This is a genomic window from Zunongwangia sp. HRR-M8 (genome assembly GCF_027594405.1).
In the GTDB taxonomy this organism is placed as follows: Bacteria; Bacteroidota; Bacteroidia; order Flavobacteriales; family Flavobacteriaceae; genus Zunongwangia.
Genome location: NZ_CP115161.1, coordinates 115,343 through 230,685, shown reverse-complemented (window position 1 = coordinate 230,685; position 115,343 = coordinate 115,343). Strand labels below are relative to the sequence as shown.

Genomic DNA, 115,343 nt, shown 5'->3' with positions numbered 1-115,343 from the left:
AGACTCTAAAACTTTAGCTTTTGCTTCGGTTTCGCGAGATCACAAAAAAGTTACGCTACGTGTTGCTAATGCTGAAACTGGCGAAGTAAGAGATATTTTTACTGAAGAAACAGCTACGCAATTCGAGTCTGGGCAGGGCACTATAAACTGGCATTATTTACCAGAATCTAAAGAAATCATTTGGTATTCTGAACGTGACGATTGGGGACATTTATACCTTTACGATCTTGAAAGCGGAAAATTAAAAAATCAAATTACAAAAGGAGATTTTGTAGTAACCAGCCTGCTTGAAGTAGACGAAGATAAAGAAATGTTGTACTTCTACGCCCAAGGAAAAGAAGACGGGCGTGATCCTTATTTTAGCCATTTTTATAGCATAAAATTTAACGGAAAAGGCCTAAAGCTTCTAACTCCAGAAAATGGAACACATATCGTTTCATTATCTCCAGATCATAAGTATTTTGTAGACAACTATTCGCAGCCAGACGTACCAAACGTTGCAGTGCTAAGAGATATTAAAGGTCGCAAAATCATGGATCTCGAAAAAGCCGATATTTCCCGTTTAGAAGCTATCGGCTGGCAGGCTCCTAAACCGATAAAAGTAAAATCTGCAGATAAAAAATGGGATTTGTACGGTTTAATGTTTACGCCTACACATCTAGATGAATCTAAAAAATACCCGGTAGTAAATTACATTTATCCAGGCCCGCAGGGTGGTGGTGTTGGCAGCCGTTCATTCTATCCAGCTCGTAGCGATCACCAGTCTTTAGCAGAGCTTGGTTTTATCGTGGTGGTAATCGATGGTAGTTGTAACCCGGGAAGATCTAAATCTTTCCATGATGCCTGCTACGGAAATATGGGAGATAATACTTTAGAAGATCAGATAAGCGGACTAAAACAATTAGCTGAAAAATATCCGTATATGGATCTAAATAAAGTAGGAATTTGGGGACACTCCGGCGGTGGTTTTGCTACTGCAGACGCGATGTTCTCTTATCCTGAATTCTACAAAGTTGGAATTTCTGAATCTGGAAACCACGATAACAGAAACTACGAAGATGATTGGGGAGAAAGATATATCGGTTTAATTGAAGAAACCGAAAACGGAAAGACCAACTACGAATTACAGGCCAATCAATATAATGCTGAAAATCTACAGGGAGATTTGTTAATTGCGCATGGAAATCTGGATGATAATGTACCTCCTTATAATTCGTATTTGGTGATCGATGCCTTAATTAAAGCCAATAAAGATTTCGACTTGATCATTTTCCCAAATGCACGCCACGGCTACGGAATGGATAGTTATTATATGACCAGAAGAAGATGGGATTACTTTGTTGAAAACCTTATGGGTGCCGAACATCCAAAAGAATTTAAAATTGAAATGCCAAGAAGAAGATAATTTCTCCTGAATATAAAAAATAGAAAAGCCGATAGATCTAAGATTTACCGGCTTTTTGTATTTTAGTCTTAAATATATCATCGCTAATTGCTTGACAAAAAATCCAATTCAGAATTTACATTCTCAATTCTAAAACTAAAAGTTCCATTTAGATATAAGTTTAATTGAATTTTAGTTATAATGAGATAGCGTCACCCTGAACTTGATTCAGGGTCTCATCCTGAAAGTACTTTTTTATAGATGGGTTTGAGATTTCGGATCAAGTCCTGAAATGGCAAGAATTTTAAATAGTACAAAAAATAGACAGTCAGCGAAAAAACTAAGCATCCAACTCATTCTTAAAATGAAAACCCATAACTACACCCTCAACCTCAACTGGATCGGCAACAAAGGCGTTGGCACCAAAACTTATAAAGATTACGAAAGAGAATATACCGTTAAAGCTGAAGGTAAAGATTTACTACAAGGTTCGGCAGATCCTGCTTTTTTAGGAAATCCCGAACTTTATAATCCTGAAGAACTTCTGCTCGCCTCTATCGCTTCATGTCACATGCTTTGGTATCTTCATCTTTGCGCCAGCAACAAAATTGTAGTGCTAGATTACCAGGATCAACCAACCGGAAAAATGATCGAAAACAAAGATGGTAGTGGAAAATTTACTGAAGTCACACTTTACCCACAAATAACGCTGGCCAATAAAACAATGTTAGAAAAAGCAGAAAATCTACATAACGAAGCCAATAAATTCTGTTTTATCGCAAATTCATGTAACTTTCCAATTCGGCATGCAGCAACTTATCATTTTTAATTATGGAAATTAAAGTCATCAATCAGCGTAAAATTCAGCTAATAGAAAATCACAAAGTGATCCTGGAATTACAATATGGAAAATGGTGGTCTAATAATGCCGAATTTCGATATCTAGGAAAACAATTTGAAATTAAAGCAAAAGGCTTTTGGCAAAACAATTTTATAATTACCGAAAATCGTCGTGAAATTGGAATGATTAAATTAAATTATAAACAAGATTCCATAATTAACCTAAAGTCTAAAGATAAGTCAGATAAGCAATTACACTTCGCTCAGGAAAGTATTTGGCATTCTAAATTTATGGTACAGTCTAGTGGAAATGATATCCTACGGATTCATGCAAAAAATAATTGGAAGAAATTTCATCCAGATTTTTCATTAAAAATCGAAAATGATGATACTTCGGTAGATCTAAATCTAGTTACCGCTATAAGTATTTATTTAATAAATAATCGCTTAAAATCTGCCGCGGCAGGAGCCTCAATTGCAGCCGTTTCATAATGAAAGAACTAAATCCAAAAATCTATAAAACCGAAGGATTTTCTTTGATCGGAATTTCTACGGAAATGTCTTTCGCTGAAAATAAAACTGGCGAATTATGGCAAAAATTTATACCGCTTAAAATGTCGATTTTAGGTAAAAAACAAGTCGATTTATTTTCTGTTGAAGTGTATAAAGACCTTTCGTTTTTCTCGAACTTTAATCCCACCCTAAGCTTTACAAAATGGGCTGCGATTAAAAATGAAGACCTGGAAAAAATACCTTCAGCACTTGAAATTTTAGAAATTCCAGTAGGAAAATATGCTATTTTTAATTACAAAGGAAGCAGTAGTAAAGCCCCGCAATTTTATCAGCGTATTTTTCAGCAATGGTTACCAACTTCAAAATTCAGGCTGGACAACAGACCGCATCTTGCGATTATGGGAGAAAAATATAAGAACAACGATCCAACTTCCGAAGAAGAAATATGGATCCCCATTCAATAAATTTCAGTTTAAATTATTTCAGTAATAAAAAAGTTTAAAATACAGGGTTAACCTCGGTTACAGCATCGTAAGCAATATAGGCGTTATTAATCACTCTAAAATTAGCGCTTTGATCACTCACATTTTCGAAAGCCGCATAATCGATCCAAACAAAACCATCTGAGCCCCAGCTTTCTCCCCAGGAATTCACTACTTTAAAAGCATTATATTCATCTGAATATCCTACAACCAGCATCGCGTGGCAATCGCCGGTATCATAATCTACCACATGTTCACGATATGCCGCAAAGCCAAAATTATCTGTTTTTCCAAATTCTGAAGAAAGGTACGCGCCAATCACAATGGGTTGTTGCATGGTAAGTAAAGTTTTCATTTCGGCAAGCATATTTTCGCCACTTAAACTTTTAAATTCTGAAATTCTTGCCGCCGCCGCCGCCACAATCTGTTCGTCGGTTGGCTGCTCTGAACATCCACTATCATCATAAGGAAAAAGTGCTAACGAGCTTACCCCTTGTTCTCGTACCAAATCTAAGGTTGCTGCAATGCTGGTACCACCACATTCTCCCATAGTTAACTGATTATAGGTAAATGACGGACTAAATATTGTTGCTGCGGAATAAGCTTCCCCATTTTCTAAAAACTCCTGAAAAGATTTTAAATAATAGCTTACTGCCCATGAAGAACACGAGCCTAACTGCCCCTGATCGCCTACCGGCGGAAGCATTTCAGACAGATCATATTCTTCAGGAATATCTTCTGGAATTTCGAGATTTTCTAAAATCGTACCTGTGGCAGTATAGTTACCGGTTCCCGTGCATTCTAAACCAGTGGAAAAAACCTCGCCATCTTCAGTAATAAATTGATTATCATCTATGGGATCTGTAATCGCTTCCTGCCTTTCTAAATTATCATCCATATCCTGGTAACAGGAAAGAAAAGTAAAGGGAATGGCAAACAATAAAAGTTGTAGTTTTTTCATCTTATAAATTTCAAGACCTAATTTTTCAAATACCTCAAATTTTAAACCATTTTTAATTCGTCAGAAATTTTCGAAGAAAACTTCACAGGGTTAAATAAAATTAAATTCCTGAAATTACAATTCTAAAAATAGTTAAATAAAGCACTCTTTAACAAGTAATTAAAAGTTACTGTAAAATATCTGTTCTAAATTGACGTATGAAAAAAGTTTTAATCGCAATACTTAGCTTTATGGCACTAGGAAATATGAATGCACAGGATAAAACTGAGCACCAATGGAAAAATAGATTGATTTTAATACTAACAGATTCTAAAGAAGATAATGATTTTAGACAACAATTGGGTGAGTTTAAAAACAGGGAAGCAGCTTTAGAAGACCGAAAGATTATTGTCTACCAAGTAACACCAAAACATTATGCCACCGGAATTAGCGATAAACCAGATTGGAAAGAAGGTGAAAATTTTTATGAGAAGTTCAAGAAATCTGATAAATCTTTTGAAATTATTTTAATTGGCCTGGATGGTGGCACTAAAATGAGAAAAGAAGAATTTACGCCGGCTGAAGAAATATTCGAAAAGATAGATAATATGCCCATGAGAAAAGCAGAGATGAACTGAGTACAAACAACTATTTATCGCACTAAATTCAAAATACTCCTTGCAGGAGTATTTTTTTATAAGTTTTTTTACGTAATTTGATCATATCCAAAAACTTATCTTTTAAAATTTAAGAATTTGGAGCACAAAAAATTTTTCGAAATGATAAATTTATTCTGATAGCTTTTAAATCAAGCTGTTTTTACTTTAAACGAATTAACCATTCTTCCTTCCCCGGGATGAGCTCGTTAGAAATAGAATAATTGATTATAGCAACTTCAGGAACAAGCTACCCCAACTGTACTTAAATCGCTAAGGCCATTTAAATTATTAATATTCAATGTCGTAAAACATGGATAAGCATTGTCTAGAATGTGGTGAAAAACTTATAGGTAGAGTAGATAAAAAATTCTGTAGTGATTATTGCAGGAATTCGTATCACAACAAACTTAATAAGGATAGTAAAAACCTGATGCGCAATATCAATAATATTTTACGCAAAAATTATAGGATTTTAGAGAAACTGAACCCGGAAGAAAAAACAAAAACCAGCAAAACAAAATTGCTGGCTGAAGGTTTCAATTTTCAATATTTCACCAGTATATATACTACCCAGGCGGGGAAAACGTATTATTTTATATACAATCAGGGGTATTTACCTTTAGATAACGAGGAGTATTATGCACTGGTTAAACGAAATTAGCAATGCCAGTTTTGTGCTCTTAATTTTAAAGCTGCACAAAGCACATCTTTTCTACTAATCATACCAATCAATTTTCCGTTTTCTACTACCGGAAATCTTCTGTAACTATTATTGAAGAAGAGCTGCGCACAATCAAAAATGCTTATGTTTTTATCAATTACTGCAACATCGGTGCTCATATAATTTTCTATCTTCATATCGCCAATCGGCATATTGAAATAGCGGCTTTCTGAAATTTGTTTCATACAATCTGCGTCTGAAATTATTCCAATTAGCTCATATCGATCGTTAACCACCGGTGCACCAGAAATTTTGTTTTTAAGCAATGCTTCCATTACTTCTGCTACATATTGTTCTTTTTTAAATGTGATTAAAGTGGTAGTCATATAATCCCCTACCATAATCGGCGCACTCTCTATTTTTACCGGTGCAGCGCGCTTTCCCTGAAAACTTTTAATTCCCATAATTGTAAGATTTTGATTACTAATTACTTAAATATAATGAATTTTGATATATTTTTAAAGTATTACAAATTATCAGGTTAATTTTTAGAAGTATAGTATCTTTATTTTTTCTGAAATTAAATGCCTATTAATGTCTAAAAATCTCCAAGCTTTAATTGCCTTACTCCTTATAAGTTTTTGCTGTTGGTTAAGTTATCATAGCCTTAAACCATCAAGCATTCCAGAAGATGTTCCAGAGAACAAATTTTCTGTTAATCGAGCATTCCAACACGTAGAAAAAATTGGGGAATCTGCTCATTATTTAGGAAGCGCTGCACATAGTTCAGTTAGAAATTATATTGTAAATCAATTACAAAACTTAGGCCTTGAAGTACAAACACAAGAAGATTTTGTATTAAATGAAAATGCTGTTCTTAGCCGACCACAAAACATTTTAACCCGAATAAAAGGTAGCGGAAATGGTAATGCATTAGTTTTAATGACCCATTACGATAGCCAACCGCATTCTTCGCACGGTGCTAGTGATGCCGGCAGCGGCGTCGCAACAATCCTAGAGGGTATTCGAGCTTTTATTGCTGAAGGAAATACTCCTAAAAACGACATTATCATCTTATTTACCGATGCTGAAGAAATTGGTCTTATGGGAGCCGAGCTTTTTACCAGAGCACATCCATGGGCAAAAGATGCCAAGCTTGCTTTAAATTTTGAAGCGCGTGGTAGCGGTGGCAGTTCTTTTATGCTTCTGGAAACCAATGCTGGGAACGCAAAGCTCATCAATGCATTTAAGGATGCTAAAGTGCCGTTTCCTACTACAAATTCGCTTGCTTATAGCGTTTACAAACTTTTACCTAATGATACCGATCTTACGATTCTTAGAGAATTTGGAAATATCAACGGCTTCAATTTTGCATTTATTGGGGATCATTTCGATTATCATACCGCTAACGACGTTCCTAAAAATCTAGATTTAGAAACTCTGGCGCACCAGGGCGATTATCTAATGCCTCTACTCTATTATTTTCAGGATATAGATCTCGATAAATTAACTTCAGATCAAGATCTATTATATTTCAATCTACCATTTGGCCAATTTATCACTTATCCTTTTGCCTGGATTATCCCAATGCTCATCCTGGCTTTGGTATTATTTTTCGCTGTGGTCGTATTCGGAATATTTAAAAAGCAGCTAAGCGTTAAGGCGATATTTAAAGGTTTTGTACCATATTTTTTAAGCTTAATTTTAGGCGGACTTTTAGTATTTGGACTTTGGAAATTCTGTCTTTATATCTACCCTGAATATTCAGAAATGCTCCATGGCTTTACTTACAATGGTTACAGCTATATCACTGCAGCCGTTCTTTTGAGTCTTACTGTTGTGTTTTTTGTTTATCATAAATTTTATACTGAAGATAAAACAGCTTCACAATTTGTCGCTCCTTTGTTTTTCTGGATACTCTTTTGTGCTTTACTCGCTTTTGGTTTAAAAGGCGCTGCTTACTTTATAATTCCCGCATATTTTGGAATCATACAATTGTTTTTGATGATCCGCTTAAAACAACCCAACCTTATTTTAAATACTGTTTTAAGCTTACCGGCATTATTTATTTTATTTCCGTTCATTCAAATGTTTCCGGTGGCTCTGGGTCCAAAAATGCTCTTTTTGGCAAGTATTTTAAGCATTTTATTATTCAGTTTATTTTTACCAGTTTTTGGCTATTTCAGTAAAAAAGATCTACTTGCCGTATTGGTGTTTATTGGCTTCAATATAGCTATGTTTTATGCTCATTTTACTTCAGAATTTACTTCAGAAAAACCTAAGCCCAATAGTTTGGTATATTTATTTGATGCCGATGAAGATAAAGCCAACTGGTTTTCTTACGACTCGATGCCTGATGAATGGACCACGCAGTATTTTGGTAAAGAACCGGTAAGCTTAACCAATATTGAAGCGAAATTCAGCAGCAAATATAATTCTGGCTTTACCTGGAGAAACGATGCGCCAAAGATCGATATTGAATCACCGGGAATTGTACTTCAGAAAATAGATAGCACAACTAACGAATTTCAATATTCATTAAAAATAGCGCCAAATCGAGATGCAAAACGCTTAGAAATTTATACTGAAAAATTAACTGATTTCAACGAATTTGAAGTTAATGGACATACTCCTGAAAATGTAAAACTTGGTGAAGAAGAATTCAATATGTTTACACGCAGATGGAGAAACCGATTGCTGAGCTATTATATTTCGAGCAAAGATACACTTAGAATGAATTTTAGTTTGGACAAATCGAAATCGACCGAATTCATTTTATATGAATCTAGCTACGATCTTTTGGAAAATACAGAACTAAATGTACCAAAACGTTCTGAAAACATGATCCCAAAACCTTTTGTGCTAAATGATGCGGTGATTTATAAAAAGAGAATTGTTGTGGAGTAGTTAAAATTGAGACAAGAGACAAGAGACAATAGACAAGATGTTTAAGAAAGTTAAATAATATAGACATATGGTAAATAGTCTTTTTTCTATTATCTAACAGCGAAGCGGTCTCTAATCTAAAAATAAAATTATGCAAATTTCAATATTAGGATGTGGTTGGTTAGGTCTTCCACTGGCAAAAAAATTAGTAGAAGATGGTTATTCTTTAAAAGGATCGACCACCACTCAAGTAAAAATGAAGAAATTATCTGATGCCGGGATTACGCCTTATCATCTCGAGCTTTATGAAAACGGTGTGCAGGGTGATATTCAATCTTTTTTATCGGGATCTGAAATTCTTCTAATCGATATTCCGCCTGGATTGCGAAAAAATCCTGAAATTAACTTCACTTCTAAAATCACCAATATTATTTCAAATATTGAATATTCAGGTATCCAAAAAGTGATCTTTGTAAGTTCTACAAGTGTTTTTGAAGATCAAGATAATTTCCCGGAATATACGGAAGAATCTAAAACTAATGGAACATCTAAAGCCGCAAAACAACTAATCGACTGCGAAAATGCTTTGCGTAATAATCAAAATTTTTCAACCAGTGTGATAAGGTTTGGAGGATTAATTAGCCAGGACCGCCATCCGGTAACAATGCTCTCTGGAAGAAGCGGAATTAAAAATGGGGCTGCTCCCGCAAATCTTATTCAACGGGACGATTGTATTGCTTTAATTTCACAAATTATCAAAAATGATGAATTTGGAATTGTTTTTAACGCAGCATATCCAGAACACCCTAAAAAGGCGCACTATTACACCAAAGAAGCACATTCCAGAAATATAAAAGCTCCTGAATATGACCAAAATCAATCTTCTAAAGGGAAAATAATTTCTTCTGTAAATTTAGAAAAGATTGGATTTGAGTTTGAACATGAGATATGATATATGAGATTTGAGATATGAGATTTGAGATGTGAGATGTGAGATGTGAGATGTGAGATTTTAGTATTGAGAAGTTATAAAAAAACCTCACAGGTTTTAAAAACCTGTGAGGTTTGATTTTACTACCATTATTTAACTACAGTAGCTTCAAATTCTACTTTTAAGCTTTCAAAAAGGCTTTTAACTTCCAGCACGCTTGATGCTTGTTGCAAATTATGCTTTTTCGCCCAGCGCTGAAAAACACCAAAATTTTCAAAAAATGATGCTGAAGAAGTGGTATAAATATTCAGCCGAACAATATTTTTACATTCATATTGTGCTTCTTTAATGACCTTTTCTAAATTTTCCAGTGCCTGAATCATTTGGTGCTCCATATTTTCATTGCTAGAAACACCTTGATCATCTATTGCGGTTTGTCCTGAAACATACAGTGTACCGCTTACTTTTTTAACCTCTGCCGCCTGTACATAACTTCGGGCATCCTGCCATTGCCAGGGATTAATCGTTCGCTTTTCCATTTTACTTGCATTTTTGCTGCTCCTGCAGCGATTTATAGCAATGCAAATATCCCGGGAATGCCCGTCAATCTGTGTGACTTAAATCACAACTATATAAATAAGGATAAATTTTAATGCTGAAGTCTGCTTAAAGTTTCTCTGGAAACTCCCAAATAAGAAGCTAAAAGTGTTTTAAAAACCCGCTGAAATAAAGCTGGATGTTGCTCGAGTAATTGCTGATATTTTTCCTGAGCATTTAAGCTAAGTAAGGATATCATTCTATTTTGTGCAGCAATATGACCAGAATTTGATTTTTCAAGAAAAAAATAAGCCATTTTGGATATTTTAGCGATAAGTTTTTGATAGTTCTCCAAACTAAGCGCGTACACCTTGGTATCTTCAAGGCACTGCAAGGACATTTTCGCTTTGGATTTTGTGAAGTAAGCTGAAAAATCACTTTCCCACCAGTTTTCCGTCGCAAAAGAAACAATATGCTCCTTCCCGCTTTCATCCTGATAGATCAATTTTAAAAGTCCGGAAACTATAAAATAGCAATCCTGAACATATTCTCCCTGCCGAATAAGGACATCTTTCTTTTTATATTCTTCAAATGAGAAATATGATGCTATTAGCCTAGATTCTTCATCGCTAAGCGATATATTTTCTTCAATATGTCTTCTTAGTTTTTCTTTCATTTTCTAGACTAGACTTTTTTATTAATCTTGAAATATGCTCAGACTGTAAATCGAATTATCACATTATTCTTATTCAATTAAAAAAACCTCAACATCCAAGATAACTATCTGAATAATGAAGTTTAAATCTTTTTCAGCTTTAATTATATTGTAAGTCCGCTATATCATAATATGTAAATTTTCGTCACCCTGAACTTGATTCAGGGTTTCATCCTAAGCAGCATGAAATGCTGAATCAAGTTCAGCATGACGGGCAGTTTTAACAGAAACTTTAGAAATGAAAATATTAAGTTGACAGAAACCGAGCAATCAACTAATAATTTAAGCTTCCACCTCAGCGGTTTTCTTTCTAAAATCTAATGGCTGTAATGCTTTTAAAGCTTTTTCTATAGAATTGATTTTTTCAAAAGTCAGCAGCAAACGTAAACCGTTTCTGGTTTTCTTTTCTTTCATCTTACAACTGTTAGGATGCGATTGCACATACTGCAAGACTTTGGTGAAATTAGCGGTTTGATAGAAACGTGATTCCTGATCGGCAATAAAATAGCCTATCAGTTTATTTTGCTTCATAATAATACGTTCTAAACCAATTTTAGAAGCGATCCATTTGATGCGGACACTATTTAATAAATCTACCGCAGAAACCGGTAATTCACCAAAACGATCGACTAATTCGGCTTCAAATTTTTCTAATTCTTCTTCGGTTTTTAATTCGTTTAGCTTTGTATATAAATTCAGGCGTTCTGCAATGTTATTGATGTAATCATCCGGAAACAGAATTTCAAAATCAGTATCGATCTGGGTGTCTTTTACAAAGTCCTTATCTTCAATATCTTCTTCATTATACAGCTCTTTAAATTCATTTTCCTTCAGTTCATCAATCGCTTCCGCAAGAATTTTCTGATAGGTATCAAAACCAATTTCGTTGATAAATCCGCTTTGTTCACCACCCAATAAATCTCCGGCACCACGAATTTCTAAATCTTTCATTGCAATATTGAATCCGCTTCCCAATTCAGAAAATTGCTCTAGAGCCGTCATTCGTTTACGCGCTTCTTCGGTCATTGCAGAATATGGTGGCGTGATAAAATAACAGAAAGCTTTTTTATTGCTTCGTCCTACCCGACCACGCATTTGATGGAGATCAGACAATCCGAAATTATTCGCGTTATTAATAAAAATAGTATTCGCGTTGGTTACATCCAATCCACTTTCAATAATTGTAGTCGACACCAGCACATCAAATTCGCCATTAATAAAACTCAGCATTAATTTCTCCAGCTTCTTCCCTTCCATTTGTCCGTGGCCTATTCCCACTTTCGCATCGGGCACTAAACGCTGAATCATCCCGGCAACTTCTTTGATGTTTTCAATGCGATTATGAATAAAGAATACCTGTCCGCCACGCTGAATTTCATATAAAACCGCATCTCGAATAGTTTCTTCGGAAAAGCGAATTACGTTCGATTCGATTGGATAACGGTTTGGCGGAGGCGTGGTAATGGTCGATAAATCACGTGCTGCCATCAAGCTAAACTGAAGCGTACGCGGAATTGGCGTTGCTGTAAGCGTTAAGGTATCTACATTTTCTTTGATCGTTTTCAGCTTATCTTTTACCGATACACCAAATTTCTGCTCTTCATCAACGATCAGTAATCCAAGATCTTTAAATTTAACCGACTTGTTGACTAATTGATGCGTCCCAATAATAATATCTACTGTTCCTTTTTCAAGATCGGCTAGCGTTTCCCGGCGTTCTTTGGCGGTTCTAAACCTGTTGAGATAATCGACTGTTACTGGTAAATCCTTTAATCGCTCCGAAAAAGTTTGATGATGCTGAAACGCTAAAATTGTTGTGGGCACTAAAACCGCAACTTGCTTGCCATTATCTACCGCTTTAAAAGCGGCACGAATTGCTACTTCGGTCTTTCCGAAACCAACATCCCCACAAACCAATCGGTCCATTGGGCGTTCGTTTTCCATATCTTTTTTCACTGCTTCGGTGGCCGTACTTTGGTCTGGCGTATCTTCATATAAAAAAGAAGCTTCCAGCTCGTGTTGCAAATACGAATCGGGACCATACGCAAAACCTTTCTGCAAACGGCGTTTTGCGTATAATTCAATTAAATTATAAGCAATATGTTTAACACGAGCTTTGGTCTTTTTCTTCAGGTTTTTCCAAGCATTACTACCCAGTTTAAAGATCTTCGGCTCCTTCCCGTCTTTTCCGTTGTATTTTGAAATTTTATGTAGCGAGTGAATACTCAAATACAGGATATCACGTTCGCCATAAATCAGTTTTATCGCTTCCTGTTTTTTACCTTCAACATCTATTTTTTGAAGCCCCCCAAATTTCCCAATTCCGTGATCGATATGCGTCACATAATCGCCAACGGTAAGATTAGTCAGTTCTTTTAGCGTTATCGCTTGCTTTTTAGCATAACCGTTTTTTAAGCTGAATTTATGGTAACGCTCAAAAATCTGATGATCGGTATAACAGACATTCTTTGACTGCTCATCAATAAATCCTTGAAATAAAGAAAGCACTACCGTTTTATAGTGTACCTCTTGTTCCTGATCTTTAAAAATATCGTGGAAACGTTTCGCCTGTTGTTCGCTTCCGCAGAAAATATAATTGGTATAGCCTTTTTCCTGATTTTCGATTAAATTGGTAATCAATAAATCGAATTGTTTGTTGAAAGAAGGTTGCGGTGTTATAAAAAAGACAATCTCTTTTTTCGGCTTCAGAAAAGCTTGATTACTAAGCTCAGCTACCGAAAAATCGAGAATTTGTTTATTGATTAAGGAAGATGTACAAAAAAGCTCCTTGGGTTCGCTTTGTTTTATTTCTCCGGAAAGTTTTTGAAAAGCGTCTTCAGCTTTCTCAAAAAGTTTATCCATCTGTGCTGAAAAAAGATCGAGATTTTTTACGAAAATCAAGGTGTCTTCAGCAATATATTTTAAGAAGCTTTCTCTTACCTCATCGAGTTTCTTATTCTCGACATTCGGCATAATCGAAATCTTATTTACCTTATCGGTAGAAAGCTGCGTTTCTACATCGAAACTCCGAATACTATCGACTTCATCCCCAAAAAATTCGATTCGGTACGGCTCGTCATTACTAAACGAAAATACATCGATAATTCCACCACGCACTGAAAATTCGCCCGGTTCTGTTACAAAATCTACACGTTTGAACTTGTATTCAAACAAGACTTCGTTTACAAAATCGATCGAAAGTTCATCGTTGATTTTAATTTTCAGGGTACTTCTATCAAGTTCTTTCCGCGTAACCACTTTTTCAAAAAGCGCATCTGGATAGGTGACGATCACCGCCGGTTTTTTACGCGAATTAATTCGGTTTAAGACCTCGGCACGTAAAAGCACATTGGCATTATCTGTTTCTTCAATCTGATACGGCCTTCGGTAGCTGCCCGGATAGAACAACACCTTGTCTTCTCCAATTAACTGTTCTAAATCATTTAAATGATATGCAGCTTCTTCTTTATCATTTAAAATCAGTAAAAAAGGACGTTGAGCTTCTTTAAAAGCATTGGCCACCACAAAAGAAAGTGCGGAGCCTACAAGACCTTTTAGATGAATTTTATCGGTATTTTTTTCAGAAACGGCAATAGCGTCCCGCAATTCCTGCTGTTGCGGGGATTGTGCAAAACTTTGGGCGATTGTAGATGTACTCATTGCTGCAAAGATAATTGCTGTAGGAAAGCTTCACAACTGACTATGAATTTTTTAACATTGATTTTAAGTCATAAGTATTGAGTGGTCAGTAGATAGTCTAAATATCGTTTAAAATTCAAAGATGGTTTTATTATACTGCCTATTTCTAGCTCAATATCTATTGCCTTTTCTCTATATTCTATTTTCTACTATCTAATTACGAATATCGCACCGATCTAAAATCTAACTAGATATTTTACAATTTTCATAACAGCGATTCCGTCACAAAGAATGTAATTTCAAAAAAAATTATAATGTCTAACCATCAACTCGCTTTTTTACTGGCCAGAATCACATTGGGAATTAATTTTTTCCTACACGGTTTTGTAAGAATACCTAAATTGGAAGCTTTTGCCAACGGAATCATACAGGGTTTTGAAGGTAAAATGCTTCCTTTGTCTTTAGTTGAAATTTTTGCTTACGCGATTCCTTTTATAGAAGTTATCTTAGGTGTGCTTATCATTTTTGGAATTGCCAGCAAAAAAAGCCTAACAGCAACGGCCATTTTTATAATAATGCTCATCACAGGCTGTGCATTTAAAGAAGATTGGAGTGCGATAGGAACACAAATGCTTTACGCGCTATTTATTTTTTTTCTTATAAAAAATCTGAAATATGAAGTTTGGGCGGTGAAGAAAAGTAGTGGTGAGTAGTTAGAAGTGAGACGTTAGATATTAGAAAATAGAGTATAGAAAAAAGATAAGAGAAACTAGAGCATAGAAAAGATAATATTGAAACAGGAGATAAGACAGTGTTCAAAACGGCAGTTGACTGTTTCTAAATTCGGAAATAAAATTAAGCATTTCGTTAATTTTCAAATAATTAAATCATCTATATTCTAACAGCGTAGCGGTCTAAGCTCTAATTTCTAAATAAAAAAAATAAAAAATGGATTATCAACTAAAAGACAAAAGAGTATTTATTTCAGGTTCTACCAAAGGTATCGGTTTTGCAACAGCCAAAACGCTAGCCAAAGAAGGTGCTGAAGTTATTATAAATGGAAGATCTCAAGAAAGTATTGAGGCATCAATTTCAAAACTTAAGGAGGAAGTCAAAACCGCCAACATTTCTGGGATAGCTTGTGATTTTTCCCAAAAAGAAGAAATAGACGATTTAATTGAAAAATTAGGACACGTAGATATCCTTATCAACAATGTAGGGATTTTTAACCCAAAAGATTTCTTTGAAATTCCCGATGAAGAATGGAAAGATTTCTATGAAATAAATGTATTAAGTGGAGTAAGACTCTCAAGAGCTTTATTACCAAAAATGTTAGAACAAGATTGGGGAAGAATCATTTTTATCTCTAGTGAAAGTGCTTTAAATATTCCTACGGAAATGATTCATTACGGAATGACCAAAACCGCTCAATTATCCATCTCTAGAGGAATCGCCGAGTTAACCAAAGGCACAAATGTTACGGTAAATAGTGTATTGCCCGGGCCTACTTTTTCTGAAGGAGTAAAAGAAATGGTAGATGCAGATGACAATAATAAAAAAGAAATAGAAGAAGAATTCTTTTCAACAGAAAGACCTAGTTCCATTATTCAACGTTTTGCAGATCCGCAAGAAGTAGCCAATATGATCGCTTATGTTGCGAGTCCATTGTCTTCTGCAACAAATGGCGCTAGTTTAAGAGTGGAAGGCGGAGTGGTAAAGTATATATAATAGTAGTGAGTAGTTAGATCTGAGATGTTAGAAAATAGAATATAGACTTCAGCTTAAAGCGGAAGTTGACCGTTTCTAAATTATCAAATTGTCTAAATTCTAGAATCTAACAGCAAAGCGATCTAAAATCTAAATAATATGGGAATAGAAGAATTTGATGTTTTTGTCATCGGTACAGGTACGGCAGGAAAAGGCGTAGCCAAAGATTGTGCGGAAGCCGGCTGGAAAGTTGCCATTGCCGATAACCGCGAATATGGCGGAACCTGTCCTAATCGAGGTTGTGACCCTAAAAAAGTATTAGTAGGAATTACTGAAATCCTTGAACGTTCCCAAAATATGATGGGCTTGGGTATTTCTAAAATGCCGGAAGTAAGTTGGGAAGATTTGCAACAATTCAAATATAAATTTACAGGAGCTATTCCCGCAGCTACCGAAAAAGATTTGGCTGCTTTGGATATCAAAATGTATCATCAATCACCTAAATTTTTAGATGAAAATACACTTTCAGTAGAAGGAAAAACCGTAAAAGCTAAAAAAATTGTTATTGCTACAGGTAATAAACCAATGCCTTTACCTATTCCGGGGCAAGAACTATTATTGCACAGTGAAGACTTTCTAGAGTTAGAAAAACTGCCAGAATCAATGATTTTTATCGGCGCCGGTTATATTGGGATGGAGTTTGCGCACATTGCTGCTCGTCTTGGCGTTGAAGTCACTATGATCGATACAGAACCAAGACCACTTTCTAATTTTGATGAAGATATGGTCGCACATCTTACTGAAGCTTCCGAGAAGATCGGAATTAAATTTATCTTTAATGCAAAAGCTTCTAAAGTTGAAAAGCTAAGAAAATATCTTCGAGTAACTGCGGAAACTAAAGATGGAGAAGAAATTACAGCAAAGGCAGAAGTTGTTTTTAACACCGCTGGTCGCGTTCCATCCATAGATGAATTAGATTTAGAAAAAGGAAATGTCGCTTTCACCAATAAGGGAGTTTCTGTCAACGAACATTTACAGAACACTTCAAATAAAGATGTATATGCCTGTGGAGATGTTTCAGCTAGCGAAGGATTACCACTTACTCCGCTCTCTTCTCAGGAATCACGCGTGGTTTCAGCAAATCTATTAGGAAAATATAACAAAACTGAAGCGCTTTACCCACCACAACCTTCTGTGGTCTTCACTTTGCCTAATGTGGCTTCCGTAGGACTTTCAGAACAACAGGTGAAAGATCAGGGTTATGATTTTGTCATTAAGCATAAATCGGTTCCTAGTTGGTTCAATTCTAAACGAATTGCAAACCGGCATTACGCTTTTAAAGTGATCAAAGACAAAAAAACCGAACAGGTTCTTGGTGCTCACCTCGTGGGTCCCGATGCCGGGGAAATGATCAATATGTTTGTAATGGCAATGTGTGGCGGTCTTTCTTGTAAAGATCTAAAAGCAATGATCTTTGCCTACCCAACCTGGAGTAATGATATTAAGGGAATGACTTAATAAAGATGTTAGAGCACTTCGCTATTAGAATTTAGACCGCTCCGCTTTTAGATTTTTTAAAAATCGTCATCCCGGACTTGATCCGGGATCTCATCACTACAATGAGATTCTGAATCAAGTTCAGAATGACGTTTATTATACTTTATAAAAGCGATAGCCAACCTATATTCAAGAAAAGTCAGCTTTCAGCATTTAAAATTCAACATTTCGATCGTGAGTCTTGGCTCTTGTGTCTTGATTCTATTTTCTGTGTTCTAAAAGGCAAAGCCGATCTAAAATCTCACGTCTAACAGCCTAGCGATCTATCTAGTTAAGCCACTTCCGATTGATGCGTTATTTCTAAAATCTGACTTTCGCAAACTAAGAGATCATTTAAAAACTGGTCTTCTTTTATCACTTTTTCAGCATATAAATTCTTATAATATTGAATTCCTTCGTTCAGGTTCTGGCTAAATTTATCAAATTTTTTAGCCTCTCTTTTATTTGAAAAATCGGTGCTTTCTTTTAATTCGGCTAGATAATCAATGTACAACTGTAACTCCTTCATAAACATATGTGGACGGTAACCGCTGAGTACATTTTTACGCCCATAAATATGATCTGTTAGTTCCTGAAGTGAATATTCACCATTGAAATATGCCAAATTTGGCCCGGGACAAACGGTCACAAAATCCATTTTTTTTACAAACTGAAAATCGTAATTCTTCGCTACACTATTACATAAACCGGTACACAAACATTCTTTTTGAAACAACTTATCGGCTTCCTTCGCCTTTTCTTCATTAGACAAATCGGAATGCTGAATTTGTTTCATTTTCAGCTTTTGATATTTATGAGAAGCGGTACAAATAGGTTTTTCGGTAAATTCGGTGTTCGATTCTAACAATTTCTCGGGACAAGAACTACCGGGTTTGTTACGCAAAAGATTTTTTCTTCGGAATTCTTCTCCGCTCGCGCCTTTCAAATAATTAAACCGAACGCCAAGCGGCGAGCTATGACTTAAAATAATGTCTTTTTCCTTCGATTTTTGAAGTTTTTCGAGCGTTTCTTTATCTACATTTGTGGCTTCAGGACACAACAAAAAAGGCGAACCCCAACCGGTAGCATCGGCTTGGTAATAATCTTTTAGCAATCTGTCTTCTTCAAAAGTACCAATTCCGCCTTGTACGGTAATCTTTATTTCTGGCAATGCTGAAACTTCAGATTCCTCAGCCACAGCACTTTGGTATAATGAAGCTAATTCTGATTGTAATTCGTCTTTTTTCTGCTTAAATTCTTCCATAATCGGGCCTAGCAGAAAACCATCGGTCGCGAAAGCGTGCCCGCCGCAGTTTAAACCAGATTCAATTCTAAATTCACTAACCCAAATCCCTCGTTTTGCGAGGTATTTTCCCTGAATTAAAGCCGAACGATAATCGCTGACTTTAATGGCTATGGCCTTCTGGAAATTTCCGTTTTTATCTGGACTGAAGGTTTTAAAGGAAGACAGGTAATTAAACAATCTTGGATTCATCCCTGCGGAAAATACTAAAGTTGAATTTTCTAAATCACTTTCAGCAAAACCTTTTAAAGCCTGCAAAGCATCAGATCCATTTTCGATAGGTTCTTTATTTTCGCCGAGTTGTTCGTTATCGATCTTCGTCATAATATTCACTTCGATCGCACCGGGTTTTACTTCCTCGCGAAGTTCAGATTCTAGATTTTCTTTTTCTGAAGAATCATTAAGCTGAAGAAATTTAAGGTATTTCTGTTTTAATTCTGAAACTTCAGGAAGCATTTCAAAATACTTGGTAATCTCTGAAGTGCCAGAAAAAGCAGCAGTTTTCACCTCTTCTACTTTCTTTTTTACTTCCGCGCTAATCAAATTCAGATAATCTGTGATTCGCTTAGCTCTAAAGTTGGGTTCTTTTTTGGTTATAGGCTGAAAAGTCTCGTTGTTGAGTTTATAATAATACTCGCGCATTTTTTCGATGAGGTGATCTTCAATAATCGAAATGGAAGAATTTATCCCTAAATGCGCCACTTTCACCGGCGTATCGATCGTATAAGCAATGCCCATCACCGGAATATGAAATTGATGTGGGGATATGGCGTTTTTCATTTTTCTTAAGTTTAATCACCAAAGATGAAAAGTAGCCACCGTTTAAAATATGATATTTATCAGGTTTTTTTAGTAGTTAGAATTGAGATATGAGATTTGAGAGAATAGATTCTAGAGAATAGACTTTGGTTAATATAAGTTTGTCATCCCGGACTTGATCCGGGATCTCATCACTCTTATGCGATTCTGAAACAAGTTCAGAATTACCTTTCGCATATAAAATTTCATAACTTCAAAAGAAAAAAGATCTTTCTGCTACGGTCAAGATGACATAAATTATAAATTCAAGAAAATGAATCCTGATTTCTGGCTCTTATCTCCTGAGTCTTATTATTTATTTTCTAAAGGCAAAGCGATCTAAACTCTAAAATCTAACAGGCGAAGCCGATCTAATTCTTATTCATCATCCTATAAAACGGACTTTGCTTTCGATTAATAAAACCGTGATAAGCACAATTAATTCCTATTAAAATGGCAGCGCCAAGAGCGACGTAAGCGATTAACCTTTGATCTTCAGAATGTCGCATATAGATTGCGAATAACGCCCAAATGCCCACCGCTGCAAACTCGCGCATATTTCGTGTATAAATCATTACAACATTTAAAATTGTAGCGATCACGATCATAATAATCGTCCATTGTACTTCAGAAAAAATGCCTCCATTCCATTCAATCTTGGCTAGATAAGCCGCAATATTCGCAATGGTTGCCACTGCGATCCAACCCGAATACAGGCAAATGGGCCACCAGCTAAACGCGATAATTTTTAAAGGCGCATCCCAGCGTTCCATACGTGTATTTAAGATAATTTTGATAAGTGAAAAGAGAATCAGTAACATTAAAAAGATCGATAAGCCCGTGTATTCGCATAACCAAACCACCACCCAGGCGGCATTGGCGAGATTCGCTAACAGGAACCAAAATTTTGTCTGCTGAAGAAATTCTAAGTCAGTTTTTGGGCCAAAAGCCTGATAAATTTGATAGCCTGAAAAAGCCAGCAATCCTAAATAAATAATTCCCCAGATTGCAAAAGCATAATCTGCCGGAGTGAATAAATTGAAATATTCGTGACTTAGACTTCCCATCGTATTTCCGTTGAGTTTTACGGCTTGCGTATAATAACTCACAAAAAGTGTGATCACTACGGAAATAAAATTGAGTACTGAAAGTAATTTTGGTTTCATAGTTTGTATTGATATTTTTTTGTCATTCCGGACTTGATTCGGAATCTCATCTTCCACTTTACCTCAACTGGATGAGACCCTGAAACAAGTTCAGGGTCACATAAAGTTTAATTGAAATTACCAAACGCTTGAATAAACCAGCGTTAGTGTTAGGTTAAAGTTACGCTTCCTGCAAGGTTTTTAAAACCTTGTAGGTATAAAATTTAGAAAGTCAATTCACTCGAATTACTTCAGATTGTGCACACACAAAAACCTGATCTTCTTCTTCGGGTTTCATTAGAAAAGCACCGGTAAATTCACCAAAAGCCGGTAAAATGAGTTGATTTTTACTTCGGAAGAAGCATTTTAATTTTAAATGTTGTTTTGCTAAACCGACCAACCGATACCCGGGATGAATGTGACCACAGATATTAAAATCGGTTTCCTTTTCTTCCGGATGATGGGTTAAACGAAAGTTGTCAATTAACAATTCCTGATGAATTTTCACGCCGAGTTCCTCATAGTAAATTGGAGAAATAATATCGTGATTTCCGGCGATTAGAATGATTTCAGTCTGTTGATTTTGAAGCCAGTTTTCGAATAAATTCCATTCGGCATTCAACGCACTGTGAAAAAGGTCGCCCAAAAAGATGATTTTTTCAGGTTGAAACTCGGTTACCGCTTTATCTAAACGATCAAAATTGGTTTGAATCGCCGATTGTGGCACGGCACTACCGTGTTTTCTAAAATGAGAAATCTTTCCCAAATGCACATCGGCCACCAATAAAGCCTTTTGCTCTTCCCAATGGGAAACGCCGCTACACGCCAACTGAAAATGGTTATTTTGGATGATAATTTTCATTTCTATAACTCAAAAAAAGAGAGGCGAAATTAGCCAATTTTGAGTAATATTTCCGCTGCTTTTTCTAAAGTCTCATTTTCCTTAGCGAAACAAAAACGCAATTGCTTTAGATCCTGATTATTGATATTGAAAACCGACACAGGGATCGACGCCAACTTATACTGCTTTACTAGTTTTTCAGCAAAAAGAATATCAGATTCTGTTGTAATTTCAGAATAATCCAATAGCTGAAAATAAGTACCCGCAGCCGGAATAACCTTAAACTTTGTGTCTTTAATTTGCTCTAGAAAATAATCTCTTTTTTCCTGATAGAATTTCGGCAAACTTAAATAAGTCTCAGGATCTTTAAGATATTCAGCAAAAGCTCGTTGCATAGGATGATTTACGCAGAAAACATTGATTTCATGAAATTTCCAAATCTCCTTCATTAGCACCTCTGGCGCAACACAATAGCCCATTTTCCAACCTGTATTATGAAAAGTTTTTCCGAAAGATGCGCAAACAATTGCTCTTTCAGATAATTCTGGAAAAGCTGAGGCACTTTGATGCTTTTCACCATCAAAGATGATATGCTCATAAACTTCGTCGCTTAAAAGGATGATATTGGTATTTTTAAGCAACTTTTCTAATTCTAGCATATCTGCTTTAGAAAGAATCGTTCCACTGGGATTATGCGGCGTATTGATCACGATCATCCTTGTTTTATCGCTAATCTTAGCTTTTACTTCATCCCAATTTACTTTATATTCTTTTCCCTGAAGCTGACTATGAACCGGAATCCCGCCATTTGTTTTTACGAGCGGCTCATAAATATCGTAGGCCGGTTTAAAAATAATGACTTCATCACCAGGATGAACAAAAGCTGAAATTGCGCTATTTATTGCCTGTGATGCTCCCGCGGTTAAAGTAATTTCTGAATCGGGATGATACTTTTTACCGTGAAGCGCTTTAATTTTCTTTACGATTTCTTCACGAAGTTCTGGAATTCCTGCTAAAGGCGCATATTGATTATAACCCTCTTTCATGGCTTTATAGACCAACTGCTTTAAACGATCATCACTCTTAAAACCAGGAAATCCCTGCGACATATTTATGGCATTATAACGATTGGCTAAACCACTCATTTTAGAAAAAATACTTTCAGGAGTGTTAGGAAGTTTAGAAACAAGGGATTTAGAAAAAGCCATAAAAATTTTTAAATAAGATGCACAAAAAATCCCGAAATCTAAAAAGAAATCGGGATTCAGTTTATTCAGAAAAAATTATTCTTATCCTTTTGTACTTGCAGACAAATATTCACGGTTCATACGAGCGATATTCTCTAAAGAAATTCCTTTAGGACACTCAATTTCACAAGCACCGGTATTTGTACAGTTACCAAAACCTTCTAGATCCATTTGGCGAACCATATTCATTACACGATCTGTAGCTTCTACCTGTCCCTGCGGAAGTAAAGCATATTGTGAAACTTTGGCTGAAGTAAATAACATCGCACTTGCATTTTTACAAGCTGCAACACAGGCACCACAACCAATACAGGTTGCCGCAGCAAAAGAATCATCTGCATCATGCTTATTTACAGGAATACTATTGGCATCGATAGTGTTTCCTGAAGTATTTACAGAAACATATCCACCCGCTTGCTGAATACGATCGAAAGAAGTTCTATCTACGATCAAATCTTTAACTACCGGGAACGCATTTGCTCTAAAAGGCTCGATCACGATCGTATCACCATCTTTAAAAGAGCGCATGTGCAACTGGCAGGTTGTAATTAACTTATCTGGGCCGTGAGGCTCACCGTTAATTTGTAATGAACAAGAACCACATATCCCTTCACGACAATCATGATCAAATTCTACCGGGTCTTCTCCTTTAGCAACAAGCTCTTCATTTAAAACATCCAACATCTCTAGAAAAGACATATCGCCTTCGATACCATCGATAGGATAGGATACCATCTTCCCTTTAGACTTAGCGTTTTCTTGTCGCCATATTTTTAATGTAAGTTTCATATTCTTTAGATTTTAGTATTGAGTATTGAGTCTTGAGTCGCTATTTGTAACAGCTCATATCTCAACACTTGCATCTATTTATAACTTCTTGTTTTTAATTCGATATTATCAAAAATAAGCTCTTCTTTATGAAGCGCTGCATCGCTTGGTTGTCCTTTATATTCCCAGGCAGCTACATATTTAAAGTTTTCATCGTCCCTTAAAGCTTCACCTTCTTCGGTTTGATATTCTTCTCTAAAGTGTCCTCCACAAGACTCATTTCTATGTAATGCATCTTTAGCGAAAAGTTCTCCCAGTTCAAGGAAATCGGCCACACGACCTGCTTTTTCTAATTCAGCATTTTTACTATCTGCAGTTCCGGTAATTTTTACGTTTTTCCAGAAATCTTCTCTTAAAGCTTTAATTTCTTCAATAGCTTCTTTAAGACCTTGCTCATTACGCGCCATACCACACTTATCCCACATGATCTTACCTAATTTCTTATGGTAAGTATCTACAGAATGTTTTCCGCCAGCATTCATCATTTTATTGATTCGGTCTGTAACATCTTTTTCAGCAGCATCAAATTCTGGAGAATCTGTTGGAATTTTTCCGGTTTTAATATCGCCTGAAAGATAATCACCTATTGTATAAGGCAGAACGAAATAACCATCTGCAAGTCCCTGCATTAAAGCAGAAGCTCCCAATCTGTTTGCACCGTGATCTGAGAAGTTAGCTTCTCCAGCAGCGTAACATCCAGGAATTGTTGTTTGTAGGTTATAATCTACCCAAAGACCTCCCATCGTATAGTGTACTGCTGGGAAGATCATCATAGGTGTTTCGTATGGATTTTGATCGGTAATCTTTTCATACATCTGGAAAAGGTTACCATATTTAGCTTCTACAGCTTCTTTTCCTAGTTTAATAATTTCAGATTCAGATGCATCTTTTTTACCAGCCGAGAATGCCGCTTCTTTTCCGTAACGCTTTATTGCGCTGGCGAAATCTAAAAATACAGCCTGGCCAGTTTTGTTAACTCCAAAACCTGCATCACAACGTTCTTTTGCAGCTCTAGAAGCTACATCACGAGGTACAAGGTTACCAAATGAAGGATATCTTCTCTCTAAATAATAATCTCTTTCTTCTTCAGAAAGCTCGGTAGGCTTTTTCTTTCCTTCTCTAATTGCCTCTGCATCTTCTTTTTTCTTCGGAACCCAAATACGCCCATCATTACGTAGAGACTCAGACATCAAAGTTAATTTAGACTGATGATCTCCTGAAACAGGAATACATGTTGGGTGAATTTGCGTATAGCATGGATTTGCAAAGTAAGCACCTCTACGGTGAGCTCTCCAAGCTGCCATCACATTACTTCCCATCGCATTAGTAGATAGGAAAAACACATTACCATACCCTCCTGAAGCCAATACAACTGCATGAGCTGAATGTCTCTGGATCTCTCCGGTAATCATGTCTCTGGCAATAATTCCTCTTGCCTTACCATCAACCAAAACAAGATCCATCATCTCGTGACGATTAAAGGTTTGAATCTTACCACGATTAATCTGGCGGTTCATTGCAGAATATGCTCCTAACAACAACTGCTGGCCCGTTTGTCCTTTTGCGTAGAACGTTCTGGAAACCAAAACCCCACCAAAAGAACGGTTATCTAAATAACCACCATATTCACGTGCAAAAGGAACTCCCTGTGCAACACACTGGTCGATAATATTCCCTGATACCTCAGCAAGACGGTAAACATTCGCTTCTCTAGAACGATAATCACCACCTTTTACGGTATCATAAAAAAGACGGTAATCTGAGTCACCATCTCCCTGATAATTTTTTGATGCATTTATACCTCCCTGTGCAGCAATAGAGTGCGCACGTCTTGGAGAATCCTGGTAGCAAAAAGTCTTTACATTATAACCTAACTCTGCAAGTGTTGCAGCAGCAGCTCCTCCTGCAAGACCTGTACCTACAACGATAATATCAATATTACGCTTATTGGCAGGGTTTACCAGGTTAATATCATTTTTATGTTTAGTCCACTTATCTTTAAGCGGCCCTTCTGGTATCTTTGATTCTAAAACTGACATAAATCTCGCGAATTAAAGGTTATTGATATAGTGAAACAATGCTATAAAAATAAACCCTAACGGAATTATTATAGCATAAGCCACTGTAATGCCTCTTACTCCTTTAGCATATTTGTTATTCCATCCCAGCGATTGAAAAGAAGAAGAAAAACCATGAAGAAGGTGTAAACTTAAGAATACAAAAGATAGACAGTAAGCTGCCACGCGAATTGGATCCTGAAACTTAGCAACCAACTCACCATAGTATCTTGAGGCATCCTCTGGGTGAGATTCTACATATTTATGCACTAATTCTGGCACCCAAAAATCATAAAAATGAAGTGCTAAAAAAGCTAAAACTACTAATCCAGAATAAATCATGTTTCTAGACATCCAGCTAGAGTTAGCGCTTCCGTTATAATTTACATACTTTATATTTCTAGCCCCTCGGTTTTTAGCCTCAAGCACAAATCCCATTACAAAATGGAATATTACTCCAAAGATCAATACCGGCTGAAGAATAGCCTGTACTAAAAAATTGGTTCCCATAAAATGAGAAAGCTCGTTGAATAGATCTTTACTAATTACGGAAGTAAGATTAATAGTAAAGTGTTGAAGCAAAAATAAGACTAGGAACAGTCCCGACAAGGCCATCGCAACTTTTTTTGCGATAGATGATTTTAAAAATCCACCCATTGGTTTGATTATTTATAGAATTTTAACAGCAAAAATACACTCCAATTAACTTATGGACAAACTTTAATGCTTCTTTATAAGGCTATTTAGAATAAGTATAATTAAGCCGCATTTTTGTTTAATCTTCAGAATAGGAAAAAAGAACAGAACTTATGAGGAAAAGTCCCCAATTACAAGGCTTAAAAGAATGAAACGCATTATTTATAAAAATTTTTCAATCGATTGAAATTCTACAATTTATAAAATAAGATGATAAATACAGCGCATAAAAAAAGCTACTCAAAATATCGAATTTTGAATAGCTTTTTTATTTAATTTAATTCAGAATTAGCCTTCTACAAGATCTTTTTTGTAAGCATCTGAGTGAACATTGGCAACTGCTCTACCAGATGGGTCGTTCATATTTTTAAAAGATTCATCCCACTCTAAAGCTGTTGGCGTGCTACAAGCCACTGAAGGAACTGAAGGAACAGATAATGCCGCAGCATCACTTGGGAAATGCTGAGAGAATATAGATCTATAGTAGTATTCCTCTTTACTTGTTGGTGGCTGTATTGGGAATTTGAAGTGCGAGTTTTTCAATTGCTCATCTGTCACTTCAGATTCTACTAACTGTTTTAAAGTATCGATCCAGCTATATCCAACACCATCAGAAAATTGTTCTTTTTGTCTCCAAGCAACACTTTCTGGCAAGTAATCTTCAAAAGCTTTTCTTAGCACCCACTTTTCTATACGCTCACCAGTGATCATTTTATCTTCAGGGTTAAGACGCATTGCAACATCCATAAACTCTTTGTCTAAGAATGGTACACGCCCTTCGATTCCCCAGGCACAAAGTGATTTATTAGCTCTTAAACAATCGTATTGATGTAATTTATCTAATTTACGAACGGTTTCTTCGTGAAACTCTTTCGCATTTGGTGCTTTATGGAAATACAGATACCCACCAAAAAGTTCATCAGATCCTTCTCCAGAAAGCACCATTTTAATCCCTAAAGATTTGATGGTTCTGGCCATTAAATACATTGGCGTGGAAGCTCTAATCGTAGTTACATCATAAGTCTCTAAATGATAAATTACATCTTTTATCGCGTCTAGACCTTCCTGAATAGTAAACTTAATCTCGTGATGTACCGTATCTAAATGATCAGCAACTTTTTGTGCAGCGGCAAGATCTGGTGAACCTTCTAATCCAATAGCAAAGGAGTGTAGTCTTGGCCACCATGCAGCATCTTTATCATCACTTTCTATTCTTTTTTCTGAATATTTTTTAGCGACTGCTGAAGTTATTGAAGAATCTAAACCTCCAGAAAGTAAAACTCCATAAGGAACATCACTCATTAGCTGGCGGTGTACCGCTTTTTCTAAAGCTTCTTTTAAGTCTTCGATACTGGTTGGGTTATCCTTAACTGCATCATAATCCATCCAATCACGCTCGTACCATTTCTGGAAACCTTCTTCTTTACTAGATAAATAGTGACCAGGAGGAAATAATTCGATTTTCGAACATTTTCCTTCTAAAGCTTTAAGTTCTGAAGCTACATAAAAAGTACCGTTATGATCCCATCCAATATATAACGGAATAATCCCCATATGATCTCTTGCGATTAGGTACTCATCTTTTTCAACGTCATAGATCGCAAAACCAAAGATTCCGTTAAGGTCATCAAGAAACTTTGCGCCTTTTTGTTTGTATAAAGCAAGGATCACTTCACAATCTGATGCTGTTTGAAACTCGTAATCTGGGCACTGCTCTCTTAATTTCTTATGATTATATATTTCGCCATTTGCGGCAAGTATTAATTTTTCATCTTTAGACAATAATGGCTGCCCTCCTGAAATTGGGTCGACAATAGCAAGACGCTCGTGCGCCATAATCACATTATCATTACTGTAAATCCCACTCCAGTCTGGACCACGATGTCTTAAACATCTGGCCATTTCTAATAATTGAGGTCTTAAATCATCAGACTTCTCTTTTAAATCGAACGCACATACAATTCCACACACAGTTTTAAAATTTTAAGTATTAAAGATGAAACAAATATCGATTAATCATTTCATTAAAAAAGTCACAACACCTATTTCGATTACATTTCTAAACCATTTAATCAAAATATGATTAAATAATAAAAATTCAGAAGTATAAATATAGTGATTTTTTTTCAGCAGTAAAATTCTTTATATCCAGCATCTCAGGCTTATTTTAAAAGTGCAAGAATTGATAACATATTTATAATATTTCTTTAAGACTCAAAATGAAGCAATAATTGTAACTTTAAGGTAAAATTCAATATTATGAGTAATTTCAAAGATAAAACAGCAATAATCACGGGCGGTTCCGGAAGCATTGGTTATACTACTGCATTAGAATTAGCAGAAAAAGGTGCGAATGTATTATTAGTTGATATCGATAAAGAATCTTTAAAAGAAAAAGAATCGGCCGCAAAAAAAGAGAATTTAAATATTTCCTACGTTGTCGCCGATGTAAGTAAACCAGAGGATGTAAAAAATTACGTAGACACCTGTATTGAGCGTTATGGTAAAATTGATTATTTCTTTAATAACGCCGGTATAGAAGGTAAAGTAGCACCTCTAGAGGAGTATCCAGATGACATTTTTGATAAAGTGATGGAGGTTAATGTAAAAGGCACTTACTTAGGAATGAAGCATGTAATGCCAAAAATTGAAGATGGAGGTAGTATTGTAATTACATCTTCTGTAGCCGGTTTACAAGGTTCTCCTAAAATGGTTTCTTACATCACATCTAAACATGCGGTTATAGGAATTATGCGAACTGCCGCTTTAGAATTGGGAGAGAGAAAGGTGCGTGTAAATTGCGTAAACCCCGGCTCTGTAGATAATCGTATGATGCGTTCTCTTGAAGATGGCGTAAATCCAGGACATGGAGACGATGTAAAAAAAGCTTACGAATCTACCATTCCGCTAGGAAGATACGCCACACCCGAAGATATATCGCATATGGTTTGCTTCCTATTTTCTGATAATGCCTCTTATGCAAACGGCCAAACATTTGTAATCGATGGCGGAATGAAAGCTTAAGCATTTTTAAATGTTTTTATATATAAAAGGAATCCATAAAACGGATTCCTTTTTTAGTTTATCCAGTTTGCATAAATCGAAGAAAAATATCACCCACATAGTAACTACAAATTTTTAATAAACTTGAAAACACGAAAAGAAACTGCTTTAAGCTCTTGAAAAAATAGAAATATTAGTCTGTGCTTAACAGGCATTGTACTTGATGTTTTTTAATTTTGAAGCAACTTTTGAAATAATTATCATGAAATACGATCAAATAGACCGAAAACTTTTTATCAAAAACAGAAAAAACTTCATGGAGCGTATGGCCCCAGGAGGATTAGCTGTTTTTAATGCCAATGATGTTTTTCCAATTGGCGCCGATAGCACAATGCCATTTCAGCAAAATCGCGATTTATTCTATCTAAGTGGTGTAGACCAGGAAGAAGCTATTTTAGTGTTGTTCCCGGAAGCTCCTAAACCAGAACATCGCGAAATTCTATTTCTTACAGAAACCAATCCACACATTGCTGTTTGGGAAGGCGAAAAACTTACAAAAGAAAGGGCTTTTGAGGTTAGCGGAATAAAAACAGTGTACTGGCTTCAAGATTTTGAAAAAGTATTTTTTGAAATTATGGCGCAGTCAGAAACAATTTATTTCAATAAAAATGAACATTATCGCGTTCAGGGAAGTATACAAACAGAAACTCGAGACGATCGATTTATAAAATGGTGTAAAGAAAAATATCCAGCACATCGTGTTGCGAAAAGTAATCCTATTCTTCAAAGATTGCGATCTGTTAAAGATCCTATAGAATTGGATTTGATGCAAAAAGCATGTGATATTACCGAAAAAGCCTTTAGAAGAGCTCTTAAATTCACAAAACCTGGTGTTTGGGAATATGAAATCGAAGCTGAATACTGGCACGAAATGATTAGAAATCGCTCTAAAGGTTTTGCATACACTCCTATTATTGCCAGCGGAAATAATGCCAACGTTCTCCATTACACTGAAAATAATCAACAATGTAAAGCAGGAGAGCTTATATTACTAGATACAGGAGCCGAGTATGCTAACTATTCGAGCGATATGACAAGATCAATCCCGGTTTCTGGAAAATTCACCGATCGCCAAAAGCAAATTTACAACACCGTTAATAAAGTAAAGTCTGAATCTACAAAATGGCTTAGACCGGGAACTATGTGGGACGAGTTTCATAAAGAAGTTGGAAAACTAATGACTTCAGAATTGCTTGATCTTGGATTACTAGATAAAGCCGATGTTCAAAATGAAAACCCAGATTGGCCAGCTTACAAGAAATATTTTATGCATGGCACAGCTCACAATATTGGTTTGGATACACATGACTACGGAATATTAACTGAACCTATGAAAGCCAATCAGGTTTTTACTGTTGAACCTGGAATCTATTTACCTGACGAAGGTTTCGGAATTCGACTTGAAGATGATGTTGTAATCCAGGAACAGGGAGAACCTTTTAATTTAATGCGTAATATCCCAATCGAAGCCGATGAGATTGAGGAACTTATGAATTCATAAAAAATACAAAAAGGCCACATAAATTGATTGTTACGTCAATTTTGCGGCCTTTTTTAATGTAATGCTTATGAAAATACTGCATAAAAATACACAATTAAAGTTTACAACAAAGGGAAAAGGCAATCCTTTGATACTTTTACATGGATTTTTAGAAACAAAAGAAATTTGGAGAGACTACCAGCAACTACTTTCTAAAGATCGCCAGGTTGTCACGATTGATCTTTTAGGACATGGCGAATCTGGGAGTACCGGCGAGGTCCATTCTATGGAAGACATGTGCGATGCCGTAATTACTGTGCTCGATTACTTAGAAATTAAACAAGCTAGCTTCGCAGGACATTCGATGGGTGGCTACGTGATTATGGAGATCTTAAAAAAACATCCTAAAAAAATCACTAAAATAAGTCTTGTTAATTCCTCTCCTACTGAAGACACTTCTGAAAAAAAAGAAAATAGAAATCGAGTAGCCAGCCTAGTAAGAAAAAATAAAAAAGCTTTTGTTAGTATGGCGATATCTAATCTTCTTACCGCTGAAAACAACAAAAAATACAAACCAGAAATTGAGCTATTAAAAAGTGAAGCACATAAAATGGCTTCAAAAAATATAATTGCAGCTACGTTGGGGATGAGAGACCGCGAGGATAGCACTGAAGCTTTAAAGCAATTTAACGGGAATAAATTTATAATCTTAGGTATGCAAGATCCGGTATTAGATACAAAAAAAATAACTCAAATTGCAAAAAGCACACATACCAATTTGATAGCCTTCCCCGACGGTCATTTATCATATATTGAGAATAAAGATCAATTATTACATTTTTTACAATCAAAGAGCTAAAAAATAATCTTTAACAAAAAATTGGCTGTTTTTTGGGAATTTCGTAAGAGTTTAGTAACTTTATGCTGTCAAAAAATTAAAAATCAAGCTTTTATGAAAGACACCCCCAATAAATTTTCTTTCGCTAAAGTATACTGCAAGATTTTTGGCCATAAGTTAAAGGTGACTAAAAATGTCACCGATCATGTGCACGAATACAAATGCGCTAATTGCGGACAAGAAATGACAGATACAGCGAATGGATTTTTAGCACCCCTAACAAAGAAATTTAAGGATACGAATAATTACATCGCCAAAATCCACAAAAAACGTAAAAACCGTCGATTGCGCCATTACGCCAAAGCTTCTTAAGCTTTATCTTCATCCATCGAATTCCAACCTCTGGCGACCAATGGAATGGCTTGGTTTGCACGTGTAATTAAATGCATACCGGCATTTTCATCATTCATATGTCCAATTACGGTAAGATTAGGATTGCCCTTAATTTTATCGAAATCTGATTGGGAAATAGTAAACAGAAGTTCGTAATCTTCACCGCCACTTAAAGCAATAGTGGTACTATCAATCTCAAATTCCTCGCATACCGATATCATTGCAGGATCCAAAGGAATTTTCTCCTCGTAAAGACTCACTCCTGTTTTTGAGTTTTTGCATAAATGTATTATTTCAGAAGATAAACCATCACTAATATCGATCATAGATGTTGGTTTAACCCCAAGTTCTTTTAGAAGTGGCGGAATATCTTTACGAGCTTCCGGCTTTAGTTGACGTTCGATCAAATAGGTATACTGGTCCAAATCTGGCTGAGCATTAGGATTGGCTTTAAAAACCTGTTTTTCTCTCTCTAAAACCTGTAACCCCATGTAAGCAGCTCCCAGATCACCGGTTACTACCAGTAAATCATTTGGCTTGGCACCACTACGGTAAACGATGTCTTCTTTATCTGCTTCCCCAAATACAGAAATACTAATAAAAAGTCCTGAAGTTGAAGAAGTGGTATCCCCTCCCACAACATCAATATTATATAAATCTGCAGCCAATTTAATCCCTGCATACAATTCTTCTAAAGCTTCTACCGGGAAACGATTTGACGCCGCTACAGAAACCGTAATATGTGTCGCTTTAGCATTCATTGCGTAGATATCGGATGCATTAACCATTACCGATTTATATCCTAAATGCTTTAGCGGCATATAAGCAAGATCAAAATGAACTCCTTCAACAAGCATATCTGTGCTTACTAAGGTCTGCTTATCTTGAAAATCAAGCACAGCAGCATCATCGCCAATTGCTTTCACAGTAGAAGTATGCTTAGGTGAAAAGTGTTTTGTTAGATGATCTATAAGTCCAAATTCTCCTAACTCAGATAAACTTGTTCTGGTTTGCCCACTATTATCAAACATTGCAAATAATTTTTATGCAAAATAAACGAATATTATTTCAACTGCATATTCAAAACAGATTTTATATGTATTAATGAAAGGTTTATAATAAAATCCTACTAAAGCATTAAGAATAACAGACCATCGGAAGGTTTTTGTAACAAAACAATCCTGCTATTGCCAATTCCGGTGTTGCAATAGCATTAAATTTCAATCGAATACATTTATCAATGCATTCTTAAAACAAATATTGCCGCTATGGTAAAACGCTTGTTTTAATGTATATTTGTAACCGATTTAAAATAATCTTTTTTAGCTATGATTAAAGTTAGTGAAGACGCAAGAAAAAAGATTTCTGCTCTTATGGAAGAAGAAGGTTTTAACAGCCTTCAGGATTTTGTGCGTGTCGGCGTAAAGAGTGGCGGTTGTTCAGGTTTATCGTATGAATTAAAATTCGATAAAGCTAAAGCTGAAGATGATAAACTTTTTGAAGACAACAATATTAAAATTGTGGTAGATAAACGCAGTGTATTATATCTTGCCGGAACTATTTTAGAATATTCTGGCGGATTAAATGGAAAAGGATTTATTTTTAATAATCCTAACGCCCAAAGAACCTGCGGATGTGGAGAAAGTTTTTCCCTTTAAAAAAGTTTAAAATTAAAGGTTAAAAATTCGAAGTTGGCGACGATTAAACAATTTGAAGATTTAGAAATTTGGCAGAAGTCCAGAGAAATTTGTCAGATTGTTTATAATTTGAAAAAGAATACAAATCTTAAAAATTACTATAAATTATATAGTCAGTTAAACGGATCCTCAGGTTCTATAATGGATAATATAGCCGAAGGTTTTGAAAGAAACGGAAATAGAGAATTTATTCAATTTCTTTCAATTGCAAAGGCATCATATGGAGAGACAAGATCACAAATATATAGAGCTTTTGATCGCGGATATTTAAATGAAGATGATTTTGAAGATTTTAAGAGCAAAGTTATTTCATTGAGCAGGCAAATAAATGGTTTTATAGACTATTTGCAAAAGAGTGATTTTAAAGGAACGAAATTTAAATAACCTTAAATTTTGAGCCTTGAATATAAAATACAGAGATGGCATATACTGAAGACGACTTAAAAAAAGAACTCGAAACCAAAGAATACGAGTATGGATTTTATACCGATATAGAATCTGATACTTTTCCTATTGGTTTGAACGAGGATATTGTTAGAGCAATTTCTAAGAAGAAAGAGGAACCTGAATGGATGACAGAATGGAGACTCGAAGCTTATAGAGAATGGGAGAAAATGACAGAACCAGAATGGGCGAACGTTCATTATGAAAAACCTAATTTTCAGAACATCTCATACTACTCTGCTCCTAACAAAAAACCCAAATACGAAAGTTTAGATGAGGTAGATCCTGAGTTATTGGATACCTTCAAAAAACTTGGAATATCGCTAGACGAGCAAAAGAAATTGGCTGGTGTTGCTGTAGATGTGGTTATGGATTCAGTTTCTGTAACTACAACTTTTAAAAAGACTTTAGCTGAAAAAGGAATTATTTTCTGCTCTATTTCTGAAGCAATAAAAGAACATCCAGAAATAGTTAAGAAATATATTGGGAGCGTTGTACCTAAGAAAGATAATTTTTATGCTGCATTAAATTCCGCAGTATTTAGTGATGGATCTTTCTGTTATATTCCAAAAGGTGTTCGTTGCCCGATGGAACTTTCTACATACTTCAGAATTAATCAGGCAGGTACCGGGCAATTCGAAAGAACCCTTGTGGTAGCAGACGAATCTAGTTATGTAAGTTACTTAGAAGGTTGTACTGCCCCAACACGTGATGAAAACCAATTACATGCTGCCGTAGTAGAATTGGTAGCATTAGATGATGCTGAAATAAAATACAGTACCGTTCAAAACTGGTTCCCAGGCAGTAAAGATGGTAAAGGTGGTGTTTATAATTTTGTAACCAAAAGAGGGATTTGCGAAAAAAATGCAAAAATCTCATGGACACAGGTAGAAACAGGATCTGCAGTAACCTGGAAGTATCCTTCATGTATCCTAAAAGGCGATAACTCTGTTGGAGAATTTTATTCGATCGCTGTAACCAATAATTTTCAGCAGGCAGATACCGGTACTAAAATGATTCATCTTGGTAAAAACACTAAGAGTACCATTATCTCTAAAGGTATTTCAGCAGGAAAATCACAAAATTCATATCGTGGTTTAGTGCAGATTAATCCTAGGGCTGAAAATGCTAGAAACTTTTCACAATGTGATTCGCTTTTAATGGGTAATGAATGTGGTGCACACACGTTTCCTTATATCGAAGCTAAAAACAAAACTGCAAAAGTAGAGCACGAAGCAACTACAAGTAAAATTGGAGAAGATCAAATTTTTTACTGTAACCAAAGAGGAATCGATACTGAAAAAGCTATCGCGTTAATCGTTAACGGTTTTAGTAAAGAGGTTTTAAATAAACTTCCTATGGAATTTGCTGTGGAAGCTCAAAAACTACTTGAAATTTCTTTGGAAGGATCGGTAGGATAATTTAAGAATCTCATGAAAAAGATTTTGTGCATATTTTTACTAGCGCTTATTTGTATTGGCTGTGAAGAAGAACCTGAAAGTACTGTTGAAAAAAGTACCGTTATAGAAACAGAACAAGACACAGTTCCTACACTTATAGGGAATTTTATTTATGCTGATGAAGCTGCACTTTTTAGAGGAGAAGACTTTATTTATAATGTTGAAATCGATAGCCTAAGCCGCTCTTTAGCACATCAGTTAAAAGCTTACAAAACCGATGATTTTGAAATGATACCGGTTAAAGTAAGAGGTAAAATAAAGCAAAGTCCTGGACAAACAGGGATTAGAAAAAATTTAGAATTACGAGAAATTATAGCTGTCTTAGCCGATAGCACGAAAAATAATAGCAAAGAATAACAAACATAATTTGAGCGCATGCTCAAATGCATACCATATAATTATGCTTAAGATAAAGAATTTACACGCAAGTATAGAAGAAAAGGAAATTCTTAAAGGAATTAATCTTGAGATTAATCCAGGAGAAGTACATGCCATCATGGGACCAAACGGCTCTGGTAAAAGTACATTATCCTCTGTTATTGCAGGTAAAGAAGAATACGAAATGACTGATGGTGAAATTATTTTCGAAGGAGAAGATTTATCTGAATTAGATCCTGAAGAAAGAGCTCACAAAGGCGTTTTCCTTTCGTTTCAATACCCAGTAGAAATTCCTGGTGTTTCTGTAACCAACTTTATGAAAACTGCAATTAATGCACATCGCAAAGCAAATGGTCTAGAAGACATGCCAGCAAACGAAATGCTTAAGCTTATCAGAGAAAAATCTGAATTACTGGAAATAGATCGCAAATTTTTATCAAGATCTCTTAACGAAGGCTTTTCTGGTGGTGAGAAGAAACGTAATGAGATTTTCCAGATGGCAATGCTAGATCCTAAACTATCCATCTTAGACGAAACAGATTCTGGATTAGATATCGATGCTCTTAAAATTGTTTCTAACGGTGTGAATAAACTTAGAAACGAAAACAACGCCGTTCTGGTAATCACACACTATCAAAGACTTTTAAATTATATCGTACCAGATGTAGTTCATGTTTTGATTGACGGTAAAATTGTAAAAACAGGCGGTAAAGAACTGGCTTACGAATTGGAAGAAAGAGGGTATGATTGGATTAAGCAGGAAAGCGCAGTTTAATACTGAAATTCAATAAAATCAATCGGATTTTCCCGAATTATGAATTTGTATTACAACTGATAAACTGAAGAAAATGGAATTAAAAGATAAATTAGTATCATCATTTTTAGCTTTCGACGAGCAATATCAGGTGGATGATGATGTTCAGCAAATAAGAAGCCAGGCGATTAAAGAATTTGAAACGCTTGGGTTTCCTTCTAAAAAGCAGGAAGATTGGAAATATACTTCTTTAAAATCTACTCTTAAGCACGATTACAGTGTTTTTCCTAAAAAGGAAGATGCGATAGAATATAGCCAAATCAAGCAATACCTTATTCACGATATCGATACTTATGATTTAGTATTTATCGATGGTATTTATTCTTCTCATTTATCTAACACTACACACGATAAGATCGATGTTTGTTTAATGTCTTCTGCATTAAACAAAACAAAGTTTAAGCCGGTAATAGATAATTATTTCAATAAACTAGCACCTAAAAACGGTATTAATTCGCTAAATACCGCTTTCACCAAAGAAGGTGCGTACATCCATATCCACAAAAATACAATGGCCGATAAGCCAATTCAGATCATAAATTTCTCTACAGGAAATGAGTCTTCTTTATTGCTTCAGCCAAGAAACCTTGTGGTAGTCGACGAAAATTCTCATGTACAAATTATCGAGAGACATCAAAGTCTTACCGATCATCCGGTGCTAACAAACTCGGTAACAGAGGTATTTGCAGATCGTCGTGCGATCGTAGATTATTATAAAATCCAGAACGATAAGACAAGTTCCTCTTTAATAGATAATACGTTTATCGAGCAGAAAGACGAAAGCAATTGTTCTGTACATACATTCTCTTTAGGCGGAAATCTTACCAGAAATAATCTAAACTTCTATCAAAAAGGAGAACGAATCGACTCTACCATGAAAGGAGTTACGATTATCGAAGGAAAACAACACGTAGATCACAACACACTGGTACACCACATTTATCCAAATTGTGAGAGCCACCAGGATTATAAAGGAATCTTTTCCGATAAATCTGTAGGTGTTTTTAACGGGAAAGTAGTTGTAGAAAAAGAAGCACAGAAAACCAATGCATATCAATCCAACAACAATATCCTGGTGGATGATAAAGCAACGATAAACTCCAAACCTCAGCTAGAGATCTTTGCAGATGATGTACGTTGTAGCCATGGTTGTACAATTGGACAGTTAGACGAGGATGCTTTATTTTATTTACAATCGCGTGGAATTCCGCATAAAGAAGCTCGTGGATTATTAATGTATGCTTTCGCAAACAACGTTTTAGCTAGCGTCAAAATTCCTGAAATTAAAAAAAGAATCAATAATATTATTGCTGAAAAACTAGGCGTAGAACTAGGTTTCAATTTATAGATAGCTATTTTTTAAGTAGCCCATTTTATTCAGCAAAAATTTTAAGATATGAGTACAGCTACTGAAGCATTAGAATATAGCGTAGAAAAAATTAGAGAGGATTTCCCTATTCTTAAACGAGAAGTTAACGGTTATCCTCTCGTTTATTTTGATAATGCTGCAACTTCACAAACACCACAGCAGGTAATCGACGTGATTGTAGATTATTACTCAAATTACAACGCTAACATTCATCGCGGTGTACATGCTTTATCTCAGGAAGCTACAGATAAGTATGAACATGCTCGCCATACGATACAAAAGCATTTTAATGCAGAAAAGGCACACGAAATCATTTTTACCTCTGGAACAACTCATGGGATAAATCTGGTTGCAAATGGTTTTGCTTCTTTGCTAAATCAAGGTGACGAAATTATCGTTTCTGCTTTGGAACATCATTCTAACATTGTACCGTGGCAGATTTTAGCTGAAAAAACTGGAGCGATTTTAAAGGTAATTCCAATGAACCAGGAGGGAGAATTAATCTATTCTGCTTTTGAAGAATTACTCTCAGAAAAAACCAAACTTGTATTTTTAAATCATGTTTCCAATGCTTTAGGTACGGTAAATCCTATTGAAAAAATCATCACCAAAGCGCACGAATATGATGCAGCAGTTTTAATAGATGGTGCCCAGGCAGCGCCACATATCAAAGCAGATGTACAGGCTTTAGATGTAGATTTTTATGTAGTATCTGCCCATAAAATGTGTGGACCAACCGGTGTTGGCATGCTTTACGGAAAAGAAAAGTGGCTAAACAAATTACCTCCTTACCAAGGTGGTGGTGAGATGATCGCAACAGTAACTTTTGAGAAAACTACTTATGCCGATCTTCCACATAAATTTGAAGCAGGAACTCCTAATATTTGCGGTGGGATCGCTTTTGGCGCAGCATTAGATTATATGAATGCTCTTGGTTTTGATAAAATTGCTTCTTACGAGGAAGGATTGCTTCATTATGCCACAAAAGAACTTCTGAAAATAGACGGAATGGAGATTTACGGGGTTTCAAAAGAAAAAACAGCCGTAATTTCTTTCAATATTAACGGTATGCATCCGTATGATATCGGGACTATTCTCGACAAATTGGGAATAGCTGTGAGAACCGGGCACCATTGTGCACAACCAATTATGGATTTTTATAAAATTCCGGGTACGGTTCGCGCTTCTTTTTCGTTTTATAATACAAAAGAAGAAATAGATGCATTTATTAAAGCCGTTATTAAAGCTAAAACCATGCTTGCATAAATCTTTATCGATTTTAGCAATTTTTAGTTCCCTTTTAATTTTTAGCTGTAAAGAAGAAAATAAGCCTAAAGAAACGCCCAATCTTAGCGAAAGCGACCAAAAAAAGTTAAATAATTCTGAAATTTCAGGTGAATATTCGGTTAAAACACTGAATAATAAGAAAGAGAATCTTGGGAATCTTATATTTGATTTTATTTCAGAAGAAAAAAGGCTGGCAATTACTACAGATTGTAATAATATAGCCGCTGAATACGAAATTGGTAAAGATCAGCTTACATTTTCTAACGCGATAAGCACCAGGAAATTTTGCCAGGGAGCAATGGATAACGAGAATACCATCTCTAAAATATTGCCGAAAATTACCAAATTCGATTTTTCTGAAAAAGAACTTAGATTATTATCAAGTAATAATGAGGTTTTAATAAGCCTTATAAAATCTGAAAAAAGTGAGTAAATCTATACCGCAAATACAGGAAGAAATTATAGACGAATTTTCAATGTTCGACGATTGGATGCAACGTTATGAATATATGATCGAGCTTGGAAAATCTCTTCCACTAATTGACGAAAAATATAAAATTGAAGAAAATCTAATTAAAGGATGCCAGAGTAAAGTTTGGGTTCATGCTGAATTGAACGGTGAAAAACTGGAATTCACAGCAGATAGTGACGCGATAATCACAAAAGGTATCGTAGCCATTTTAATTAGAGCTTTTTCTGGGCATCATCCCTCAGATATTCTGGAAGCAGACACCCAGTTTATCGATGAGATTGGATTAAAAGAACACTTATCTCCTACCCGTGCAAACGGATTGGTAAGTATGATCAAACAACTAAAAATGTATGCAATAGCATATCAAACCCAATTAAAATAAAATGGAACAGGAAATCGACACTCAGGAATTGGGAGAAAAAATCGTAAAAGTGCTTAAAACTATTTATGATCCTGAAATCCCTGTAGATATATACGAGCTAGGACTTATTTACGACGTAATGGTAAGTACAGATTACGATGTAAAGATCTTAATGACTCTTACCACGCCAAATTGCCCGGTAGCAGAATCGCTACCTCAGGAAGTGGAAGAAAAAGTAAAATCTTTAAACGAAGTAAAAGACGCTGAAGTTGAAATTACTTTTGATCCCCCGTGGAGCCAGGATCTAATGAGCGAGGGTGCTAAATTAGAATTAGGACTTTTATAAAAGAACGTTTATGGCTACAGAAGAAATCGTAAATCGCGTAGCAAATAGCAAATTAGTCACTTTTAATCTAGAGGATTATTATCCAAAAGGTCGAAGAGTGACTTTTGATATTTCAGGCTGGCTGCTGGAAGGTTTTGTACTTCGAGAAAGCACTTTTAGAGAAGAGGCAAAAAACCATGATTGGAGCCAGTATCAGGATTGTTACGTGGCCTTAGAATGCAGTACAGATGCTATTATCCCGGCATGGGCTTATATGCTTATAGCCACCTACCTTCAACCCTATGCTAAAAAAACGGTTAACGGCTCTTTAGAGGATCTAGAAACCATTCTTTATACTGAAGTTATTCAGCAAATGGATCTTTCAGAATTAAAAGATAAACCGGTAATTATTAAAGGATGTGCCAATAAGCCAGTACCTAAAAATGCCTATTTATTATTAATTAATAAACTACAACCAATTGCGAAAAGTATAATGTATGGTGAAGCATGCTCTTCAGTACCATTATACAAAAAACCAAAAAATTAAAAATGAAAAAACTTTTACTTAGCCTGCTAATTTTAGGTGGAACGTTAAGCATGAACGCTCAAGATGACGATTCAGAAGAGCAAAAAGAAGGTTGGACAACAGAAGGTAACATCCAACTTCTTTTTAATCAATCGGCCTTTAATGCGGAATGGACTGGAGGAGGAACTTCCAACATTTCTGGAAACTTAATTTTTAATTACGATTTCAATTATCTAAAAGACGATTTCACCTGGGATTCTAAAGTTTTAGTAGACTACGGAATGACAAAGCAAAAAGGTGACGAATTTCCAAGAAAAACTAGTGACCGCTTAGAGATCAACTCGGTTGCCGGTAAGCAAGTAGAAGAATCTAATTGGTTTTATTCATTTTTTACAAACTTTAGAACACAAGTTACTAAAGGCTATAATTATAGTACAGATGCCGATACGGGAGAAACTATTCGTACCGAGCGCACCAACTTTTTATCTCCTGCTTATTTACAGTTTGGTCCTGGTATGCTTTGGAAGAAAAGTGAAAACTTCTATGTAAACATCGCACCTGCAACAGGAAGATTTATAATCGTTGATTCTTATTTTACCAGTGTAGATGGTTATCAAGATGGTGACTATTTTGGCGTAGATCAGGGAAAATCTGCGCGATTTGAACTTGGTGCTGCGATCTCTGCTTATGCAAAATTTGAATTGATAAAGAATGTGAAAGTGGAGAACATTCTAAACCTATATTCTAATTACCTTGAAGATCCGCAAAACGTAGATATCGATTATACGGTTAATGTAAAAATGAAGATTAACGAATTATTATCGACTAATTTCATTTTCCAAACCATCTATGATGACAATGCCGTTGGAGCTTTTCAGGTAAGGGAAGTTTTTGGATTAGGGTTTAATTATAATTTCTAAAACACAAATACGAAATTTTGAAAGCCTGTATTTAAAATTACAGGCTTTTTTGGTTAAAATTATTTGAAAAAAACGACTGAAAAATCACAATACTAATCTATTATGTACCTTTGTAGTTATGATTGAAAAGACCGATTTAAGTTACGAAAAAGCTGTTCTAATTGGGATCATAACCAAAGATCAGAAAGAAGATAAATTAGAGGAATATCTTGACGAATTAGAATTCCTTACCTATACTGCCGGAGGGGAAGTTGCCAAACGATTTTCCCAGAAAATGGAATTTCCCAATCCCAAAACATTTATTGGTACCGGGAAGATGGAAGAAGTAAGACAGTACATATCTGACAACGAAATAGGAACCGCTGTTTTTGACGATGAGCTTTCTCCAGCTCAGCAAAAGAATATTGAAAAAATATTAAAATGCAAGGTATTAGATAGAACCAATTTAATTCTAGACATTTTTGCCCAGCGTGCACAAACCAGCTATGCAAGAACGCAAGTTGAATTAGCACAATATGAATATTTATTGCCGCGTCTTGCCGGTATGTGGACTCACTTAGAGCGTCAACGTGGTGGTATTGGAATGCGTGGTCCCGGGGAAACCGAAATTGAAACTGACCGTCGTATCGTTAGAGATAAAATTTCTTTGCTGAAAAAGAAGTTGGAAACGATCGACAAGCAAATGGAAGTGCAAAGAGGAAACCGTGGACAATTAGTGCGCGTTGCTTTGGTAGGTTACACCAATGTTGGAAAATCTACGTTAATGAATACGATTAGCAAAAGTGAAGTATTTGCTGAAAATAAACTATTCGCAACACTCGATACCACCGTTAGAAAAGTTGTGATACGTAATTTACCGTTCCTTCTTACAGATACGGTAGGATTTATTAGAAAATTACCTACACAGCTTGTAGAGTCTTTTAAATCGACTTTAGATGAAGTACGAGAAGCAGATTTGCTTTTACATGTAGTTGATATTTCCCATCCTAATTTTGAGGATCATATCAATTCTGTAAACCAAATTTTGGATGAAATAAAAAGTTCCGATAAACCATCGATTATGGTTTTCAACAAGATCGACCAATACGTTCCTGAAGAAATTGAAGAAGACGATCTTGTTACTGAAAAAACTACAGCACACTATACGCTGGCAGAATGGAAACAAACCTGGATGAATCGCCTTGGTGATAACGTATTGTTTATTTCAGCCTTAGAAAAGGAAAATATGGAGCACTTTAGAAGAAAGGTTTACGAAGCTGTACGCCAAATTCATATTACCAGATTTCCGTATAATAATTTTCTGTATCCCGAATACGATAAATACGGAGAAGAGAAGTAGTTAAAAATTATTCTATCAACATACAGCAGCGGGTGAAGTATAGTGGGACTATCTCAAAAACTGTGTAAGTAGAAAATATCGGGGTTTGCAAACCCCGATATTTTTTTAATCTTGCCTGTAATTTCAGGCCTCTAATATTTACACAGTAATGAAAAAAGAAGATTTATTTGACGATGATTTTTTAAAGCAGTTCAAATCCGGAGAAGAACTCAGTAATTTCCTAAAACAACTCCAAAAGCGTGGTCTGGAAAAAATGCTGGAAGGTGAGCTTGATGGTCACCTTGATTACGAGAAAAACCAGCGATCTAAAGAAGGTAATACCCGCAACGGCTATTCCCAGAAGAAGGTTCGCAGTTCCTATGGAGAAGATTCTATAAAGGTTCCAAGAGACAGGGACGGATCCTTTAATCCCATGATTGTTCCAAAGCGGCAGAATATGGTTGATGGAATCGAGAATGTAATTGTCTCTCTTTATGCCAAAGGAATGAGCAATAGTGATATCGAAGAACAGATCTCTGAAGTCTATGGTTTTGATGTTTCTACTTCCACCATATCCCGAATAACTGACCGGATTAGCAATGATATTGTCGCCTGGCAGAACCGCCCTTTAGAGCCGGTTTATCTTATTGTCTGGATGGATGGGATTGTGTTTAAGGTACGAGAGAACTCCAAGGTAGTCAACAAAACGATTTATATCGCAGTAGGTCTTAGGAGGGATGGAAAGAAAGAGGTTCTTGGCCTATGGCTGGGTAAGAATGAATCTGCGGCTTTTTGGATGAGCGTACTTACTGATATGAAAGCCCGTGGTGTGGAGGATATTCTGATCACCGCTACAGATAACCTGAATGGATTTACCGATACCATTAGAAACGTATTCCCGGAATCCAGAACGCAAATATGTGTAGTCCACCAGATCAGGAATGCTTGCAGGTATGTGGTCTGGAAAGATAAAAAAGCCTTTACAAAGGATATGAAGCTCATCTATGATGCTCCGACCAAACAGGCCGCAGAAGCTGCCCTAGAGGATTTTGCACGCAATTGGAATGACAAGTATTCCTATGCTATTAAAAGCTGGAGAGACAACTGGGAAGATCTTACAGTTTTCTATGAATTCCCACTCGAGATCAGGCGTATCATTTACACCACCAACCTGATTGAAAATTTAAACGGTAAGATCAGGAAGTACACCAAGAATAAATTATCCTTCCCAACAGATGATGCTGTTATGAAATCAGTATATTTGGCATTAAGGGAAGCCACAAAAAAGTGGACTATGCCGGTTAGAAACTGGGGAATTATCCTCAATCAGTTCTTAACTATATATGAAGAAAGGGTTCGACTTTAAGTAATAAAGCCAAACCCCCTTATTTAAAACTTACACACTTTACGGGATAGTGTCAGTATAGTTTTCACTCGCTGTTTCTATTATGTAATTTCCTTAGACTTCTTCCAACGCCTTATTCTAGTCCTTGCATTTTTATAAGGTGAAGAGGTATTAAACTGTATCATTTTTCCTTTTGTCCATTTCCCATACCAAGCTGTTTGATATAATTCCTTATTCGAATTATTTTCGATAATTTCTAGAATCTCTACAAAAACTTTATCTAATTTTTCGAGCAGTTCCAAATACGGGAGATGCTCATAATCCAAATAAAATTTATTAGCTAATTTGCCTAATTCATTCCACTTATAACCAGTTTCGGGAAAATCAACCTCTTTATTATTTTTCATTTTTCTATCCCATTTCAAGACAAGTTCTCCCCAGCCAATTAAGTAAGAGACTAGGTTACAAACACTCATATTGGTGTCTTTTGCATGTCCTTCAAGCTCTTTAGTTTTAGTTGATTTCAATGGAATATCTTCTAAATCTTTTTTCAATTTAGAATAGGTTGTTTTGATATCGTCTATTAACTCTTTCTTATTTGTTGGAACTGCCATAAAGATTCAACTATAATAAACTTCAGTTTGATTATGAACTAAAATTAGTATCTTCATTTTAAAAATCATCGATGATGAGGATACTTTTTTCAGTTATAGCTTTCAGTATATTTCAACTTGTGAATGCCCAAAATTTGGCAGGCTTAGAGGGCTCTTGGGAACTCATTTCAGAAAATAAAAAACCTGCTGAACTTAATACAGTACGTATTTATCAAGACGGATTTTTTGCTGAAGGAGCCAAAGAGGGCGACTACGAATTTATAGAGGCAAAAGGGGGAATTTATGAAATTGAAGGTTCTTCATATACGGAGAAATTCGAATTCAATTCCGCAGAAAAGGAAAAAGTTGGTAATATTAATAATCTCGTTGTTGAAGTAACTAAAGACACATTAAAATTTGAAGGACAGGATTATTCACAAACCTGGCTTAAAATTAGCGATTATCAGAACGATCTTTCTGGAGTTTGGATCATAACAGGTCGCGAGCGAGATGGCGCAATGCAAAGACGTGAAATTGGAGATCGTAAAACGATCAAGATTCTTAACGGAACCCGCTTTCAATGGATAGCATACAACTCGGCCACAGGAGATTTTTTTGCCACAGGCGGTGGAACGTATTCCGCCAGCTATGGGAAATATATCGAAAATATTGAGTTTTTCTCTAAAGACGATTTTCGCGTAGGCGCCAGCTTAACTTTCGATTATCAGCTTATGAATAATGAATGGAACCATCGCGGCAAGAGTTCTAGTGGCGATCCTATTTACGAAATTTGGTCTCCTTACAAAGCTAGTGAAATCATTCAGGATTAATTATCGGGTTAGAATAGCTTCTTCAGGCAAATAGAAGATTCCAACCGGGTTTTCGGTAAGATTGAACTGCAATAGATCATCTTCTACATAATATTGCATTCTTATTTTTCCTATTGATTTTTCGTAACTGCTCTCTATCGTACCGGCATAATTATCTTCAGCAATCTTCACCATAGTGATAGAAAAAGTGTCCTTATCACTATTACAGTCAATACGATTGCCGTTATCAAAAACAGCACAATGCCTGCCACGATATTCTTTATCATTTACTTTTTCTAATTCCACTTCAAAATTCTGAGAACCATCTGGTGAGTTCCATAGCCAAACACCTTCAAGATCCTGAGCATTCATAAAATGAATACCAAAAAGCAGTAAAATAAAGCAAATAGTAAATTTCATTTTCTTGTTTTTAGGACGCAGCTAAGTTAATTATCTAACCCTTATTTTGATGTTATCAATATCATAAGTTGTGGTTCGAGAAGGATCTCTACCGCGATATCGGAAGGCGATATAAACTTCTGCATCAAAACAGGAAAGATCTATTTTAGAATTTCTAAATACGGTAGCATTTTGATTAGAAGGTCCCATTGGAATATTGGCTTCCAACAAGTTCCAATTTGCATCTTTCACATCCCCACTAAAATCATCACTTACGTAAACTTGTAAAATGGTACCGTTATCGTAAGATGCCCTAATATCAAAAGATAACACCTCATTTTGCGTCTGAGAAAGATCGATTGGTGGTGTAACCAGCCAGGCTTCCAAAGGATTTTCTCCTGTATCGTATCCCGAGATTCGAATCGTTCGATTTCCGTTAGAAGTGGCATCAACAAATCGTTCTTCGCCACCGGTTAAGTTAATATTTGTCCATCCTAAAGGATCCAACTTATTCTCATTGGTGATTTCAGCAAAGTTTTCTTCAAACAAAATCCTCTCACCTTCTTCAATATTGCTTCCACAGCTAAAAAATTCGGGGTCACAGCGCTCATTTCCAAAAGAAAGATCTTCGGTAGAATTCAACTGAACCACATAAAAGTCATCATAAAAATCACGCCCTAAAACGCCAAATATCTTACCCGAGCTTGCCGGCAAATTTATCGACTTAAAATCGGCATACGTGCTGGTGCTTAATAAAGCGGTGTCGTCGCTTCCGCATTGTTCGATCTGGCGCAAACCATCAAATTGATCGTAAGTTTCTGCAGCAAAGGTGCTGTTGGTTTGCGTGAATAGATTTCGGTTAAACTGAATATTATCCAACTGCACATAAGTGCATAAAAATTCAGGTAAAAAATCACCAACATCAATTTGCTGCGGGATGATTTCTTCTACAATTTCTGAACGAACTAAATATTCGTCGATTTCTGAAGGTGTTATAGGATCAAGATCTCCCCTATTTTGTTTTCCTAGCTGAATTAAACCACTGTTTTTTGAAATACTTAATCCGTTTAGTTTCACAAAAACTTTTCTTCCGAAGTTATAACGTTGATAAAGGGCATTTTCATCAATTAAAATTTGGATACCAGCTTCCGGATTTTCAGGGCTATCCTGAAGGATCAATTCATTATAAAAGTTACCCGCTCGATCTGAAGAAATCACATAGCCTTCAAAATATTGATCTCCCGAAAATGTAAAAATATCACCAGTTTCTTCATCATAGTTATTCTTTACCGCTCTTAGGCTAATTTGCGTGCCTTCTATACTCACATTTGCCGGAACCTGAGTTTGTGGCACCTCATAATCATCTGTCGTCACACAACTGATTACAATAAGAATTAAAATGAGTAAAAATTTCTTCATTTTTAAAACCGAACATAAAGATTAGCAAAATAAGTAGTGCCGTAACCGTACCAGTAACGATTGCCAAAAACGGGAATTTCACGTTCACGATCTTCCTGCAAGCTGGTAAAGTTGGCATTTCTGGATTGTTCGTAACCGCCGGTTTTGTAAAGCTGATCCAAAATATTATTCAGGCTAATAAAAAGCCCAACATAATAATCTCCCAATTTCCAGGATTTACCTCCAATGGCATTCAGCAAAAAATAATCGCCTAAATTCTCTTGTTTTAAATACGCTCTAGCAAGTTGCGCATCATAATTTTCAAGCGGTAATCCATCAGTATCGGTAGCGAAATTTGATGTTCGCAGTAACGGACTCACATTAATAAATGCATTTGCAAAATAGTTTGCTGTAACACCAAACCACCAATAATCGGGATCGCGATATTCAAAACCTAATTGTGCTGCATGCTGCGGCCCATTGGCAAGACGGTAATTTTGCAATCGAGTTTCCCCATAATTCACATTGCCGGCAAAACTATTACTGGTTAGATACAAATTGGGATTATTGGAAAAAATAAATTGTCCAATCGCAAAGGCAGACTTAAATTTGATTGTGGAAGTTACCTGTACTTCAGCACCAAATTCGATCCCTAAATGCTGTTTTTCGGCATCGTATAAAATCTCCTGAACAAATGCAGTTGTTGTATTTCTGCCCAGACCTGAAAGTCCGTCTACATAGTAAAAAGAAACATCGGTTACATTTCGAAATTGAGTGAAATATCCACTGATTTTTAAGTTGAAATTTGGAGATCGATAACGATACGTCGCATCTGCGCTATAAATTTGTTCACTATCCAGATCTTGAACTACCGTATTATTTTGCCGCGGATTCGCAAAACTATTTTGAAGCGTTGGTGGATTAGTAGCAAAAAACAGATTAGAAGAAACCGAATGACGCCCTGTGAAATGATAAGTTAACCCCGATTTTAAGCCAAAATCGATAAAATGTAAAACTGAACTTTTTCCTAAAGAATTATCGGGAAAAAGTCCGTTTTGATAATTGCCAACCCGATCATAGTTTGTTGAACTAACCTTTGCTGAGAGGTAAGTTTCGATATTTTTAGTTATAAATTGAAGCTGAGAAAAAGCTTCTAATTTTGTTGAATTTAAATCATAATTATATTTATAGGTCTCCCCTTCACCCACCAATCGATTTGGATTTTGAAGATCACTTTGAGCTACCTCTTCCAGCGTAAAATCATTTGTTGGTGCAGCGAAAAAATCGATATCCAGAAAACGATTTCCACCAAAAAGATCATCGATTTTTGCATAATTATGGCTTTGTAAGTGCTGAAAATTAATTCCACCATTCAGCTTAAAATCTGAATTTATTTTATGATCGAAAGTGGAATTTAAAAAAATCGAGCGATCATCATTACGGTCTTCGGTTAAGGCGTAGACGGCATTATTTCCTGCATTGGTTTCAGCAATATTGGCTTCATAGATCGCATCCCAGTTTAATTGGCCATTTTCTCGAAATGCAGCCGCACTTCGATATGCTGCCTCATAATTTTCACTTCCTTCAAATCGTAAAAAATAACTTGGTAAATTTTGATAATAGGCGGGATCTGGGTTTTGACCGCCGCCATCGTAAGACACCTGATCGTTAAACCGAATTAAATCAGTTCCACCATAATCGATCCTGGTATTTCCAATATTTCCAAACTGGTAGGCGAGATTAGTAACTACCTGCGTATTTTCTGAGATTTCCCAAAAGTGATTCAGCATCAAAATAGGTTCTTCTACACGTCGCTGCCGAGAATTCCTAATTTCATCTTCCTGAAATCCCCAATAGCTATTATATTTTCTTCCTTTTAAATCGAAAACTTCATCGGTGATTGCGGCTGATTTTCCACGAATATTAGGCGTGTAAATTGTTGCAAAATTTAAACTATGCTCTTCATTTATCTTTTTTTCTACGGAAAGAAAAGCTGATTTTGCATTGTACGAGGTTCCTCCCATATAGCCTTCTTCAGCAAATCTTCCGGAAAGCGAAATGGTATAAAACCAATCATTTTTTAATTCACCCGAGCTATACGTGGCCATAATCCTGGATCGGTAACTTCTATTGGCAGCCGATAAAGTAAGCCGTCCTCCTTTCGAGAATTTTGAGGCACGCATTACAAAATTTGTGGATCCTGCCAAACTTCCGAAGTTATTATCCACAGGACTCACCGCAAAATTAAAATCCTGATTTCGCTGCACGTCATTTAAACCGCCCCAATTACTCCACTGCGGTCTACCATTGCTTATTTTATTTAGTGGAACTCCATTGATCATCACCAAGCCATACTGGCTATCATAGCCACGTGGTTTAAAATATGTCTGGCTAAAATCGTAAGCTGCAGCATTTAAAAAAGCATCTTTTCCAGCATTCAAAATAGAAGAAAAAACGGCATCAATTTGGTCATCGTCAAGCTCGTTTTCGCTAAGATTAACACTTCCTAATTGCGCTTGCTGCTCGGTAAAATCTGGAGTAAGCGTAATCGCACCTAAATCCAAACTTGTTCGATTTATAAGAATAGGTAAGCGCAATGTTTTAAAACCAAATTTCGAAATATTTAGAATATAGTTTCCCATTTCCAAATCATTATAGTTTAAATTGAATTCTCCGCTAGCAGTGCTTCGTACTTCTAAAAATTGATTTTCTAAACGAATCGCAACGCCACCAATTACATCTTGGGAATGAACGTGAATTATTTTGCCTGAAATTTTTATTTCTTGAGCCTGAATAAAACCAGCAAAAAATACAATCATCCAAACAAAAACAGCACTACGCATTGAAAACCAATTACTTATATTCGTTAAATTAGTAAATTATACACTAAACCGTATTTATTATTTTCATTATAGTATAATTTTAACATTGATTTCAGATAGCTTATGAGATTGAAAATGAATCTAATACACTATATACTTCTCTTTTTTTTCGGAAATTTGGTTGCTCAAGATCAGGCTCCTTATGAAGTTTTGACCGTAGCATTTTATAATACTGAGAACCTTTTTGATACTGAAAACGACAATTTTACATTTGATGACGATCGTACACCTGAAGGTAAAGACGTGTGGACTAAAACAAAATATCAGCTAAAATTAAATAATATTGGCCGGGTTCTTTCTGAAATCGGAACAGAACTCTCTGGCAGCAGTCCAGAAATTATTGGCTTATGCGAAATCGAAAATTATGGCGTACTCGAAGATCTATTGAATACCGAGGAATTAAAAAACAAAAATTACAAAATTATTCATTTTGATTCCCCAGATCGCCGTGGTATTGATAATGCGCTACTCTATAATAACGATGTATTTACGCCAAAAACATCAAAGGCTATTGCTGTTTTTATTCAGAACAATGAGGGAAAAAGAATTTATACCAGGGATATCTTAGTTACTACTGGAAGTATTGAAGATGAGAACTTTGCATTTTTAGTAAATCACTGGCCTTCCAGAAGTGGTGGGGAAAAAGCGAGCCGAAATTATAGAAAATTGGCTGCATTAACGAATCGAAGAATTTGTGATTCGCTTTGGGCCATCGATCCTTCATTCAAAATTATAAATATGGGAGATTTTAATGATGATCCGAAAAATGAAAATGTGAAGAATCTGCTGAACACTTCAGAAAAGGCAAATCAATTTCAGTTTTATAATCCCATGCTCAGAATGTATAAAAAAGGCTTAGGGAGTTTAGCCTATCGTGATAATTGGAATTTATTCGATCAAATTTTAGTTTCAGGTGCTATGACATCTAAAAATTATGAGCATTTTCAATACTATAGAGCCGGAATTTTCAAAAAAGATTATTTGATTACTTCAAGCGGGCAGTATAAAGGATACCCTTTCCGAAGTTATGGCTATAATGGTTATTTAGGTGGGTTTAGCGATCATTTTCCTGTATATCTACACCTCGTTAAAAAGAAAAATCCTCACTGAAAGCGAGGATTTTTAATAGTTATAGACTTTGTTTTTTTACGACAACCAAGCATTCCAAGGAATTCTTGAAAGAAGTACCAATAAAGCAATCGTATAAAATATCGCTAAAGTTTTAAATTTTGGCGTAGAGGTTAGCTTCTTCTTGTGCTTAGAATATCCTACGGTGATTAAAACAATAGCAATAATCATCATAAGTGGATGTTCCATATTATACAATCTAAGTGTATCATCAGCCATTACTCCGCTCATCCCAACTTCTCCCCACATTTTAAAATATGGTGCTGTAAAATAAAGTACAATCCCAATAAGTAACTGAATATGGGAGACAATAAGCGTAAATAGCGAAATTCTAAAATTGCCGGCACTATATTCTTTACCAGAAACCCAACCAATAATGGCGCTAACAGCTGCTACGGTTAGCATAATTACAACTAGATAAGCCCAGTATGAATGTATAAATTGAACAGTTTGGTACATGATTATCTTTTTTACAAAAGTAGGCTATTCCCATCGATTTTCCGCATCTTCACCTCCCCAAATAAGAGTTGCAAGATATGGATTATCTATAAATGGATTACGATTACCCTGCGCAGCTTCAATTACATTATTTCTTTGCATCTCGAATTCTGATACAGGATCTTCTCTATTCCATTTAAGGAAAAGATCTAAGTTTCCTACAGTTTCTATATTTTCACCATAACGAATATTTAGATAGAATACCATTCGAGCAACATCACCTTTCCAATCATCACCAGGATACCACTGATTACTGCCAACAAGTTGATATTGGCCATTACCATCGGCAAATGGATAGTTAGATCTTTCACTATTAATATCAATATCAATAGATCTTAGGTGGTGCAAATCTGTAACTGCATCTGCTGCAGATAATCTTGATTGAGGATAAATATGCTCTGTATTGAAGGTTTCATCATCACCCGGTGGCTCCTGAGTTTGATATTCATTATCTGAGCGACTCTCTCCTGAATACATCAAAATTACATTTCCAGGGTTATCAGGATCGGCATCCGCATTATATAAATAATCATGACGATCTGTGTATGCTAAGATCGTTTCATGTGCAGCAACAGTAAAATTAGAAAGAGCTAATTTTAAGAATTCTGATTGATCCGTAAAAGTTACGCCATCGTAATAATCCTGTAGATCTGTGGGAATATTAAAGGCAATTGGATTTAAAACCTGAACAGTTACCGTAGCGGTACTACAGGAAGCTTCTGGCTGATCATCATCACAAATAGAATACTCAAAAGTATCTTCGCCGGTAAATCCAGCTGCGGGAACATAGGTTACTGTACCATCTTCATTTAATGTAACTGTTCCTTCGCTTGATGAATCATCTATACTGCTAATTGTAGCGCCATCAATTACATTATCATTAGCTAGCAGATCTGTAAGAATCGTCTCAGCATCATTAGTATTTGCAATCACCTCATCATCTTCTGCAGTTGGATTACCTTCATCAACTACTGTAATTGTAATTGTTGCAGTATCGCAAGAGGTTTTCTCATCATCATTGCAAATAGTATAAGTAAAAGTATCTATTCCTGCAAAACCTTCTATTGGAGTATAAACAATATTATTATCTTCATTAATAGTTACCGTAGCATTACCGCTTTCTGAATTGACCGAGGTAATAACGGCACCTCCAATAAGACTGTCGTTATCTCCATAATTACGAATCAGTAAGGTATCATCCTCATCTATTTCATAAGAGTCATCATTTGCAGTTGGCGGTCCTGGTTGATCTACCTGTACAGTCACAGTAGCTTCAGAGCATCTATCAGAATCGCCAGGTACACAAAGTGAATACATAAAAGTATCTTTCCCCTGAAAATCTGTAGATGGTATGTAGGTATATGTACCATCACGATTATCGATTATACTTCCATCTTCGCTACTTTCTGTATCGATAGAGAAAATACGAGCATTATCTACAACTTCATCATTTTGTAAAAGATCATCTGTATCAAAAGTAACCTCTACATTTTCTATAGTTCTCAATTCGTCATCTACCGCAATCGGATCGTCCTCTTGAGGGTTTACGGGATTATCCTGAGAACTGTCATCGCTACTACACCCAAGGAAAAAATTTCCTAAAATGAATGCTAAAAGGATATTTTTCTTCATTAAATCTAATTTTTAATTTTAATTTGAGTCTTGTAAAAGTAATAATCAAAAATAAAACCTTCTGCTAAAGTACAGAAGGTTTTATTTTTATCTTGAATAAGAGCAGGTTATTCGTTAAGCACCCAACTTCCATCTTCAACTTTTATCACACTAAGGCTATTAGTAGTGTTAGATCCATTGTAAACTGCGTATGTTACAATATATTTCTGGCCAACCGCGGCGCTAGGATTGATATTGTTTAATACTACATTTACAGCTTCCAAAATCATATCAGGACTCCAGTAATTATCATTATCAGACCTTGTATCGAAATTATTATAACGTAACATACTACTAGCAGGGTTAGGATAAGCATCTTCCAAAGCTGCAGCAATCGTTGCATAATCATCACCTGTTAAAGAATATCTTATGGTGTTATCAGGAACCCATAAACCATTATTTAATCCAAATTTCAAAGAAGTTGTTCTAGTTGACGGAATCAGGCTAAATTCTCCATCTTCAAAAATATAATTTACATATTCTGTTGATGTTTCTCCTGAACTATATAAATCATAAGCAACAGCTGTAATGTCTCCCTCTTCTGCATAAGGAAATTGCATACCCAGATAAATACCTATTCTATATAAAGCTTGATCTTCATTAGAAAAATTAGGATAGCTTTGTCCTAATGCCTCATAATCTTCCATAGATAATGTAAAAGGCATTCCCCAGCTACCATTTGTAAAAGCAAAAACGTCTGTAGTTGTAATTGTAGATACAGATCCATTTAAATCTAACTCATAATCACCATCGGTTTTAATAACATTTATAACCTCTGAACCAGCCGCACCAGTATAAACAGCGTAAGTAACTGCAAATTGAGTTCCTTCAGATGCATCTGGGAATTTTGAATCCAAAAGAAAGTTGATAGCTTCAAGAATCATGTCTTCCGTCCATGCTGAAGCATTTCCGTCTCTTTTTTCGAAATTACTGTATTGAGCTGCACTAGATGCTGGTTGTGGATATTCTTCAGCAAATTCAGTTCCTATTTCATCGAAATCTGCAGCAGAAACTTCGTAAGATGTTCCTCCAAATGCCACATAAGCATTGCCATTAAATTGAACAGTCATACTTTCTGTACCAGCACTTCCATCATAAACAGCATAAGAAACATTGTAAATCTGGTTTGTTACATCATCAAAATTATCATCTAAAACAACATTGATTGCTTCAAGAATCATATCATTGCTCCAATAGGCATCTCGATCTTCACGTCTATCAAAATTACTATACTGAGCTGCACTAGATGCTTCATCAGGATAAGTTCCTACTAAATTATCACCAATTAGATCAAAATCTTCAGCAGTAATTGTATATGGGATTTCTTCTGCAACTGTTTCGTACATTAGATTTATATAATCACCATTATCTGCCTGTGGAAATACATTCTCTAATACATTGTATATTTGAGATGTACCTGTAAAATAATCAACATCCAATCCAGCTTCGTTATAATCGTTAGAAGTTACTTCATAATCTTCTACACGAATAGGATCATAAATATCAAAAGTTACGTTGATAGAAGAACCTTCACCGTAAAATGGATATTGCGCATCAAGAAAATCAGGAATTAAAGTTCGTGCATCTTCCTCACTATTGAAGTTAGGAAAACTACTACCTAATGATTCATAATCATCTTCTGTAAGGGTATATGATTTATCAGCTAAAGCACCACTACCGTCAATTTCATCGTTAATATCATCATGGATATCTTCCATAGGCTCACAACCAATAAATGATAATCCAAGAAAAAGAATTAGTATGTAATATATATTTTTCATCTTCTATTTTTTAGAATTTAATTTTTGCTCCTACACTATACGTACGCCCAAAACCATACCATACATTAGAATCAACTAAACCATTATAATCTGGATCTTTCACATTTCCTTCTCTAGCATCAGAAATATACTGAGTGTCGAGCACGTTGAATACGTTGGCATTTAAGGTTGCTTCAAAAGATCCAAATTGGAAATTATGAGTTAAACCTAAATCTAATAATCCTACATCTGGTAATTCAAAAGGCGCAGGTATATCATTTGAATCTCTTACAGTAGGATCAAAGTCTGCAAAATATCTATCATAGTATGTAAAATCACCTCTAATAAAAGTTCCAGGGAAGGCTTCATAATTAAGCCCCAATGCCGCAGTCGTTTGTGCCGAGTTACCAACTTCGACACCATCAATGGCTACATTAATTGTACCTAATACAGTAGTTCCATCTTCAGCTAATACATCTACATTATCAACGTTATTATCCCATTTCCAATCACCAAGAGACATCATACCAGTAACGTTAAGTCTTTCACTTGCTTTATATTGAAACTCTAATTCTACACCTTGGTGAAGTGCATCTACACCCAAAATATTAGCAAAGATTTGCTGATTCCCTTGAATAAAAGATCTTGCTAATGTTTTATCCTTCCAAGATGTGCGATAAAGGTTAAAATCGATTCTTAGATTTTGAGTTCTAAACCCATATCCTAATTCGGCACTAAAAATCTTTTGGTTTTCTGCATCTTCATTTGCTATATTTTTATTATTCAAGAATACTGTATTGAAAAATGGAGCTCTTTCAAAATAGCCCACATTAGCAAAAATATTATGGTTATCATCTAAATTATAGTTAGCGCCTCCCTTAGCACCATATGCAAAAAAGTTTATCCAATCGGTTTCTTTTTCATCTCCTGAGTATTGAAAATAATCTTTTCTTTTATAAGATGTATTAGATGCACTAACCGAAAGGAATCCAGAGATATTATCATCAGAATATTCTGCCTGGGCGAATCCACCTTCCCATAGAACTAATCCATCGTTGTAATAATTAATTTTATCGCCGCTTCTTGTTAGCCTATTTGGATCATTAACATTACTGTCATCCGCCCAATATTGTCCTCCTAAAAGATCTTTCACTTCTTGGAAATGTTCGCCTTTATAATATCTTAAATCGATTCCTCCTAACAGTTCCCATCCTTCTCCTACTTCTGTAGAAACAGTTGAAAGAAGCCCTGTCCAAAAATGATCGTTTCTTGAATCATATAGGATAGTCTGAGAGCCATCTGCACCATTAGCGGCGTTTTCATCTACCACACGATCTAAATTCAATGGTTGGTACGGAGCAGATCTATAATCTGAATCAACACTTCGAAGATCCGCATTTCCAGTATAACCACCACCACCACCAGTACCAAAAGATACGTAGGCTGCTGTCGATAATTCTGTTCTATCACTAATATCCCAATAGTGATTTAAAGATATTTGTGGCTTGTGATAAAAGTTATCTTGCACATTAACTACCTGACCATTGCGATAACCCCAATCTCCATTAAACTTAATATCTCTGTCACTTCTCTTGTAATCTTCTATAGTATGTAGCGTTTCTCTCTGACCGTGACGTTGCGGTGCCCCGAAGGCAGTTAAAGAAAGTTCATGATTTTCATTTATTTCCTTAGCAATATTCAAAAAGTAATTATACCCTTCAAATTCAAGACCATCAGCAAATCTTCTACCACTAGTTTTTGATGCAGAAACTGTAGCTGCCCAGCCATTTTCCGATTTACCAGTAGATACTGTAGCTCCAAATTTTTGAAGACCATCATTACCTGTAGAAGCGATAACACTACCGCCCATCTCGGCGTCTGTAGATTTGGTAACAATGTTTATTGTTCCACCAATAGACGGCACAGCAACTTTAGCAGCCCCTAAACCTCTTTGTGTTTGCATTGTTTTAGTAACATCTGCAAGCCCTGCCCAGTTACTCCAATAAACACGACCACTTTCCATGTCGTTTACAGGCACCCCATTGATCATTACAGCAATATTCTCTGAGTTGAATCCTCGCATTCTGATATCAGCATCTCCGAATCCACCACCTTGTTTCGTAACGTAGATACCTGGTGTACTTTTAAGAATTTCAGGAAATTCCTGGTTTCCTAATTTAGTTTCAATCGTCTCAGCTTTTACAGTTGATACTGCGACAGGTGTTTTTCTATCAATTGCTAAAGAAAAACTAGTAATTACAATTTCATCTAAAGCATTATCATCTCCAACAAGAATTATATCTCCCAAATCTTGAGAACCTCCTGAAAGACTGAATTGAACTTGCTTAGATTTGTAACCTACAAAACTGATTTTTAAAGTCCCTGTAGAGCTATTAACATCCAAAGAGAAGTTCCCATCAAAATCTGTAGTTGTACCTTTCTTTGACCCTACAACCATTACGTTCGCTCCCGGAAGTGGACCAACCATTTCAGAATCTATCACCGTACCAGTAATAGTTCCTTGAGCAAAAATTCCTACTGTAAATAACAGCATTAATAAGGTAATTAATTTCCTCATGTGTAAAATTTGTTTGATTTGATTTTAGTTCGCCGCAAAAAAAGTTAATAAAACTGTTTTTAACGTTAACGCAAGGTTAACAAATAATTGTTATACTCTAGCAATCAGAAGTTACCTTTAACAAAAAAGCCCCCTAAAAATAGGGGGTCTTAAATTTATATGGTTAGAGACTTATTAGAAATTGTACTTCACAGCAATATTCCATGTAGTACCATTACCGAAAAAGTATCCATAATTATCTTTTTGAGTAATATATTCATGATCAAGTAGATTGTAAATGTTACCTATCAATTGAATATCATTTTCTCCTAGATCAAATGTATAGCTTGCTCCAATATCGAATAAAGAATAAGAATTTAATTGTTCTGGTTGGTATGTATCTCCTGCCAAAGAAGATTCAGCTACATCTTCTACTTCAACCAATCCATATAAATTATCGTAATAATTCCAATTAGCTGATAACGAAAGTTTTCTTGAGATCACATCGTAATCTACTCCTAAACCTGCTGAATTTTGAGGCGCACCACCTACCTTAGTTCCTGAAAGATCTACATCTAGCTGGTCTACGAATTCGGAGTTGTCATTATTACGGATTCTAACTGGTGAAGAACCATCATACTCCCAATTACCTGTTGTAGCATATCCACGGATAGTTAAATCCATAATAGGTTTCCATTTTAAATCGATTTCCAAACCTTTGTGAAGTTGTGAAATATCAGAGAATAAGAATGCTGCATTTTCAACATTAGCACCGTTTCCTGTGTAGTTACCTGAAAAATTTAAGAATCGATTTTCCCATTTTGTATAGTATGCATTGAAATTAGCTGAGAAACTACCGCTTTCAAAAGCATAACCGGCTTCAAAACCTGTGATTTCTTCATTATCTACTTCTGGATCTGCAAAAGCAGTATTATCACTATAGCTTGGGAAGATATTATCCAAGAAAGGTTGTCTAGAATATTTACCTACATTACCGAATATTGTATTCCCTTCTACAAATGTAAAAGAAGCACCTGCTTTTACATTGTAACCAAATTTATTTTCAGTTTCAGATTCTCTTTCTCCTTCAAAATTTCCTCTATCGTAACGCTTGTAAGATTGGTTAGAAATTGCTCCCTGAGCAAATACTGAAAAAACATCATTAGCATATTCAACTTGTCCAAAAGTACCCTGATAGTTTATATCTTCGGAATAATCGTAATCGATACGCTCTCCTTCATCTGCAAAATCGAATAACGCACTCCATGGATCTGCATCGAAAGTTGCAGTTACTGTATTATTAGGATTCCCTCCGAAATCTTCTCTAACTCCATTTAATCCAAGCGGATCTACGATTTGGCGAAAGTGATCTCCCTTATAAAATCTGATGTCTGCACCGGCATTTATAGTGATATTTTCTAAACCTGTAAATTCGTAATTTGTTACGCCTCCATACCAGGCATGATTATTCACCGAACCTCTAATAAGAGTTCCGTTACGTCCTGATTGAAATCCATCTTCTACATCTCTGTTAGATTCGTTTACGATATGATCCCAATCTACTAAACCATTTCTAGTAAAAGCACCTTCTGGAGAAGAATCGATACCATTATCAATCCTTCCTAGTCCATTACCATAGGTTCCTGTTCCACCTCCGCGACCAAAAGATGCATACATTACTGTAGATAGATTTGAAACTTCACTCATATCCCAATCCCAATTTAAATTGACAACTGGTTTGTGATAATAATTTCTTCTATAGGACAAATACTCGCCGTCTCTGAATCCGTAATTATTATTGTATTTTAAGCCATATTGATCATAAAGATCAGCATCTTTAGAATAGTTTTGATCGTGCCATTGTGGAGCCCCAGTCACTAAAAAATTAAACGTATGATCTCCTGCCTCTTTTCCTACCGAGAAAAAGTAGTTTTGACCTTCTCCTTTAGTTCCATCAGCCCATTTACTATGAGCTCTCCAATAATCTACTAAGAATGAGAATCCCCAGCCGTTTTCGTTAACTCCTGTATCATAGGAAGCAGTTCCTTTTACGTAGCTACCATTACCAACCATAAAGCGAGCAAAGCCACCTTCAGTTTTATTAGTTGCTTTCGTTACAATATTTACTGTTCCACCAACAGATGATATTGCTAATTTTGAAGATCCTAGACCTCTTTGCACCTGTACTGCATTTGCAATATCAGTTATACCCTGCCAGTTAGACCAATACATGTTACCATCTTCCATACCGTTAATAGGCTGACCATTTAAAAGGAATGCAGTATTACTTTGATCGAAACCACGAACAAACATTTCTGAATCTCCAAAACCACCTGATTCAGCAGTAACATATACGTTTGGAGTGTTTTTCAATACTTGTGGAAACTCTACGTTTCCTGTAGCTCTTTTCTGAATTTCAGATTTTGTAATAGTTGAAACAGCGATAGGTGTTTTTCTATCGTCTTCTAAATCGATAATACCAGATCCTATTACAACTACTTCAGATAATGCATCAGCATCAGAAGCAAGCACAATATCTCCAAGATCCTGAGTTCCTCCACTAAGATCAAACTTGATATCTTTTCTTTCGAATCCAACGAATGTTACTCTAACGGTTCCCGAAGACTTTTGAGCCTCCAAAGTAAAATTACCATCGAAATCTGTAGTGGTACCGGTATTAGTACCCACGATCATAACATTTGCACCGGGTAGTGGTGCATTCATCTCAGCGTCCATTACCGTACCGGTAATAGTTCCCTGAGCAAAGATTGTTGCTGTAAAAAGCAACATAAGTAGGGTAATTAATTTCCTCATCAGTAAGTTTAATTTGTTTTAATTCCTATTTTTTGCAAATGAAAAAAAATCCAAACATTGCAAGTTTAACCCAATGTTAAGAAGGATAGTTTTAACAATTTTGGACGAAATTAGAACAATTTAACTGGTAATAAAATAATGTTAATGCAACGCAAAGGTTATAGTTAACAAAGTCTTAATTTTAACACTTGATTTCTATAATAGAATAAAAAAGCACCCTTAAGAAAGAGTGCTTTTTGTCAAATACTTTATAAACGTTTAGCTATTTCGCTAGGAAAACCTTTAACAGATTACTTGTAGAAGAATCATGATTTTCGATTTCTTTGCTATCTATATCTTTAAGAATATTACTAGCTAATTGCTTACCTAATTCTACACCCCATTGATCGTAACTAAAAATGTTCCAAATGATACCCTGCACAAAAATCTTATGCTCGTACATCGCTACGAGTTTACCAAGACTCTCTGGAGTAAGCTTATCGATAAGGAAAGAAGTTGTCGGTTTATCTCCATCAAATAATTTGAATGGCAGCAATTCTTTGATTTCTTCTTCGCTCATTCCTTTAGAAGTAAGTTCAGCGCTAACTTCTTCTTCAGTTTTCCCTTGAAGTAAAGCTTCGGTCTGTGCAAAGAAATTTGCCATCAGTTTTTTGTGATGATCTTTATCATCAAACAAAGATATCTTATAGCCAATAAAATCAGCTGGGATTAATTTGGTTCCCTGATGAATTAACTGAAAAAACGCATGCTGAGAATTTGTTCCCGGCTCTCCCCAAATTATTGAACCTGTTTGATAATCTACTTTATCACCATTACGATCGGTACTTTTACCGTTACTTTCCATAACCGCCTGTTGCAGATACGCTGGTAATCGGTGCAGATATTGTGAGTAAGGAATCACTGCTTCACTTTCTGCCTTATAAAAATTGTTATACCATACACTTAAAAGACCAGCAAGCACAGGTATGTTGTTTTCGAATTCAGTTTCTTTAAAATGCTCATCCATTTTTTGAGCTCCGCTTAACATCGCATCAAAATTAGGATATCCGATAGCTAAACTTATCGATAAACCAACCGCACTCCATAAAGAGAAACGACCACCAACCCAATCCCACATTGGGAAAATATTGTCTTCATCAATTCCGAAATCTTTTACTTTTTCTACATTACTAGAAACTGCTATAAAATGTTTAGAAACCGAACCTTCAGGAGCCGTTTTCATAAACCAATTTCTAATCGTAGTTGAATTACTTAATGTTTCCTGGGTAGTAAAAGATTTAGAAACAATCACAAATAATGTAGTTTCAGGATTAAGATCCTTAATTGTTTCGTGAACGTGATCACCATCTACATTCGAAACAAAATGTACATTTAAGTGATTTTTATAAAACTCTAAGGCTTCCGTAACCATTACTGGCCCAAGATCTGAACCACCAATACCAATATTTACAACATCAGTAAAGCTCTTTCCAGTAAATCCTTTTCTGATGCCCTGAATAATTTCCGAAGAAAAAGCTTTAATTTTTGCCTTAACTTCTTCAACTTCATTCATTACATTTTCGCCATCAACTTTAACCTCAGCATTTTTAGAAGCGCGTAATGCGGTATGCAATACAGGTCTTCCCTCTGTCTGGTTTATCGCCTCTCCTCCAAAATAAGCATTCATCGCTTCTTTAAGTGCGCATTCTTCAGCAAGATCAATAAGAAGTGATTTAGTTTCTTCTGTAATTTTATTTTTACTGAAATCTACATAAAAATCGCTCCACTTTACAGTGAATTTTGAAGCTCTATCCTGATCTTTCTCAAATAAAGATTTTAAAGACTGGTCTTTAGTCTCTGCATAGTGAGACGCTAATTTTTTCCAGGCTTCTGTTGTAGTTGGATTAATATTTTTCATTTTTCTGGTTTTTTTGGTATCAGACGATTATATCCTAAAATAATAATTCTAACCGCCAGAAACGTTTTTTAGATCTTTTTATAAGAGATATTATCTAATTCTTCTTTAAGCGGTGCTATAAAAGCGAAATATTCATCTTTCTTCGCACCTTCAATTTTCTTAGCCGTTGGTAAATTTTGGCGATAAGGATCTACCTGTTTTCCATTTACCCAAAATCGATAACACACATGTGGACCTGTTGCCAGGCCAGTGCTTCCAACAAAACCAATAACGTCGCCCTGTTTTACAGCCTGTCCATTTCTTACATTCCGCTTGCTCATGTGTAAATATTGGGTGGTATATTTTTTATTGTGACGTACTTTTACATAATTCCCGTTTCCAGAGGTGTAACTTGAAGCGATTACCGTACCATCTGCAGTGGTTTTAATTGGCGTCCCCGTTGGTGCCGCGTAATCTGTACCCAAATGTGCTTTCCATCTTTTTTGAACCGGATGAAATCTTCGTCTTTGGTATCTAGAAGAAATTCTACTATAATTTAAAGGTGCTTTTAGAAAAAAGCTTTGCAAAGCTTTAGCTTCTTCATCATAAAAACTTGCTTGCCCGGTTAACGAATCGGTCTCATAATTAAACGCATAAAATGGTCTGCCCGAATGTTTAAAAACAGCTGCATCTACACTTTCTACACCGGCGAAAATCGTATCGTCGATATATTTTTCATTATAGATCATTTTGAATTGATCTCCTTTTTGAAGTTTAAAGAAATCAATACTCCACTGGTAGATATCAGATAATTGATATACCAAAAGATTGCTTAATCCTTGGGCTTGCATGGCTTCAGATAGAGAGGAAGTTACCACTCCAGAAACTTCTCTTCTTTTTATTGAAACAGGCTTTTTAGCAGTAAATGCTGAAATGCTATCACCAATATTTACAACCGTATAATCGATTTTATTATTTTGGTATATAAAATGAAGTGGCGTATGCGCCGAATCTTTAGCTTTTAAAATAAGATATTTTTTACCAGCAGTTATTCGGGCAGGGTTAAAAGTATCCTTAACGGTCTGCGAAATTTCAAAAACCTTCCCACGATCGACACCGTGACGATCCAAAATAAATCCAAAATTATCACCTCGCTCTATGGTATCTACAACCACGTCGAAATCGTCCAGAACAAAGCCATATTCTTTAACGACCGGCTTGGGTGCTGGTTTTTTAGTTTCTGCTATAGCTTGCTCTTTTGTGTCTTCTTTACATCCTGCAAAAATTAACAATAGCAGGAATAAAAAACTAAATTTCTTCAATTCTAATTCTTATTTTTCAGTATTAAACATGTGGTTTACCCATTCTTTGCCCCATTCATTATGCTCATCTTCACTCCACAATTCAGGAAAAAATGATATTTTTTGAAATCCCGGTGGTAAAAATTCTTTCCAATTTGTTCCTCCGGTTGCCTTCACTGTTTTTTTCCCTTTATCTAAATATCTATGAGCAGCACCAATATGCATAAGCAACCAGTTAACGTTTACACTGGTATCAAAAGTACGTAAAGCTTTAATTAAATTTTGATTGTTTTTATCAGTTGGCGCTAAGTTCTGATAGCAATCGTAAAGCGTATTACCTTTAACTTCATTCGCAATTCTTAAAAATCGGGGCGTATATCTTTTTTCGAACTGCTTTAAGGTTAAGGTCCTTTCACCGGTTTTAAGGTCTATCCCTCCTTTTTTCCAGTAAATATTATCGAATAATTCTTCTACGGAATTATCTAAATTGAATTGTTTTCTAATTTTATATTCTACCAGATTTTGAACCGGAGTCGCATAAAATTCAATCATCCTGAATTGCGCCGACTGAAAACCACTTGCCGGTAACAAAGCCATCCTGAATTTTAAAAACTGTTCACGCTCCATTCCTTTAATCATTACATCAAAAGAATTGATAAGCACTCTAAAATAACGATTCATCCTATTTAGCTTTTCCACAAAATATGTGGCGGTTAAATTAGGATTTTCGATTACCTGCTTTTGCTCATGGATAATCAGCTTAAAATATAATTCGGTTATTTGATGATAGGTAATAAAAATTTCTTCATCGGGAAAATGAGTTGCCGGTTTTTGCAAACTCAAAAGTGTATCCAGATTTATATAATCCCAGTATGTTAGATAACGATCGTAAAGTAGACCGTCTAAATAAGAACCCATATCCTGACCAGAATTTTTGAATTTCTCTTCAAGTAATTCTATTCTTTCGGCTATTTCGGGTTTAATTTCCATGCTAATCTACAATAATCCTGAAGGGATATTTTAGACCTTTATAGGCATCAAGATCTGCATCTAGAGATCCTACCGCCAGGTTGGCTTCAATTTTTAAAGGCACTTTGTTTTTATCGTCGCTTACCCAAAAAGTAAGGCTCTCTTTCTCTTTAAAAACTCTACCTGCCATTACATAAGGCCTAAACTTGAGCGCGTTAACCTTACCAAACTTTGTTTTTATGGTTTCCCGTCCTAAAAACTTCACCTTAAAATCCATATTTTCATCATCTATGAAAAGATTTAGATGAACTTCATAACCGGGCTTTAGCGCCTCCTCATTTATGTTGCTGCGAATATAGTAAAATGCCGACAACATATCATGGATATTTTCCTTTGTAGAATAGGTCTTTTTCTTATTATGCTTTTTATCATGAACATAGGCAGTATTCGACTTTTGATCGAAATCGATCTCTAGATCTTTAGTATGCCCCCCTTCATCTATTTTACGTATAAATTTTAACGGTTGTCCTGTTTTGCGATCTATGTAAGTTTGGTAATTATCATCTACTTTAAAGAACCAGTGCATCATTCCGGTAGATTTTCCCGTTCCAACAATATGGTAAACGGGCGTACCGCTTAAATAATCTTCATTTACCTGAAGTTCTGCATAACTGGCATTAAAGGGACCGTAATGAATTCTAAATTTGAACCACTCCCCAGCATCATAAGCAGTTTGTGCCTCATGTGATGAAAGTGCAATAAAAAAGAGGAATATCGTAATTGTAAGTTTTTTAATCATCGGTTTAGATTTGAAGTAGTTTCATTTTTGAAAGACTAACTTTTTTGAAATTTACAATTACTATTCCAAAAGTATCAAAACAAAAAACCCCATCAAATTAATGATGAGGTTTTTTGTCTTATTAACCAACTAAAACTTAAATTATGAAAAAACAAATTTGGTAACCACTCCAAAAATGCGAGCGCAAAATTCTGCAATTTCTTCCGTTAAAAAAAACCAAAAATAAACTTTAACTAAATCATTGATTTTTAAATAAAGAAGAAGCTATTTAATTTCCTATAAATCAATATTTTTCGATTAATTTAGCGTTCCTCTTAAATCTTGCTCTCTTTCTATTGCTTCAAAAAGAGCCTTAAAGTTACCTTTACCAAAAGATTGCGCTCCTTTTCTCTGGATTATTTCAAAAAACATCGTGGGTCGATCCAATACTGGTTTTGTAAAAATTTGTAGTAAATAACCTTCGTCATCTCTATCAATAAGCACCCCTAATTCCTTTAATGGCGCTAGTTCTTCATCGATTTCACCAACTCGCTCTAACACATCATCGTAGTAAGTTTCTGGAACATACAGAAATTCTACCCCACGATCACGCAAAGCTGTTACAGTTTCAATAATATTATCTGTAGCTAATGCGATATGTTGTACTCCCGCACCATTATAAAAATCGATATATTCTTCGATTTGGGACTTCTTTTTTCCTTCCGCAGGTTCGTTAATTGGAAATTTAATGCGACCATTTCCGTTACTCATTACCTTACTCATTAAAGCGGTATAATCGGTAGAGATATCTTTATCATCAAAACTAACCATCTGTGCAAATCCCATCACTTTCGCATAAAACTCACACCATTTATTCATCTCGTTCCAACCTACATTACCCACCATGTGGTCGATATATTTTAAGCCAGTTTCCGGAGATTGGGCAAGCGGAGCATAGGTTCTATAACCAGGCATAAAAGGCCCTTTGTAAGCGTTTCTTTCGATAAAAAGATGCACTGTTTCCCCATAAGTATGAATTCCAGAGATCACTACTTTACCATGTTCATCTTCTAATTCGTAAGGTTCAACATAGCTTTTAGCACCTCTCTTGGTGGTTTCCTTATAACTTTTTCTCGCATCATCTACCCAAAGCGCTACAAACTTAACTCCGTCGCCATGTTTATCGATATGCGCATTTATTTCTCCGGAAGGCTGTAAAGGAGATGTTAGTACAATCCTTATCTTTCCCTGTTGCAAAACATAAGAAACACTATCCTTCCTTCCGGTTTCTAAACCAGAATACGCCACCGGCTGGAATCCCCAGGCATGCTGATAATAATAAGCGGCCTGTTTAGCATTCCCAACATAGAGTTCTACAAAATCTGTCCCTAAAATGGGAAGAAAATCTTCGGCTTCAGGAATTACTTTTTCTAATTGTAGGGATGAATTATCTTTAGACATAATCTTAATATTCGTTATTTTTTAAATGTTTTCTATTTGTCCTCGTCTTCTAGCCAAGATCTATAATAGGTCTCATCAGCAATGGCAATTGCTTCTTCAGTAAGTTGTAAAGGCTTAAACGTATCTACCATCACTGCTAATTCTTCGGTTTCGGTTTTACCAATACTTCTTTCTACAGCTCCCGGATGCGGCCCATGTGGGATTCCGGCAGGATGCAGAGAAATATGCCCTGCTTCAATATCATTTCGGCTCATAAAATCGCCATCTACATAATAGAGAACCTCATCACTATCAATATTACTATGGCTGTAAGGTGCAGGAATGCTTTCTGGATGATAATCGTATTTACGCGGGCAAAAACTACAAACTACAAAGGCATCGGTTTCAAAAGTTTGATGCACCGGTGGCGGCTGGTGAATTCTTCCTGTAATTGGTTCGAAGTCGTGAATTGAAAACGCATAAGGATAATTATAACCGTCGTAACCTACCACATCAAAAGGATGCGAAGCATAAATAGTATCAAAAATTTCGTCCTGTTTTTTGATCTTGATCAGAAAATCGCCTTTTTCATTGTTTGTTTCTAACTCGTATGGCTGTCTTAGGTCACGTTCGCAAAATGGAGAATGTTCCAAAAGTTGCCCAAACCAGTTTCTATATCTTTTTGGCGTGTAGATTGGTCGCCTGGATTCTACGATAAAAAGTCGGTTTTCTTCAGTATCAAGATCTAGTTTATAAATGGTTCCGCGAGGGATAAGCAGATAATCGCCATACTTAAAATCAAGATTCCCTAAATGCGTTCTTAATTTTCCGCTTCCTTTATGAATGAACAAAAGCTCGTCACTATCGGCATTTTTATAAAAATAATTATCGGTAGATTTTTGTGGCGCTGCTAGAATAATATTTACATCACTATTGGTTAAAATCACTTTTCTACTTTCCAGATAATCTTGTTCCGGCTGAATACGAAAACCTTTTAGTCGATACGACTTTAAATTATTTTCTTTTGAAATTAAAGGTTTTACGCTACAACTTTTTTTTACTTCTTTAACCTGCGTAGGTCGCTGCTCGTGGTAAGAAATCGAAGACATCCCGTCGAATCCAATAGTACCAAAAACTTGTTCGTAATAAAGGTTTCCGTCTGGCTTCTTAAAAATTGTATGTCTTTTATGAGGAACCTTACCTAACTTATGATAAAAAGGCATAATTAAATATTTAATTAAACTGCTTTCTTGATAGCTAAAATTAAAAAATCATCAACTTATTTGAATATAAATTGATTATTGATAAATTTAAACAAAAAAGCACTAATATTTCTTAAATGAAACGTAAATCTAAAAATCAATACCTTAATTAGCATGTAAGGTTTTTTGCTAAATTCCGAATAACATAAGAAGATTTTGAACATGAAGCGCGATTTAAAAATTGGAATATTAGATCAATCAGTGGTAAGAACCAATGCAACTCCAAGAGCTGCGGTTCAGGAAACTATCGATACCGCTGTTTTTGCAGATAACTTAGGTTTTCATCGTTTTTGGATTTCTGAACATCATAATTCTAAATTTATCGCTGGATCTACTCCAGAGGTTTTGTTGGCAAGATTAGGTGCCGAAACGTCTAAAATAAGACTTGGGAGCGGAGGAATAATGCTTCCTAATTACAGTTCTTTAAAAGTAGCCGAAAATTTTAGAATGTTAGAAGCTCTATATCCCGGTAGAATTGATCTTGGAATGGGACGTGCGCCAGGAGGCGATCACACCAGTACGAGCCTGTTAAATCCTTCGAATACTTTTCAGAAAGAAGATTATATAAGTCAGCTTCAGCATATCAATCAATTTTTTAAAGATGATGCTAGCGTAAATTCAGAGTCTATTTACGCCATGCCGCAAGTGGAAACAACACCCCAACAGTGGATTTTAAGCAGTAGCGGTGACAGTGCAAAAATAGCGGCAGATCTCGGACTAAATCTGGCGGTGGCAAAATTTATAAACGGGAGTATTTCTCCTGGCGTAGTAGAGAACTATCGCAAAAATTTTATCCCTACTGAAAACAAGCCCGAACCTAAAGCTTTAGTTTCATCTTTTGTAATGTGTGGCGAAACGGAAGAAGAAGTAAACCAGATGCGAAAATATATCGATTATATTCTATTGCAGTTTGATAAGGGTAATTATCAGGAACTGCCTCCTTTTGAAGATATTAAAAATCACAATTTCACATCATTCGAAAAGCAGCGTTTGCATTATAATTCCGGCAGAATAATATCCGGTACTCCAGATCGCGTTCAGGAAAAAATTAGCTCCCTTGCTAACGATTTTGACGTTGATGAAGTAATGATCTCTACAATGAGTTTTAGTAAAGATTTGCGTTTTAGAAGCTTTGAGCTCGTTGCAGAAGCTTTTAATATGATTAATATTGAAGTGTAATTACTTATAACGTTTAAACCTGGCTATTAAAATTAGAGTCAAAAAAGCCAAAGTATAAGCAAGCATATCCAACCAATCGAAAGAAGAACCCAAAATCATAGTTGTGGCTATGGTTCTTTTTATTTTTAGAAGCTTTAGGATGTTTACATACTGCAGCAATTCGATGGCGTAAGCTAAAAATAATACAAATATGGCGAGCTTTATTTTGGAGATTTCTAAAAAGGATAGAAAGAAATAATAGATTAAAAACACTACAATATAATCGCCTAGCACATTTCTTATAAAACCGCCATTTACAAAGCTTGCGATTAAAATCTCTAAAGCAAACAGCATCGCTGCTATTAGCAAATATTTTCTAGAAATTCTGACTAAAACCAAAATCCTAAGCTAAAAAACCACTGCGACGAATTCACTTCAGGAGAGTAAGAATATTTTACTTCCATAGGGCCCAAAAAGGTTTCTATACCGTAACCTAAAGCATAACCGGTATAATCTGGCAACGACAACCAGTTTCCGGTAGAAAATAAATCTTCCTCTACATTAGCAATATTAGCACTTAAAGTAACATGATTATTTTTAAAAAGCTCCACATCAACTTCAGCCAGACTTTTTATGTAGCTGTCTGCACCTATACTTAGATAATCATAACCGTAAAACGGTACCATATTATTAATAAAATTATTTCCGTAGCCTCCTAAAAGAAAATCTAAGGTTTGCTGATCGCCCTTTCCTATTTTAAATCCTGCTTCAGAAAATAAACGAAAACTAACATTAGTGATTGGCGTAAAGACATAACCAATTTTTCCCTTGGCAATCGAAAACTCGGTGAAATTGTCTGCAGATGAGAATGGATAAATATGAAAATCTCCATTAAAATAAACTCCTTTTTTTGGATAATATTTGTTATCGAAAGAATCATATTTTAGATATCCAAAAGCACTGTAATAATCGTTATTTTCAAACTCTGTTCCTTGGATATCTACTTCTGTATCACTATTAATAGTTTCTGAAGATACTTTAATATACTTATGCTCAGCACCAATCCCCAAAGACGCAACCTGCTTAAAAAGTGTTTCTACATAAAACTGATTGGTAATATCCTTAAGATCGATATCAATTTTATTAATATTTAATTGTTGCTGAGATATATCATCCTGAATAAGACTGTAATTTACCCCGGTATCGAAAGTATTAAAACGCGACTTTATACCAATACTCCAATAATATCCCTTATCGATGTAATATTGAAAGTTATACCGAAGATTTTCTCCTACAATTAAATCCATTGAAGTCACATCGTTAGTGAAAATCGAACTTTTCCGCGTTAAATTTACCAGCGCCGCACTTTTATAAAGATCATCATAATGCAGGGCAAGTTTTAAATACGTTTTATTTTCACTTTCATCTAAACTAATATTCAAGGCATACGACTCATCTTCCTCCGGACTTAAAAAATAATTTATTTTGTCGAAGTTTCCAGAAGCCGATAAGAAATCGATACTAGAATTAATTTCTGAAAGACTATAATTCCCAGGGGTTTGCAATCGCAAGCGTCCTAAAATAAAAGAGCGGGGATAATTAGTATTACCTGCAAGATCTACCCGACTTAGTTTTAGCGAATCTAAAGGCTTTCGTTTGAAAGATTGATGATGTGTTCCTTGCTTTTCAGCCAATGCTCGTAGGGCATCAACTTGTTTTTCGCCTGCAACTCTACCAGAATCAATAATAGCTTTTCCTTCTTCAAAAGATAAAATTGAAAATTTACCAATATCGGGACGAATATAGATATCGGTCTTCGGAATTTTATGCTTCATATCGTTAATCGTCCTGAAGTTACTTACCTGCGTAAAAATATCGAACGCACCTTTTAAGTCCTTACGATTCATTAAAGAATCCTGAACATCCACACCAATAATAACATCGGCACCACGTCTTCGTAATTCTTCAACCGGATAATTATTTACTACTCCGCCATCTATCAACAATCGATCATTAATTTTCACAGGAGCAATTAAAGACGGTATAGAGCCACTTGCTGCCACAGATTTTGCGAGGGATCCTTTATCTAAAATCACCTCTTCACCGGTTTCAATATCGGTTGCAACGCAAAAAAATGGAATGGGTAATTTAGAAAAATCGGTTTTATTGTTCAGATGGACAGTTAAGCCAGACATCAAATTATAAATATTTTGACCTTTACTTAAACCGGAAGGAAAACCGACCTTAAAATTATCAAAAGGAAGCGTTAGCGCATACCGTTCGGTATTTTCTTTTTCGTAGAAGGTCATTGCTGTTCTGGGAATCTCGTCCTGAATTAGCAAATTAAAATTGGTATGATTTACAATAGAATCCAACTCGGCCGCAGTATATCCAGAAGCATACAAACCACCAACAATTGCCCCCATACTGGTACCGGCTATATAATCGATATGCACACCAGCTTCTTCTATTACCTTTAAAGCCCCGATATGAGCCAAACCTTTTGCGCCTCCTCCGCTCAAAACCAGTCCTACTTTTAATTTTTCTTCTTGAGAAAAACTTAAAAGTGAACTACACAATAATAGAATAGAGAAGACTTTTTTCATTTAATCTGATGGTTCTGCGTGATAATAGTCGTAAACAATTTTGGCTTTAGCACTTCCCACAACATCGGCCAGTGATTTCTCTGAAGCTTCTTTAACTCGTTTTAAAGACCTGAAACTTTTAAGAAGCTCTACCACCGTTTTTTCTCCAATTCCTTTTATAGATTCCAGCTCTGTATTTAACGCAGCTTTACTTCTTTTATTTCGGTGAAAGGTGATTCCGAATCTATGGGCTTCATCTCTTAATTGCTGAATAATCTTTAAGGTTTCCGATCTTTTATCCAAATACAGCGGAATTGGGTCGCCAGGATAAAATAGTTCTTCTAAACGTTTAGCAATACCTACAATGGCAATCTTACCCCGTAAGCCTAAAGTTTCTAAAGCTTTTACCCCACTACGAAGTTGTCCTTTTCCTCCATCGACAATAATTAATTGCGGTAATTCTTCATCTTCATTCAACAAACGTTTATAGCGTCTATAAACCACCTCTTCCATCGATGCGAAATCATCGGGACCTTCAACAGTTTTGATATTAAATTTACGATAATCTTTTTTACTTGGTTTACCGTTTTTAAAAACAACGCAAGCTGCTACCGGATTTGTTCCCTGTATGTTAGAGTTATCAAAACACTCGATATGCCTTGGCTCTACATTTAGTCGAAGATCTTCCTTCATTTGTGCCATGATACGATTTACATGACGATCTGGATCGACTATCTTCATTTGCTTAAACCGTTCCTGACGGAAATATTTGGCATTTCGCTCTGATAATTCTACTATTTTACGTTTATCGCCAAGTTTTGGCACGGTTACTTTTACATCGTCCCCGGCATCAACTTTAAAAGGTACGTATATTTCAGGCGATTTCGAATTAAAACGCTGCCTTATTTCAGTAATACCAAGCTCAAGCAATTCTTCATCGGTTTCATCTAACTTTTTCTTCATCTCTATAGTATGCGAACGGATAATCGATCCATGCATTAATTGAAGAAAATTCACATAGCCATAGCCTTCATCACTTATTACAGAAAATACATCTACATTATTGATTTTTGGGTTTACCACCGTAGACCTGGATTGATAGCCTTCCAAAACATCGATCTTATTTTTTATACGTTGCGCATCTTCAAATTCCATATTTTCAGCATGCTCCTGCATTTGCTCTCTAAATTGATTTAGCGAATCTTTAAAGTTCCCTTTTACAATTTGCCTAATATGATCGATATTTCGGTTATATTCTGCTTCGCCCTGGTAACCTTCACATGGGCCTTTACAGTTTCCTAAATGATATTCTAGACAAACTTTAAATTTGCTTTCTCTAATCTTATCTTCAGCAAGGTCGTAATTGCAGGTACGTAATTTATAAAGCCCTTTTATTAAATCGAGTAAGGTATTTACTGTTTTAAAACTGGTAAAAGGCCCGTAATATTCGCTACCATCTTTTATAAGTCTTCTAGTTGGAAATACTCTTGGAAAACGCTCATTTTTAATACAGATCCAGGGATAAGTTTTATCGTCTTTCAGCATCACATTAAAGCGTGGCTGAAGCTTTTTAATTAGATTGTTTTCTAATAATAATGCATCGGTTTCCGACGAAACTACTATATGCCTAATCTCATTAATCTTTTTTACCATCACGCCAATACGATGACTATCATGGCGTTTGGTAAAATAAGAAGTTACTCGCTTTTTTAGATTTTTGGCTTTACCTACATAAAGAATCTTCCCGTTCTTATCGAAATATTGATACACGCCGGGACTGTTAGGCAAAGTTTTTAATTGTACATCTAGAGAAGGTGTTTCCATCACTTCAAATTTAAAATATCTTTTGGGGGTATTTCGAAAAAAATTAGCTAAAATTTGTCGTAATTTCGCCTTCTTACTTATTTTTTTAGTTCAGTAAGAATACAGAAATTCGAAGTTTTAAAAGTATTTTATAATTCAGTAAAATCTGAAAACATTTATTTTGGCTATCTTGTGTATATGGGCGAAAACAAAAAAACAATTATTGGTCGTTTTGATAAAGCCGATTTCCCAATTTTGGATTTAGAGCAAATTTCGGTAAAAATAGATACAGGTGCCTATACTTCATCTATTCATTGCGACGAGATTATCGAAAAAGATGAAGTTTTGCATTGTAAATTTCTTGATGATGAACATGAATCCTACAATGGTAAAGAATTCACTTTTAAAGATTATGACATTATTTATGTTAGAAGCAGCAACGGCATCATCCAAAAGCGTTATCAGATTGAATCTAAGATAAAGCTTTTTAATAAAGTTTATAAAATTTCACTTTCTTTGTCGTCACGTCAGGAAATGCGTTTCCCTGTTCTTTTAGGGCGAAAATTTTTAAGCAATAAATTTATTGTAGATCCACAATTAATCGATTTATCCTTTAACCAGCAACACCAAAACGATGAACATTAAAATCCTTTCCAGAAACTCACAACTTTATTCCACAAAACGGCTAATTGAAGCCGCACAGAAACGTAAGCACACAGTAGAGGTCGTAGATCCACTAAAGTGTGACATCGTGATTGAAAGGAGAAACCCAAATATTTATTATAAGGGTAACTATATAAAAGATGTAGATGCGATTATCCCTAGAATAGGCTCCTCGGTTACTTTTTATGGTACTGCTGTGGTTCGCCAATTCGAGATGATGGGAGCTTTTACGACTACAGATAGCGAAGCTTTAGTAAGGAGCCGAGATAAATTAAGAAGTTTACAAGTACTTTCTCGTGCTAAAATTGGCCTTCCTAAAACAGTATTTACAAATTACTCGAGAGATGTTTCCGGTGTTATCAGTCAGGTTGGAGGACCACCCTTGGTAATTAAACTATTAGAAGGAACACAAGGTGTTGGTGTTGTTCTTGCTGAAACTAAAAATGCAGCAGAATCTGTTATTGAAGCATTTAACGGTTTACAGGCTCGTGTGATCGTTCAGGAATTTATTAAAGAAGCAAAAGGTGCAGATATTAGAGCATTTGTGGTAGACGGTCATGTAGTTGGTGCAATGAAGCGTCAAGGAAAGGAAGGAGAATTTAGATCGAACCTTCACCGAGGCGGTAGCGCCGAATCTATAGAACTTAGTGATGACGAAGAAATTGCAGCGGTAAAAGCTACAAAAGCAATGGGACTTGGAGTTGCCGGTGTAGATATGCTACAAAGTTCACGCGGACCATTAATTCTTGAAGTTAATTCTTCTCCAGGCTTAGAAGGGATCGAAAAAGCTACAGGGAAAGATATTGCCAAAACCATCATTAGATATATCGAAAAACACGCCTAAATTTTTTTATGCCTCAAATCACAAAAGATAACGTCCTGGAAATTCTGGGTAAAAAGATTTTACCCGGCAAAAGCGCTACGATTAATCTTAACATGGCAAAACTCTATACGACAACATCGGTAGAAGTTCCTGTGATTATCGAGCGATCCAAAAACCCGGGGCCTGTGGTTTTAATTACTGCCGGAATCCATGGTGACGAATTGAATGGCGTTGAAGTCGTAAGACAACTTATAAGCAAAGAAATTAACAAACCTAAATGCGGCACAACCATTTGCATACCTGTAGTAAACGTATTTGGCTTTTTAAATATGGCGAGAGAATTTCCTGATGGTCGGGATCTTAACCGAATGTTTCCGGGAACCAAAAATGGTTCGTTAGCCGGAAGGTTTGCATTTCAATTTGTACAAGAAATTTTACCGATTGCAGATTTCTGTTTAGATTTTCACACAGGAGGCGCCAGTAGATTTAATGTAGCTCAAATTCGAGTAAAAAAAGGCGACAAAAAGAGTATAGAACTTGCTAATATCTTTAAAGCACCATTTACTGTGGTTTCCACAACGATTACCAAGTCGTATCGCGAAACTTGCTCAAAAATGGGAATTCCTATCTTACTTTTTGAAGGTGGTAAATCGCAGGATAGTAATAAAGAAATTGCAAGACACGGTGTTGAAGGTACAATGAGAATTCTTAATCACCTTGAAATGCTAAAACCTAGATTTGATCTACCAGATGCTCATGCCGAATCAATTTTAATTGAAAACACTTCTTGGATGCGCGCTAAATACAGCGGACTTTTACATCTAAAAGTTCCCTGTGGAAAGCATGTTGAAAAAGGAGAATATATAGGTACTATCACCGATCCCTACGGAAAGTTTAGACATAAAATTAAATCTCGCAGCCAGGGCTACATCATTAACGTGAACGAAGCCCCAATTGTTTATCAGGGAGATGCTATTTTCCACATCTCATCTTTATCAAAAAATATAGATGAATAAGCACCAGTTACGTAAAAAATACAAAGCCTTACGATTAAAACTTTCTACGGAAGTTATTGAAGAACTCAGTTTAGAAATTGCCAATAATTTGCTAAAATTAGACATCTGGGAGAACGAATTTTACCATTTGTTTTTAAGCATTGCTGAACAAAAGGAAGTTGACACCGAATTCATCTTACATATTCTACAAGGAAAAGATAAGAATGTGGTGATTCCCAGAACTGATATTGAGCAAAATGCGCTGATTAATTATTTACTTACCGACACCACCAAAATCCAGAAAAATCGCTGGAATATCCCTGAACCTGTCGATGGAATTGAAATCGCTCCAGATAAAATAGACGTTGTTTTTGTGCCGTTGCTAGCATTTGATAAAACCGGACATCGCATTGGCTACGGAAAAGGCTATTACGATACGTTTTTGAGTTCCTGCAAACCCAATGTTATTAAAATCGGCCTTTCTTTTTATGAAGCTGAAGAAGCTTTTAAAGATGTTTACTCTAGTGACATTCCGCTTGATTACTGCGTTACTCCCAAGCAGGTTTATAATTTTAGAGCGTAGAATATAGACCGTTTCGCTTTTAGACTATAGAAAATAGACTTTCTTTTTAATGTTGAATTCTTAATGCTGAATTTTGAATGAGAACATAAAACAATATAGATTCGAGAAACAAGAGGCTAGAAAAATAGATTTTCTTGATGTTTAATTCTTAGGTCTTAATTTTGAATGAAGTCCCTTTTAATGACAATTTTCTTCGCCCGCAGCAAAGAAACGGAGAAATCCCAATTTGCCAGATAGGAATACAATTAAAGTTAACAGCTGTAAACCGTAAACTTAACTACTCCTTCTCTTCTTTCGGGAAAGCTCTTTTATTAAAAAGCAGCAACAAAACAACTCCTATACTTATCGAAGAATCTGCAATATTAAAAACAGGCTCGAAAAAAGTGAAAAATTTGCCACCCCAAAACGGAATCCAATCTGGTAAATAGCCTTCATATAAAGGAAAATAGAGCATATCTACCACCTTTCCGTGGAAAAGTGTCCCGTAGCCTCCTCCTTCAGGTAAAAAGGTCGCTATTTTATTATAGCTATCGCTAAAAGTAATTCCGTAGAAAACAGAATCGATGATATTTCCAAATGCACCGGCAAAAATTAAAGCAATAGCGGTAATCAAAATTCGGCTTCCATTCTTTTTAATAGAATCCACCAGCCAATAACCTATTCCAAAAATTGCTACTAATCTAAATAAAGTAAGCGCCAGTTTGCCGTATTGACCGGGAATTTTGGTTCCCCAGGCCATTCCTTCGTTTTCAACAAACAAAATTCTAAACCAATCTAAAACTTTTACTTCTTCACCAAGCATAAAGTTGGTTTTGATATAAATCTTAGAAACCTGATCGATTAAAAGAACAATAAATATAATTAAGCCTGCTTTCTTTAAAGACATTTCTTTTTTTGTTAAAAACGCACCAAAAATAGTAATTATTTAGTTTTTTGCACGCTTATATCTCCATTAATAGAAGTTAATTTAATTTGGTGCATTCCAGATAAGTGTTGATCGACAAAAACTTCTCCATGCCTACTTTTAGCCGTAACTTTTCCGGAAGCCACCTGTGCTGTAATATCTCCTTTATAGGTATTAACCGTGCAGTTACCATCGAAGTTTTCTAAAATACAATATCCTCGTTGAAGATTAGCTGTTAAACTTTCAAATTTGCCTTTAATAATTATCGAAGCTGAATTTGAATTTATAGTCATTATTTTTCCCTCCGGAATATAAATATCAACTTCAAAAGAAAATACTTTGTGCGCACTAAGCTTATCAAAACCTCCAACTAGGCGCTCTGGATATTGACTCTCTAAAATCAAAATTGCGTTATCTAGCTTTGTCTTCAGCTGAATATTATTAAAATATTCTCCTTCAGAATGTGTATTAAATTTTACCGTTTCTCGATTTTCACTATAAATATTGATTTTAAAAACCTCGTCGGCATCAAAAACAATCTCATTAAAATCTGAGCTTAGAATGTTTTGCGTATCTCTTTGTGCAAAAAGCTCGCTATGGCTAGCAAAAATACATAGCGCTATGAAAACAAAATATTTCTGCAAATTGTTCATCAATTATAAGACAACAAAAAACGCTCCTAAAATTAAGGAGCGTTGGCTGTTTATCTTAAAGTAAGATTATTTCTGCATATTTTTAGCTTCAATACTTAGTGTAGCATGAGGAACAAGCTTTAATCTTTCCTTGTTAATCAACTTTCCGGTTACACGGCAAATACCATAAGTTTTATTCTCTATGCGCGTTAATGCGTTTTTAAGATCTCTTATGAATTTCTCCTGACGAATAGCTAATTGAGAATTTGCCTCTTTGCTCATCGTTTCGCTACCTTCCTCGAATGCCTTAAATGTTGGTGAGGTATCATCTGTACCATTATTACCATCATTTTTATACGCATTTTGATAGATTTCTAGTTGTTCCTTAGCTTTGGCAATTTTGCCTTGAATTAGCTGCTTAAATTCAGCCAGGTCTGCGTCGCTAAAACGCTCTTTTACATCACTTGACATAGGCTCAGTTTTTTGTGATTAATAATTTAGTAGTAACATCGTCAAATTCAACATCTACTCCATCGTTTACTACTTCTGCAAGTTCGAGTGCTGCAGTTAAAGTTTCAGTTTTGATATAGGTTAAATTTTCATTGACAGCATCCTCGACAATCCCGTCTTTCTTTATGGTTACATTTATAGTATCGGTCACCTCAAATCCACTATCTTTTCTCATATTTTGGATTCGATTAATCAATTCTCTGGCAACACCTTCTTTCTTTAATTCTTCAGAAATACTCACATCTAAGGCTACTGTTATATTTCCGCTAGAGGCCACTAACCAACCTTCGATATCTTGTGAACTTATTTCCACTTCACTGGCGTCCAAAGTAATCAATTCTCCATTTACTTCAACATCTATTTTACCTTCTTTTTCAATAGTGGCAATATCATCGGCTTGAAGTTGATTAATTTTAGCAACCACGTGCTTCATTTCCTTTCCGAAACGAGGTCCTAAAACACGGAAATTCGGTTTTATTTGTTTTACCAAAATGCCTGAAGCATCATCGATAAGCTCCACTTCTTTTACATTCACTTCAGATTTAATTAAATCCTGAACGGCTAGGATTTCTTCTCCCTGTTGCTGATCTAAAATCGGAATCATGATGCGTTGCAGTGGTTGCCTTACCTTGATCATTTCTTTTTTACGAAGTGAAAGTACCAAACTTGAAATTGTTTGTGCTTTTTCCATCTTACGCTCTAAAGATTTGTCTACAAACTTCTCGTCGTAAACCGGGAACAAAGCAGTGTGAACCGACTCGTAATTTTCTTTATTAGTAGTGCTATTTAAATCTTTATACAATGCATCCATAAAGAATGGAGCTACAGGCGCACCTAGCTTGGCTACAGTTTCAAGACAAGTATATAAGGTTTGGTATGCTGAAATTTTATCTTGCTCGTAATCGCCTTTCCAGAATCTTCTACGGCTTAAACGCACAAACCAGTTACTTAAGTTTTCCTGAACAAATTCTGAAATGGCTCTGGTTGCTCTGGTCGGCTCGTATTCCGCATAGAATTTATCAACTTTCGCTATAAGTGTATGTAATTCTGAAAGAATCCAACGATCGATTTCAGGACGTTCTGCTAACGGAACATCAGCTTCAGCATAGGTGAAATTATCGATGTTTGCATACAAGGTAAAGAACGAATAAGTATTATAAAGTGTTCCGAAAAATTTACGGCTTACTTCACCAATTCCTTCAATATCAAACTTTAAATTATCCCACGGATTCGCATTAGCAATCATGTACCAACGTGTGGCATCTGGCCCGTAAGCAGCCAAAGTTTCGAACGGATCTACTGCGTTACCCAAACGCTTAGACATTTTCTGTCCGTTTTTGTCTAAAACAAGTCCGTTTGAAACTACATTTTTATAGGCAACATCATCAAAAGTCATGGTTGCAATTGCATGTAAAGTATAGAACCAACCACGAGTTTGATCGACACCTTCTGCAATAAAATCGGCTTTACGCCAGTCCTTTTCTACTTTCTCTTTATTCTCGAAAGGATAGTGCCATTGCGCATACGGCATAGAACCAGAATCGAACCAAACATCGATTAGATCGGCTTCACGCTTCATTGGTTTCCCAGAATCAGAAACTAACGTAATTGTATCTACCACATTTTTATGAAGATCTACATTGGCGTAGTTTTCTTCACTCATATCGCCAATTTTAAAATCAGCAAAAATATCCTTGTCCATCACTCCTGCTTCAACAGCTTTAGTGATTTCTACTTTTAATTCTTCAACAGAGCCAATGATCTTTTCTTCTCTACCATCTTCGGTTCTCCAAATTGGTAACGGAATTCCCCAATATCGGCTTCGAGACAAGTTCCAGTCGTTCGCATTGGCTAACCAGTTTCCAAAACGACCTTCTCCGGTAGATTTTGGTTTCCAGTTAATTCCGGTATTTAGCTCGTGCATACGATCTTTAACATCGGTCACTTTAATAAACCAAGAATCTAACGGATAATATAAAATCGGCTTATCGGTACGCCAACAGTTTGGATAACTGTGCACATATTTTTCAACCTTAAAAGCTCTATTTTCTTCTTTCAGCTTAATAGCGATTTCTACATCTACAGATTTTTCAGGTGCTTCACCATCGTCATAATATTCATTCTTCACATATTTACCGGCAAATTCGCCCATTTCTGGCCTAAATTTTCCTTGTAAATCAACTAGTGGAACTAGATTATCATTATCATCTTTCACCAACATTGGTGGCACTGCAGGAGTTGCTTGTTTGGCAACCAGAGCATCATCTGCACCAAAAGTCGGTGCGGTATGTACAATACCTGTACCATCTTCTGTAGTTACAAAATCACCAGCAATTACACGGAATGCATTTTCTGGATTTTCATAAGGCAGCGCGTATGGCAATAGTTGCTCATATTCGATTCCTACTAGATCTTTTCCTAAGTAAGTTTCGCCAATTAAGAAAGGGATTTTCTTATCGCCTTCTTTGTAATCTTTTAAATCTTCTTTAGTCTCTACCTGCTTAAACTTCTTATCGAATTGTTTAGCTACTAGTGGTTTACCCACCAAAATCGTGATAGGCTCGAACGTATATTGATTGTAAGTTTTTACCGCTACATATTCAATTTTTGGGCCTACAGTAAGCGCGGTGTTACTAGGAAGCGTCCAAGGAGTAGTTGTCCAGGCAATTAAGAATACATCTTCTGCATACTCTTTTAATCCTGCCGGAAGTGTTTCTTTTTTCGATTTAAACATTGCGGTTACCGTAGTATCCGAAACATCCTGATACGTTCCCGGTTGGTTAAGCTCGTGAGAACTTAAACCCGTCCCTGCTTTTGGTGAATATGGCTGAATGGTATAGCCTTTATAAATAAGACCTTTGTTATAGATCTCTTTTAGCAGATACCAAACCGTCTCCATATATTTTGGCTTGTAGGTGATATAAGGATCGTCCATATCTACCCAATACCCCATTTTTTCGGTAAGGTCGTTCCACACATCGGTGTAACGCATTACCGCATTTTTACAAGCTTCGTTATATTGCTCTACACTAATTTTAGTGCCAATATCTTCTTTGGTGATTCCAAGTTCTTTTTCCACGCCAAGCTCTACCGGAAGACCATGAGTATCCCAACCTGCTTTACGTTTCACCTGAAATCCTTTTTGAGTTTTATAGCGACAAAAAATATCCTTAATTGCTCTTGCCATCACGTGGTGAATCCCCGGCAATCCGTTTGCCGATGGCGGGCCTTCAAAAAACACAAATGGTTTTTCACCCTCACGTGAAGTTATACTCTTTTCAAATATTTGGTTTTCTTTCCAATATTTTAATGTCTCCTCTGCAACTTTTGGTAAGTCAAGTCCTTTATATTCAGGGAACTTTGTGCTCATTTCCTCAAAATTTCTAATGATGTGCGAAAATAAGGAATTTTGCTAAAACAGCGGTCGGTATCTGCTTAAATTACCCATTCTTAGGAATTTTAATGTAATGGTAAAACCGAATTAAAGAAAACGTAATATTTATATAGGTTTTTTCTTTTGTTTTGAAAATAGTTTGCAGCGGGTGGTTAATGGTTTACCGAGATTCTAGCTGTTAGCTTTGATTAAAGAATTAAGCATAAGAATCTAGATTCTTGAATCTTCGGTGACATTCTTTTAAAATTCTAAATTCTGACGAAAATTTAGTTCTTGATACAATTGCTTCTAAATTCGCAATCACTCGAAGTGATAGGTTTTTCCATTTTAGCATTCGGAATTCGATATAAAAATGTTTACTTTTTCTGGTCTCCAACATCTAAAAATGTAGCAATCTAAATCCTTTATTGTTTTAAAGCTTTTAAATCGATTTTCTGAAACCAGTTTTCACCATCGATATTTAACTTTTTTGTTTCTAAAAGATAGCGCTCGGTTTTTATATTTTCTTGAATTGCTTTTCTCATTTCAGCATTAACATCGATGATATAGCCCATATCAAGATCTTTATCCCCGAAGATTCTAAAAACAATTTGTTGATCTACTTTAAAAAGTTGCTTGCGCAGCATCTTTGTAACCTGATTTTGTACATTTTCAAACGAAGTTTTTTCTTCTTCAACATAAATAGTTTTATTCGCATTTATAAATACATTCAAGTAAAAAGTATTACTATTCTCTGTATTAGATTGAGCTTTTGCTGTAATTGCGAATCCTAAAAAACATAGTAAAATGTAAAATTTATTAGCCATAACTCCCAATAGTTTTAAAGTCTTCCAATAAATCTATTTTCCTTAACTCGTTTTACTATCCATACTCCAAAGACCTGAATTTATTAAAATTCAGAGGTTTTTTTAGAACAATTAGTGAACTAATAAAAAAAGAAAAATAGTTTATTGAAACGGGTATTTACAGTTGAATTACTAAATATAATCATTTAAACTAACAAGTTAGTTTAAATCTAAAAAAATTAACGGTATTGCCTAAAACTTAAATTAAAACCTAAACCTAGCTGAAATTATCAAATTTCGCCCGGCAGCGGCAATTCCAGAACTATACGTTCGGTAACGCTGATCGGTAATATTTTCGACTGAAGCAGTGAGCAACCAGTTTTCATCTAAATCGTACTGCCCGGTAAGATTTAAGGTGTACCAGGATGGCGAATAAGGATTTCCGTTCGCATCGATCGCATACAAATAGGCTTTTCCCTGCTCTGAAGTTGCAAGATCGTTATAATTGATCTCTCCGTTATATTCCGCAAAAAGATCGAGCTTTACTTTCTTTTTATGCCAGATGAAATGAGTATTTCCAAAAAGTGGCGCAGCATGGCGCAATGGTGATACCGAGCCATCATCTAATTCTTCTTCGCCTTCAGTGATCGCAATTTTTGAAGCAAAACGTAAAGCGACTGAAAAATCGACCTCAACATTTCCTTCAACTCCATAAACATGGGCATTAGATGCATTCTGGATGGCCTGGATGTTGCTTGCTTCACCCTGATAGTCGATCTCTGTTTGCCCGTTCAAATTAAAATCACGGCGCACCATCGCATCTTCTAACCAGGTATAAAAACCTGCAAAAACAAATCGGATATTTTCAGCCGGCGACCAATTCACTCCAATTTCAGCATTATAAGCATACTCGGGTTTTAGATCGGGATTAGGTACTACCACCGATCCTGGCTCAGAATCAAAAATTTTCCCTACATCGTCGATATTTGGTGCTCTAAAGGCAGTAGACGCATTTACACGCCATTGCAAATATTGATTTTGTTTCCAGTTGATTCCGGCGCTGGCTGTTAATGCCCCGGTATTAATATCGGCATCGCTAAACGGAAAATCATATAGATTTTCATCGAATTTCGCATCCAATAAAATATGATTATATCGTAAACCCGACTGGAAATTTAGATCTGCCTGAATTTGCCATTGATACGTTGCATACGCTGCCAAAGATTGCCAATTGGAATTATCCGGATATCTGGAAGCAGTTTGTTGTTCTACGCCAGAGTTTATATTTTCCTGAAAACCTTCAGATTTTACCTGATTATTTACATATTCTAGTCCGTAAAACAATTTGCTCCCTTCAAAAGCTTTTTCGAAATCCAAGTTAGCCGAATAAGCGCCTACATTTTCTTCAGTATTAAATAGCGTTGCTGAACCAAAATTACGATCATGGCGACTTTCTTCAAAAAACTGATATGCCAACGTAAATTGTGCTTTATCGTAAAGATCGCCATTGCCTTTTTTATTGATTTTAAAATCGCCTAAAAACCATCGCTGCGGCCCATAATACCACTCGGCTGCCCGTAACTGCCCATTTCTTCTTCGGTACAAACGATCATATCTTGGATAGTCTGAAGTTTCACTGTAAATAAGCCCTAAGTTGAAATTCCAGGTTTCATTGGGCATATATTTCACTTTTTCTAGCAAGCTAAGCTGCGTATATCCGGTTGGTTTTTGAATTAATGGATCGTCGTTTTGCAAAATCACATCTTTATCATTTTCTCTTACCGCATATTCTGGCCTTAAATAAGAATCGGGGCCATGCTCTCCCATTTTTAGATCACCAAAATCTGAATAGGAAACCGAGGTTTGAAATGCCCAATTTCGTCTTCCAACATTAACATCTGTATGCAAAGTTTGCTCATTATTTGCTGAGGAATATCTTCCGTAGAAATTACCGCTTACCGAAGTTTCCGCTCCAAAAGAAAATCGAGGTTTTAGCGTATAAAAATTCATCACGCCGCCAATTGCATCACTTCCATAAACTACAGATCCCGGACCCAAAATAACTTCAGACCTTTCGATCGCCAAAGGATCGATGTTGATCACATTTTGTAGGTTTCCGCTTCTAAAAATGGCGGTATTCATTCGCACTCCATCTACAGAAATTAAGACGCGATTGGTCGCGAAACCACGAATCATTGGACTCCCGCCGCCTAACTGACTTTTTTGTACAAAAACCTGCCCGGTGCTTTCTAAAAGATCTGCTGAAGTTTGTGGGCTATTTAATAAAACGTCTTCTTTGTCTATGCTGACTATTTTCTGCGGAATTTCATCCTTTTTAAGCTGAAATTTTGCTACGGAAAGCACTACCTGATCGAGCTTATTCTGGTCTTCCTTAAGATAAACGATCTGATCTTTGATTTCAGACTTTATAATTTCAAATAATTGATGCGAAACATGCTGAAAAAAAAGGACTTCAGAAGTATCGAATTTTGATATATCGGCGCGACCTTCAAAATTACTAAAACTGGTTTTGGTCTTTTCAGCATTAAAAATAATGACATCGCTTAACGGCTCCTCTGTAGCGCTATCGAGAACAATGATATGTTGAGAAAATAGATTTCCGCCTAAGAAAATAAAGAAGAAAAAGACTAAAAAACGCATTAATTAAAGATTTCGTTAAGTACGGTTAGAGATTTTGGCTTTCTAAATCCTTCGATATGCAACTCGTAATACAACAGCAACATTTTTAAAAAATCAGATCGCTGCTCGCCCGTTAATTTTACCTGATGCATATCATTAAAGCTCACATTTAAAAATGCTCGCAAAATATCAAGATTTTCGCCTTCTATGCAATATTCATTGGTTTTAACAGGTTCAAAAGTTCCTTCCAGCAAATTAAAAAATGGCTGCTCTGTATTTAAATCGTCTGGCTGAAAACCTAAAAATCCAGATAATTTCAGCAAAAACATGATATGAAAATTAGCAATCTTATCATGCAAATCAAGCCAACTAAAGGCGGTTTCCAAAAAGTGATATAATGCAGGATTAGCTTCTTCTTCTCTAATTGCACTTTTTAAAATTTCAGCAATAAACATCACCAAACTTGCTTTGATCATGTTGGTATGTAACGAATTATACGTGTTTATAACCTTAGCATCTTTTAGATACTCTAAGGTGCCTTTATTTTTGTGGCTCGCGACGATGTCGAGCTGAGTTAGCAACTGAAATTGACTGGCTTTAAATTTCCCTTTTTTCGATTTTAAAATTCCGCGTAGCATATAGGTGCGCAACCCACTTTCTAAAGAATACAGGTTTACAATAAGATCTGCTTCCCCATATTTTAGCGCGCTTATTACAATTGCTTTAGAATTTATGATCATCGAATTGATTATAGGATTTTGGCAACGGAAGGTATAAAAAAAGCCGCTTTTAAAAGCGGCTTTTAATTATTTATCGATATTGAAGTTTATACAACGCCATGGGCTAACATTGCATCGGCTACTTTAACAAAACCAGCGATATTTGCTCCTTTTACGTAATCTACATGACCATCTTTATCGGTACCATATTCTACACATTTCTCATGAATATCATTCATGATCTCGTGAAGTTTCTTATCTACTTCTTCAGCTGTCCAGTTATAACGCATTGAGTTTTGCGTCATTTCTAATCCTGAAGTAGCTACACCACCGGCATTTGAAGCTTTTCCAGGAGAGAATAAAATTTTCGCATCTCGAAAAACTTCCACAGCTTCTGGAGTACATGGCATGTTAGCTCCTTCGCCAACACACATACATCCATTATCTACTAATTTCTTAGCATCTTCTTCTTTTAACTCGTTTTGAGTTGCACATGGCAATGCTACATCACATTTTACTTCCCATGGAGTGGTATCTGCGTAGAATTTGGCATTGGTATATTTTTCAGTATACTCTTTAATTCTACCACGTTTTTCGTTTTTAAGCTCCATGATGTATTGAAGTTTTTCTGCATCAATCCCATCTTCATCGTGAACGTATCCCTGAGAATCAGACATCGTAACCACTTTTGCTCCAAGCTGAATTGCTTTTTCTGCAGCATATTGCGCTACATTACCAGATCCAGAAATTACTACTGTTTTCCCTTCTAGCTTTTCACCTTTTGTTTTAAGCATATTCTGGGTAAAATATACATTCCCATATCCGGTAGCTTCGGGACGAATTAAAGAACCTCCATAAGAAAGACCTTTACCCGTTAATATTCCGGTAAATTCGTTTTGAATTCTTTTGTATTGCCCAAACATATAGCCCACTTCTCTAGCACCTACTCCTATATCACCGGCAGGAACATCGGTATTATATCCTATATGCTTGCTAAGCTCTGTCATAAAGCTTTGGCAAAAACGCATCACTTCATTATCAGACTTTCCTTTTGGATCAAAATCTGATCCTCCTTTACCACCACCCATTGGCAATGTTGTAAGACTATTCTTAAAGGTTTGCTCGAAAGCTAAAAACTTAAGGATACTTAGATTTACTGATGGATGAAAACGTAATCCGCCTTTGTATGGCCCGATTGCAGAATTCATTTGAATACGATATCCGCGGTTAATTTGTATATCACCTTTATCGTCCAACCATGTCACTCTAAACATGATAACGCGCTCTGGCTCTACCATGCGCTCCAATAGTTTGGTATTTTGATATTTACTATTTTGTTCTATAAAAGGTATAATGGTTTCAGCAACTTCATGAACCGCTTGTAAAAATTCTGGTTCGTTTTGATTTCTTTGAGACACTTTATCCAAGAAATCTTGTATATTTTTTTCCATATGGTGTCGCTTAAATTTGTTTTAAAGAATATGTTGTTTAGAGGTGCAAATATATGAGATATATAAAAAATAGCGCCAAAAATTTAGTTTTTCATATAATATTAACTTTCCGGCGAATTCATAAAAAAAAAGAAAAAATCAATTTAAATTGAAGCTAACCTTCTTTTCATATATTTGCCGATAAATCCTATAAACCCCTGTATTGAAGCGGATTCGTATTAGTTTTTTGATCGTTTTTTTATGCCTTTTATCTGATTTAGGATATGGGCAGGTGCTACATGAAATTGGAGTGACAGCAGGGCCACTTGCTATTACTACAGATTATGGCCAGCGTGGTGAGCTTAGAAACCTTTATTTGAATACCGGTTTTGGCATCGGTTTTCAGCATTATATGAATTTTGTATTTACCGGTAATAATACTCAAACTAATTATTTTAAAGACTTTTTTAGAGTCCGTACAGAAATTGATTATTTCCATACCTATCTAGACCATTACGGCCCTATTTCTTACCAAAACAACCCCAGAGGAGAGATGCTACGTGCCATGCATGGTGAAACGCAACTAATAGAATTTGGGACACAACTAGAATGGCATTTTACCCAAATTAGAGAGTTTCTTATCTTTTCTTATCGCTTCTCACCCTATATAACAGCAGGAGCTCATTTAGCATATTATATGCCCGATGCCTATAGCGACCTTGGTCCGCTCGATCGTCCGGGAGTACTTTTCCCCTCTTTTACAGATGGTTTGAATTTGGATAATGATATTACCTACAATTTTATTTTTGGTGGTGGAACTCGTTATCGGTTAGGAAGAAATAGTGATTTGGTTGCTGAAATTAAATGGCAATATTACGGTAGCGATTATGTAGAAGGGCTTGATGTACAGGGGCCACAAAACAAATCTAATGATTGGTCGGTATGGTTAAACTTCGGTTATATTTATTATCTTAATTTCTAGAGTTTATTCCTGAAATTTGTCGAATTCTCTTACTTTTTCCCCCAGACAATTATTAATCATCATTTCAAAGTTTCTTAGATTTTCTACTGAAGTGAGATAAACGGAATGATTAAGTTTTGGATATTTAAATTGCACTACCTGCTCGTTGATTTCTTTCAGGCTTAGAGATACACCTTGTTCATCTTTAAACAACACACGGTTTCCGGCAGAAAGCATAAAATCTTTTAAAGGATATTCTATATTTTCAAGATTCCCTTTTGTGAAGATCTTTTCTTTTGAAATATAATAACGAGGAACATTACCACTGCACGGCTTATAAATCACGAAGCGATCATTATATTTCTTTAGCTCGATAAACCGATAAATTGCTTTAGATTGATCTTTACTTTCTGAAGAAACTTCTGAAGCTAGATTCTCGTAAAATTTTGAAGTCTTGGTGGTATCTATAAATAATTGATATTCCTCAAGATTTAAAGCTGAAGCTCTTGTACGCTCGGGAATACTATCAGACGGTATCACATATGGATCTTCAGGAATAGTTGCTGTTTCTTTTTTTTGAGTTTCATCATTTTTACAGCTCAAAAAAGGCAACAATACAATTACTACAAAAAAGAATTTATACTTCATCTGAATTTAAAATCTTACCTCCATTTGCTTCAATTTCAGCTTTTGCTTTTTTAAAACCCTCAGCATCAATCGCTCTGGTAGCATCTTCAATTAAAAAAGATTTAAAACCTTCAGCTAAAGCATCTTTAACACTAAAAGCGACACAAAAATCGCCGGCTAAACCAGCAAAATAAAGCTCGGTAACCTCTTTCTCTTTTAGATATCCACTTAAACCTGTAGATTTTAAATGAGCATTATCGTAAAAACCGCTATAACTATCAATTTCAGGATTTGTTCCTTTTCTAAAAATGGCTTCAATTTTATCCAATTTCAAATCCTTATGGAATGCTACACCCTCGCTTCCCTGGATGCAATGATCTGGCCACATTACCTGATCGATTCCGTTTAAATCGATTACTTCGAACGTTTTTTTACTATGGGCACTTGCAAAACTGGCATGCCCGGCAGGATGCCAATCCTGAGTGGCAATTACCAAATCAAATTTCTCCTGAAGTTTATTGATAATCGGCACAATTTCATCTCCGCCAGGAACCGCTAAAGCACCACCCGGCATAAAATCGTTTTGTACATCTATAAGAACTAAAGCTTTCATGAGGCTTACATTTTGTGTTCGCTAATCAATCGATCTCTTTCTTCTTTCAGTTTTTCTGAAATGCTGACTTTATAAATATGTGGATTATTGAAGCGTTTATATTCTAAAGGTAATTCGGCCAATCTCGACTTGCTATATTCGGCAATTTCAGTAAGTGTTCTTCTTTCGATGGTCATTTTACCATCCTTCATTACTGGCTTCAATAAAGCTTCTTTTTTATATGCTGAAACATCTAAAAATTTATAAGGTTCTGAAGGATGAAAAACTTTTGATATTTCAGTTTCCGCTTCATCTTCCATCGCAATGATATCGATACCGGCGCACTCACCGTTATTATCTTTCATTCGATAGACCTGCTTACGATGAGGAAGTGTGGTCTTAATTAAACTTTCTGATATCTTAATTCTAGGCTGTTTATCTGAAAACGTTAATTTATATACTCCATCCAATGCTGCATCTGGCTTTCCGATTACAAGATTAGTGCCTACTCCATAAATATCAATTGGCGCGTCCTGCTCTTGTAAACTTTTAATCACATATTCATCTAATTGATTAGAAGCTGCAATTTTCACATATTCCAAACCTGCATCGTCCAGCTGCTTTCTTGCCATTTTACCAAAATAAGCCAAATCTCCACTATCAAGTCGTATCGCAAGTAGCTTTTGTCCTTTCGATTCCATTTCTTTAGCCACGATAATCGCATTAGGCACTCCGCTTTTTAAGGTATCGTAGGTATCTACTAAAAGTACACAGCCTTTAGGCCTACTTTTAGCAAACTCTCTAAAAGCATCGATCTCGTTATCGTAACTTTGGATAAATGAATGAGCCATTGTTCCCGAAACAGGAATATCCATATCACGACCGGCGATAACATTACTGGTACCATTAAAGCCACCGATCATTGCCGCTCTGGAAGCGTAATATCCGCCCGGCCCCTGCGCACGTCGTAAACCAAAATCTAACAAAGTTCGCTCTCCAGAAACCAATCGCATTCTGCCCGCTTTAGTAGCGATAAGCGTTTGAAAATTTAGTAAGTTGAGTAGAATGGTTTCTATGATCTGTGCTTCGATCAAATTGGCTTCTACCTGCAAAACCGGTCTTGTTGGAAAAACAATATCCCCTTCCTGTACTGAATAAATATTTCCCGAAAATTTGAAATTCTCCAGATATTCCAGAAAATCGTCTTCAAAATCGTACTGCTTTAAAAACTCAATATCTTTTTTATTGAAACGAAGATTACTAATTATTTCAAGTAAATCTTCTAAACCTGCAAAAATCGCAAAACCACTTCCGTAGGGAATCTTTCTGAAATAATAATCGAAGACCGCTCTAGAATTTCGCTTTCCATTTTTAAAATATACTTGCGACATGGCAAGCTGGTATTGATCGGTATAGGTAGCCGTAAAATCGAACATATGTTTGGTTTTTACTCGATAATCCACATTGTGCATCCCGAATTAAAAATTCTCAAATAAAACACCTATTGATTGTTAAGGCATTTTATTAGTTTTAAAGCCAAGCGTATTCTATCAATTCTCGAATATACCTGACTCGCCAACAAATTTAAGGCTTTGAAAATGTTTTAGCACATTCGCATTCCTCAAAATTGTATTAAAACACCTCGCAACGATCCAATTTCGATTCTGATCAATTTATTTTATGGATTTAGCGCCAATTGCTTTATTATTTCTACTTAATCTCTTGCCGGATCTTTTTAAACCATTCTTCAAAGTCCGAAGATGTTATTAAATGCAAAAAATTCTGAAAAAAATTTCACTTCAAAACTGAATTATAATATGTAGATTACCAAGGTCATAGGAGAATTATTTTGTATTGAACTAAAAATATTTAAAATACTACTCTATTTTTTTGAATATTATTTAGCGATAATTAAAAATTCCGTTATATTTGCATCCGCAAAATTGATTGCAAATTCCTCCTTAGCTCAGTTGGTTAGAGCATCTGACTGTTAATCAGAGGGTCCTTGGTTCGAGCCCAAGAGGGGGAGCAAAAAATTTTTAGGGCAAATTCAGCTGCCGAGAATGCTGAAGACATATTGATATATTCCTCCTTAGCTCAGTTGGTTAGAGCATCTGACTGTTAATCAGAGGGTCCTTGGTTCGAGCCCAAGAGGGGGAGCATAAAGCCACGCTATTTTTAGTGTGGCTTTTTTGTTTGCTGAAAGTATGCATTTTGTTTACATTATCTATGGACCAATGCCAAAATCTGGGTTTTTATGATTTTAAGAATATAATTTAATCAATCGATATAAGAAGTATTCGGTATTCCTCACTCCTCTAAATTGTGATCTAAAAGCCTTTATTCTGGCATTAAAGGATTCTGCTGAAGCGTTAGTAGGCGCATACCTAAATTTTATTTAAAATTAATCTAATTAAAATTTGCGATAAAAGCTTGTTCGTTCTAAATTCGCAACCGATTATTTAGAATTGTTTTAAATAAAATTCACAATGAAAAAATTTTACGTTCTCTCCTTCTTTTTACTAGCACTATTTAGCACGGCCTATAGTCAGAATGGTTCCATCCACGGAAAAGTTTTTTCCGATTCGGAAACTCCAATTTATAACGCCAATGTGATTGTACTAAACTCCAATACTGGCGCTATGACTAATAAGAACGGATACTATGAACTTAAGAATCTTGCCCCCGGCAGATACACTATAAAAGCTTCCTATCTTGGATATGAATCTATAAATCAATCAATCACTGTAAAGGAAGGAACAAAAGCAGAACTAGACTTCACACTAAATGAATCGGCCACCCAACTACAAGGGGTAGAGATTATTGGCCGGAAGGAACGCAACTACAAAAACACCACCTCTTTTGTTGGTACTAAATCAGCTACTCCGCTTATCGACGTACCACAGGCGGTAAGCTACGTAACCAAAGAGGTTATTTTAGATCAGGCAGCCTTTACCGTGAATGACGTGGTTAATAATGTTAGTGGTGTAAATCAATTTTCATTTTATAACGATTTAACGATTAGAGGCTTTAGAGTTCAGGGACAACGAAACAGTAGTATGCTTTTAAATGGTTCGCGAATGATGACCAGTTTTTGGAGTCAGCAGATTATTCCCCATGTCGAGCGAGTAGAAGTTATTAAAGGGCCTGCTTCTGCCCTGTTTGGAAATGCTTCTCCAGGCGGAACAATAAACACTGTTACAAAAAAACCGCTACAAACCACTAAACAGTCTATAAGTGCCAGCATGGGTAGTTTCAATACGTTTAGGTTGTTAGGCGACTTTACTGGACCAATGAGCAAGGACAAAAAGTTTTTATACCGGCTAAATTTAGGCTATCAAAACACCGATGGTTTCAGGGATTTACAATTCAACAAAAATATTGTTGTGGCACCTTCGTTCTCTTTTATCCCTAACGAAAAAACACGTTTAAATTTAGATGTAGTCTATCAAGACAATAAAGGAAGACTGGATCGTGGCCAAGCCGTTTTTGGCGATGGTGACCTCTTTTCTACACCAATAACAACTTCTTTAAGTGCAGAAAATGATTACCTGAACGAACAAAACCTAAATGTAACTTTATCATTTCAGCATAAATTCAATGAAAACATCAGTTTTAATAGTTCGTATATGAATTCTGGCTACGATGAAGATTTGTTAGAGCACAGAACTGCCAACAACTTTTTAGCACTTGGTGACGGCTCTTACGATATTACGAAAGTAGCCATGCGAGTATTTAATCGTAAGCGATCATGGAACAATCAAAACTTTACCAATTACCTCAATATTGATTTTAACCTTGGAGCTATAGAAAACACCTTTTTGGTGGGCTATGATTATTTTCAACAGGAACTGGAGCCGGGAGGATCTCAACTAGAGGCCAACGCTTATCTTTTAAAAAACGGCAAGGCAACAAATTCCTTCAACCCTTCCAATAAAGATAATTATGTGCTCGACGAGAATGGTAACCCTGTAGCCAATGTAGCGCCTTTTGATCTAACTTCTACTAACGGAAACGCTATGCGAGACATGAGCAATTATGTGTATGGTATTAGAAATTATGACCGGTACAAACAAACCGGAAATGGTATTTACTTACAAAACCAATTTCAATACAAGAAATTTAATCTTTTGGTGGGGCTACGCTATGATGATTTTACAGATTATCTAAATTATGACACTGCTGAAGAAGAAAAAATTAGCCAGGACAAATTTATACCACGAATCGGAATGGTATATAAGCTTAAACCAAATGTTAACTTTTACGGTACTTGGGTAAAGGGTTACCAACCGCAAACGGCCACCACTATAAATAATCCTGAAGCCGGAGGGCCTTTTGATCCTTTGACCAGTGAATTGTTTGAAGCTGGGATAAAAACAGAGTGGTTCAACAAACGTTTGAGCGCTACTATTGCTGTTTATTCCCTAAGCCAGAAAGGAGCTTTATACAATGCTAATGATTCCAGTAACTCTGATTTACTAAAGCAAATTGGTGAAGAAAAATCGGAAGGTGTTGAAGTTGATATTTACGGCCAGATTATGTCCAACTGGAGTGTGATTATGAACTATGCATATAACCACGCTTATTTTACCGAAGCCGATGAATCTACGCTCGCCACTTTTGGTAATCAAAAACCCAACGCTCCTAGAAATACGTTCAATTTTTGGTCAAAATACATCATCGATCATGGAAATTTTAATGGATTAGGATTTGGACTTGGTTACGATTATGTAGGCGAACGAAATGGATCAATTGTTAGAGATCCAGAGTTGATACCGGTTTTTCCTAGTTATGGACTGTTTAATGCCGCGATCTATTATAAAGTGAATAAATTCCAGATACAATTAAATATTAATAATGTATTTGATAAAACACATTGGGTAGGCGGTTATGATTTCTTACGAGCCTTTCCGGGTAGGCCTCGAAACATTATGTCTACCGTTTCATATACTTTCTAGCATTGAAATTATCAAAGAAAAAATTATTTAAAATTCATAGTTGGATTGGTACCAAGTTAAGCATACTATTTTTTATAGTATGCTTTTCAGGCACTATGGCTACCCTAAGCCATGAGATGGACTGGTTGTTTATTTCTGAAATCAGAGCTAAACCCCAAGAAGAATTCGCCTCAAGAAATACCATTATCAGTAATCTCAAAAAGCAATATCCCAATGCTCAGATTTCCTATTGGATGCGGGCAGAAGAACCTTATTTATGTGACATCATCTATACCAAAGAGAATGGCAAACAAACCTATGTCTTTGCGAATCCATATACCGGAAAAATACAGGGAAATGCAAATCTTACCTTTCAACGCTTTTTCAGGGATCTTCACTATTTTTTATTCATGCCTTTTTATCAATTTGGCTATTTAGTGGTATTGAGCTTTGCTTTTTTGTTGCTGATTTCCTTTTTAACGGCTCTATTCTTTTATAAAAAATGGTGGAGAAAATTATTTAAACTCGAAACAAAAAAAGGCCCATTAGTGTTTTTCAGAAGTCTTCACCGGCTCGTGGGATTATGGTCTATTCCGTTCTCTATTCTGTTTTCAGCTACCGGAATATGGTATTTTGTAGAGCGCACCAATATCGCCGATGTACGCACCGCAGTAAACCCCACATCTCCTAAGCTGGAATACAATAATGCAAATAACGATAGTATTAATCTAACCTATACAATTGATTATGACCGTATAGTCCAGATAGCTCAAAAAACTATTCCCTATTTTAATGCAGAGGGTATAAATATTCCCAATACAAAGAATGAGCCTGTATATGTTAGGGGCAACTCAGATGTTCCGCTGGTTCGTCAACGCGCTAATAGGGTTTATATAAATCCATACAACTACAAAGTAGTAAAGTTGCAAAACGCTAAAAACATCAGTAATATCATGTGGATAAATGATATTGCCGATCCGCTTCATTTTGGATATTGGGGCGGACTAACCACAAAAATCATCTGGTTTTTTATAGGCCTAGGCATCTCATCATTGATATTAACAGGAATTTGGATTACTCTAAAACGAAAGGCATTACAAAGAAAAAAGAAGCATGCACCTATCCTGGGTAAATGGAAATTTATAAATTGGGGCATCTATATCCTCATAATGATAAGCATGTATGTGCAACTGGTTTACCGTTATCATACCTCGTTTAAAGGAATTTTAATCATTAGTTGTGGTTCGTTACTGCTTTTACTCCTTACATACTATATTTTTGTTCACCGCTTAAAAAAGGCCGTTAATATAAAATAAGAGTATCTTGAATTTCCAGCCCAAGAGGCATTCGATAGAGACAAAATTTCAATTCCGACGCATCCCAATTGCTATCGGGACGGAGTATTAAACCTTTTGGCGGTGCCAATAAAGATTTCACTCATTCTCCGGTATTTTATGGAATCAAACTCAGATGAATAACATTAGGAAAATCGCTGAAATTTTCCCTATTTTTATATAATCTTAACCTCTAGCTGCTTTTTATTGTTGATTATTAATTTTGAGATTCTATGAAAATTTTGAGACCTGCAGCGCTTCTTGTTTTATTTTTAATAGTATTTTCTTGCAAAGAAACTGGCAGAGAAAAAAAACCGGAGAACCCGAAATCTTTGGCTTCACAAGAGAATGAAGACTTTAGACCTTCTTTTCATTTTTCACCACAAGAACATTGGATGAACGATCCTAACGGAATGTTTTATCTTAATGGCACCTATCATCTTTTTTTTCAGTATTATCCAGAAGATAACATTTGGGGCCCAATGCATTGGGGACACGCGACCAGTAAAGACATGGTTACCTGGAAAGAGCAGGAAATTGCTCTAAAGCCAGATGAAAAAGGATATATATTTAGCGGAAGTGCAGTAGTAGATCACGATAATACTTCAGGCTTCGGTGATGGGAAAAACACTCCAATTGTTGCGATGTTTACCTATCATGATCCTAAAGGGGAAGAAGAAAAACGCATAGATTACCAATCACAGGCTATCGCTTATAGCTTAGACGAAGGTAAAACATGGACAAAATACGAAGCGAATCCGGTGATCAAAAATCCCAACCTTCAAGATTTTAGAGATCCGAAAATAACCTGGGATCAGGATCATAAGCAATGGCTTATGGTACTTTCTGCAAAAGATCGGGCTTATTTTTATACTTCCAAAAATTTAAAGGATTGGAAAAAAGTATCTGAATTTGGCGAAAATTATGCTGCTCAAGATGGCGTTTGGGAATGTCCAGATTTTTTCCAAATGCAGGTTGAAGGAACTAATGAAACCAAATGGGTACTTATCCAAAGTACGAATCCCGGTGGTTATAATGGAGGATCGGGAACACAATATTTCGTAGGTGATTGGGATGGGAAAAATTTTACGCCTGAAGCCGACTTGTACGGAAAGAATATAAACCATCCATATTGGCTAGATTTCGGTAAAGATAATTATGCGGGCGTTACCTGGTCTAATATTCCTAAAAAAGACGGCAGAACTTTATTTATAGGATGGATGTCTAACTGGCTTTATGCACAAGAAGTTCCTACAGAGACCTGGAGAAGTGCGATGACCATCGCCAGAGAACTCCGCCTTATTAGAGAAAATGATGATTATATCATAACTTCGAATCCTGTTGAAGAATTAGAAAAGTATGTTGGAGAAACCATTACCAAATGGAAATTAACCGACGAGGATCATGCTATTGTCGATCATAACGACCTGGATCTTACCAAAGCGCAGGTATCATTTTTAATTCCTAAAATAACTAAAGATGTTCATTTCAGTTTAATGAGCGAGGGAGATGACCAATTAAAATTTGGTTTCAAAAAAGAAGAAAATGAATTTTATATCGATCGGTCGGAATCTGGGATTACCGACTTTGGGAAAGAATTTGGCTCTACCGTGTCTACCGGACAGCGAATATCAACTTCAGATTCCCTAAAAGTGATGATGATTTTGGATAATATGAGTGTTGAAATTTTCTATGATGACGGAAAAACAGTAATGACTGAAATCTTTTTTCCGAAGCAACCCTATACAAGTTTAAAAATTAATGAAGGCGTACCGGTAATCGATATTGAGGCGGCTGAATTTAATTTTGACTAAATTTACATACACGTAAAAATAAAAAGATGTCTATAAGTTCTGAAGCCGAATTAGAAGGAATGAAGAAAATTAGTGAAGTAGTTGCTACCACACTAAAATTAATGAGAGAATTTACTAAAGCAGGGATTTCTACAAAAGAAATTGATGACTACGGTGGTAAAATTCTGGAAGAATACGGCGCAAAATCTGCTCCTTACGTGACTTATGGCTTTCCTGGATATACGTGCATTAGTGTAAATAATGAAGCAGCACACGGGATTCCTTCAGCTAAAAAAATTCTGAAAGAAGGTGATTTAATTAATATCGATGTTTCGGCTGAATTAAATGGATTTTGGGCAGATAACGGTGGTTCTTTTATTGTAGGTGAAGATCTAAATCATCATCAGCCGCTTGTAGATGCTTCTAAAGATATCTTACAAAAAGCTATCAATAGAATTCGGGGCGGAGTGAAAATCGCAGATATTGGACATTTAATGGAAACCGAAGCTAAAAAATCGGGATTTAAAGTCATAAGAGATCTAGCCGGCCACGGAGTGGGACGCAGCCTACATGAAAAACCTGAAAACATTCTTAATTATCGTATTAAAACAAACAAAGAGCGTTTTAGAAAAAATACTACGGTAGCTATAGAAACTTTTATTTCGACAAAATCGACTGAGACTGTAGAGTTAAATGATGGTTGGACGCTGGTTGGCAATAAAGGTGGCTTTGTAACACAACACGAACACACCATTTTAGTTACCGATAAGCTTCCGGTAATTTTAACCGCTGCTAACGAAATTTGGAATTAATGTCACAGCATTTAAACGCAGTATGCTTTGGAGAAATATTGTACGATATTTTTCCAAATTCAGAGAAAATAGGAGGTGCTCCTTTAAATGTAGCATCACGGCTTAGTGCTAATGGCATACAAACGGCAATGGTTAGTAGCGTTGGCCAGGACAAAAAAGGAGAAAACCTGTTTAAGTATTTAAAATCTAGAAATATCGATAATACTTTAGTCGCTAAAACTAGCGATTATCCTACTGGAGTGGTAAATGTAAGTCTAGACAAAAGCGGATCTGCTTCTTATACTATCGAACATCCCGCAGCTTGGGATAAAATCGAGATTTCTGAAAAAATGAAGAACACTGTAAAAGCGTCAAATGCTTTTATCTTCGGAAGTTTGGCGTGTCGTGATGCACAAAGTAGAGAAACTTTACTTCAGCTTTTAATGCATGCGAAATTCCGGGTTTTTGATATTAATTTACGGCCACCATATTACAACAAAGACATTATTGAACATTTAATAATGAAGGCAGATTTTATCAAATTTAATGATGATGAATTGTATGAAATTGCTGAAATGTTTGATTCTCCTTTCCATTCTCTAGAACAAAATCTTAGCTACATGGCCAAGATCACTAATGCCAAATCTATTTGCGTTACCAAAGGCAGCCACGGAGCCGTGCTTTTTACTGAAGAAAAATTGTACTATAATAGCGGTTACAAAGTAAAAGTTGCCGATACCGTAGGATCTGGAGATAGCTTTTTAGCTTCGCTAATTTCAAAATTATTAAAAGATGAAACGCCACAAAAAGCGTTGAATTATGCTTGTGCGATGGGCGCTATGGTTGCTTCAAAAGAAGGTGCAAACCCTGAATTCTCTTCCGAAGAAATTGAAGCATTTATGTTTCCAGAAGTTGACTAAATCTTTAAAAACTTATTCAGTTTAAAAATAAAATAGCGCTTATAATATTGTCAAAAAACAAAGCCCGAAATTCTACAATTTCGGGCTTTGTTTTTTATAAATTTTCAGTCTTATTTATCGAATATCGCGCGATAGATATCATTTCCGTTAGCGTATAAAACCAAAGCAATCAAAATAAAGAAACCTACCATTTGGGCATATTCCATAAATTTTTCGTTTGGTTTTCTTCCGGTAATAATTTCATAAAGTAAGAACATTACGTGACCACCATCTAATGCGGGGATTGGTAAAATGTTCATAAACGCTAAAATTATAGAAATCCAAGCTGTAGTATGCCAGAATGCTTTCCAATTCCATGCATCGGGGAAAAGTCCGCCAATCGAACCAAAACCACCAACTTGCGTAGCACCTTTCTTAGTGAAGACATATTTAAATTGATATGCATAATCATGTAAAGTCCAGTAACACTCGCTAAAACCAGCCGAAACACTTTCTGCAAGACTATATTCTTTAGTTTTTACTTCAAAATCTCTTCTTGGTGTAACTCCTAAAATTCCATCTTCATCTGGCGTAGCCATAACGCTTTTAATCTCACCATCACGCTCAAAAACAATTTCCATTTCTTTGTTTTTATGCTCTTTGGTTACCTTAGTCATTTCGTGCCAGTATCCCATTTCCTGATCGTTGATAGAAATGATACTGTCCCCTTTTTTAAGCCCCGCAATCTGCGCTGCAGTTTCTGGAGCTACACTGTCTAAAATCGGCCTTTGTATCGGGATAAAAGGTTGCATGATACCTTCCTGAAACATTTGCTGCCCTATATGCTCTGGAATATTTATTGTTTCTTCAGTTCCGTTTTGATGTAGCACTGTTACTGTTTTTACATCACGCATAAACAGATTTCGGTTAATATCTACACTATTCTTAAATTCTTCACCATTCACTTCAAGAACACGATCACCGTCTTCAAAACCATAGGCTTTAAATTCGTCTACCACTGCAAAACCTTCAGGCATTTCATCTGGACCAATATAATTTTTCCCCCAAACAAAGAGAATCATCATAAACAAAAGGAAACCTAATACTAAGTTTACAGTAACACCACCAAGCATGATAATTAAACGTTGCCAGGCTGGCTTACTTCTAAACTCCCAATCCTGTGGTGGTTTAGCCATTTGCTCTTTATCCATACTCTCGTCGATCATCCCAGAGATTTTTACATAACCTCCTAAAGGCAACCAACCAATCCCGTAAACGGTCTCTCCTATTTTCTTCTTAAAAAGGGCAAATTTCACATCAAAAAACAAGAAGAATTTTTCAACTCTTGTTTTAAATAATTTTGCCGGTATAAAATGTCCAAACTCATGCAGCACTATAAGCAACGACAAGCTAAGTAAAAGTTGTATTGCCTTAATAATAAATGGATCCATTCGCTAATATTCAATTTTTAAATCGCACAAAAGTAGTCTTTTCATAAGACCTAGAAAAGTCTGAATATCAGTTAGCACTTATACTGCCAAAATTTTCACTAATTTCTTGTGGCTAATTCGGCATCAGGCTTTAATTTTGCATAAAAATTTGCTATGCGTAAATTTCTTTCCAGATATAAGATTTTCATTATCACTTTCGGGATACTCTGCGTCGTAATCATGTGGTCTATTTATTCTTTATTAAAACCCGAAAAGAAATTAGCCATTTATCAACCAGATATGGTAAATAATGAACTTGTAGATACGACGATGCAATACGTTCGCAAGTATCACAAAATTGCCGATTTTAAATTAATCAATCAAAACGGCGATACCATTACCAATAAGAATTATAAGGACAAAATCTATATTGCCGATTTCTTTTTCACCACCTGTGCAACGATTTGCCCTATAATGACCGATCATATGGTGAAAATTCAAAATCGAATTAAAGATGATCCTGAGGTTTTATTGCTTTCTCATACAGTAATGCCACGTACCGACACTGTAGCACAATTAAAACGTTATGCTGAAGAAAAAGGCGTGATTGATGAAAAATGGAATCTGGTTACCGGAAATAAAAAGCAAATCTACGATCTGGCAAGAAAATCTTATCTCGCTGCTAAAAGTGAAGGCGACGGAGGTAAATATGATATGGTACATACCGAAAATTTTGTGCTGGTGGACAAAAACCGACAAATAAGAGGTTTTTACGATGGTACTAATCCTGAAGCCATTGAAGAATTAATGGAAGATCTTAAAATCCTGAAACAAGAATACCAAGACTGAAAAGTACATTTTAACGCCTAAACTTTTGTTACTGCTCAAATTCCATTATTTTTGCGTTGTTTAAATTCAATCTAAATAAATTTGAAGGTTACAGTAGCTCAATTAAATCGAGGCGAACGCGGGATTATCAAAGAATTCTCCGCAGATAATGTACCATTAAAATTACTCGAAATGGGATGTCTTCCCGGTAACGAGGTCGAACTGGTACAAACCGCACCTTTTAAAGATCCTATGTACCTTAACATCAACGGAAGTCACTTAGCCATCAGAAAAGAAACTGCTTTACAAATTGAAATAGAGCTTATCAAATGACCGGCAAACAGATTAATGTAGCGCTAATTGGAAATCCTAATACGGGTAAAACTTCTGTATTTAATCAGTTAACCGGTTTAAATCAAAAAGTTGGTAACTATCCCGGTATTACTGTAGAAAAGAAAGAAGGAATCTGTAAACTCCCTCGTGGTTTAAAAGCACACATTCTTGATCTTCCCGGAACGTATAGCCTAAACGCATCTTCGCTAGACGAAAATGTGGTGATTGAATTATTACTAAACAAAAACGACAAAGATTATCCAGATGTTGCCGTAGTTGTTAGTGATGTTGAAAACCTTAAAAGAAATCTTCTTCTTTTTACCCAAATAAAAGATCTGGGAATTCCTACAATATTGGTTATCAATATGGCCGATCGTATGGAACGTAAAGGAATTTCTTTAGATGTTGATGCATTAGAAGAACGATTAAATACAAGTATTGCCTTAGTAAGTGCCAGAAAGAATATGGGAATCGATAAGCTAAAAGAGCTTATCATTAATTACCGCAATATTTCTACAACGCCTTGTGTAAATGCTTCAGTAATCGATCCAGATTATTTTGATAGTTTGAGAAAAGCATTTCCGAAGCAATCTTTATACAAGCTATGGCTGGTAATTACTCAGGATGTTAACTTCGGAAATATAAACCGAAATGAGCTCAGTAAAAATTCTAGCTTTAGCACAAAGCCAGTTTCTGAGCTTAAACGGCTTCAGCAAAAAGAAACCATACATCGTTATCAATTTATAAACGGAGTTTTAAAAGAAACATTAACCGTAAACGCACACGCTGCCAAAGATTTAAGATCAAGATTAGATCGTGTCCTGACGCATAAAGTTTGGGGTTATTTTATTTTCTTTGGTATTCTTTTATTGATATTTCAGGCGATTTACGACTGGTCCAGTTATCCTATGGATCTTATTGATAGTACTTTTGCTTCACTTAGTGAGATGGCAAAAACAAACCTTCCTGAAGGAGTTTTTACGAATCTCATTTCAGAAGGGATTATACCAGGTTTAGGCGGAATTGTAATTTTTATTCCGCAGATCGCATTTTTATTTCTCTTTATATCGATACTGGAAGAAACCGGTTATATGAGCCGTGTGGTATTTTTAATGGATAGAATCATGCGACGCTTTGGATTAAGTGGTAAAAGTGTGGTGCCATTAGTTTCAGGTACCGCTTGTGCTATCCCGGCTGTTATGGCTACCCGAAATATAGAGAACTGGAAAGAACGCTTAATTACTATCTTAGTCGTTCCCTTTACCACCTGCTCGGCCAGATTGCCTGTTTATCTAATTATCATTGCGCTTGTAATTCCCGATGATACATTTTTAGGTTTCAATTTACAAGGCTTAATGCTTATGTTTCTTTATTTGATAGGTTTTGGAACTGCCATTGTTTCGGCCTGGATATTAAATTCAATTTTAAAAATAAAGACCAAAAGTTATTTCGTGATAGAAATGCCAAACTACAAACTTCCTATGCTAAAAAACATCGGAATTAATGTTGTTGAAAAAACAAAATCTTTTGTATTAGGCGCAGGTAAAATCATTTTGGCAATCTCTATTATTCTATGGGTACTCGCCAGCTATGGACCCGGTGATAATTTTAATAAAGCTGAAGAAATTGTTCGTGATAATTATACGGAACAAACAACGCCAGAAAATGCCGAATTAGAGCAAGAAATTGCCAGCTATAAACTGAAACATTCTTACATAGGCATTATGGGGCGTGGCATCGAGCCTGTTGTTGCTCCTTTAGGCTACGATTGGAAAATTGGTATTGCCATTATAAGTTCTTTTGCAGCGCGTGAAGTTTTTGTAGGTACACTGGCAACTATTTATAGCGTTGGTAGCGACGAAGAAGAAACCATTAAAAATAGAATGGCTGCAGAAACGAACCCAATACTTGGCGGCCCCTTATTTACGTTGGCTAGTGGCGTAAGTTTATTGCTTTTTTATGCTTTTGCGATGCAATGTATGAGTACGCTGGCTATTGTGCAGAAAGAAACCAATAGCTGGAAATGGCCAACCTTACAACTTATAATTATGAGTGTTTTTGCCTATGTGGTAGCGCTCATTGCATTTCAGGTATTGAAATAAAATTGTAAGTAATTTGTAAAATTTCGACTTAAAATCTATGGAAATGATACAACATATTTTAGTCTTTCTAACTTTTCTAACCGCTGTTGGATACTTGATAACTAAGTTTGTGTGGAAACCTGCTTTTCTAAAAAAAACACCAAAAAACGACAAATCTTGCGGTGTGAGCGATTGCGGTTGTCATTAATTTATCGTTTCTGATATTTGTAATAACAACTTGTAATCTTCTTCTTTAATTTTTATAGGTGTTTCTGGATAAGGAGATAAACCTTTAAATTTCAGATTGATATTGGCCAATTGCGGTAAATTATTAAGATTGAGGTCTACAGAATTACCAATTTCGAGAAGATATTCTCCACAGCTTATTTCTCCTTTTTTAAGTTGAATTAAAACCTCAGCAGTTCCTGCCCAAACACAAGTTACATTTTTAGGGCATCGCGAATCTGAAATTACTTTTTTTAGAATCACTTTATAGTCACCATTATCAAACTCCTGTCCTATCTTCAAACCAACCTGAGTTACAAGCACGGCAGTAGAATCTATTTGAGCAGATGCACTAAAAATTGAAAGTACCATTAAAATTATTGGCAAAATTTTCTTCATAACCAGCTTCTTTACTTAAAGACGATTAATATTAAAGAATGTTGCAAATTTTATCCAAGCCCTACATCTAAAGTCATCATCACCATAAACCCACCTATAAAGCCTAAGGTACTAACATCGGTATATTTACTTTGTTGAGATTCTGGCACTACTTCCTCTACTACTACAAAAATCATTGCCCCGGCAGCAAAAGCTAAAGCATAGGGTAAAATTGGCTGAAAGGTCATAACGGCCCAGGCTCCAAGCACCGCTGCCACAGGCTCAACAATCGCTGATAATTGACCGTAGTTAAAACTTTTTCTTCGGCTAAAGCCCTGCCCTCTTAATGGCATCGCAACCGCAAATCCTTCAGGGAAATTTTGTAATCCAATTCCTATTGCTAAAGCTACCGCCCCGGCAATACTTGCGCCTTCAAAACCAGCTGCTGCACCTCCAAATAGAACACCCACAGCAAGACCTTCAGGAATATTATGTAAGGTGATGGCTAAAACCAGCAAAATCGACTTATGCCATGGGGTTTTAATTCCTTCTTTTTCAGTACTACTAAAGTTTACATGTAGATGTGGCAAAACTTTATCTAATGCGAAAATAAAGAGAGCTCCAAGTCCAAAACCTACTACAGCCGGAATTGTTTTTTCAAAACCTTCACCAGGGCTCATTTCTATCCCAGGAGCAAGTAAACTCCAGAAACTTGCGGCAACCATCACACCACCAGTAAAACCTAACATACCATCAAAAAGCATCCGATTCATTTTCTTAAAAAAGAATACCAAAGCAGCACCTAGCGCGGTTAATCCCCAAGTAAAAAGCGTAGCATAAAATGCTGCTAATACAGGATCGATACTTTCTAAATAACTTATAATTTTATCCATTATAGAATTGAATTTTATGTAATAAATATAGGAATCTCAATGCGATGTCTCACAGCATCTACAGTAGTTCCCAACATTAGATCTTTAAGCATTTTATGGCCATGGCGCCCCATTACCAATAAATCGCAGTTATTTGCTTCTGAATTTAAAAGCTGCGGAATTGCTTTTTTAGGCGTACCGAAGCTAAGATTTATTTCGACGATATAGCCTAAATCTTCTAATTGCTTCTTATAGTTTTTTAAAAACTCGGTATCCTTATCGGTTTCATAATCTTGAATTTGCTTTCCGTAGATAACTGCACCGGGGGTTTCAACGGTATGCAAAAGTGTATATTTACAAGTCTTGCCTCCAAGATTTAGCGCTGCGGAAATACTTTTTTTGTCTGAAGCTGAAAAATCTATGGCAATCGCTATATGTTTGAAGTTTTTTTCTGAAATAGCATCGATCCTTTCCGGATCCTTATGTGGGGCATGATTCTTAATCCACTCTTTTGCCATTCTCTCTTTAAAAAATGGCCAGAAAGAAATAAATAGTAAAAGCAATGCGGTAGCTAAAACTATGGGTACGACAAAAATCCAGATGTAAGTAGCATCATTCGAGGAAGTAATCCAGTTTTTTAATTCATCAAAAACAAGTTTAGCGTTTAGCAAAACAATGATTATACTGATAATCCAGGAAGCAATAATGATAGGCCATTTAATATGAAAGCCCTTCATCGTTTTTTTATCGCTTACAAAATGGATAAGCGGAATAATGGCAAAACCTAGCTGTAAACTTAAAACTACCTGACTAAGCAATAAAAGCTCTCCCGTGGCTCGCTCCCCAAAATAAATAATCGTTAGAAATGCGGGGACTATAGCGAGTAATCGCGTAATTAAACGTCTTACCCAAGGCTGAATTCTTAAATTTAAATAGCCTTCCATTACAATTTGCCCTGCCAGTGTTCCTGTTAATGTAGAACTTTGCCCTGCTGCAATAAGTGCCAACGCAAAAAGTATAGGTGCTAAAGAAGATCCTAAAAGTGGTTCTAGTAATTGGTGGGCATCCTGAATTTCAGCAACTTCAAACATTCCGTTTTTAAAAAATACCGAAGCTGCTAAAATTAAAATGGCAGCATTTACAAAAAAAGCAAGATTTAAAGCTATGGCCGAATCAATAAAATTATATCGAAGAGCCTGGCGAATACCGTTTTTGGTTCTTTTAATTCTACGAGTTTGTACCAGCGAAGAATGTAAATACAAATTGTGCGGCATTACCGTCGCCCCGATAATCCCGATAGCAATGTAAAGACCGTCGCTGCTTGGTATTGTAGGAATAAATCCGTTTGCAATTTCAGGAAGATCTGGTTTTGCTAAAAACATTTCCAGTAAAAATGATCCGCCAATGATAGCGATAAGTGCTACGATAAAAGCTTCCATTTTTCGCATGCCTTTATTCAGTAAAAAAAGCAATAGAAAACTATCGAATACTGTAATTGAAACTCCCCAAAGCAACGGAATATCAAATAATAACTGCAGTCCAATCGCCATCCCTACAACTTCAGCAAGATCGCAGGCTGCTATGGCAATTTCAGCAAAAATATAAAGTATAAAATTTACAAAAGGAGGATATTCTTCTCTGGAAGCCTGAGCTAGATCGACACCTCTAACTATACCCAGCCGCGTACATAAACTTTGTAAGAGCAATGCCATAATATTAGACATCAACAACACCCAAAGCAAAGAATAACCAAACTGGCTACCACCAGCCAGATCTGTGGCCCAATTACCGGGATCCATATAACCCACACTTATTAAATACGCCGGACCCAAAAATGCTAAAATACGCTTCCAACCCGTTTTTTTACCGGAAGTGTTTACCGAGTGATGAACCTCACCCAAAGATTTATTTTGGTTGAAATTACTCAACTTTGGCCGGTTTTAGATAAATATTATTCGCTGCCACTTTAGATATGGTAAGCTCCTTATTGTTTATCTGTAGTATCATAGAACCATCAAACTGCTCCTTTTCAAGAATGCTTATGGTTTTGCCCAATTTAATTTTATTACGATCTAAATACTGAAGAAAAGCTGCGGAAGAATCTTTTACGCCTACACATACGCCTTGTTCACCCTGATCGAATTCAGCTAAAATTTTCTTCTCCAGATTCACAAAATTACCTTCAGCGTCGGGAATTGGATCTCCGTGAGGATCGCGTTTAGGAAATTCTAAAAATTTATCCAGTTTATCTATTAGTTCATCAGATTTAATATGTTCTAATTGCTCGGCAATGTCGTGCACCTCATCCCAGTTAAACTGAAGCTTTTCCACCAAAAAATATTCCCATAAACGATGTTTACGAATCACCTGAATGGCAATATGCTCCCCTTTCTCGCTAAGCTTTACGCCCTGATACTTTTTATAATTTACCAGTTCTTTTTCTGAAAGTTTCTTCACCATATCGGTTACCGATGAAGCTTTGGTCTCCATTTCTTCGGCAAGTGCATTAGTACTTACACCACGAACATATTTTTTCTGTAAGTGATAAATCGATTTTAGATAATTTTCTTCGGAAAGCGTCATTTCAAATTTAATTATACACAAAAATACATTTTTTTTAATTAAAACAAATTTTTAGATTTGTCTAAAAATAATATTTAACTCAGCTAATTAAATTGGTAATATGAAGATTTTAAAACTGTTACTATTTATTTTTCCGGTGATTTTACAAGCCCAGCAAGAGATTGAGATTACAGGAAAAGTAGTAAGTAACGGTCGTCCTGTACCTTTCGCAAATATTTTAATAGTAGGAAAAGAGCAGGGTACTTCAGCCGATCGTGAGGGCAACTTCAGTATCAACATTTCAGAAAAAACATCTATAAAGATTCAGGCCATCGGTTATAAAACAAAAATCATAAAAATTACGCCTGAAATTATACAAAATCAGTCTTTAATTATTCAGCTTGAAGAAGACCAACTGGGTCTAGATCAAATTGTAGTAAGCGCCACCAGAAATAGAGTGAACATCAAAGAAGCTCCCGTAATTGTAAATGTTTTGAGTCCAAAACTATTTAATGCCACCCAATCCATTTCGGTAGCAGAAAGTTTAAATTTTCAACCCGGTGTTCGAGTAGAAACTAATTGCCAAAACTGTGGCTTTACCCAGGTTCGATTAAATGGCCTTGATGGAAGTTATACTCAGGTTTTGATAAATAGCCGAGCTGTTTTTTCAGCCTTAAATAGCGTTTATGGGTTAGAGCAAATTCCGACTTCTATTTTAGATCGTATAGAAGTGGTTCGAAGCGGTGGTTCTGCATTGTATGGTTCTAACGCTATCGCAGGAACGGTAAATATTATCACCAAAGATCCGGTTTTAAATTCATGGCAAGTTTCATCGAATTTAGGTTTAATCGACGGACAAACTCCCGATCGAACATTAAATCTAAATGCAGCGGTAGTGAGTGAAGATTTAACTAGCGGAGTTACTGTTTTTGGAATGAAACGCGACCGCGATAGTTACGATGCCAATGGCGATGGATTTTCTGAACTTACCGAACTTACCAATACTAGTGTAGGCGCTAAAGCTTTTTTAAAACCCAACGAAAAAAGTAAACTAACTTTAGATATTACCGCTTTAGAAGAATATCGCCGTGGCGGAAACAAATTAGATTTAGCTCCGCATCTTACTGATATTACTGAAGAATTAGACCACAATACTTTAATTGGCGGAATTACTTACGACATTCGGAATAAAGATGCCAGCAACAATTTCTCGATATACACTTCTGCCCAGCTTACCGATCGAAAAAGTTTTTATGGAGGTTTGGGTGGCGGGCGTACTCGACAGGATTCAATTTCTGCGGCGAATGCTTACGGAAACACCGATGACCTCGCACTACTTTTTGGTGGGCAATTCACGCGAAATTTTAAAAACAGTGATGATATTTTAACTGTTGGAACCGAATATAATCTAAGCAATACCGAAGATAATATTCCCGGCTACAATCGATATATCGACCAGAAAGTGAATTCAATCGGCACTTTTGCTCAGTACGAATGGAAACCTTCAGAACAGTTTACCGCATTAATTGGTGGCCGGCTAGATTATGTAAATGTTGATGGAAGTTATACTATCCAAAATATCAATCGAAATTCAGAAATCGATCAAACCGTTGTTAGCCCGCGGTTAACCTTACGCTATAAGCCATCCGACGATTGGCAGTTTAGAGGTGGTTACGCTCGTGGTTTTAGAGCGCCACAAGCTTTTAATGAAGATTTGCATATTTCTTCTGTAGGAGGCGAACCCCAATTCGTTATTTTATCAAACGATTTGGAAACTGAATACTCTAACGCCTACACCGCTTCGGTAAACTATTCCAAGAATTTTAATAAACTTCAAACCAATTTCTTATTAGAAGGCTTTTATACCGAACTTGAAAATCCGTTCACCACCATAAGTACCGGTGCCAGTTTACCAAATGGTTCTATTGTAGAAGAAGTAAGAAATGGTAGCGGCGCCTATGTAAGCGGAACGAATATTGAAATTGGCGTTTCCCCTTCTTCAAAATTAATTTTTCAGATGGGCGGAACTATTCAGAATTCCAGATATAAAGAAGATCAGGTTTTGTTTGAAAGCGATGGTAGCAATCCTACAGAAAGCGATATTGTTATTTCTGAATTTGTTAGAAATCCAAATGTATATGGGTATTTAAATACTAATGTATCTTTTTTTGAAGAAACAAGTCTCGATATTACGGGAACCTACACCGGATCGATGACGATACCACACGTAATTAGCGACTCCGGTTTTCTAGAACTTAACGAAAGTGATTCTTTTTACGATATTAATCTGAAAGTTACGCATCATATCGATATTACTGAAAATTTTCAGATGAATGTTTATGGTGGTGTTCAGAATATATTTAATGCGTATCAAGACGATTTCGATACAGGGGCGACTCGAGATTCCGATTATATTTACGGCCCAGCACAACCCCGGACTTTTTACTTCGGAATAAAGTTTGGAAACCTGCATAATTTATAGAATTTAGAAATGAGATCGCTGCGCTGTTAGAATTTAGATAATAGAGAAAAGAGGCAAGAAACAGGACTAAATTATATTCAATTTGAAGATTTGATAATTTGGAAATGCGTTAATACGAAATAAGAATTTAGATCACTGCATTCTTAGAAATAGAGAAGCGATATGAGATTTTGAATGCTGACTGGTGGATAAATTTAATTTCATATGAATGCTTCTGCTGTCGTCGTGCTGAACTTGATTCAGCATCTCATCCTGATGAGAAAATAGAGTAAAATGCTGAATTTTGAATAAAAAAATATGAAGGCTAATTGTTTTCCGAAAACCGTTAACTAATTAAATTTGAATAGATAAAACCAGAATATGACTAAAAATTTTCAAATTTTAATCTTATTCTTAGCTCTTCCCTTACTAGGGCATAGTCAGGAAAACGATAAAATAAACTGGCTGGATTTTGAGCAATTAGAAGATTCTCTTAGCGTAAAATCTAAGAAAACCTTTATCTATTTTTATGCAGATTGGTGCGTGTATTGCAAAAAGATAGATCGAAATGCCTTTAAAAACACTGAGATCATTACAAAATTGAATTCAGATTTCTATGCCGTAAAAATGAATGCAGAAATTACCGATACGATCACTTTTGAAGGTCAAAAATTTTACAATCAACAAGCCGAAACACAAAGAAATGGTATTCATCAAATCCCGTTGCTACTCGCCAGTCGGAAAAATAAAGCATTCCGTTTACCGGCAATAGTAATTTTAGATGAAAAATTTAGTGTGCAAAAACGCCAATTTGAGTATTTAACCACTAAAAAGATGATGGAGCTGCTTAGTCGTATTTAACTAATCTTGCGCGGCTAAAGGTAAAATAACCAGCAGTTCAGTTTCAGAAATCTCTATCTCCTCTAGAACTTCTCCATTTACCGATGCCCCTACGGGAATAATATAAGAATAACAAGGTTCTTCAATTTGTTCCGCCTGAATAATTACCTCAACCGTTTCAAATCCCTCAACACTAATCTGATATTTAAAACTTTCCTTACTGCCTAGCATATATACGCCCAGAGAATATTCAATTTCACTATATATAGAATTAGTTTCTGCATATTCGATTTCGGATATATAAACAAACCCGGGATTCCCTAAATCTGATTCTATTGTAATAGTCTCTGGATCAATACTTCCGTTTTCAAGAAGATTTTCTCCCGAAGCATCTACCAGTCTTAATAAAAATTGTGGAGAATAATAACTGTCTAAAAAAGCATTTGCCTCGAAGTTACAATCAATTTCTCCATCATCATCACTTGCACAACCGACCAAAAACACCAATAAAAATAAAAATCTTAAACTCGCTTTCATAAACCTTTGTTTTATAACTAGATACCTAAACAACTAAATAGTTGCGTAACAATGCAAAAATAATTTGCGTTAGGGATTGCAGTGAAAATCCTTTTGTGAGGTACGAGCAAAAGATTGTAGCGTAAAGCCCGGCCGCAGGCAACGCCCAAAATTTAATCCATCGAACCATAGAACATGTGCTAAATTAATTACAAATGGCTCGATGAGCCTTAGAAGCCACGTTCTTTTTGGATGGTATCGTAAGCTTCCTGAACTTTATCAAATTTCTCTCTTGCACCTTTTTTATAAGCTTCGTCCATATGTTCTAGCTTATCTGGATGGTATTTTTTAACCATTTTACGGTAAGCTTTTTTAACTTCGGCATCTGATGCTGATTTCTCGATTTCCAAAATTTTGTAAGCATTCTCTGGCGATTGCTTAAAAAACATCGCTTTTATACTCTCAAAATCTTTAGCTCCGATCCTTAGATAACTGGCTATTTGCTGAATCATATTTGCCTCTGCACTACTTACCGTGCCGTCGGCCTGCGCTATCCCGAATAGAAAATGAGTGATTTGTAAACGTGTAGGGTATTGAGTTCGGCTGGCTAAATACTGAGAAATGCGAGAAGCCGATAATTGACGGTCTTTGATTACGTCATTAAACGTTCTAAAAGTGGCATTGGCGCGCTCTTTCCCGTAGGCACGTACAAAATAAGAACGTACATAATCGAGTTCGCTTTGGGAGACTTTCCCATCGGCCTTAATAACCAGTGCACAAAGCGATAGCAAATTTAGCTCAAAATCGCCGGGAGATACCTTCGATTCTTGTTTTCCCATCATAGATTGTAGAAAACCACCACTATCACGATTCCAATTATCTAAAAGTGTTCCAATGATAAATCCAAGGATCGCTCCTGGAAATCGCATGTACATAAAACCTAAAACAGCTAGAAGCCACTTTATCATAGATTGCAAATTTTTAGCAAAGATAACATTTACAAAACTAAAAGCTTTTATTGTAAGGCACAGGTTTTCTAAGCGACAACTTGATAAGAAATATAGGTTTAAGCATTGATATTCATTAAGCTGAACTTAATTTAATACCTTTGTATCTAATAACGTTTAATATAAATAATTACAATATATGTATCCAGCAGATTTAGTAAAACCAATGCGAGAAGATCTTACAAGCATAGGTTTTGAAGAATTACACACTGTAGAAGATGTTGAAGCAGCAATGAAAAAAGAAGGGACTACGCTAGTTGTAGTAAATTCGGTTTGTGGATGTGCTGCAGCGAATGCAAGACCAGGAGCTAGAATGTCTTTACAAAACGCAAAAAAACCAGATAATCTTTTTACTGTTTTTGCAGGGGTAGATCGTGAAGCTACAGATTTAGCTCGTGGATTTATGGTACCATTTCCACCATCTTCACCTTCTATGGCTTTATTTAAAGATGGAGAATTAGTGCACATGTTAGAGCGTCACCACATTGAGGGTCGCCCTGCGGAAATGATCGCAGAAAACCTTACAGGTGCATACGACGAATTTTGCTAGATAGCATTCACATTCAAGATATTAAAAACCGACAAATAATTTTGTCGGTTTTTTTATGCTCCAAAAGCAATCTAATTAGATGGTTTGTATCTTATTAATATGAAGAAAAGAACCTTGCTCATATTAACGATTTTCGGCCTACTCTCCTGCGCCAAAATGATCGAATAAGAAACTTATGGGCGATTATACATAAAAGTTTATTTTTGTAGTTTTTAAATTGAATAATGAAAAAACTACTATCATATCCGTTAACGGTAATTTTTTACTTTTTTTTCTTTCTTACTTTACTTGTATTTCATCCAATCCAATGGATATCTTTAAAATTGGGTGGTTATTCGGCCCATAAAAAAAGCGTAGATATTTTTAATTTTTTCCTGTTACGTTGCTTAAACATTTTGGGAACCCGGTTTATTGTTAAAAACGGACATAATATTCCAGTTGATCGGCCATGTATTTTCGTAGCTAATCATCAAGGCGTTTATGATATCCCTCCCATCATCTGGTATTTAAGAAAGCACCATCCAAAATTTGTTAGTAAAAAAGAATTAGGAAAAGGCATCCCAAGTATTTCTTTTAACCTGAAACATGGTGGATCGGTCTTAATCGATCGTAAAAATAGACGAGAAAGTTTACTCAAAATGGCCAAATTCGCCAAATATTTAAAAGAAACTAATCGATCTGCTGTAATTTTTCCTGAAGGCACCAGAAGTCGTGATGGGCAGCCAAAAAAAT

General features: G+C 35.9%; 100 protein-coding genes and 2 tRNA genes (2 of these 102 running past the window's edge). 51 read left to right on the top strand and 51 right to left on the bottom strand.

The annotated features are described in order from the left end of the window. The 4 genes from PBT89_RS01075 to PBT89_RS01060 form a co-directional block, all read left to right on the top strand. A protein-coding gene (locus PBT89_RS01075; RefSeq protein ID WP_270063017.1) for a S9 family peptidase crosses the window boundary here: on the top strand, positions 1-1,405 show its 3' portion. The gene continues 764 nt to the left of window position 1, outside the view; the window shows 1,405 of its 2,169 coding nt (coding positions 765-2,169); its start codon lies beyond the left edge, outside the window; its stop codon occupies positions 1,403-1,405. 343 nt (positions 1,406-1,748) lie between these two features. Further along, the gene (locus PBT89_RS01070) at positions 1,749-2,213 is read left to right on the top strand and encodes an OsmC family protein (protein WP_270063016.1); all 465 of its coding nucleotides are present in this window, start codon (positions 1,749-1,751) and stop codon (positions 2,211-2,213) included. A gap of 2 nt (positions 2,214-2,215) precedes the next feature. Further along, entirely contained in the window at positions 2,216-2,716 is a 501-nt protein-coding gene (locus tag PBT89_RS01065; RefSeq protein WP_270063015.1) for a hypothetical protein, read from the top strand. Continuing rightward, positions 2,716-3,201: a GyrI-like domain-containing protein gene (locus tag PBT89_RS01060; protein WP_270063014.1), complete on the top strand. Its 486-nt coding sequence runs from the start codon at positions 2,716-2,718 to the stop codon at positions 3,199-3,201. The genes PBT89_RS01065 and PBT89_RS01060 overlap by 1 nt, the downstream gene beginning before the upstream one ends. Before the next feature lie 34 nt (positions 3,202-3,235). Here the strand turns inward: PBT89_RS01060 and PBT89_RS01055 are convergent, their stop codons facing one another. After that, positions 3,236-4,180, bottom strand: a complete 945-nt coding sequence (locus tag PBT89_RS01055) for a C1 family peptidase (protein ID WP_270063013.1) — start codon at positions 4,178-4,180, stop codon at positions 3,236-3,238. Positions 4,181-4,377: 197 nt separating this feature from the next. On the opposite strand from PBT89_RS01055, the gene PBT89_RS01050 reads away from it, so the two are divergent. Together PBT89_RS01050 and PBT89_RS01045 are read left to right on the top strand one after the other, a co-directional pair. After that, a complete protein-coding gene (locus PBT89_RS01050) occupies positions 4,378-4,797 on the top strand; it encodes a DUF4174 domain-containing protein (protein ID WP_270063012.1) in 420 nt (139 codons plus the stop codon). 331 nt (positions 4,798-5,128) lie between these two features. Further along, positions 5,129-5,479, top strand: coding sequence for a DUF2116 family Zn-ribbon domain-containing protein (locus tag PBT89_RS01045; protein WP_270063011.1), 351 nt, complete (start codon positions 5,129-5,131; stop codon positions 5,477-5,479). On the opposite strand, the gene PBT89_RS01040 is transcribed toward PBT89_RS01045, so the two are convergent. Beyond that, entirely contained in the window at positions 5,476-5,943 is a 468-nt protein-coding gene (locus PBT89_RS01040) for a CBS domain-containing protein (protein WP_270063010.1), read from the bottom strand. The two genes, PBT89_RS01045 and PBT89_RS01040, sit on opposite strands and share 4 nt — an antisense overlap. A 130-nt stretch (positions 5,944-6,073) precedes the next feature. On the opposite strand from PBT89_RS01040, the gene PBT89_RS01035 reads away from it, so the two are divergent. Both PBT89_RS01035 and PBT89_RS01030 read left to right on the top strand, forming a co-directional pair. Then, positions 6,074-8,386, top strand: coding sequence for a M20/M25/M40 family metallo-hydrolase (locus PBT89_RS01035; protein WP_270063009.1), 2,313 nt, complete (start codon positions 6,074-6,076; stop codon positions 8,384-8,386). A 130-nt stretch (positions 8,387-8,516) separates the two neighbouring features. Further along, complete coding sequence (locus PBT89_RS01030) at positions 8,517-9,317, top strand: NAD(P)H-binding protein (protein WP_270063008.1); 801 nt, start codon at positions 8,517-8,519, stop codon at positions 9,315-9,317. Between the two features lie 128 nt (positions 9,318-9,445). Here the strand turns inward: PBT89_RS01030 and PBT89_RS01025 are convergent, their stop codons facing one another. The 3 genes from PBT89_RS01025 to mfd form a co-directional block, all read right to left on the bottom strand. Continuing rightward, positions 9,446-9,835 (bottom strand): RidA family protein, encoded by a 390-nt coding sequence (locus PBT89_RS01025; RefSeq protein ID WP_270063007.1) that lies wholly within the window; start codon positions 9,833-9,835, stop codon positions 9,446-9,448. Between the two features lie 110 nt (positions 9,836-9,945). Beyond that, entirely contained in the window at positions 9,946-10,509 is a 564-nt protein-coding gene (locus PBT89_RS01020) for a Crp/Fnr family transcriptional regulator (protein ID WP_270063006.1), read from the bottom strand. Between the two features lie 321 nt (positions 10,510-10,830). Beyond that, entirely contained in the window at positions 10,831-14,208 is a 3,378-nt protein-coding gene (gene mfd, locus PBT89_RS01015) for a transcription-repair coupling factor (RefSeq protein WP_270063005.1), read from the bottom strand. A gap of 293 nt (positions 14,209-14,501) precedes the next feature. Here mfd and PBT89_RS01010 point away from each other — a divergent pair, with 293 nt between their 5' ends. The 3 genes from PBT89_RS01010 (at position 14,502) to PBT89_RS01000 (ending at position 17,412) form a co-directional block, all read left to right on the top strand. Next, entirely contained in the window at positions 14,502-14,900 is a 399-nt protein-coding gene (locus PBT89_RS01010) for a DoxX family protein (RefSeq protein ID WP_270063004.1), read from the top strand. A 235-nt stretch (positions 14,901-15,135) separates the two neighbouring features. Then, positions 15,136-15,915 carry an SDR family NAD(P)-dependent oxidoreductase gene (locus PBT89_RS01005; RefSeq protein WP_270063003.1) on the top strand — a complete coding sequence of 260 codons (780 nt, stop codon included), beginning with the start codon at positions 15,136-15,138 and terminating at the stop codon, positions 15,913-15,915. A gap of 138 nt (positions 15,916-16,053) precedes the next feature. Further along, positions 16,054-17,412 (top strand): dihydrolipoyl dehydrogenase family protein, encoded by a 1,359-nt coding sequence (locus PBT89_RS01000; protein WP_270063002.1) that lies wholly within the window; start codon positions 16,054-16,056, stop codon positions 17,410-17,412. A gap of 310 nt (positions 17,413-17,722) precedes the next feature. On the opposite strand, the gene PBT89_RS00995 is transcribed toward PBT89_RS01000, so the two are convergent. The 8 genes from PBT89_RS00995 to asnB form a co-directional block, all read right to left on the bottom strand. Then, positions 17,723-19,513: a hypothetical protein gene (locus PBT89_RS00995; protein WP_270063001.1), complete on the bottom strand. Its 1,791-nt coding sequence runs from the start codon at positions 19,511-19,513 to the stop codon at positions 17,723-17,725. A 389-nt stretch (positions 19,514-19,902) separates the two neighbouring features. Then, positions 19,903-20,697 (bottom strand): tryptophan-rich sensory protein, encoded by a 795-nt coding sequence (locus PBT89_RS00990; RefSeq protein ID WP_270063000.1) that lies wholly within the window; start codon positions 20,695-20,697, stop codon positions 19,903-19,905. Positions 20,698-20,908: 211 nt separating this feature from the next. Further along, positions 20,909-21,538, bottom strand: a complete 630-nt coding sequence (gene pdeM, locus PBT89_RS00985; RefSeq protein WP_270062999.1) for a ligase-associated DNA damage response endonuclease PdeM — start codon at positions 21,536-21,538, stop codon at positions 20,909-20,911. Between the two features lie 29 nt (positions 21,539-21,567). After that, positions 21,568-22,725, bottom strand: a complete 1,158-nt coding sequence (locus tag PBT89_RS00980) for a methionine aminotransferase (RefSeq protein WP_270062998.1) — start codon at positions 22,723-22,725, stop codon at positions 21,568-21,570. An 81-nt stretch (positions 22,726-22,806) separates the two neighbouring features. Then, complete coding sequence (locus PBT89_RS00975; protein WP_270059579.1) at positions 22,807-23,553, bottom strand: succinate dehydrogenase/fumarate reductase iron-sulfur subunit; 747 nt, start codon at positions 23,551-23,553, stop codon at positions 22,807-22,809. Positions 23,554-23,627: 74 nt separating this feature from the next. After that, on the bottom strand, positions 23,628-25,631 hold the full coding sequence (locus tag PBT89_RS00970; protein WP_270062997.1) for a fumarate reductase/succinate dehydrogenase flavoprotein subunit: 2,004 nt from the start codon (positions 25,629-25,631) through the stop codon (positions 23,628-23,630). 12 nt (positions 25,632-25,643) lie between these two features. Continuing rightward, on the bottom strand, positions 25,644-26,306 hold the full coding sequence (locus PBT89_RS00965) for a succinate dehydrogenase cytochrome b subunit (RefSeq protein WP_270062996.1): 663 nt from the start codon (positions 26,304-26,306) through the stop codon (positions 25,644-25,646). Positions 26,307-26,633: 327 nt separating this feature from the next. After that, positions 26,634-28,316 carry an asparagine synthase B gene (gene asnB / locus PBT89_RS00960; protein ID WP_270062995.1) on the bottom strand — a complete coding sequence of 561 codons (1,683 nt, stop codon included), beginning with the start codon at positions 28,314-28,316 and terminating at the stop codon, positions 26,634-26,636. Between the two features lie 288 nt (positions 28,317-28,604). Here asnB and PBT89_RS00955 point away from each other — a divergent pair, with 288 nt between their 5' ends. The 4 genes from PBT89_RS00955 to PBT89_RS00940 all read left to right on the top strand — a co-directional run bounded on the left by PBT89_RS00955 (position 28,605) and on the right by PBT89_RS00940 (position 32,098). Beyond that, positions 28,605-29,369 carry an SDR family NAD(P)-dependent oxidoreductase gene (locus tag PBT89_RS00955; protein ID WP_270062994.1) on the top strand — a complete coding sequence of 255 codons (765 nt, stop codon included), beginning with the start codon at positions 28,605-28,607 and terminating at the stop codon, positions 29,367-29,369. Between the two features lie 241 nt (positions 29,370-29,610). Then, a complete protein-coding gene (locus PBT89_RS00950; protein ID WP_270062993.1) occupies positions 29,611-30,909 on the top strand; it encodes an aminopeptidase P family protein in 1,299 nt (432 codons plus the stop codon). A gap of 67 nt (positions 30,910-30,976) precedes the next feature. Continuing rightward, the gene (locus tag PBT89_RS00945) at positions 30,977-31,747 is read left to right on the top strand and encodes an alpha/beta fold hydrolase (protein WP_270062992.1); all 771 of its coding nucleotides are present in this window, start codon (positions 30,977-30,979) and stop codon (positions 31,745-31,747) included. A 93-nt stretch (positions 31,748-31,840) separates the two neighbouring features. Then, complete coding sequence (locus tag PBT89_RS00940; RefSeq protein WP_270062991.1) at positions 31,841-32,098, top strand: DUF1660 family phage protein; 258 nt, start codon at positions 31,841-31,843, stop codon at positions 32,096-32,098. On the opposite strand, the gene thiL is transcribed toward PBT89_RS00940, so the two are convergent. Further along, complete coding sequence (gene thiL, locus PBT89_RS00935; RefSeq protein ID WP_270062990.1) at positions 32,095-33,150, bottom strand: thiamine-phosphate kinase; 1,056 nt, start codon at positions 33,148-33,150, stop codon at positions 32,095-32,097. The genes PBT89_RS00940 and thiL overlap by 4 nt on opposite strands. Before the next feature lie 297 nt (positions 33,151-33,447). Here thiL and PBT89_RS00930 point away from each other — a divergent pair, with 297 nt between their 5' ends. The 14 genes from PBT89_RS00930 (at position 33,448) to PBT89_RS00865 (ending at position 44,856) form a co-directional block, all read left to right on the top strand. Next, positions 33,448-33,777, top strand: coding sequence for a HesB/IscA family protein (locus PBT89_RS00930; RefSeq protein WP_270059588.1), 330 nt, complete (start codon positions 33,448-33,450; stop codon positions 33,775-33,777). Positions 33,778-33,810: 33 nt separating this feature from the next. Further along, positions 33,811-34,200 carry a four helix bundle protein gene (locus tag PBT89_RS00925; protein WP_270062989.1) on the top strand — a complete coding sequence of 130 codons (390 nt, stop codon included), beginning with the start codon at positions 33,811-33,813 and terminating at the stop codon, positions 34,198-34,200. 35 nt (positions 34,201-34,235) lie between these two features. Further along, positions 34,236-35,681, top strand: coding sequence for a Fe-S cluster assembly protein SufB (sufB, locus tag PBT89_RS00920; protein WP_270062988.1), 1,446 nt, complete (start codon positions 34,236-34,238; stop codon positions 35,679-35,681). Positions 35,682-35,693: 12 nt separating this feature from the next. Continuing rightward, positions 35,694-36,077, top strand: a complete 384-nt coding sequence (locus tag PBT89_RS00915) for a hypothetical protein (RefSeq protein ID WP_270059591.1) — start codon at positions 35,694-35,696, stop codon at positions 36,075-36,077. A 43-nt stretch (positions 36,078-36,120) separates the two neighbouring features. Continuing rightward, a complete protein-coding gene (gene sufC / locus PBT89_RS00910) occupies positions 36,121-36,873 on the top strand; it encodes a Fe-S cluster assembly ATPase SufC (RefSeq protein ID WP_270059592.1) in 753 nt (250 codons plus the stop codon). A 73-nt stretch (positions 36,874-36,946) separates the two neighbouring features. Beyond that, positions 36,947-38,260, top strand: a complete 1,314-nt coding sequence (sufD, locus tag PBT89_RS00905) for a Fe-S cluster assembly protein SufD (RefSeq protein ID WP_270059593.1) — start codon at positions 36,947-36,949, stop codon at positions 38,258-38,260. A gap of 48 nt (positions 38,261-38,308) precedes the next feature. Next, the gene (locus PBT89_RS00900) at positions 38,309-39,547 is read left to right on the top strand and encodes an aminotransferase class V-fold PLP-dependent enzyme (RefSeq protein ID WP_270062987.1); all 1,239 of its coding nucleotides are present in this window, start codon (positions 38,309-38,311) and stop codon (positions 39,545-39,547) included. Further along, on the top strand, positions 39,540-40,001 hold the full coding sequence (locus PBT89_RS00895; protein WP_270062986.1) for an META domain-containing protein: 462 nt from the start codon (positions 39,540-39,542) through the stop codon (positions 39,999-40,001). The genes PBT89_RS00900 and PBT89_RS00895 overlap by 8 nt, the downstream gene beginning before the upstream one ends. A gap of 43 nt (positions 40,002-40,044) precedes the next feature. Beyond that, complete coding sequence (locus PBT89_RS00890) at positions 40,045-40,422, top strand: SufE family protein (RefSeq protein WP_084841237.1); 378 nt, start codon at positions 40,045-40,047, stop codon at positions 40,420-40,422. A gap of 1 nt (position 40,423) precedes the next feature. After that, positions 40,424-40,747: an iron-sulfur cluster assembly protein gene (locus PBT89_RS00885; RefSeq protein WP_092539958.1), complete on the top strand. Its 324-nt coding sequence runs from the start codon at positions 40,424-40,426 to the stop codon at positions 40,745-40,747. Positions 40,748-40,757: 10 nt separating this feature from the next. Next, positions 40,758-41,273, top strand: coding sequence for a DUF2480 family protein (locus PBT89_RS00880; protein ID WP_270062985.1), 516 nt, complete (start codon positions 40,758-40,760; stop codon positions 41,271-41,273). Between the two features lie 2 nt (positions 41,274-41,275). After that, positions 41,276-42,172: a DUF3078 domain-containing protein gene (locus PBT89_RS00875; protein WP_270062984.1), complete on the top strand. Its 897-nt coding sequence runs from the start codon at positions 41,276-41,278 to the stop codon at positions 42,170-42,172. 118 nt (positions 42,173-42,290) lie between these two features. After that, the gene (gene hflX / locus PBT89_RS00870; protein ID WP_270059598.1) at positions 42,291-43,511 is read left to right on the top strand and encodes a GTPase HflX; all 1,221 of its coding nucleotides are present in this window, start codon (positions 42,291-42,293) and stop codon (positions 43,509-43,511) included. 148 nt (positions 43,512-43,659) lie between these two features. Continuing rightward, positions 43,660-44,856, top strand: a complete 1,197-nt coding sequence (locus PBT89_RS00865; protein ID WP_270061650.1) for an IS256 family transposase — start codon at positions 43,660-43,662, stop codon at positions 44,854-44,856. A gap of 80 nt (positions 44,857-44,936) precedes the next feature. Here the strand turns inward: PBT89_RS00865 and PBT89_RS00860 are convergent, their stop codons facing one another. Further along, positions 44,937-45,449, bottom strand: a complete 513-nt coding sequence (locus tag PBT89_RS00860; protein WP_270062983.1) for a ClbS/DfsB family four-helix bundle protein — start codon at positions 45,447-45,449, stop codon at positions 44,937-44,939. 71 nt (positions 45,450-45,520) lie between these two features. Between PBT89_RS00860 and PBT89_RS00855 the strand changes: the two genes are divergently transcribed. Beyond that, on the top strand, positions 45,521-46,258 hold the full coding sequence (locus PBT89_RS00855) for a hypothetical protein (RefSeq protein WP_270062982.1): 738 nt from the start codon (positions 45,521-45,523) through the stop codon (positions 46,256-46,258). On the opposite strand, the gene PBT89_RS00850 is transcribed toward PBT89_RS00855, so the two are convergent. Genes PBT89_RS00850 through PBT89_RS00840 form a run of 3 tightly spaced genes read right to left on the bottom strand, consistent with a single transcriptional unit; the run spans position 46,259 to position 50,877 of the window. Beyond that, positions 46,259-46,657: a hypothetical protein gene (locus tag PBT89_RS00850; RefSeq protein WP_270062981.1), complete on the bottom strand. Its 399-nt coding sequence runs from the start codon at positions 46,655-46,657 to the stop codon at positions 46,259-46,261. Between the two features lie 30 nt (positions 46,658-46,687). Continuing rightward, entirely contained in the window at positions 46,688-48,055 is a 1,368-nt protein-coding gene (locus PBT89_RS00845; RefSeq protein ID WP_270062980.1) for a DUF5689 domain-containing protein, read from the bottom strand. A gap of 2 nt (positions 48,056-48,057) precedes the next feature. Beyond that, positions 48,058-50,877 carry a TonB-dependent receptor gene (locus PBT89_RS00840; RefSeq protein WP_270062979.1) on the bottom strand — a complete coding sequence of 940 codons (2,820 nt, stop codon included), beginning with the start codon at positions 50,875-50,877 and terminating at the stop codon, positions 48,058-48,060. Between the two features lie 114 nt (positions 50,878-50,991). Here PBT89_RS00840 and PBT89_RS00835 point away from each other — a divergent pair, with 114 nt between their 5' ends. Beyond that, a complete protein-coding gene (locus tag PBT89_RS00835; protein WP_270062978.1) occupies positions 50,992-52,026 on the top strand; it encodes an endonuclease/exonuclease/phosphatase family protein in 1,035 nt (344 codons plus the stop codon). Positions 52,027-52,062: 36 nt separating this feature from the next. On the opposite strand, the gene PBT89_RS00830 is transcribed toward PBT89_RS00835, so the two are convergent. The 11 genes from PBT89_RS00830 to PBT89_RS00780 all read right to left on the bottom strand — a co-directional run bounded on the left by PBT89_RS00830 (position 52,063) and on the right by PBT89_RS00780 (position 68,931). After that, positions 52,063-52,503, bottom strand: a complete 441-nt coding sequence (locus PBT89_RS00830; protein WP_270059605.1) for a hypothetical protein — start codon at positions 52,501-52,503, stop codon at positions 52,063-52,065. Between the two features lie 24 nt (positions 52,504-52,527). Then, complete coding sequence (locus PBT89_RS00825; RefSeq protein WP_270062977.1) at positions 52,528-54,174, bottom strand: Ig-like domain-containing protein; 1,647 nt, start codon at positions 54,172-54,174, stop codon at positions 52,528-52,530. A 107-nt stretch (positions 54,175-54,281) separates the two neighbouring features. After that, a complete protein-coding gene (locus PBT89_RS00820) occupies positions 54,282-55,994 on the bottom strand; it encodes a hypothetical protein (RefSeq protein ID WP_270062976.1) in 1,713 nt (570 codons plus the stop codon). A gap of 10 nt (positions 55,995-56,004) precedes the next feature. After that, the gene (locus PBT89_RS00815; RefSeq protein WP_270062975.1) at positions 56,005-58,551 is read right to left on the bottom strand and encodes a TonB-dependent receptor; all 2,547 of its coding nucleotides are present in this window, start codon (positions 58,549-58,551) and stop codon (positions 56,005-56,007) included. A 174-nt stretch (positions 58,552-58,725) separates the two neighbouring features. Continuing rightward, positions 58,726-61,344 carry a TonB-dependent receptor gene (locus PBT89_RS00810; protein WP_270062974.1) on the bottom strand — a complete coding sequence of 873 codons (2,619 nt, stop codon included), beginning with the start codon at positions 61,342-61,344 and terminating at the stop codon, positions 58,726-58,728. Positions 61,345-61,606: 262 nt separating this feature from the next. Further along, positions 61,607-63,241 (bottom strand): glucose-6-phosphate isomerase, encoded by a 1,635-nt coding sequence (gene pgi / locus PBT89_RS00805; RefSeq protein WP_270062973.1) that lies wholly within the window; start codon positions 63,239-63,241, stop codon positions 61,607-61,609. Positions 63,242-63,309: 68 nt separating this feature from the next. Then, positions 63,310-64,542 carry a peptidoglycan DD-metalloendopeptidase family protein gene (locus PBT89_RS00800; RefSeq protein ID WP_270062972.1) on the bottom strand — a complete coding sequence of 411 codons (1,233 nt, stop codon included), beginning with the start codon at positions 64,540-64,542 and terminating at the stop codon, positions 63,310-63,312. Between the two features lie 9 nt (positions 64,543-64,551). Then, a complete protein-coding gene (locus PBT89_RS00795; protein WP_270062971.1) occupies positions 64,552-65,511 on the bottom strand; it encodes a tryptophan 2,3-dioxygenase family protein in 960 nt (319 codons plus the stop codon). Between the two features lies 1 nt (position 65,512). Further along, positions 65,513-66,289, bottom strand: a complete 777-nt coding sequence (locus tag PBT89_RS00790) for a DUF3108 domain-containing protein (RefSeq protein ID WP_270062970.1) — start codon at positions 66,287-66,289, stop codon at positions 65,513-65,515. A gap of 297 nt (positions 66,290-66,586) precedes the next feature. Further along, positions 66,587-67,729 carry a 4-hydroxyphenylpyruvate dioxygenase gene (gene hppD, locus PBT89_RS00785; RefSeq protein ID WP_270062969.1) on the bottom strand — a complete coding sequence of 381 codons (1,143 nt, stop codon included), beginning with the start codon at positions 67,727-67,729 and terminating at the stop codon, positions 66,587-66,589. A 32-nt stretch (positions 67,730-67,761) separates the two neighbouring features. Next, a complete protein-coding gene (locus tag PBT89_RS00780; protein ID WP_270062968.1) occupies positions 67,762-68,931 on the bottom strand; it encodes a homogentisate 1,2-dioxygenase in 1,170 nt (389 codons plus the stop codon). 201 nt (positions 68,932-69,132) lie between these two features. Between PBT89_RS00780 and PBT89_RS00775 the strand changes: the two genes are divergently transcribed. Next, positions 69,133-70,149, top strand: coding sequence for an LLM class flavin-dependent oxidoreductase (locus PBT89_RS00775; protein ID WP_270062967.1), 1,017 nt, complete (start codon positions 69,133-69,135; stop codon positions 70,147-70,149). On the opposite strand, the gene PBT89_RS00770 is transcribed toward PBT89_RS00775, so the two are convergent. From PBT89_RS00770 to uvrC, 3 genes are read right to left on the bottom strand one after another with little or no spacing between them, the layout of a single operon-like run. Beyond that, entirely contained in the window at positions 70,150-70,482 is a 333-nt protein-coding gene (locus PBT89_RS00770) for a ribosomal maturation YjgA family protein (RefSeq protein ID WP_270062966.1), read from the bottom strand. Between the two features lie 35 nt (positions 70,483-70,517). Continuing rightward, on the bottom strand, positions 70,518-72,734 hold the full coding sequence (locus tag PBT89_RS00765) for a patatin-like phospholipase family protein (protein WP_270062965.1): 2,217 nt from the start codon (positions 72,732-72,734) through the stop codon (positions 70,518-70,520). Further along, positions 72,735-74,537, bottom strand: a complete 1,803-nt coding sequence (gene uvrC, locus PBT89_RS00760) for an excinuclease ABC subunit UvrC (RefSeq protein ID WP_270062964.1) — start codon at positions 74,535-74,537, stop codon at positions 72,735-72,737. It abuts the gene before it with no gap. A 177-nt stretch (positions 74,538-74,714) separates the two neighbouring features. On the opposite strand from uvrC, the gene PBT89_RS00755 reads away from it, so the two are divergent. From PBT89_RS00755 to PBT89_RS00740, 4 genes are read left to right on the top strand one after another with little or no spacing between them, the layout of a single operon-like run. Beyond that, the gene (locus PBT89_RS00755) at positions 74,715-75,161 is read left to right on the top strand and encodes an ATP-dependent zinc protease family protein (protein WP_270062963.1); all 447 of its coding nucleotides are present in this window, start codon (positions 74,715-74,717) and stop codon (positions 75,159-75,161) included. Then, positions 75,151-76,023: a 30S ribosomal protein S6--L-glutamate ligase gene (gene rimK / locus PBT89_RS00750; RefSeq protein WP_270059621.1), complete on the top strand. Its 873-nt coding sequence runs from the start codon at positions 75,151-75,153 to the stop codon at positions 76,021-76,023. Before PBT89_RS00755 ends, rimK begins: the two co-directional genes overlap by 11 nt. An 8-nt stretch (positions 76,024-76,031) precedes the next feature. Further along, on the top strand, positions 76,032-77,018 hold the full coding sequence (locus tag PBT89_RS00745) for a succinylglutamate desuccinylase/aspartoacylase family protein (RefSeq protein WP_270062962.1): 987 nt from the start codon (positions 76,032-76,034) through the stop codon (positions 77,016-77,018). Then, positions 77,011-77,580 carry a 5-formyltetrahydrofolate cyclo-ligase gene (locus PBT89_RS00740; protein WP_270062961.1) on the top strand — a complete coding sequence of 190 codons (570 nt, stop codon included), beginning with the start codon at positions 77,011-77,013 and terminating at the stop codon, positions 77,578-77,580. Before PBT89_RS00745 ends, PBT89_RS00740 begins: the two co-directional genes overlap by 8 nt. Positions 77,581-77,857: 277 nt before the next feature. Here PBT89_RS00740 and PBT89_RS00735 read toward each other — a convergent pair whose 3' ends face one another. The 8 genes from PBT89_RS00735 to gdhA form a co-directional block, all read right to left on the bottom strand. Then, positions 77,858-78,466, bottom strand: coding sequence for a lipoprotein signal peptidase (locus PBT89_RS00735; RefSeq protein WP_270062960.1), 609 nt, complete (start codon positions 78,464-78,466; stop codon positions 77,858-77,860). Positions 78,467-78,501: 35 nt separating this feature from the next. Then, complete coding sequence (locus PBT89_RS00730; RefSeq protein ID WP_270062959.1) at positions 78,502-79,137, bottom strand: DUF4097 family beta strand repeat-containing protein; 636 nt, start codon at positions 79,135-79,137, stop codon at positions 78,502-78,504. Between the two features lie 66 nt (positions 79,138-79,203). Beyond that, a complete protein-coding gene (locus PBT89_RS00725) occupies positions 79,204-79,587 on the bottom strand; it encodes a TraR/DksA family transcriptional regulator (RefSeq protein ID WP_270059626.1) in 384 nt (127 codons plus the stop codon). A gap of 4 nt (positions 79,588-79,591) precedes the next feature. Then, positions 79,592-82,996: an isoleucine--tRNA ligase gene (ileS, locus tag PBT89_RS00720; protein ID WP_270062958.1), complete on the bottom strand. Its 3,405-nt coding sequence runs from the start codon at positions 82,994-82,996 to the stop codon at positions 79,592-79,594. Positions 82,997-83,424: 428 nt separating this feature from the next. Then, the gene (locus PBT89_RS00715; RefSeq protein WP_270062957.1) at positions 83,425-83,826 is read right to left on the bottom strand and encodes an ExbD/TolR family protein; all 402 of its coding nucleotides are present in this window, start codon (positions 83,824-83,826) and stop codon (positions 83,425-83,427) included. Between the two features lie 243 nt (positions 83,827-84,069). Next, on the bottom strand, positions 84,070-86,466 hold the full coding sequence (locus PBT89_RS00710) for a TonB-dependent receptor plug domain-containing protein (RefSeq protein ID WP_270062956.1): 2,397 nt from the start codon (positions 86,464-86,466) through the stop codon (positions 84,070-84,072). After that, the gene (gene recO, locus PBT89_RS00705; RefSeq protein WP_270062955.1) at positions 86,466-87,185 is read right to left on the bottom strand and encodes a DNA repair protein RecO; all 720 of its coding nucleotides are present in this window, start codon (positions 87,183-87,185) and stop codon (positions 86,466-86,468) included. Before recO ends, PBT89_RS00710 begins: the two co-directional genes overlap by 1 nt. A gap of 86 nt (positions 87,186-87,271) precedes the next feature. Then, positions 87,272-88,615, bottom strand: coding sequence for an NADP-specific glutamate dehydrogenase (gdhA, locus tag PBT89_RS00700; protein WP_270062954.1), 1,344 nt, complete (start codon positions 88,613-88,615; stop codon positions 87,272-87,274). 202 nt (positions 88,616-88,817) lie between these two features. On the opposite strand from gdhA, the gene PBT89_RS00695 reads away from it, so the two are divergent. Then, the gene (locus tag PBT89_RS00695; RefSeq protein ID WP_270062953.1) at positions 88,818-89,576 is read left to right on the top strand and encodes a THC0290_0291 family protein; all 759 of its coding nucleotides are present in this window, start codon (positions 88,818-88,820) and stop codon (positions 89,574-89,576) included. 3 nt (positions 89,577-89,579) lie between these two features. On the opposite strand, the gene PBT89_RS00690 is transcribed toward PBT89_RS00695, so the two are convergent. Genes PBT89_RS00690 through PBT89_RS00680 form a run of 3 tightly spaced genes read right to left on the bottom strand, consistent with a single transcriptional unit; the run spans position 89,580 to position 92,210 of the window. After that, positions 89,580-90,203 (bottom strand): hypothetical protein, encoded by a 624-nt coding sequence (locus tag PBT89_RS00690; RefSeq protein ID WP_270062952.1) that lies wholly within the window; start codon positions 90,201-90,203, stop codon positions 89,580-89,582. Next, a complete protein-coding gene (gene pncA, locus PBT89_RS00685; RefSeq protein ID WP_270062951.1) occupies positions 90,193-90,795 on the bottom strand; it encodes a bifunctional nicotinamidase/pyrazinamidase in 603 nt (200 codons plus the stop codon). The genes PBT89_RS00690 and pncA overlap by 11 nt, the downstream gene beginning before the upstream one ends. A gap of 5 nt (positions 90,796-90,800) precedes the next feature. After that, positions 90,801-92,210: a nicotinate phosphoribosyltransferase gene (locus PBT89_RS00680; RefSeq protein WP_270062950.1), complete on the bottom strand. Its 1,410-nt coding sequence runs from the start codon at positions 92,208-92,210 to the stop codon at positions 90,801-90,803. A 519-nt stretch (positions 92,211-92,729) separates the two neighbouring features. On the opposite strand from PBT89_RS00680, the gene PBT89_RS00675 reads away from it, so the two are divergent. Further along, positions 92,730-92,803, top strand: a tRNA-Asn gene (locus tag PBT89_RS00675). Positions 92,804-92,860: 57 nt separating this feature from the next. Continuing rightward, a tRNA-Asn gene (locus tag PBT89_RS00670) sits at positions 92,861-92,934 on the top strand. Positions 92,935-93,037: 103 nt separating this feature from the next. Here PBT89_RS00670 and PBT89_RS00665 read toward each other — a convergent pair. After that, positions 93,038-93,118 (bottom strand): hypothetical protein, encoded by an 81-nt coding sequence (locus PBT89_RS00665; RefSeq protein ID WP_270064285.1) that lies wholly within the window; start codon positions 93,116-93,118, stop codon positions 93,038-93,040. A 145-nt stretch (positions 93,119-93,263) separates the two neighbouring features. Between PBT89_RS00665 and PBT89_RS00660 the strand changes: the two genes are divergently transcribed. The 5 genes from PBT89_RS00660 (at position 93,264) to PBT89_RS00640 (ending at position 100,549) form a co-directional block, all read left to right on the top strand. Next, positions 93,264-95,732 carry a TonB-dependent receptor gene (locus PBT89_RS00660; RefSeq protein ID WP_270062949.1) on the top strand — a complete coding sequence of 823 codons (2,469 nt, stop codon included), beginning with the start codon at positions 93,264-93,266 and terminating at the stop codon, positions 95,730-95,732. 2 nt (positions 95,733-95,734) lie between these two features. After that, positions 95,735-97,027: a PepSY-associated TM helix domain-containing protein gene (locus PBT89_RS00655; protein ID WP_270062948.1), complete on the top strand. Its 1,293-nt coding sequence runs from the start codon at positions 95,735-95,737 to the stop codon at positions 97,025-97,027. Between the two features lie 251 nt (positions 97,028-97,278). Further along, a complete protein-coding gene (locus tag PBT89_RS00650; protein WP_270062947.1) occupies positions 97,279-98,859 on the top strand; it encodes a glycoside hydrolase family 32 protein in 1,581 nt (526 codons plus the stop codon). 26 nt (positions 98,860-98,885) lie between these two features. After that, complete coding sequence (gene map, locus PBT89_RS00645; protein ID WP_270062946.1) at positions 98,886-99,650, top strand: type I methionyl aminopeptidase; 765 nt, start codon at positions 98,886-98,888, stop codon at positions 99,648-99,650. Next, positions 99,650-100,549 (top strand): carbohydrate kinase family protein, encoded by a 900-nt coding sequence (locus tag PBT89_RS00640; RefSeq protein WP_270062945.1) that lies wholly within the window; start codon positions 99,650-99,652, stop codon positions 100,547-100,549. Before map ends, PBT89_RS00640 begins: the two co-directional genes overlap by 1 nt. 110 nt (positions 100,550-100,659) lie before the next feature. Here the strand turns inward: PBT89_RS00640 and rseP are convergent, their stop codons facing one another. After that, positions 100,660-101,979 carry an RIP metalloprotease RseP gene (gene rseP / locus PBT89_RS00635; protein WP_270062944.1) on the bottom strand — a complete coding sequence of 440 codons (1,320 nt, stop codon included), beginning with the start codon at positions 101,977-101,979 and terminating at the stop codon, positions 100,660-100,662. Between the two features lie 153 nt (positions 101,980-102,132). Here rseP and PBT89_RS00630 point away from each other — a divergent pair, with 153 nt between their 5' ends. From PBT89_RS00630 to feoB, 3 genes are all read left to right on the top strand, one after another. Next, a complete protein-coding gene (locus tag PBT89_RS00630) occupies positions 102,133-102,807 on the top strand; it encodes an SCO family protein (protein WP_270062943.1) in 675 nt (224 codons plus the stop codon). Positions 102,808-102,888: 81 nt separating this feature from the next. Continuing rightward, on the top strand, positions 102,889-103,119 hold the full coding sequence (locus PBT89_RS00625; RefSeq protein ID WP_270059643.1) for a FeoA family protein: 231 nt from the start codon (positions 102,889-102,891) through the stop codon (positions 103,117-103,119). Beyond that, a complete protein-coding gene (gene feoB / locus PBT89_RS00620) occupies positions 103,116-105,221 on the top strand; it encodes a ferrous iron transport protein B (RefSeq protein WP_270062942.1) in 2,106 nt (701 codons plus the stop codon). The genes PBT89_RS00625 and feoB overlap by 4 nt, the downstream gene beginning before the upstream one ends. Positions 105,222-105,404: 183 nt before the next feature. Here the strand turns inward: feoB and PBT89_RS00615 are convergent, their stop codons facing one another. Genes PBT89_RS00615 through PBT89_RS00600 form a run of 4 tightly spaced genes read right to left on the bottom strand, consistent with a single transcriptional unit; the run spans position 105,405 to position 109,258 of the window. Next, positions 105,405-105,824: a hypothetical protein gene (locus tag PBT89_RS00615; protein ID WP_270062941.1), complete on the bottom strand. Its 420-nt coding sequence runs from the start codon at positions 105,822-105,824 to the stop codon at positions 105,405-105,407. A 50-nt stretch (positions 105,825-105,874) separates the two neighbouring features. After that, complete coding sequence (locus tag PBT89_RS00610; protein ID WP_270059646.1) at positions 105,875-106,696, bottom strand: ZIP family metal transporter; 822 nt, start codon at positions 106,694-106,696, stop codon at positions 105,875-105,877. Between the two features lie 14 nt (positions 106,697-106,710). Next, positions 106,711-108,603, bottom strand: coding sequence for an Nramp family divalent metal transporter (locus PBT89_RS00605; RefSeq protein ID WP_270062940.1), 1,893 nt, complete (start codon positions 108,601-108,603; stop codon positions 106,711-106,713). Next, positions 108,596-109,258, bottom strand: coding sequence for a metal-dependent transcriptional regulator (locus tag PBT89_RS00600; RefSeq protein ID WP_270064284.1), 663 nt, complete (start codon positions 109,256-109,258; stop codon positions 108,596-108,598). The genes PBT89_RS00605 and PBT89_RS00600 overlap by 8 nt, the downstream gene beginning before the upstream one ends. A gap of 100 nt (positions 109,259-109,358) precedes the next feature. Here PBT89_RS00600 and PBT89_RS00595 point away from each other — a divergent pair, with 100 nt between their 5' ends. Together PBT89_RS00595 and PBT89_RS00590 are read left to right on the top strand one after the other, a co-directional pair. Next, complete coding sequence (locus PBT89_RS00595) at positions 109,359-111,719, top strand: TonB-dependent receptor (RefSeq protein ID WP_270062939.1); 2,361 nt, start codon at positions 109,359-109,361, stop codon at positions 111,717-111,719. Positions 111,720-112,079: 360 nt separating this feature from the next. Beyond that, on the top strand, positions 112,080-112,559 hold the full coding sequence (locus PBT89_RS00590; RefSeq protein ID WP_270062938.1) for a thioredoxin fold domain-containing protein: 480 nt from the start codon (positions 112,080-112,082) through the stop codon (positions 112,557-112,559). Here PBT89_RS00590 and PBT89_RS00585 read toward each other — a convergent pair whose 3' ends face one another. Together PBT89_RS00585 and PBT89_RS00580 are read right to left on the bottom strand one after the other, a co-directional pair. Continuing rightward, complete coding sequence (locus PBT89_RS00585) at positions 112,560-113,075, bottom strand: hypothetical protein (RefSeq protein WP_270062937.1); 516 nt, start codon at positions 113,073-113,075, stop codon at positions 112,560-112,562. Positions 113,076-113,284: 209 nt separating this feature from the next. Next, positions 113,285-114,022, bottom strand: a complete 738-nt coding sequence (locus PBT89_RS00580; RefSeq protein ID WP_270062936.1) for a TerB family tellurite resistance protein — start codon at positions 114,020-114,022, stop codon at positions 113,285-113,287. 178 nt (positions 114,023-114,200) lie between these two features. Between PBT89_RS00580 and PBT89_RS00575 the strand changes: the two genes are divergently transcribed. Together PBT89_RS00575 and PBT89_RS00570 are read left to right on the top strand one after the other, a co-directional pair. Next, complete coding sequence (locus tag PBT89_RS00575) at positions 114,201-114,611, top strand: BrxA/BrxB family bacilliredoxin (protein WP_270059652.1); 411 nt, start codon at positions 114,201-114,203, stop codon at positions 114,609-114,611. Positions 114,612-114,835: 224 nt separating this feature from the next. Then, positions 114,836-115,343, top strand: partial view of a lysophospholipid acyltransferase family protein gene (locus PBT89_RS00570; RefSeq protein WP_270062935.1) — the 5' portion only. 224 nt of this gene lie beyond the right edge of the window; only the first 508 of its 732 coding nucleotides appear in the window; the start codon lies at positions 114,836-114,838; its stop codon lies off the right edge, out of view.

What these genes read in the sequence shown, in the direction of transcription:
- PBT89_RS01070 (WP_270063016.1), top strand. Translation starts at nt 1,749, where the DNA reads ATGAAAACCCATAACTACACCCTCAACCTCAACTGGATCGGCAACAAA.
- PBT89_RS01065 (WP_270063015.1), top strand. Translation starts at nt 2,216, where the DNA reads ATGGAAATTAAAGTCATCAATCAGCGTAAAATTCAGCTAATAGAAAAT.
- PBT89_RS01060 (WP_270063014.1), top strand. Translation starts at nt 2,716, where the DNA reads ATGAAAGAACTAAATCCAAAAATCTATAAAACCGAAGGATTTTCTTTG.
- PBT89_RS01055 (WP_270063013.1), bottom strand. Translation starts at nt 4,180, where the DNA reads ATGAAAAAACTACAACTTTTATTGTTTGCCATTCCCTTTACTTTTCTT.
- PBT89_RS01050 (WP_270063012.1), top strand. Translation starts at nt 4,378, where the DNA reads ATGAAAAAAGTTTTAATCGCAATACTTAGCTTTATGGCACTAGGAAAT.
- PBT89_RS01045 (WP_270063011.1), top strand. Translation starts at nt 5,129, where the DNA reads ATGGATAAGCATTGTCTAGAATGTGGTGAAAAACTTATAGGTAGAGTA.
- PBT89_RS01040 (WP_270063010.1), bottom strand. Translation starts at nt 5,943, where the DNA reads ATGGGAATTAAAAGTTTTCAGGGAAAGCGCGCTGCACCGGTAAAAATA.
- PBT89_RS01035 (WP_270063009.1), top strand. Translation starts at nt 6,074, where the DNA reads ATGTCTAAAAATCTCCAAGCTTTAATTGCCTTACTCCTTATAAGTTTT.
- PBT89_RS01030 (WP_270063008.1), top strand. Translation starts at nt 8,517, where the DNA reads ATGCAAATTTCAATATTAGGATGTGGTTGGTTAGGTCTTCCACTGGCA.
- PBT89_RS01025 (WP_270063007.1), bottom strand. Translation starts at nt 9,835, where the DNA reads ATGGAAAAGCGAACGATTAATCCCTGGCAATGGCAGGATGCCCGAAGT.
- PBT89_RS01020 (WP_270063006.1), bottom strand. Translation starts at nt 10,509, where the DNA reads ATGAAAGAAAAACTAAGAAGACATATTGAAGAAAATATATCGCTTAGC.
- mfd (WP_270063005.1), bottom strand. Translation starts at nt 14,208, where the DNA reads ATGAGTACATCTACAATCGCCCAAAGTTTTGCACAATCCCCGCAACAG.
- PBT89_RS01010 (WP_270063004.1), top strand. Translation starts at nt 14,502, where the DNA reads ATGTCTAACCATCAACTCGCTTTTTTACTGGCCAGAATCACATTGGGA.
- PBT89_RS01005 (WP_270063003.1), top strand. Translation starts at nt 15,136, where the DNA reads ATGGATTATCAACTAAAAGACAAAAGAGTATTTATTTCAGGTTCTACC.
- PBT89_RS01000 (WP_270063002.1), top strand. Translation starts at nt 16,054, where the DNA reads ATGGGAATAGAAGAATTTGATGTTTTTGTCATCGGTACAGGTACGGCA.
- PBT89_RS00995 (WP_270063001.1), bottom strand. Translation starts at nt 19,513, where the DNA reads ATGAAAAACGCCATATCCCCACATCAATTTCATATTCCGGTGATGGGC.
- PBT89_RS00990 (WP_270063000.1), bottom strand. Translation starts at nt 20,697, where the DNA reads ATGAAACCAAAATTACTTTCAGTACTCAATTTTATTTCCGTAGTGATC.
- pdeM (WP_270062999.1), bottom strand. Translation starts at nt 21,538, where the DNA reads ATGAAAATTATCATCCAAAATAACCATTTTCAGTTGGCGTGTAGCGGC.
- PBT89_RS00980 (WP_270062998.1), bottom strand. Translation starts at nt 22,725, where the DNA reads ATGGCTTTTTCTAAATCCCTTGTTTCTAAACTTCCTAACACTCCTGAA.
- PBT89_RS00975 (WP_270059579.1), bottom strand. Translation starts at nt 23,553, where the DNA reads ATGAAACTTACATTAAAAATATGGCGACAAGAAAACGCTAAGTCTAAA.
- PBT89_RS00970 (WP_270062997.1), bottom strand. Translation starts at nt 25,631, where the DNA reads ATGTCAGTTTTAGAATCAAAGATACCAGAAGGGCCGCTTAAAGATAAG.
- PBT89_RS00965 (WP_270062996.1), bottom strand. Translation starts at nt 26,306, where the DNA reads ATGGGTGGATTTTTAAAATCATCTATCGCAAAAAAAGTTGCGATGGCC.
- PBT89_RS00955 (WP_270062994.1), top strand. Translation starts at nt 28,605, where the DNA reads ATGAGTAATTTCAAAGATAAAACAGCAATAATCACGGGCGGTTCCGGA.
- PBT89_RS00950 (WP_270062993.1), top strand. Translation starts at nt 29,611, where the DNA reads ATGAAATACGATCAAATAGACCGAAAACTTTTTATCAAAAACAGAAAA.
- PBT89_RS00945 (WP_270062992.1), top strand. Translation starts at nt 30,977, where the DNA reads ATGAAAATACTGCATAAAAATACACAATTAAAGTTTACAACAAAGGGA.
- PBT89_RS00940 (WP_270062991.1), top strand. Translation starts at nt 31,841, where the DNA reads ATGAAAGACACCCCCAATAAATTTTCTTTCGCTAAAGTATACTGCAAG.
- thiL (WP_270062990.1), bottom strand. Translation starts at nt 33,150, where the DNA reads ATGTTTGATAATAGTGGGCAAACCAGAACAAGTTTATCTGAGTTAGGA.
- PBT89_RS00930 (WP_270059588.1), top strand. Translation starts at nt 33,448, where the DNA reads ATGATTAAAGTTAGTGAAGACGCAAGAAAAAAGATTTCTGCTCTTATG.
- sufB (WP_270062988.1), top strand. Translation starts at nt 34,236, where the DNA reads ATGGCATATACTGAAGACGACTTAAAAAAAGAACTCGAAACCAAAGAA.
- PBT89_RS00915 (WP_270059591.1), top strand. Translation starts at nt 35,694, where the DNA reads ATGAAAAAGATTTTGTGCATATTTTTACTAGCGCTTATTTGTATTGGC.
- sufC (WP_270059592.1), top strand. Translation starts at nt 36,121, where the DNA reads ATGCTTAAGATAAAGAATTTACACGCAAGTATAGAAGAAAAGGAAATT.
- sufD (WP_270059593.1), top strand. Translation starts at nt 36,947, where the DNA reads ATGGAATTAAAAGATAAATTAGTATCATCATTTTTAGCTTTCGACGAG.
- PBT89_RS00900 (WP_270062987.1), top strand. Translation starts at nt 38,309, where the DNA reads ATGAGTACAGCTACTGAAGCATTAGAATATAGCGTAGAAAAAATTAGA.
- PBT89_RS00890 (WP_084841237.1), top strand. Translation starts at nt 40,045, where the DNA reads ATGTTCGACGATTGGATGCAACGTTATGAATATATGATCGAGCTTGGA.
- PBT89_RS00885 (WP_092539958.1), top strand. Translation starts at nt 40,424, where the DNA reads ATGGAACAGGAAATCGACACTCAGGAATTGGGAGAAAAAATCGTAAAA.
- PBT89_RS00880 (WP_270062985.1), top strand. Translation starts at nt 40,758, where the DNA reads ATGGCTACAGAAGAAATCGTAAATCGCGTAGCAAATAGCAAATTAGTC.
- PBT89_RS00875 (WP_270062984.1), top strand. Translation starts at nt 41,276, where the DNA reads ATGAAAAAACTTTTACTTAGCCTGCTAATTTTAGGTGGAACGTTAAGC.
- hflX (WP_270059598.1), top strand. Translation starts at nt 42,291, where the DNA reads ATGATTGAAAAGACCGATTTAAGTTACGAAAAAGCTGTTCTAATTGGG.
- PBT89_RS00865 (WP_270061650.1), top strand. Translation starts at nt 43,660, where the DNA reads ATGAAAAAAGAAGATTTATTTGACGATGATTTTTTAAAGCAGTTCAAA.
- PBT89_RS00860 (WP_270062983.1), bottom strand. Translation starts at nt 45,449, where the DNA reads ATGGCAGTTCCAACAAATAAGAAAGAGTTAATAGACGATATCAAAACA.
- PBT89_RS00855 (WP_270062982.1), top strand. Translation starts at nt 45,521, where the DNA reads ATGATGAGGATACTTTTTTCAGTTATAGCTTTCAGTATATTTCAACTT.
- PBT89_RS00850 (WP_270062981.1), bottom strand. Translation starts at nt 46,657, where the DNA reads ATGAAATTTACTATTTGCTTTATTTTACTGCTTTTTGGTATTCATTTT.
- PBT89_RS00845 (WP_270062980.1), bottom strand. Translation starts at nt 48,055, where the DNA reads ATGAAGAAATTTTTACTCATTTTAATTCTTATTGTAATCAGTTGTGTG.
- PBT89_RS00840 (WP_270062979.1), bottom strand. Translation starts at nt 50,877, where the DNA reads ATGCGTAGTGCTGTTTTTGTTTGGATGATTGTATTTTTTGCTGGTTTT.
- PBT89_RS00835 (WP_270062978.1), top strand. Translation starts at nt 50,992, where the DNA reads ATGAATCTAATACACTATATACTTCTCTTTTTTTTCGGAAATTTGGTT.
- PBT89_RS00830 (WP_270059605.1), bottom strand. Translation starts at nt 52,503, where the DNA reads ATGTACCAAACTGTTCAATTTATACATTCATACTGGGCTTATCTAGTT.
- PBT89_RS00825 (WP_270062977.1), bottom strand. Translation starts at nt 54,174, where the DNA reads ATGAAGAAAAATATCCTTTTAGCATTCATTTTAGGAAATTTTTTCCTT.
- PBT89_RS00820 (WP_270062976.1), bottom strand. Translation starts at nt 55,994, where the DNA reads ATGAAAAATATATATTACATACTAATTCTTTTTCTTGGATTATCATTT.
- PBT89_RS00815 (WP_270062975.1), bottom strand. Translation starts at nt 58,551, where the DNA reads ATGAGGAAATTAATTACCTTATTAATGCTGTTATTTACAGTAGGAATT.
- PBT89_RS00810 (WP_270062974.1), bottom strand. Translation starts at nt 61,344, where the DNA reads ATGAGGAAATTAATTACCCTACTTATGTTGCTTTTTACAGCAACAATC.
- pgi (WP_270062973.1), bottom strand. Translation starts at nt 63,241, where the DNA reads ATGAAAAATATTAATCCAACTACAACAGAAGCCTGGAAAAAATTAGCG.
- PBT89_RS00795 (WP_270062971.1), bottom strand. Translation starts at nt 65,511, where the DNA reads ATGGAAATTAAACCCGAAATAGCCGAAAGAATAGAATTACTTGAAGAG.
- PBT89_RS00790 (WP_270062970.1), bottom strand. Translation starts at nt 66,289, where the DNA reads ATGATTAAAAAACTTACAATTACGATATTCCTCTTTTTTATTGCACTT.
- hppD (WP_270062969.1), bottom strand. Translation starts at nt 67,729, where the DNA reads ATGTCTAAAGATAATTCATCCCTACAATTAGAAAAAGTAATTCCTGAA.
- PBT89_RS00780 (WP_270062968.1), bottom strand. Translation starts at nt 68,931, where the DNA reads ATGCCTTTTTATCATAAGTTAGGTAAGGTTCCTCATAAAAGACATACA.
- PBT89_RS00775 (WP_270062967.1), top strand. Translation starts at nt 69,133, where the DNA reads ATGAAGCGCGATTTAAAAATTGGAATATTAGATCAATCAGTGGTAAGA.
- PBT89_RS00770 (WP_270062966.1), bottom strand. Translation starts at nt 70,482, where the DNA reads ATGCTGTTTGCTTTAGAGATTTTAATCGCAAGCTTTGTAAATGGCGGT.
- PBT89_RS00765 (WP_270062965.1), bottom strand. Translation starts at nt 72,734, where the DNA reads ATGAAAAAAGTCTTCTCTATTCTATTATTGTGTAGTTCACTTTTAAGT.
- uvrC (WP_270062964.1), bottom strand. Translation starts at nt 74,537, where the DNA reads ATGGAAACACCTTCTCTAGATGTACAATTAAAAACTTTGCCTAACAGT.
- PBT89_RS00755 (WP_270062963.1), top strand. Translation starts at nt 74,715, where the DNA reads ATGGGCGAAAACAAAAAAACAATTATTGGTCGTTTTGATAAAGCCGAT.
- rimK (WP_270059621.1), top strand. Translation starts at nt 75,151, where the DNA reads ATGAACATTAAAATCCTTTCCAGAAACTCACAACTTTATTCCACAAAA.
- PBT89_RS00745 (WP_270062962.1), top strand. Translation starts at nt 76,032, where the DNA reads ATGCCTCAAATCACAAAAGATAACGTCCTGGAAATTCTGGGTAAAAAG.
- PBT89_RS00740 (WP_270062961.1), top strand. Translation starts at nt 77,011, where the DNA reads ATGAATAAGCACCAGTTACGTAAAAAATACAAAGCCTTACGATTAAAA.
- PBT89_RS00735 (WP_270062960.1), bottom strand. Translation starts at nt 78,466, where the DNA reads ATGTCTTTAAAGAAAGCAGGCTTAATTATATTTATTGTTCTTTTAATC.
- PBT89_RS00730 (WP_270062959.1), bottom strand. Translation starts at nt 79,137, where the DNA reads ATGAACAATTTGCAGAAATATTTTGTTTTCATAGCGCTATGTATTTTT.
- PBT89_RS00725 (WP_270059626.1), bottom strand. Translation starts at nt 79,587, where the DNA reads ATGTCAAGTGATGTAAAAGAGCGTTTTAGCGACGCAGACCTGGCTGAA.
- ileS (WP_270062958.1), bottom strand. Translation starts at nt 82,996, where the DNA reads ATGAGCACAAAGTTCCCTGAATATAAAGGACTTGACTTACCAAAAGTT.
- PBT89_RS00715 (WP_270062957.1), bottom strand. Translation starts at nt 83,826, where the DNA reads ATGGCTAATAAATTTTACATTTTACTATGTTTTTTAGGATTCGCAATT.
- PBT89_RS00710 (WP_270062956.1), bottom strand. Translation starts at nt 86,466, where the DNA reads ATGCGTTTTTTAGTCTTTTTCTTCTTTATTTTCTTAGGCGGAAATCTA.
- recO (WP_270062955.1), bottom strand. Translation starts at nt 87,185, where the DNA reads ATGATCATAAATTCTAAAGCAATTGTAATAAGCGCGCTAAAATATGGG.
- gdhA (WP_270062954.1), bottom strand. Translation starts at nt 88,615, where the DNA reads ATGGAAAAAAATATACAAGATTTCTTGGATAAAGTGTCTCAAAGAAAT.
- PBT89_RS00690 (WP_270062952.1), bottom strand. Translation starts at nt 90,203, where the DNA reads ATGAAGTATAAATTCTTTTTTGTAGTAATTGTATTGTTGCCTTTTTTG.
- pncA (WP_270062951.1), bottom strand. Translation starts at nt 90,795, where the DNA reads ATGAAAGCTTTAGTTCTTATAGATGTACAAAACGATTTTATGCCGGGT.
- PBT89_RS00680 (WP_270062950.1), bottom strand. Translation starts at nt 92,210, where the DNA reads ATGTTCGATTTTACGGCTACCTATACCGATCAATACCAGCTTGCCATG.
- PBT89_RS00660 (WP_270062949.1), top strand. Translation starts at nt 93,264, where the DNA reads ATGAAAAAATTTTACGTTCTCTCCTTCTTTTTACTAGCACTATTTAGC.
- PBT89_RS00650 (WP_270062947.1), top strand. Translation starts at nt 97,279, where the DNA reads ATGAAAATTTTGAGACCTGCAGCGCTTCTTGTTTTATTTTTAATAGTA.
- map (WP_270062946.1), top strand. Translation starts at nt 98,886, where the DNA reads ATGTCTATAAGTTCTGAAGCCGAATTAGAAGGAATGAAGAAAATTAGT.
- PBT89_RS00640 (WP_270062945.1), top strand. Translation starts at nt 99,650, where the DNA reads ATGTCACAGCATTTAAACGCAGTATGCTTTGGAGAAATATTGTACGAT.
- rseP (WP_270062944.1), bottom strand. Translation starts at nt 101,979, where the DNA reads ATGGATCCATTTATTATTAAGGCAATACAACTTTTACTTAGCTTGTCG.
- PBT89_RS00630 (WP_270062943.1), top strand. Translation starts at nt 102,133, where the DNA reads ATGCGTAAATTTCTTTCCAGATATAAGATTTTCATTATCACTTTCGGG.
- feoB (WP_270062942.1), top strand. Translation starts at nt 103,116, where the DNA reads ATGACCGGCAAACAGATTAATGTAGCGCTAATTGGAAATCCTAATACG.
- PBT89_RS00615 (WP_270062941.1), bottom strand. Translation starts at nt 105,824, where the DNA reads ATGAAGAAAATTTTGCCAATAATTTTAATGGTACTTTCAATTTTTAGT.
- PBT89_RS00610 (WP_270059646.1), bottom strand. Translation starts at nt 106,696, where the DNA reads ATGGATAAAATTATAAGTTATTTAGAAAGTATCGATCCTGTATTAGCA.
- PBT89_RS00600 (WP_270064284.1), bottom strand. Translation starts at nt 109,258, where the DNA reads ATGACGCTTTCCGAAGAAAATTATCTAAAATCGATTTATCACTTACAG.
- PBT89_RS00595 (WP_270062939.1), top strand. Translation starts at nt 109,359, where the DNA reads ATGAAGATTTTAAAACTGTTACTATTTATTTTTCCGGTGATTTTACAA.
- PBT89_RS00590 (WP_270062938.1), top strand. Translation starts at nt 112,080, where the DNA reads ATGACTAAAAATTTTCAAATTTTAATCTTATTCTTAGCTCTTCCCTTA.
- PBT89_RS00585 (WP_270062937.1), bottom strand. Translation starts at nt 113,075, where the DNA reads ATGAAAGCGAGTTTAAGATTTTTATTTTTATTGGTGTTTTTGGTCGGT.
- PBT89_RS00580 (WP_270062936.1), bottom strand. Translation starts at nt 114,022, where the DNA reads ATGATAAAGTGGCTTCTAGCTGTTTTAGGTTTTATGTACATGCGATTT.
- PBT89_RS00575 (WP_270059652.1), top strand. Translation starts at nt 114,201, where the DNA reads ATGTATCCAGCAGATTTAGTAAAACCAATGCGAGAAGATCTTACAAGC.